We start from the raw sequence: 115,343 nt of genomic DNA, 5'->3' as shown, positions 1-115,343 counted from the left end.
CTTATATTCATCCATCATCGCTTTATACAGCAGCGCTCCCACCCTGGCCGCTCCCTGTCTGTTAAAATGAGTGTAGTCCTTATTCGCCAGCACCGGATCGCCCTCTACCCAACGGATCATAGAGTTTTCTCCCCCCATGGCAGCATACAGGTTCCAGTAAGCTGCGCCATGTGCTTTTGCCAGTTCATGCTGAACTTTCAGCAAAGCAGTCACACCCGGTGCGGTGACATAATTTCCACTTTTTTTGTATGATTTATCGGCTGTACTTATTACGAGAAATGAAGCATTTGGCAGGTCATTACGCAGGGAGTCCAATACTTTTGTCATAGGACTTCCATACCATTTATAGTCGGTCAGCTCAGGTTTCCACAACACATTTGCGCCATAATGCAATACGATCAGATCATAGGGATGTTCAGACTGCATCTGCTGTAACAGCTTGCCTGACAGCTTGCCGAGCTCTATTCCGCTGATACCGCGGAATGAATAGTTATCTACATAGACGCCGGTGTCTCCTTCAAAACACACGCCATAGAACGGCGCAGCACTGCCTCCGCCCCATTTGATCATCACCTGCTGAGCCGAATCAAGCTGAAGGGACAGCTTATTAACGGGCCGCTGCCCGGATAATGCGTATGCTTTGTTATTCACGGAAATATTGCCGGCAGCAACAGGTCCATACAGTACACTCACCTGCGCAAATCTGTTAAGGCCACGTTTTTTTACCGACTGATATTTGATCCAGCTGGACTCTCCGGGTATAAAGGTATGCCCGGACATACCCAGGAAAAGATTGGTAGGCGGCAACTGCTTGTAGCTGTAGTCTTTCCAGTCCTTCGAAAAGGTATGTGTAATCGTGGTCCGGAATCCGGCTACTACGGAGGTCACCGGTACAAAACCCACGCCTTCTCCTCCGAAAAGATGCTGCAGACTGTCCCGCAGATCTTCTGTGATCAGGTCTCCTTCTATCATGGAATCGCCAAAATACGCGATACGAACTTTCTTTCTTTTCTTCGCTTTCAGCTCGTCCAGAGCCAGGAGGAAGTGCTGCAGGCCAGCTTTAACTGTGCTGTCAGCTCCTGCAGGTGGCAGGTAGTTGATGATACCTGTATAGGTAGCGAAATTGTGTAAGTGATCAGGGTCTGGTATAGCCGCAATTGCTGCTCCTGCAGAATCAGTGACAATGGTAGAGGTATCTTCAGGTAAATCAGCTGCTATCAGGGCGCTGTCAGTATCGATATCTTCAGGGGCAACCGGGGCATCTTTTCTAATGTCAGCTAAAAGATCCAGGGGCCGGGTTGTAAACTCATTGTAGGAGAAGCTGTTCTTTACGAGTGACAGTGCCACTAAACATAATAGAGTCCCCGCGATGATGTAAAAAGGATAGGCAGATTTGTTTTTGCCGGACATAAATTGCTGAATCTGATTTTGTTCGTATAAAAACTCAGACTATAAATTAACCTCCGGTATATGCCATTTGCTCATCCAGTTTGTATAATTTATAGCGATTGATCATGCTTGTAACTCTTTTCACCCATTCATGTCCTGCAGAGGAATAACCTGCATGGTTCATATGTTTGAGCCAGAGCTTGTACTCAACGTTTCCCTTCATCGAAGAGAACCATTTTTTACGGGTTACCATGTTGGCAAAGTAGTTAAATGAAGCCTCTGCGTTGGCGAACTCTTTATACCGTGAGCGATAGGCTACCCCCTTTTTCTTATGAAGACTATTACGTCCCACAATTCCAAAATGGTTGTACAACAATCTTGCATTCTTACTCGTCCCCATCCCTGATTCCAGCATAGCAATACCTAATATTACACTTGCAGGGATACCTTTCTCATTCATGATGCGGATAGCAACCGGCTTATATTTATTCACATAGTTAGTGGCGTAACGTTGTGAAAAAGCGGTACTACTGCTAAACAAAAGTATACCCAACAGAGCACAAAACCATCCCCTGCGAAACATTTTCTTAGATGTCATGGCAGAATTGTTTTTTGTACCGGCAATATAGTTGAAATATTTGTACAATATGACTATAACTTATTAAAATTTACTAATCTATTCTTTATTAAAATCGTGTTAATTAGATGCGTTCTTTAGTTTGCACCAATCCCCCTTAACACCGTTTTTTACAGCATCAAGGGGGATTCAGTTTATTTGCCACCCAGAAAGACAAAGTCCGTGCCAATTTATTTCACCAGGCTGATCTTCAGCTCATTCAGCTGAGCCTGATCAATGGCGCTAGGCGCGTCCAGCATGACGTCTCGGCCGGAATTGTTCTTAGGGAAAGCGATAAAGTCGCGGATTGTTTCACTACCACCCAGCAGCGAGCAGAGGCGGTCGAAGCCGAAGGCGATACCTCCATGTGGAGGTGCTCCATATTCAAAAGCACCCAGCAGGAAACCGAATTTGTGATTGGCTTCCTCAGGGCTCATACCCAGCGCAGCAAACATTTTCTCCTGCAGGTCGCGCTGGAAAATACGGATGGATCCACCACCTACTTCTGTACCATTCAGCACTATATCGTATGCATTTGCCTTGATGTCTGCGTATTTGGACAGATCAGCCATCCAGCTGATGTGTTCCGGCTTGGGCGAAGTGAAAGGATGGTGACGGGCTACCCAGCGGTTTTCCTCTTCTGCATACTCAAACAATGGGAAGTCGATCACCCACAATGGTTTAAATACATTTTTGTCCCTCAGGCCCAGACGCTCGCCCATTTCCAGGCGTAACTCACTCATTGCCTTACGGGTACGTTCTTCTTTGCCGGCCAGCACCAGGATCAGGTCGCCCGGTTGTGCCTGGCATTTTTCAGCCCATCCCTTCAGTTTCTCTTCATCAAAGAACTTATCTACTGAGCTTTTTATTGTTCCATCTGCATTATATCTGGCGTAGATCAAACCACTCATGCCGATCTGTGGACGCTTTACCCAGTCAGTCAGCTCATCCAGCTGCTTACGGGTATATTCGGCACAACCTTTCGCACAGATAGCCACTACCAGTTCAGCCTCATCAAATACTTTGAAATTATTGCCCTTAACAGTATCGTTCATGTTCACCAGCTTCATTTCGAAGCGGATATCCGGCTTATCGTTACCGTAGAACTCCATGGCGTCATCCCAGGTCATACGGGGGAATTTACCCTCGAAAGAGATTCCTTTAATCTCCTGGAAGATATATTTCAGCATGTCCTCAAAGGTGTTGAGGATGTCTTCCTGCTCTACAAAGCTCATTTCACAATCGATCTGGGTAAATTCCGGCTGACGGTCAGCGCGGAGGTCCTCATCACGGAAACATTTTACGATCTGGTAATACCTGTCGTAACCGCTTACCATCAGCAGCTGCTTGAAGGTTTGCGGCGACTGTGGCAATGCGTAGAACTCATTGGCATTCATACGGCTTGGCACTACGAAGTCGCGGGCGCCCTCCGGAGTGGATTTAATAAGAAACGGCGTTTCTATATCCATAAAGCCCCTGCTATCCAGGTAGTTACGGGCAGCTCTGTTCACACGGTAGCGCAGTTCCAGGTTCTGCTTCACGATGTTACGGCGCAGGTCGAGATAGCGGTATTTCATGCGCAGCTCGTCACCACCGTCAGTATCGTCCTGGATAGTGAAAGGAGGCGTTTTAGCGCTGTTTAATATTGTAAACTCCCCGATAGTGATCTCAATGTCACCGGTAGGGATATTCGGGTTTTTATTGGAACGTTCAGTAACAGTACCAGATACCTGTATAACGAACTCACGGCCCAGCGGCTGATTATCCAGTTGCTGATTCAAAGACTCTCCAAACAACAGCTGCGTCACACCATAACGGTCACGCAGATCCACGAATGTGATGCTTCCAAATTTCCTGACTGCCTGGACCCAACCAGACAATGATACCTGTGTGCCTTTATGCTCCAGTCTTAGTTCGCCGCAAGTGTGCGTTCTGTACATATACTTATATTATAAAGTTCAACTTTTTGTGTTCCCGGGGTCGAGGCCCAAACGGTCGGCAAAGATACATTTTGCCGCCTGCATTTCTATCCCTTGTACCTGTTAAAAAAGCGTTTAATATCTGTATCCGCCTGCAGTGGCTCATTCCGAAGAACGTGAGCCACAAATTCAGCCGCCATGGCTGGAGCCAGAGAGGTTCCTTTAGTACCCAACCCATTAAATATACCAAGCGCCGGATATTTGGGGTGCAACCCCATAATAGGACGACGGTCCGTACCCGAAGGCCGCACTGCTGCCAGCTGGTCCAGCACCTGATAAGGAACCTTCAGCAATTGCACCAGGCCTTTTTCCAGAATTTCCCGCTTCTCCATCGTAGGAGCTTCATCCGGGTATTCCCAGGCAAACGTAGCCCCTACCCAATAAGTGTCCTCACGCTGTGGTACAAGCGACACGCTCCTTTTTACAATATCGGGGGTTGAAAAACCGGGGATCCGCACATGCAGCACCTCCCCTTTGTTCAGCAGGAATGGGATGTAATTAAACCAGGGGTTATTCACAATAGCGGCGCCCTCACAAAACACCAGGTAACGGGCGCTGATGTCGGCATATTTTACACCCGCCGGGCTTATTTCAAGACGGGACAGGTCCAGGCTTCCTTCCCGCAGGCTGTTATGATGCTTCAGATAGTTCCTCCAGGCGGGCAACAGGTTATGTAACAACACAGTAGCCCCTTTTACGATAGCCGCCCCATAGGGCTGGTCCAGCCATTGACTATAAGCACTCACCTTCTCCGCCGGCGGGTCCTCCATATAAGACAGTCCCGTGGTGCGCTCCATGAAGGCCTCCTTCAACTGTTCAGAAGGTAATACGTTGTAGATATCACGTGGTTTGAATACCGGCACCCCGAGCAGCTGCTCCAGCGCGCTGTATACCTGCACGGCTACCGGATAGATCTCGTCGTATTGCCAGGCTACTGTGAACCGGCGACCGGAAACAGGGTTAATCACGCCTGCGGCAATACGCGATGCGCTATTAGGCTTATATTCATCCATGACCAGCACAGATTGCCCGGCCTGCATCAAAGTATAACTTAACACGGTGCCCGCGATGCCCTGCCCTATGATCAGAAAATCTACTTTCATTTGGGCTGCAAAATACGATACCGCAGCCTATTCTGTTTTAAGGCTTTTTATAGGATTTACCAACGCTGCTTTTACAGATTGGAAACTGATCGTGATCAATGATATGATCACAGCGGCGATACCCGCCAGCACGAATACCCACCACTGAATATTCACCCGGTAAGCATACTGCTGCAACCAGGAAGACATCGCCCACCATGCCAGTGGGAACGCTACCACACAGGAAATAATCACCAGTTGCAGGAAGTCTCTGGACAATAAGCCGGTGATGCCGGCTACGCTGGCGCCCAGTACTTTTCTGATACCGATCTCCCTTGTTCTGCGTTCAGCTGTATAAGCCGCCAGACCAAATAAACCTAAACATGAAATGATGATAGCCAGTCCCGCAAATACACGCGACAACCTGTTCACTAACATCTCCGCCTGGAACATGTCATTAAACTGATCATCTACAAAAGTATATCCAAAGGGATAACCCGGATTCGCTTTAGTGATGACTTTTTCTATAGCAGCTACTGCCTTTACCGGATCTGCAGTGCCCTTTAAACGCACATACATAATATTCCCAAACTGTGTCATATTGTAGAACAACACAGGGTCCGGCGTAGCATACATATCACCATACACATAATCTTTCACCACACCTGTGACTGTCAGGAAAAGTGTTGAACCATTATTGGCTGGCGCCTCGATCTTTTTACCCAATGCGCTTCCTTCTCCCATCATCCGGGCCAGGGAAGACGTAATGATAACGTTCTGTGAATCGGTGTTTGCCTCGTTAAAATCCCTTCCTTCTATCAGCTGCATACCCATTGTTGATACAAACCCGGAACCTGCCAGTCTTGTCGAGATCAGTATGTCACTATTCTCCGGTTTGCCCTTCCATTTCAATGAACTGGTATTATTCCCACCATAAATAGTAGGATGATCGGACAAGGCTACATTTTCCACCATCCCCGTATTCAACAGGTCCTGCCTGATAGCGCTGAAATTGTTCAGCATGTTTGCTTTCAGATCTATACTCAGCAAATGCTCTTTATTAAATCCCAGGTCCCTGCTTTTCACATGTTGTATCTGTTGATAAATGATCACCGTGCAAATGATGAGTATAATGGACACAGAAAACTGCAACACCACCAATCCCTTTCTGATAAAGGCAGCTCCTCCTGTTTTTGTTTTTAATCCTTTGAGCACTGCAACCGGATTGAACGAAGAGAGATATAATGAAGGATAACTTCCGGCTACAAGTCCACAGACGAGTGTGATCAGCACCAATGCCAGTATGTGCAATGGCTGCTGCAATCCCAATGTCAGGCTCTTTGCCATCAGTGTATTTGTAAACGGCAATGTCAGCCAAATGACCAGCACTGCCAGTGCGCAGCTAAACAACGCCATCAACATCGCTTCTCCTATAAACTGCACGATCAGTCCACGCTTACCGGCTCCCATCACCTTACGCACACCTACTTCCCTGGCCCGCTTTTCACTGCGGGCAGTAGCCAGGTTCATAAAGTTGATACATGCAATAAAGAGGATGATCCATGCAATAAGAGAGAACATACGGACATAGGTAATACGTCCGCCTGCCTGTTTACCATTTTCAAAATTTCCATACAAACGCCAATCATTCATACTGAACAGAAACAGGTGATTTATTGCTTTGGGATTTTTCTGCTCAATGAAATTATACAGCTTTTTATCAATCGCGGCCCGGTCTGCATTGGGCTCCAACTCTACATATGTGTGGGGCGAATTACTTAACCAGTCAGACAATGCTTCTTTCCGCTGCTGAAAGTAAACCTGGAAGGGGGCTACCCAATCAAACTGCAATGTTGAATTTTCAGGCAGATCTTTGATCACACCACTTATTACATATTCCTGCTGATTGTCCACCTTTACTCTTCTGCCTACAATATTCTTATCATCATCAAAGAACCGCTTTGCAGTCTTTTGTGTGATCACCATTGTATAAAGGTCTTTAAATGCCGTTGCTGCATTGCCTTCCACAAAAGGCAAGGTAAACATATCAAAAAGCGAAGGGTCTGCATATTTACCACTTGCATACACTGCTTTCTCTCCTATGTTGAACAGCAGGGAACGAGTAAAATCCGTCACACGGCAGGTGTTCGCAATACCTGGGATCTCTTCTTTTATAGCTGGCCCTGCCAGTCCCGGCGTAGAGGAAAATGTACGGATACTTCCTTCATAATCCCAGTTCGCCTGTAACGCATACAACCTGTCCTTCTTCACATGTGTGCTGTCAAAATTCACTTCATCTTCTACCCATAAGAAGATCACACCTGCACAAACAATCCCTATGGCTAACCCGAAGATATTGAGAAAGCTGTAGGTTTTATTTTTCCAAAGGTTTCGAAGCGTTGCTTTCAGATAGCTCTTAAACATCTTGTTATTTTTTGTGGTTGCTCATTCCTGTATGATATTGCATGTCGGTCGGGATCGGCGTCGGCTCATCCTTTCCGGGGGCTAAATACATCAGGCTGGGTATGTTCGCGGCAATATTATAAGTCATATCAAATTGATAGAAGCCTTTGTCCAACGGTACGATATACGACTGAACGTCATCATCGTCCGCCTTTGCTTTATAATTGATCAATACCTGTTTATTCAGTGATATTGTGGCATCTGTACCTGAATTTATACCAAAAATATAGTATCCTGGCTCTTTCAGTTCAATAAAGCCAGTGACCTGTCCACCCAGTGTATCTAAACCGCCCTGCAATACTTTCTTCGGTTTAGCTGTTCCATGCCACATCTCTCCAGTTACAAAAGTGCCCTTTTTTGTTTTCCCATATCCGTCCCTTGCCGCCAGCACTTTCACCGTCAGTTGCACAGGCACCGTAATTCGCGACTCTCCCGCTGTCAACTTCGGCGATGCCGCGGTCGGTTCCGTTCCGTCTGTTGTATAATGCACGTCCAGATGCTCCTCAGGGAAGCAATACAGGTTAAATGGTTTATCTTTCAGGATAATACCTGACATTGGATGATAGTTGAGGTCTTTAGTCATGTAGCCGTTGTAGGTATACTTAAATCCATCATACACAGTTTTAAAGATCATGGAATTATGCGTTTCCCCGCTATATACCAAAGTCTTCCAGTGTAACGCAGCAGGCGCCTTTGCATGGAAAATAGAATCCATGTCTTTAATACCCATACCTTTCAGTGCTTGCCCCTCCCTTCCTGTAAACAACAATGTTCTTTCCGGATTTGGCAGAGATGGCAAACTATCGGCTGCCATTTTCATCAGGAAACCGTTTCCCCACCAGAAAGCAGGATCCGCCAGTAAGTAAGATTGGAATAACTGAGATTCTTTAAAAAAAGCATACAGGCCAAATACTCCTCCCAATGAGCCACCGTAATATGTTCTATATCCTTTAGTAGGATACTTTTTTTCGATATAAGGAATCAGTTCAGTCTTCAGGAATGAAAGAAAATCATCCGCTCCGCCGGTTAACTTATTATCGGGGATCTTGTAAGGTGTGAAATCCCTTGTGCGATAATTGTCCTTGTTTACATAGGTGTTCGGCAGGCTTATAATAATATTTGGCGGCATGAACTGGATCTGCGCAAAGCGTTGTAATTGCGCTACTATCTTAGTGTTCCATTCTCCATCCGTTACATATGTCACTTCAAATCTTTCACCCGGCTTGTAATTGTCAGGCATCACCACTTCTATCTTTCTCCGCTCTTTCAGCACATTGGAATAGATAGAATCTTTGATGATCTCCTGGGCAGAGACCGTGAAACATGAAAAGATGAGCAATACAGTGACAATATGCTTCATAGATGGATCAATTTTGGAGTGACAAATAACAGATTTAAAATAGCAATTGCTATCCGTTATTTATAGCTCAACGGGTTATGATCCTAAAAGAATGCCATGTCAACACATGACTGATTATCAGCAATTTAACAACGCCTCTAAGGAGACAAGTGTCCGGTTTTGATACAGGGATGTCCGGTTTCAGTAAGAGCTAATTATACCGGATCTTCGGCATTCTCCGGATTACGGGGAAGAGGACTGTCACTAACAGTATCAAAACAACCGATAGCTGTTCCCGGGAAAGACTGCAGCAGTAATTCCCTTACAGCGGATATACAGATAATTGATCAGCATGAACGTGAATTATGGAGAAGCAATATAACGAAAAAAACGCTGACCTGCCGGGCAAAACCCTTTACAGATCAGCGTTTTATCAAACTGACATTATAGTAATCACTCGACTACCTTGACTCTTATCCCCTCACTATGCGCACTAAACTCCGGCGCATACATACACTGTGCAGTAGTGGTACCATTACTGAAATTCCCCTGATGTGTTACGAACAAAGTATACTCAAACACATAAGTTCCCTTTCTCAAACTGCTAAAGAAGAAATTAGTGCTTGCATCTTTCGTGCTTTCATAATAACTCACACTATTCTGCCATTTACATTCACTGATCACATTCTGCGGCTCAAAACAAGCTGCACGCATATCTTTCAGGTGAATGTATTCCATGTCACGATCTGATCTCATTACAATGCGCACTTTCACTTTATCACCTAATTTAAGGCTGTTGCCATCTTCAATAGCAGTCAGTACAGGTCCGCTACTGGTGTTCTTTTCTATAAACAACTGCTTCTCGAGTTTCAGCGGCGTTTGTGCCGGAGTGATCTTATCTAATTGTTCGAAATACTGCCAGTACGCAGCGCCCCATGAAGGCTGTCCTTTACTGCCTTTCACCGTTACTGCGATGTCGCCCATAGCAGGTTTTACATCATTTGTATTGAAACATTTTTTAAAGTACCCTGTACCTGCTTCTGTTTTTTCTTTCTCACTGCTGACAGTAACACTGCCTGCTTTGATGTCTATTTCAGGTGTAGCAGCTAACCAGTTACTACCGCCCAGCAGCATTGCATAACATGCATCGGCTGTAGCTTTGGTAGTATTCCAGTTATTGGTCTGTTTATTCTTCAGCAACCATGTTTTCATATCGCCTACCGCTACGGTATCGTTGGTCACTTCTTTGAAGGCAGCGATCAGCATAGCCTGCGATTCTACAGGTGCCTGATACCACCAGTATCCACCGCGCATCTCTTTCCAGGTCATACCAAGTTCATCGTTGTTAATAGCACGTTCTTTCAAGGAATTGATGATCTCTGTAGCAGTTTTAACATCCCCACCTTTCTTCAATGCAATTGCCAGCATGGCCTGTGGATATACATCCATTTTCGTCCAGTATTTCTTCGCCTGTGTCAGGTAGTACTGATATGCCGCATGGTACTGAGCAGGAAGTTCTTCACCTTTAAACAGACTGCGTGTATACAGATAATGTGCTTCAATATATCCGATCCATTGAGCGTTCATATCCACCTTATCACGTTTCAGCTGATGATAGGTTTGATCAACCGCCTTATCAAGATATCCGAGACCTTTGGTGATCATTTCTCTGGTTTCACCCATGTCTTCATCTTTCCATGCACCCACTTCACGTAAACGACCGAAACCTGCAATGATGTACTGAGTGATGTAACGGTCTTCCCACATACCATTAAACCATGGGAAAGCACCATTAGCCATCTGGCGCTCCTGCAGCTGGTTTGCTGCTCTTTGCTGTTCGCTGCTCATACGTTGCAGATCAAACAGCAGCGCGAGACGTTTTTTCTGTTCTGCTTCATTCTTCGCTTCCAGCACCCATGGAGTTTCCTGTAGTAACACAGCCTTCAGCTCTTCGTTTTTCTGCAGATTGCTCTGTAGCGCAGCTGTATCTGTAGTACGCCATTTTTCGAATATGTTCTTTACACCAGGTAATGCATTAGCTATATAAGTAGCCAGCGTATTTGCATAGAACCTGTTAAAGATCTGCTCGGAACATTCATACGGGTATTCCATCAGGTAAGGCAATGCCTGTACTGCGTACCAGGCAGGATTGCCAGAGAACTCGAGTGTGAAGGAATGCTGTTGTAAAGTTTCAGAATCTCCACTCTTCAACAGCTTAGGCATCGTGAATGTACGGGTACCATCGCCGCGCATAGACAGTGGCAGTGTCTCGGTTACCAGTATATTGTTGGTCAATACCGGCAGCGCGTTTTCTTCTCCGTCGCTATAGATACCTGACTGTGCTACTACACGGTATACCAGTGAACTATTAAAGTTGAATGGGATCTGCATCGGGAAACTCACCACGGTGCTCTGCCCTTTCTCTACAATAAAATGCTGCACAGGGAACAGGTTCTGGAACCAGCCGTCTACAGGTTTCATCGTCGTTGCGTCCAGCAGTTCCAGTCTTGCCTCGCCTTTCAGTGCGCTGTCTGCCAGGTTGCTGATCTTCGCAGAGAACGCTATTTTATCTCCCTCCCGCATAAAACGTGGCGCATTGGGTTGCACCATCAGCGGTTTCTGTGTTACAATACTCGTTTCTGCCATACCGAAGGAAGCATCCTTCGTATGTGCCAGCGACAGGAAACGCCAGCGGGTTAATGCCTCTGGTACTGTGAACTCAAAGCTGATATTACCATCCTTATCTGTACGCAGTTCAGGCAGAAAGAATGCTGTTTCGTTGAAGTTTTTACGTGGCTGAATGTTGTCAGCAGGTTTAGTCGTACCACCATCCTGAGCAGGTTTTCCGCTCGCAGCATCTTCCGCCTTGTCTACGCCCCCCTCTCCATACTGTACTTTCTTAGCCTCAGCAACTTCCATATCAGCCTTCGCCGCCGGCGCCGGCATAGCCGCCATCGCCACCGCAGCTTCTGGTCTTACTCTGGAAACTGATTTCATAAATCTATGTCGTGTTCCATCTGAATATCCTACAATACTCACTTCCTTATCGTCCAGCAAGACATACGCACCTGTCAGGTACCAGCCAAACCAGTTAAGCTGATCATACGAAAAAGATGGCACCTCAGGCCTACTCTTACGGGTAATACCATCCCGGTTCATAGACATTGTCTTCTTGAAGTTATCCTCAGCCACCCAGAAGCGGAAAGCATCCAGCTGCGGCAATACTGAAGGCACAGACCAATCCTGCCTGCGGAATTCATCCAGAGATGCATCAAACATCGAAGCCACCATTTCTGCAGCCACCTGCTCACCTTTATAACCCTTGATCTTCACCTGCCATTTCTCTTTCTCCCCAGGCAATAACTTATCACGATGAGAAGCAATTGTCACATCCAGCTGCTTATTAGACCAGGGTACATTTACTGTTTCTGCGAGGGTGTATATCCTGTTATCTTTCACAAAAGCATATTGAAACACTGCATTGCCTCTGTCGCTTTCCAGCGCTGTATAGTCTCTGTTCTCAATCGTACCATTAATACTAAAACTACTGAATGTCTCTTTGTTCCCTGATTGTGTCAACAATTGCAGTACGTGCACATCCGTAGCTGAAGAACCTATACGGATCTGCTTTTTCTCTCCCGGTTCCACTCTCTTTGCATCTGCATATTTCCATACATATACAGGGTAAGACAATTTCTTCTCCGACGGATCAACTACTTCAAACACCTGTTTCTGCACTACTTCCTCACCATATTTATCTTTAGTGCTTGCTTTCAGCTCATACCATCCCGCAGATAACTTTTCTTTCGCGAGATGAATATTTCCTTTTTCACTGGTCGTAACAGATTGTGTCAGTACTGCCTTTTCTCTTGTCCAGCTCTCCCGGTTATCTTCATCATTATAAACATCATGTGGGAATGCTTTTTCATACTCCGCCTGTGGTATTACAAACTGATCAGGTTTAGCCCAGTATCTGCTGCGCAATAAACGTGCAGGTGGTTTTACCGGACTTACACTTACCGCTACTTCTGCCGCTTCAAAAGAGCCATTGAGATTCTGTGTGATGATCTTCACAGAATCCAGGTCCTTCTGCAACACAGTCTCCGGCAGATTCAATTTTATTTCTAACGCCTGATAGCCGGCATTTACCATCTGGTCTCCGCTATGTGTCTCTCCATTGATATCAGTAACAGTAGCAGAAACAGCATATGTAAATATCGGCTTCAACGCAGCAGGCACTTTGAGGTCGGGCAGTGCTGGGAATGTAATATTGAAGGTACCGTCCGCAGCGGTCTTTACCTCTCCATGAACGATCTCGCGGGACTCGCTCTGGAATGGCATTCTCCACATCAGCCATGGATAAGGGAAACGTGCTCTCCTCGTTACGCGGTATTGTACCTGTGCGCCATCTATGTTGTTACCGGCATACGCTAACGCTTTACCGGTCACTTTCACAGAATCATTCACGCGGTAGGTACCTTTCACCGGTTCAAATTCTACATAGAATTTCGGACGCTTGTATTCCTCCACCTGGAAAGCAGTATATGCTATTCCGCCGGTTTCCTGCAGATGGAATTCACCATTCAGACGCCCGGTAGGTAATGTGAATTTACCAGCATAAGCACCGTATTCATTCGTTGTTACTTGAACTGTATCTACCAGCTCTCCATTGACATCATACAACTCAATTGTGGCTTTCAATCCCGGCATCACTTTACTCTTAGCTCCCCCAGGATTGGCGGTCAGCACGATGCCTTTAAAGTAGAGCGTCTGACCAGGACGATAAATAGCCCTGTCCGTGAAAATAAAGCTGTTATGCTGCTCTTTTAACTCTTCTGACTGTTGCTGATACTTATAGTGATATACGTACTTATAATCGTCTATAAACAGCTGATCCTCTCCATTCTTCCATTCCAGTCTTACATTCTGACGTTTGTTATCCCATTTCACGTCTATAATGCCGTCTTTGTTGGCGGTGTAGGTCTGTCCCTGTGTTAACTTAGCCGACCTTCCGGATTCATTCCTGCCCCAGACTGTCAGTTTTGTATCCGACAGTGGCTGACCGGTTTGCCTGTGCAATACGTAATACCTGCTGGTAATATCATCGTTATCGTATTCACGAAGTATATAGCTGATGTTCGACACATGGATAAACTGTATGGCCAGCAAATTCTCCTGCAGACCGAAATCCTTGTTCATACTGGCTACGAGCATATATGTACCCAGTGGCAAAGCATCTATTTTTATCTCTGCAGCATGCTCTCTGAAATCTCCTGATCCGGTAAGAGCCTGTTCCCATGTTTTCAATGGCTGTTTACCTACAATTGAACGCCAGTATTTATTGGTTGTATCCCGGTAGTCTTCCTGTGCCTCGCGCAGCGCGTTACGAAAAGCCTCGTCTATACGTACTACTCTTAGATAGATCTTATCTGTGTTCCGGTAGGTCACCAGGGTGCGGAAAGGCATTCCCGGCAGATTGACCAGTTCTGTTTCCAGCGTCAGCGCTTTTCCTTTAATGCCCTGCAGCAGGTCAAAACAGTTTGCGCCACCGACAGAAACAGGCGCCAGTGCTATTGCTTTTTCACAAAGTGTTTTCGCCAGCTGCATAGCCGCTGCAGGCGTCATACCTTCTGCTACGGTCGCCGTCTTTTTACTGCCCTCATTAAAATAGTAGTAAGCCAGTTGGTACATCACCTGTGTCACCTCCTTTTCCCCTTCATAAGCTTTTTCCTGCGCCTTCAGCAGCTTTACATACAGCGCTTCCTTGTCAGGCATCACCACTACCTGGTTCATATAGGCTGTTCTTTCCAGGTCCAGATCAAGGAGCGCAGCTTTGTCATTTGCATGGAAACGCATCAGGTCCTGCAGCAGTAACAGCGCCTTATATTGAAGGGAAGCAGCATCTGTAGTAGCAAACCTGTGCTGCATAAAAACATCCGCAGTAGCAAACGCAGCTGGATCTGTCAGTTCAAATTGATTTTCAGGACTGGTGATCATGCTCTCCCCTGACTTGTAATATTCCAGGGCACGGTGTGCAACCAGGTCATACAAAGTAGGACGCCGTTTCCGTCCATTCGCGGTACCGGCCTGCAGGATCGCTTCGTACTTACTGATATCCACCTTCTTCAGCGCAGGAATGTCCTGTAGAGAGGCTTCATAAGCGGCGGTTATCTCCCGGTGAAGACGGTCTTCGCTCCAGGTAGAAACATCCATTGAGGTATCGCCTTTTATGTCTGTACGCTCATAAAGCTCAAACCTGTTATCTTCCAGGTAACGCTGCAGAGACTCTCCCTGCAGACTTTTCATGATGGCCCGGGCAGTGGGAGAAAAGGATTGTGTCTTCCAGCTCGCATTCTTGTCCTTTTCGTTGGTCTCCGTCTCCAGGTGAGCCACATACTTGATACGGTAGATGTAAGTCTTCAGTAACTGTGCCTCATTCTGCTGTTTTGTAGCGTTCTCTGAGATCACATCAAGTTCCAGCAAAGCCGATCTGAACAGACCTTTTCCATCCAGCTCTTGTACCTTCTTCCAGTGGGTGTCATAGTTAAATTGGGCCATAACGGTTGTACAGCTTAAAATTGAAAAAATAAAAACGGCGATAAAACGCATATGGGATAGCATTTGATATTCATTTATCTCCAGAATAGGATGCAGAAAAACTTCCTATTCCACAGGGTTTTGGCATAAAAGTCAACAAAATAACTCCGGGGACAAAAAAAATCCTCCCGACGGCTTCACCCGTGGGAGGATAATATATTACGTAACCAATTGGTTATTATGCTTTCACAGTTTTCAGAACCTGCGCCATTGTCTTACCAATGTCAGCAGGACTTGCTACTACGTGCACACCACATTCTGCCATGATCTTCATCTTAGCAGCTGCGGTATCATCAGCACCACCGATGATAGCACCTGCGTGGCCCATACGACGGCCCGGAGGAGCTGTCTGACCTGCGATGAAACCAACTACAGGTTTAGTACCGTTTTCTTTGATCCATTTTGCCGCTTCAGCTTCCATGCTACCACCGATCTCACCGATCATGATGATACCCACAGTTTCAGGATCGTTCATCAGCAGTTCAACCGCATCTTTGGTAGGAGTACCGATGATTGGATCGCCACCGATACCGATAGCGGTAGAAACACCCAGACCAGCCTTAACTACCTGATCTGCAGCTTCATATGTTAAGGTACCGGATTTGGATACGATACCGATGTTACCTTTCTTGAAAATGAAACCCGGCATGATACCTACTTTAGCTTCTTCAGCAGTGATTACACCAGGACAGTTAGGCCCGATCAGACGGCTGTTACGGCCAACCAGGAAGTTTTTAGCCCTGATCATATCCTGAACGGGAATGCCCTCAGTGATACATACGATCAGTTCTATACCGGCTTCAGCAGCTTCCATGATAGCGTCTGCAGCGAACCCTGGTGGAACGAAAATGATAGAAACATCAGCGCCGGTAGCCTTTACAGCATCATCTACTGTATTGAAAACCGGACGATCCAGGTGCTTGGTGCCGCCTTTTCCCGGCGTAACGCCGCCTACTACCTGCGTGCCATATTCTATCATCTGTGTGGCATGGAATGTGCCTTCTGTACCGGTAAAGCCCTGTACAATCACTTTGCTATGCTTATTAACTAAAACACTCATCGCGCTTGGTTTATTGTTTTATAATGATATCGGCAAAATTAAAGTCCTAATCCCAAATTCCAAATCAATCTTTTTTAAGCTGATTCCGCCAGTTCTGGTCCTGGAACATTTCCATCTGCCTCATTTCCTTTGCGTCCCTGAGGAACTCGGATGCGAAGATAAAGTCATTCAGCTTCTCATCTTTACTGAAAATGATGTCTTTATTACTTCCTTCCCACTGCTTACGTCCCTGGTACATATACACGATATGGTCGCCGCTTTCCATTACGGTGTTCATATCATGGGTATTGATCACTGTGGTAATATTGTACTCAATTGTCAGATCCTTGATCAGCTTATCTATCAGCAGGGAAGTCTGGGGGTCCAGACCAGAATTCGGCTCATCACAAAACAGGTATTTGGGATTCAACACGATAGCACGGGCTATCCCTACCCTCTTTTTCATCCCCCCGCTGATTTCAGCCGGGTACTTTTTTGCTGCCTCCTTTAAATTTACCCTTTCCAGGCACTCCATCACACGGGTCTTCTTTTCCCTCAGCGTGCCTTTTCCAAACATATCCAGCGGAAACATCACATTCTGCTCCACCGTCATGCTGTCAAACAGGGCGGATCCCTGGAATAGCATACCTATCTGCTGGCGGATCTCCTTCTTTTCGTTATCCGGCATCCCGGTAAAATCCTTTCCGTCGTACAACACCTTACCGGCATCCACCGCCATCAATCCCACCATACATTTCATCATCACTGTCTTTCCACTGCCACTGGTACCGATGATCAGGTTCACTTTCCCGGTCTCCATAACGGCAGATACATCCGGCAGAATGATCTTATCTCCAAAGCCTTTCTTAATATTAACCAATTCAATCATAAACAATTACGAATTATGGATCCGGGGCTACAAACCAGGACTACTCCTTCTCTGTTCGCTGTAGCAGATGGATTACTTATAACAATAGCGCTGCCAGCAGGTAGTCCATGAACAGTATCAGCACACAGCTTACCACTACGGCACTGGTGCTTGCTTTACCGATCTCTAAAGCGCCACCCTCCACATTATATCCATAATAAGAAGGTACGCTGGCAATAATGAAGGCAAATACGAACGATTTGGCCAGGGCGAAAAAGATGTTATACGCCTTAAATTCCTGCCTGAGCCCCTGCCAGTATTGATCTGAAGACAATATACCACCCAGTTCTCCGGCTTTCTCGCCCCCCCAGATACCCAGGAAGCCGGCAATGCAGATCAGGCAAGGTATCATGATCAATGCTGCCAGTATTTTGGGCATGATCAGGTATCCCTTTGTATTGATACCCATGATCTCCTGTGCGTCTATCTGTTCAGATACACGCATATTACCCAGTTCTGAAGCTATCTTGGAACCTACCACCCCTGCCAGTACGATACAGGTCAGCGTAGGTGCAAATTCGAGAATGATGGTATCCCGCACCACCTGTGCAATAGTGGATTTGGGAATGAGTGGGCTTACCAGCTGGTAAGCGATCTGCAGGGTGGTTACACCTCCCATGAACAATGAAATGATCAATACGATGCCTAACGAACCAATACCTATATCCACACACTGCCGCATAAACTCCCGCCAGAACATTTTCATGTTTTCCGGGCGGGAAAACATGCCTTTAAGCATAAGCAGGTAGCTTCCGAAATGATGAAAGAATCTAAACTCCATAACTGGCCAAAGATAGGGAAAAATAGTTGGGACTACATAGCCTGTACGCTATCCACTCATTTCAAACTTCTTACCAGCAGCCGTTTCAGACTGCGCTCAATGATCTCACCCATTGTTTTACAACGGGAAAAGACAGGATCGTCATAATATTCTGCCAGCTCGTGGCCCAGTTGAGCTACCTTTTCGGGGAACGATACCTGGTCTGTCATGATCACATCCCTGAGGTCTTTTATGCGGTGGCGCTGCGTTTTGATCCTCCGGGCTATCACCGAACGCTCTTCCTGCTGATACTGTTTTACCACTTCTGCATTCAGGTGCTTCATGGCCAGTTCCACAAAAACCCGGTTCTCCTTAAAGAACTGCGGCATATACAGCGTCCGTTTCCCCTCATAGAACTGCTGATCAAAGTCGATTGCACGTATGCGGAACTGTACATCGTCAAAGTCCTGGGTGATGTCAAATACGAAGTTATACGAACGCATATCGCCCAGTAAACGCACAAAACAACGTTCATTGAATTTGACAAACTCCTTGGCTATACGTTTTGGATTGAATTCAGGCCTGTCCAGGTAATGAAGGATGAACTGATCGCCCGGCACACCCGCAATATGTTCTTCTACCAGTGTATTGCCATCGATCATGTAGCTGATCCAGTAGGGCGATAATATATGTTCCAGCTCCAGCCCGTAAATACGGGAAGCGTCTGCTATCTTGATGTAGAAGTAATCGTACACATCATTGTATGTGTTCCGTATCCTGATCCGGAAAGGGTGGGAATTACCAAACGTACAGTAGTCGATACGTTCCACTTCCAGGTGTTCTTCTGCTGTCTGATCTCCTCCGGCCTTCAGGATGGAATAGATCCGCTTCAGCCCCGCCTGTAACTGGTGGTACATGCTCTGCGGATAAAATACAGATTCCCATAAAGTATCCTTACCCGCCTTGTCGTACACCGGAATGCTGTTATCAAAATAACGCAACTCCTCGTAAGACACGGGCAATCTCACCTCTCTCTCATACAGTTTGAGATATCCCCTGAATGCAGGGTTCAGCGGGAAAAACGCCTTTTTCTTGGATATGTGCTGCATACCCAAATATCAATCAAAAAAATCAGGAATTAAGCATCCGGTACCCGATACTGCGGTGATTACCACTATATCAGATGCCGGATACCCAATTCCTGATCATTTATTTTCCAAATTATTTCCCGTCGCAGCACTTATGCTGGGCGTCCACCACGGCAATATTCACCATGTTTACAATAGAACGTACGGTGCTGCCCAGCTGGAGGATGTGCACAGGTTTCTTCATACCCAGCAGCACCGGTCCGATAGCATCGAAACCAGCTACTTCCTGGAGAAGGTTGTATGCAATATTACCTGCGGCAAGGTTAGGGAAGATCAGGGTGTTCACTTCCTGTCCCAACAGCTCACTGAAAGGATAGCTATCCTTCAGGATCTCCTGGTTGAAGGCCATGGCTGCCTGGATCTCACCGTCTACTATCAGGGTAGGATCTTTCTGTTTTACTATTTCACGCGCCCTGCTTACCAGCTGCGCTTCAGGGGTTGGACTGGACCCGAAGTTAGAGTAAGACACCATCGCAATACGCGGTGTGATGTTAAACTGCCTTACTTCATTGGCCACCAGCATGGTGATCTCTGCCAGTTCTTCCGCTGTCGGATTGAAGTTCACCGTCGTATCTCCCAGGAACAGCGGTCCGCGCTTAGTATTGATGATGTACATCCCAGCAACGCGTTTCGCATTCGCCTCAGTACCGATCACCTGTAAAGCCGGCCGGATCGTATCAGGATAGTTACGTGTCAGACCTGAGATCAACGCATCAGCTTCTCCAGTTTCCACCATCATACAGCCAAAATAGTTACGCTCACGCATTACCTTTTTCGCTTCATACTGGTTGAAACCTTTACGCTGGCGCTTCTGGAAGAACAGCTCTCCGAACTTGTGACGTTTATCGTGCATTTCATCACTCTTAGGATCGATGATCACGGTGTCATCCAGTTCAATACCATGTTCTGCAGCCAGGTTACGGATACGCAGTTCATTACCCAGCAGGATCGGGTAGGCAATGCCTTCTTCCCTTACCACCTGCGATGCTTTCAGCACTTTCAGGTTATCTGCTTCTGCAAATACCACCTTACGCGGGTCCTGACGGGCTTTGGTACCAATAACGCGGAACAGCTGGTTATCCAGTCCCAGGCGTTTATTCAGTACTTCTACATAAGCTTCCCAGTCGGTAATAGGTTGCTGGGCAACACCACTATCCATCGCTGCACGGGCTACTGCCGGCGCCACATGGCTCAGCAAACGGGGGTCCAGTGGTTTTGGAATGATATATCTTGGTCCGAAGAAGAGGTTCTTTTCGTTATACGCCAGGTTCACGATATCAGGCACAGATTCCTTGGCCAGTTCTGCCAGGGCGTGTACCGCCGCCAGCTTCATCTCTTCATTTATCTGGGTAGCACGTACATCGAGCGCTCCACGGAAGATGTAAGGGAAACCCAATACATTGTTCACCTGGTTAGGATGATCGGAACGGCCGGTTGCCATAATCACATCCGGACGGGAAGCAATGGCCAGATCATAGGCGATCTCCGGATCAGGATTCGCCATTGCGAATACGATCGGGTTCTTTGCCATACTCTTGATCATGTTTGGCGTTACCACATTCCCAACTGATAAGCCTACAAATACGTCCGCATCTTTCAATGCTTCTGCCAGCTCAGTCACCTTAGATGTAGTAGCAAACTGCTTGTGCATCTCTGACAGGTTAGGACGGGATGTGTTAATCACGCCGTCCTTGTCAAACATGATAATATTCTCACGTTTCACGCCCAGGGCCACATACAGCTTTACACAAGCCATCGCTGCTGCTCCTGCGCCATTCACTACGATATGAACCTTGTCGATCTTCTTTTTTACCAGTTCCAGGGCATTCAGCAAAGCTGCACTGGAGATGATCGCCGTACCATGCTGGTCATCGTGCATGATAGGGATCTTCAGTTCTTTCTTCAGACGTTCTTCTATCTCGAAACATTCAGGACTTTTGATGTCTTCCAGGTTGATGCCTCCAAAAGTTGGCTCCATCGCTTTCACAACCTGTACAAACTCGTCCACATTCTTTGTATTCAGCTCAATATCAAACACATCGATATCTGCAAATATCTTGAATAATACTGCTTTCCCCTCCATTACAGGCTTACCTGCTTCAGGGCCGATATCTCCCAGGCCAAGAACTGCTGTACCGTTACTGATCACCGCAACCAGGTTGCCCTTGGCGGTATATTTGTACACATTCTCTACGTCTCTGTGAATTTCCTTACAAGGTTCAGCTACTCCGGGAGAGTAAGCCAGTGAAAGGTCCCATTGTGTCTTGGTGTTCTTCGTAGGTATTACTTCGATTTTTCCAGGCCGCCCCAATGCATGGTAATCCAATGCATCCTGCTTATTCTGTTTTCTTGCCATTTCAATAAAAGATTGTTCTTGGGCGTGCAATATACGAAGTATTAAAAGAACAGGAAGTAGCACAAAAGAGTAGGTTCACAATATTTACTTATTTTTACGACGATTAATCTCCCTGACAAACATGATACAACGCATTCAAAGTCTTTATCTTCTATTAGCAGCAGCGGCTGGTATAGGCACCTGGTTCATGAATATCTGGAAAGCTACACTGAGCGACGGCACCCTGAGTTATTTCAAAGCTCAGTCCAGCTTTGTTGTATTTGTAGTCTATATGCTGATCGTAGCACTGGCGCTTTTTTGCATCTTCCTGTTTAAGAACCGCAAGCTGCAGTTCCGGCTCACTGTGTTAAATATTTTCCTGGCGATTGCATCTATTGCCCTGCAATATTTTGAAGTGCTGAATACAGCCAATAAACTGCAGGAAGGAGGTCGACATATTTCTGATGCTTCTTATCTACCCGGCGCCTTTTTGCCGATACTGATCCTGATCTTCCTCTTTCTGGCGGCGAGGGGCATCTATAAAGATGAGAAGCTGATCAAATCACTGGATAGGCTGAGATAATAATCCCATAAGCAGATTAATAAAAAAGAGGTTGCTCAATACTGAGGTGCCCCAAAAAGTATCTAACCTTTTAGGAGACCTCAGTATTGAGCAACCTCTTTTTTATTCGGGTACCTGATGTAATCAGGTAATCTTATTTGCTTCTGAGGATGTTCGTAGATTTTTTACGGCATCCCATTTTTTTGCTGCTTATAAAATCAGGACTTAGAGATACTTACCAGTATAACTCTCCTTCACATCCTTCAGCCCTTCCGGCAATCCTGTATACAGCAACTGTCCACCGCCGGCGCCGCCTTCGGGCCCCAGGTCTATCACCCAGTCAGCGCTGCGGATCACGTCGATATTATGCTCAATGACCAGCACGGTATGGCCCTGGTCAATAAGGGCATTGAAAGATGTCAGTAACTTTTTGATATCATGGAAGTGCAGACCCGTGGTCGGTTCGTCAAAGATGAACAGGATATGTCCCTGTGCCTTTCCTTTACCGAGGAAGGACGCCAGTTTCACACGTTGTGCCTCGCCACCGCTCAGGGTATCGCTGCTCTGTCCCAGTTTTACATAACCCAGCCCCACATCGCTCAGCGGACGGATCTTGTTGCATACATCCTTCTCATCCTTGAAGAAATCCAGTGACTCTTCCACGCTCATTTCCAGTACATCGTAGATGTTCTTGTTCTTATAGGTCACTTCCAGTACTTCATCCTTGAAACGTTTACCACCACAGCTTTCGCATTGGAGATGCACATCTGCCAGGAACTGCATTTCAACGATCACTTCCCCTTCTCCTTTACAAGCGTCACAACGGCCGCCATCTACGTTGAAGGAGAAATGTTTTGGCTGGAAACCGCGCATCTTGCTCAGCGGCTGCTTTGCAAACAGGTCACGGATCTCGTCGTATGCCTTGATATAGGTTACCGGGTTGGAACGGGATGATTTGCCGATTGGGTTCTGATCTACCATTTCGATCTGGGTAATGTCGTCTACTGCTCCTTTCAACGCACGGTGCTGTCCTACACGTTCTGCAAACTCTCCCTTCAGCTTCATGAGGGCGGGATACAGTATCTGTTTTACCAGTGTAGTCTTACCCGAACCGCTCACACCGCTCACTACTGTCAATACCTGTAAGGGGAAGTCTACATCGATGTTCTTCAGATTATGCTGACGGCAGCCTTCCAGGGTGATCGCCTTTTTCCATTTACGGGTATGAGCAGGCGGCTCTATGCGGAGCTGTCCGCTCAGGTATTTTCCTGTCAGGCTTTTGCTATCTTTTAATATCTGCTGATAATTGCCGGCAAAGATCACTTCACCTCCCAGGTGACTGGCCAGTGGTCCCATATCGATGATATAGTCTGCCTCTTCCATCATCATCTCATCATGCTCCACTACCACCACCGTGTTGCCCAGATCGCGCAGCTCTTTCAGTACATTGATCAGGCGGTGCGTATCACGGGCATGCAAACCAATGCTCGGCTCATCGAGGATGTACATTGAATTGGTCAGATTACTGCCCAGCGAGCGGGTCAGCTGTATGCGCTGGCTTTCTCCGCCACTCAGTGTATTGGCCACACGGTTGAGGGTGAGATAGCCCAGGCCTACGTCCAGTAAGGTTTTCAAACGGTGATTAATTTCTACCAGTATCCTCTTGGCCACCTGCTGATCGTATTCGCTCAGTTCCAGATTTTTGAACCACTCAGAAAGATTGCTTACCGGCATATCTACCAGATTGGCGATGTTTGCGCCTCCTACTTTGATATACAGGGCTTCTTTTCTCAGGCGGCCTCCTCCGCACTCATGACAGGTAGTACGGCCACGGTAGCGAGATTGCAGTACACGGTATTGCACCTTGTAGAGGTTCTGCTCTACCATCTTGAAGAACTCATTCAGCCCATAGAAATGCTCGTTGCCTGTCCACAGCAGCTGGTATTGTTCTTCTGTCAGGTCAACTACCGGTTTATGAATGGGGAAATTGAACTTCCTGGCAGCTTTGATCAGGGCTTCCTTGTACTCGCCCATCTTCTCCCCTCTCCAGGGCGCGATGGCGTTTTCATATACGCTCAGGCGCTTATCAGGGATCACCAGGTCGGCGTCAATACCCAGCACCTGTCCGAAGCCTTCGCAAACGGGACAGGCCCCATAGGGGTTATTGAACGAGAACAGGTTTGGTACCGGCTCTTCGAACTGCATACCATCCAGCTCAAAACGGTTGGAGAAGTGTTTCATCTCCCCGCCATCCACTTCAACCAGGCAGTCGCCCTCACTCTCGTAAAACGCGGTCTGCACACTGTCTGCGATACGGTGCAGATCATCTTCCTCAAACGCTTTTGCCACCAGGCGGTCTACCAGCAGGTAGGCGTCTTTAGGCAAGGAAGGTTTCTTTTCATCCAGCAGTTCCTCGATACGCAACAGGGTACCGGCGCCCTTCTCTTTGACATAGAGACGGGAGAACCCTTTCTGCATGAGGATCTGTAATTCCTCCTTCACGTCACGTTTGGCATGACGGCGAAAGGTGACCAGCAGTTGTATTTTGGAACCGGAAGGCAGGTTTTTGATAAAGTCCACCACATCGCTCACCTCGTGCTTTTTCACAAGCTGACCGGAAACGGGGGAATATGTTTTGCCGATACGGGCAAAGAGCAAGCGTAGATAATCGTATACTTCCGTCATGGAGCCTACGGTAGAACGGGGCGTACGGGTGATCACCTTCTGTTCGATGGCAATGGCCGGGCAGATACCCTTGATATAATCGACATCAGGTTTGTTCATCCTCATGAGGAACTGGCGGGCGTAGGAGCTGAGACTTTCCGCATAACGGCGTTGTCCTTCAGCATACAAGGTGTCCATGGTCAGTGAAGACTTGCCGGAACCGGATACTCCCGTCACGACTACCAGCTTGCTTCTGGGGATGCCTACGCTCACATTTTTGAGGTTATGAACGCGCGCACCTTTAATGAAAATCTGATCTTGTGTACTAACTGACTGATCGTCAATTATTGTTTCCGTTTTCTTCACTTTAGTAGCCATAATGGATGCAAAAATACCGAAAGTAAACCATTCCGGGGTAATTCCATTCTACCTGAACGTGTTATATACCATGGGGGAAATGTGCAACCATGGGTCAATACAACGGATTGCACGCTGTATTAAAATTGCACGAAGGAGGGATTGTTTTATTGAACTATTACATTATATTTGCATTAGATGAGAGAATTGAAGGCCACTTCAAATTCTATTTTGCCAAACTAAAACTACCTATTATAGCATAAACTCTACACATTTTCCTACGACTGTCACAAGTCCTATTTTTATTTTAAACCCGCTATTGTAGAAGTTTATGCAAATAATGTACAAACTAAGTGATGAGCAGCTGATTACTCTTTTCAAAAAGGGTCATGCTTCCGCATTGGAAGAATTAGTGCACAGGCACAAAGATAAGCTCTATACCTCTATCGTATTACTTGTGAAAGACGCATTCCTGGCTGAAGATATATTCCAGGATACCTTTATAAAGATCATAGATACCATTAGAGCTGAACGCTATACTGAAAAGGGAAAGTTCCTCCCCTGGGCCATGCGTATTGCGCATAACCTTTGTGTGGACCACTTCCGGAAGATCAAGCGTACGCCTATCATCAAAACCAGCGACGATAAAGACATTTTCAACGTACTGAATTTCAGTGAAAGCAGTGCGGAAGACAAAATGATCACCGCGCAAAGCCACGACCGTGTAAGAAGGATGCTGGATATGCTACCGGAAGAACAACGGGAAGTGATCATTCTCCGCCACTATGCTGATCTGAGCTTTAAAGAGATAGCAGACCTCACACAGGTGAGTATCAATACCGCATTAGGTCGTATGAGATATGGCCTGATCAATCTCCGGAAGATGATGACGGAGAAGCAGATTTGTTTGTAATCCTTTTTTTGCTTGCCATCAACGGGCGGCCGGGAGACTCCGACCGCCCGTTCTTAATTTTATCAGGTGCGATGCAACCCTTACCGAAATGTCTGCAGATCCGCCCAACGTAAGTCTAAGCGCTTGTATTTCTGTATCAACGGGGATGGATCCAGGTCGAATTATCAGAGGAGACTAAGCAGGTGTCTATCGGTCTGACAACGGAAACGCTGCGAAATCATCTCCGGCTCGTTAATTGTAGCTTTTGCCTGCTTATTTTTAAGTGCTATCTCAGATTCTCATAGATCATTGCTGCGCCCTGTCCCACTCCCACACACATTGTCGTCAAGCCGTACTTCGCTTCCGGCCGGCGGCGGAATTCATGCATCAGTGTTGCCGTGATCCTCGCGCCTGTACAACCCAGCGGATGCCCGATCGCAATAGAACCTCCGTTTACATTGACCTTCTCAATATCCAGTCCGAGGTCACGGATGCATGCCAGCGACTGCACGGCAAATGCCTCATTCAGCTCAATTAAATCCAGCTGCCCCACCGTCAGACCTGCACGGCGGAGGGCTTTTTGGGTGGCAGGTACAGGTCCTATTCCCATGATAGACGGGTCTACTCCCGCTACCGCCATAGCTTTGACCTGCATCATCGGTTTGAGGTTGTATTGTTTCAGGGCCTGTTCAGACACCACCAGCACTACAGAAGCGCCGTCGTTGATACCGGCGGAATTACCTGCGGTCACGCTGCCATCTTTTGCAAACGCGGGTCTCAGACCGGCCAGCTTCTCCAGGGAGGTCTCTCTTGGCGGCTCATCGTCAGTGATTATCACCTGTCCCTGTTTGTTAGGGGTAACAGGCACGCGGATGATCTCTGCCGTCCATTTGCCCGCTGCAAATGCCTGTTTGTATTTCATTTGGCTCTGATAGGCAAACAGGTCCTGTTCCTCCCTGCTGATATTCCATTGGCGGGCTACATTTTCTGCTGTTTCGCCCATAGAATAGGGATGATACATTTCCGCCAGTTTGCTATTGGTAAAACGCCAGCCGATGGTGGAGTCATACATTTCCGTTTTCCGGCTGAAAGCACCGTCTGCCTTCGGCATCACGAGGGGCGCACGGGTCATGCTCTCCACGCCCCCTGCCAGATATACATCTCCGTCGCCACACATGATCGCCCTGGAGGCGTCCATAATGGCCTGCATACCGGAAGCACAGAGGCGGTTCACGGTATTACCCGGTACAGTCACTGGTAAACCAGCCAGTAAGGCAGCCATCCTGGCCACGTCCCGGTTATCTTCCCCGGCCTGGTTGGTAGCGCCTGCTATAACGTCCTCAATACTGGCAGGATCGAGGCCTGGATTACGCTCAAGAATAGATTTTATGAGAAGGGCCAGCATATCGTCAGGCCTTACGGAACTGAGAACCCCGCCATAACGGCCTATTGGGGTGCGCACCGCATCTACTATATAGGCAGCTTGCATTGCTTTGTGGATTGCTTTGGTTAATAAAGGGTGTAAATGTAGGGTAAAGCGGGGTAATACCAATGCGGGATTACCGGGTCCCCTGTAAAGCACTTATTCGCTTACACTGTACTACGACTATAGTAGAGACTATAGCTTATAGGCTCTCTACTATAGCCATATAGCCACTATTCTATAGCCCTGGCTATAGAATAGCAGGCGTAACGCAGGACTACAGCGCCTATAGGTATAGCGCCTCAGTATAGTCGTAGCGAAGTAGTACCGAAGAACTACCCAGGGTCAAACTTCTATTTGATCAGGTACAAGTAATGGTTCTCCTATGGTCATCTTACGTTGATGCTACGTTCAAAGACGTAAGATGAACGTAAGATGACCATAGGAGAACCATTGTTATATCCTGATCTAAACGGGATCAAATGCCCGGAAAGGTAGACTTTCAGGACTAAGATAAGGTACACACGAGTCGCATAATATAAGATTTCAGGGCACGCTCCCGCGACAAGACGAGGGAAAGAGAATCAGCAGAGAACAAGCAGGAAGAAACAACAAACGTCATCAACAAAGCATAATAGGACTCCGTCAGGAGTCCAGTGTTTGTAGCGCGGGCATTTTCCCCCCGGCATTTGCAGCCATGAAGCGCAGGGAAATGTGTCGCCGGTACATTATTATGGCTCGTGCCTGAAAATACCGTACCTTTGCAGCTTACTACCGACTGCCGTAAGGCAGACATTATCTCATTTAAAGGTCAGGAATGAAATCGGGCAAAACAAATATCCGGCACCTCAGCTTACCGGAATTACAGGAATACTTTGGGTCTATAGAGGAAAAGCCCTTCCGCGCCAAACAGGTGTATGAGTGGCTGTGGCTGAAACACGCCAGCAGCTTTGACGCTATGACCAACATTTCCAAAGACTTACGTAACAAATTAGAACAGCACTTCACACTTCCCGCTATTAAGGTGGATACTACCCAGCACAGCAATGACGGCACTATTAAGAGCCGATTCCGCCTGCATGACGGTCACCTTGTGGAAGGCGTGCTGATCCCAACAGATACCAGGCAAACTGCCTGTGTTTCCTCCCAGGTGGGCTGCAGCCTGAGCTGCAAGTTCTGCGCTACCGGTTATATGGACCGTAAGCGTAACCTGGACTATGACGAAATATACGATGAAGTGGCCCTGCTGAACCAGCAGGCAATGGAAGCCTATGGCAAGAAACTCAGCAATATCGTGTACATGGGAATGGGAGAACCGCTCCTGAACTACAAGAACGTGTTGCAGTCCATTGAACGTATTACTTCTCCTGACGGACTGGGCATGTCGCCAAGACGTATCACGGTATCTACCGCGGGAGTGGCCAAAATGATCCGCCAACTGGGAGACGATAAGGTGAAATTCAACCTGGCGCTGTCCCTGCACGCTGCCAACGATGAGAAACGCAGCCAGATCATGCCTATCAATGATACTAACAACCTGAAGGTGTTGATTGAGGCCCTGAACTACTTCTATAAAGCTACACAGAACCAGATATCATTTGAATACATCCTTTTTAAAGATTTTAATGACTCTTTCAAGGATGCCGATGAGCTGATCCGTATATACCGCCAGGTACCGGCAGATCTGGTCAACATTATTGAGTATAATCCAATCTCCAACGCCCGCTTCATGAAACCAGATGAGGACGTTGCCGAGGCATTCATGGAATACCTGACTAAACACAAGGTAAATGCACGCCTGAGGCGCAGCCGCGGTAAAGACATTGATGCCGCCTGCGGACAATTGGCCAATAAAGGTTGATCAGCTACCTGCTAACAAATTCAAAATTTAACAGATGAGAAAAAATACACCTGCTAAGAAAGGATTTTCCCCTTTCAAGGAAAATAAGAACAGCAGTTCCAATAAACCTAATGCACGCTTTGGCGCTTCAGACCGGAAGCGTGGTAGCGACGATAATGCCCGCCCTGGCCGCGGTGATGCCAGGAAATCAGAACGCCCTTTCCAGGCCGACCGTAACGACCGTAAACGTGATAATGACGAGAACACCCGCCCTGGTCGCGGAGACGCGAGGAAATCAGAACGTCCTTTCCAGACCGATCGTAATGACCGGAAACGTGATAATGACGAAAGCGGCCGTCCGGCAAAAAGAACTGAGGGTAGATCTGAGCGTTCCTTCCCTTCCAGCCGTAAGCCGAAAGACGATAGCAGCTTCCGTCCCGGAAAAACATCAGAAGGCAAGCCTGAGCGCACCCGTAGCGCTGATGCATCCGAAATTCCGGGCACCAAACGCTCAGAAAGAGATAAAACAGTCCGCAGGCCACGTATTGAGCCTGTACGCAAAACGGCCAATGGCAGAACACCTTTCAAACCTCGCCCTCAAAGTGATGACAGCGCCTTCCACGGTTCTTCAGAACGCAAGGCAGGTAAACGTGGCAGCGCCCGCGAAGAACGTCCTACACCCAGTGGCTTTAACCGTAAAAAATATTTTGACTCTGCCAATGAGCGGTTCGCCGACAAACAGGACCGTAAATCGGCCGTAAGAAAAGCCCGCCATAGCGAAGACAGCGCTCCATTCAGCAAAAAGCAGTCTAAGAAAGAGGAAAGCAACAATACCGGCGAAATGCCGCTGAATAAATACATCGCCCACTCGGGACTCTGCTCCCGGAGAAAAGCGGTGGACTTTGTGAAAGAAGGAAAAGTGACCGTAAATGGTAAGCTGGTAACGGAACCTGCCTTCAAAGTGACGGCTAAAGACGACGTGGCAATCAGCAATAAACGCATCACCATCCAGAAGAACCTGGTATATATTCTGCTCAACAAGCCGAAAGGATACATTACTACCACCGACGATCCGGAAGGCCGTAAAACAGTAATGGAGCTGATCGAAGACGCCGTAACAGATGATCAGCGGGTATATCCGGTAGGTCGCCTGGACCGCAATACTTCCGGCTTGCTGCTACTCACCAACGACGGCGAACTGGCACAGAAACTGGCGCATCCAAAGCATAATATCAAGAAAATATACCACGTAGGACTGAACAAGCCCTTGACCAAAGCCGATTTCGAGAAGATCCTGCAGGGTGTGACACTGGAAGATGGCGTAGCGCATGTGGATGCGCTGGGCTATGTGGAAGCAGGCGATAAAACCCAGGTGGGTATTGAAATACATAGTGGTAAGAACCGTATCGTTCGCCGTATTTTCGAACACCTGGAGTATGACGTGGAAAAGCTGGACCGTGTTACTTATGCCGGTCTTACCAAGAAGAATATCAATCGCGGTAAATGGCGTTTCCTGACAGAAAAAGAAATCATTTTGCTGAAGCACTTTAAGTAATCTATGCGCATTAACGATATCATCATAAAAGAAACACCTGATTTTGTTATCCTGAACAAGCCGGCCGGCATGCTCACTATCCCAGACAGGCATGACAACCAGCTGCAATCCATCCAGGGACTGCTGAAAAAGCATTACGGCGAGATTTTCACCGTACACCGCCTGGATAAGGATACCAGTGGTCTGATCCTGTTTGCGAAGAATGAGGCAGCCCATAAATACTATTCCCAGTTGTTCGAAAGCCGCAATGTGAAGAAATTCTACCAGGGACTGGTGAATGGACAGCTGATCCCTCCTACCGGCAGCGTGGATGAACCCATTATGGAACATCCCGTTATAAAAGGCAAAATGGTGACGAACAGAAAAGGGAAAAACGCCCTGACGGATTATGAGGTGCTGGAGAGCTTTGGACTGTATAGTCTTGTGAAACTGCAGATCCATACCGGCCGTACCCACCAGATCCGCGTACACATGAAGCACCTGGGTCATCCTATTGCCGTAGATGAACTGTATGGTACCGATACACCGGTGTTCCTGTCTGCCATTAAGAAGAATTACAAGCTGGGAAAGAGGACAGAAGAAGAGCGCCCATTACTGAGCAGGCTGGGATTACATGCCTGGCAACTGCATTTTAAGGACCAACAGGGTGAGGAGCAGATCATTGAGGCGCCTTTGCCGAAAGACATCCAGGCAGTAGTGACGCAGTTGCGTAAGAACAGTGGTCAGAGTTCAGCGCTGGTATTATAGCAGATTATCAATCAATATATTGAAGGGCGATTTCCGGAAGGGGATCGCTTTTCTTTTTAAGGCTAACGGCGATAAAACGGTTGTATTCACTGAAAGCAGGGACTAGCTGCTCAATGGGAAAGCTTTTGGGTTTAGAGACAGCCGAAGTATTTGGTCTTTCTGAGTATTTTTGGGAGGTTCTGCCGATCAATATCAGCATTTAAAAAACAACAATTGCAACTACGGAAACAACGATAAAAGATTGCAGCGAACGCTTCCATATGTAACGAGATTTTATTTCCGTTTCCTCCGTGGAATTTACGTGCTGTCTGCTTGTTATATAAGGTAATTATTGATCTAACCGTTTATAAATAAGCACGTAACTGACAGAAAATAAAAAAACGGGGAGAAATCCCCGTTTCGTAAAAATCAAAAACCAACCATTAAAAACTCTTTATGAATAAAAACCTGACACACAACTTGTGCAGGTTTTAAACAAAGTCTTGTATTAACTCATGTTATAACAACGATCCGCCTTATTTGTTCGGCTGAGGTGTTGTTCTTAAGTAAGGCTTGATGATCTTGTGGCCTTTCGGGAAACGCGCAGGAATCTCCTCAGTTGGCACTGCCATTGTCACAATTACATCCTCGCCATCTTTCCAGTCAGCCGGTGTAGCAACGCTATACTTTGCTGTCAGCTGCAGAGAATCAATTACACGCAGTACTTCTACGAAGTTCCTGCCTGTAGAGGCTGGATAGGTGATCATCAGTTTTACTTTCTTATCTGGTCCGATGATGAACAGTGACCTTACTGTAGCGGTCTCTGAAGCATTCGGATGGATCATATCGTAAAGATCGGAAACTTTCCTGTCCTGGTCAGCGATAATCGGGAAATCCACGTTAGCGTTCTGTGTTTCGTTTATATCGCTGATCCAGCTTTTGTGTTTATCCAGAGGATCCACACTCAAAGCCAGTACTTTTACGTTACGTTTTGCAAATTCTTCTTTTAACTGTGCGGTCCTACCTAATTCGGTAGTACATACCGGCGTAAAATCTGCCGGATGTGAAAAGAGAACTCCCCAGCCATCGCCCAGGTACTCATAAAAATCAATATCCCCCTGCGATGTCTTTGCCTGAAAGTTCGGTGCTATATCTCCTAGTCTTAAGCTCATAAGGTCATTTTTTTTAGAGTATTCAAAAATAGGATTTTCCTACAAATATTATAGACTTTGCACTTATTTTTTGAAAAAATAATTCCCCGCCTGTAGATCAGGCGGGGCGGAGCTCAAACAAACAACTGGATGTAAGAGGTATCAGGGATAACGCTTACGAAGCGCAACACAACACCGTAGGGGTTACCGGGTCGTTTTTCGGGGTTACCAGGGGGCTTTTCAAGGGTTCATGAGGATAGTATGTGGGAATAACATTACAATGTCCGTTCTTTCCATGCGTAATATGCCAGGGTATACTTAAGGTCATCTGTCAGATCAGCCTTTTTACGTGCTGCGTCTTCATCAAAGTCAAGTTCAATATAACCGAGGTACAGCTCATAGCTTTTGTGAAGCATGTCCATACAGTGGTCTATTTTCCTGACGTAATGGGGCACTTTTGCTGATGGTAATGGGGTCACCTGTTCTATATAGTAACATTCTCCGTCTGTATATTCGATCCAGTTACCGTCTTCCCTGTGACCAGGGCGGGTTAACCGGAAAAACATGTTATCAAATACTACCGCCTTTCCCAGCTCCAGTTCCAGGTCTATCATGTCCGGGATCTGTTCCATATTTTCCAGTTTCTGCACAATGGTCATCTGCACGGCATCACTTCTGTCCTGTACGTAGCGTAACATAGTGTTTAACACTTCGTAGGTAGTGATAAAGTCACAACGTTGCCAGGTATCGTCCTTCCGGATATGTCCCCAGAAGGTTAGATAATTGGTATCATCCAGGATGATCTGGCCAACTGAGATGGCCTGCGAGCTGGTTACTGTAGCGGTATTTGTCTGTTTCATAACCGATTCGTTGTTGATAACAATACAAAGATAGCAGGCCAAAACGCAGAGAATTTGCGTAGCGAATTTTAACTACTTTTATCCTCTAAATATTTCTATGCATGCCTAAAAACAAGGATGCTGTTTCGCGTTATCGCTGGATAGACGAGCGTTTACGCAACAAGCGTTTGAGAAAACCCACCCTGGAAGATCTTATCGAATTTGTATCCGCGAAAATGGGTGCTACCATTTCCGTACGTACTATTCAGAAAGATATCCAGGATATGCGTCATGACCCCGAATTAAATTATCAGGCTCCTATCCTGTACGATCGTAGTTCAGGAACCTATCGTTATGAAGATGAAACCTATTCCATCAATAGCCTGCCGATAGATGAAGCTGACCTGCAGGGACTTGAGATTGCCATCGGTATATTGGAACAATTCCGCAGCCTGCCTGTTATTGTACAGTTTGAGGACGCCATTCTGAAAATAGCGGCCAGTCTGAAAAAGAACAGGGAAGTACTGGAACACAAAGGATTGATCAAATTTGCCCGCGCTACACAATACAAAGGCGCGGCCCATATTCCTTTCATTGTAGATGCTATCAAGGGCAGAGAGGTCATACGTATTGCGTACCAGAGTTTTGACAGGAATGAGCCCAAAGAACATTGGGTGGAGCCCTATCACCTCCGTGAATACCAGTACCGCTTTTACCTGATCGGTAAAAGCCAGAAAGCCAAAGGTGGCACCTTACTTACTTTCGCGCTGGACAGGATAGTGGATATCTGGCCTACCAACAAAACATTCGATGAGAAGAACTTTGATGATGCCAGTTATTATCAGCACGCCATTGGAGTAACGGTGCCGCAGGGTGCTCCGGAGCAGGTGGTGCTTTCCTTTACACCGTTGCAGGGAAAATATATCAAGTCCCAGCCTATTCATCCTTCGCAGCAGATTGAAAAGGACAACGATAAAGAATGCCGGATCTCACTCAATGTGGTGATCAATCATGAATTACAGATGTTACTGCTTAGCTACGGGGCCAATGTAACGATATTACAGCCCGCACACCTGGCAGAAAGGATGGCGGCAGAAGCTAAAGCGATGCTGCAGAATTATTCATCATAAACGCTTTCTTACATGACAAACTCATTCCGGATTTCCGGCAACCTGATAGACATCTTACAACAGAAGATATATCCTGCCACTGTTACCGTTGAAAATGGCATTATAGCCCGCATTACGGAAGACGCGACCACCTATGAGCAATACCTGCTGCCGGGATTTATTGACGCGCATGTGCATGTTGAAAGCTCTATGCTGACGCCCTCACAATTTGCCAGGCTGGCAGTAGTACATGGCACCGTTGCAACAGTATCCGATCCGCATGAGATAGCGAACGTACTGGGTGTAAAAGGGGTCGAATATATGCTGGACAATGGCAAGACTGTGCCTTTTAAATTCTGCTTTGGCGCGCCTTCCTGTGTACCTGCCACCATCTTCGAAACTGCTGGTGCAGAAGTAACAGTTGCCGATGTGGAAGCCCTGTTGCAGAAACCGGAAGTATTATACCTCACGGAGATGATGAACTTTCCCGGGGTATTGCATGAACAACCGGATGTAATGGCAAAGATAGCCGCTGCAAAACGTATAGGCAAACCTGTGGACGGCCATGCGCCGGGCCTGCGTGGTCACGATGCGAAGAAATACATTGCTGCCGGCATCAGCACCGATCATGAATGTTTTACAGCTGAGGAAGCACTTGATAAATTACATTACGGCATGCATATCCTCATCCGCGAAGGTAGCGCTGCGCGTAACTTTGATGCGCTGATACACCTGCTCAACGATTATCCGGAGAAGATCATGTTCTGCAGCGATGATAAACATCCTGACAACCTCGTGGAAGGCCACATCAATGTATTGGTGAAACGAGCACTCGCGTTGAAGATCGATCTCTTCAAGGTATTACGCGCTGCCTGTGTAAATCCTGTGCTTCATTATAAGATCCCATCGGGATTACTGCGTGTAGGCGATCCTGCGGATTTCATTGTGGCAGATAACCTTGACCAGTTTAATATCGTAGCTACCTATATCAACGGCATCGCTGTGGCGCAACATGGTGAAACCCGCATTCCTTCTGTTATTGCGCCTGTCATCAACAACTTTGATTGTGCACCTAAATCCAGCAGTGACTTTCGTATTACTGCCAGTGGTGTTACGGCAAATATAAAAGTGATTGAAGCTTTGGGTGGTCAGCTGATCACGAACAGCTTCACAGAGACATTACCCGTTGTGGACGATCAGTTATTTTCTTCTACAGAAAAAGATATTCTGAAACTAGCCGTGGTAAACAGGTACAATCCTGCACCTGTAGCGCTGGGTTTCATCAGGAACTTTGGTTTTAAACAAGGGGCTATTGCTTCTTCTGTGGCGCATGATAGTCATAATATCATTGCTGTAGGTGTAGATGATGAGAGCATCGCACAGGCAGTGAATGCCGTGATCGCACACAAAGGCGGTGTAAGTGTGGTAGACAACGGTGAGGTATCAGTACTGCCTTTGCCTGTTGCGGGGTTGATGAGTAATCTTGACGGCTACGAAGTTGCTGCGCGGTACAGTGAACTGGATAAAGCCGCGAAAGCGCTGGGAAGCAAACTGGATGCGCCTTTTATGACATTGTCATTTATGGCTTTGTTAGTGATCCCTCATCTGAAGCTGAGTGATAAAGGATTGTTTGATGGTGATACATTCAGCTTTACAGCGGCAGTGTTGTAAGACTGAACTTTGATTTTTGATGGAGATATATTTTAGCTTCACTGCCGCAACGCTGTATGATTGATCTTTTGTTTTCGATGGGGATACATTTAGCTACAGCGCTGTAGGATTGACCTTTGATGATATGTTTTGATTGCAGGAGTATAAAACGCAAACGCATGTATACTCCTGCAATCGAAGCTATGCCAGCCTTTTAAACAGCCCACAACGCACCGCCTACACTATCTTTGTCAGCGCCTGTTACACCAGCCAATGCATTGGGTTCCTGCCTCCAGCGTAAGGCGCCCAGCAGTGCAATCATTAACGCATTGCGGAAAGGCTCCTGCTGTACCGTTACGGCAATGTTCAACGGTTGTAATATTTCGGCTATCACTTTTACCAGATATGTATTTGCAGTACCTCCGCCTGTAAGCAATAAGCTGTTTGCGCCCTCCTCTCCTTCGTGTGGCTGGAAGTCTTTCATTACTTTCTCAATCTGCGCTGCAATATGGTGTGTATAAGTGTTCAGTTTTCCCTGTGTTGACAACTGATGTTCCTGGATCATTGGCATTACAACACCGGTTCCAAATTTTGAAGCGAGTGTTCTTGGATAACTTTCATGGTAGAATGCCAATCCATTCAGTGCATTCAATAATGGCTGATCAGTCACACCGCCTGCTGCGAGCTTTCCCTCTTCGTCATAGCTACGACCGAGTGTTTCAGCCAGGCTATCCAATACATAGTTACAAGGACAGATATCAAATGCCAGCAATTGACCTTCTTTCTGTAGGGCCATTGTCGCGTTTTCTCCCAGGTTGATCCGGTAACGATAATCCGGGAACAACAGCTGCTCGGCTATCGGAAAGATAGGCGCTCCTTTTCCTCCCAGGGCAATATCCATAGCACGCAGATCGCTGATAACCGATAAACCGGTTACAGCAGCAATTGCAGCACCATCTCCCAGCTGAGCGGTCATCTTCTGTGCCGGCACATGAAATACAGGATGCCCATGCACCACTATGAAATGCACCTGGTGGTCCAGCTGGTGTTGCGATATGAATTGATTGACAGTATGGCCGATGTAATGCCCGTATTCGCTGTTCAGCAACAGGTAATCCCTGGCAGGCAGATTTGCCGCTCCTCCCAGTTTCTCCTCCCATTCCGTAGTATATGTCAGGCGCTCTGCCGCCTTTATCTCATAGGTCCATTTACCCCTTACTTCCGTCAGGGCTGCAAAAACAACATCCAATCCTGCCAGCGAAGTGCCTGACGTTACGCCTATTACATTATAAACCATGCACTAAAATTTGTGCAAAAGTAAATAATGTGGTGTTTACATACTTTTTTTTCACTTTTTATGGAATCGGGGGTATGTGGAGCATCATATAGGCAGACTAAAAAATTGTGCTATGCAAAGACATCTGTTCCTCCTGCTGACAGGGTTGTTCATCCTCAGTATATCGGCCACTCCCGGATGGGCGCAATCCCAGAATAAAATAGAGGGGACTGTCACCGACCACAATACCAAAACACCGCTGGCCGGCGCTATGGTACAACTGGCAGCTCCCGCTATCAATAAGACAAAAATCACTACCAATAAAAAAGGTCAGTTCAATATTTCCTTTGATGGAAAGCAAGCCATCATTTATGTTTCACTGACAGGCTACAAGACAGATACACTGCTGGTTCCCTTTAACCAAAAAGGTAAGCTCAATATCCGCTTAAAGCCGGTTCCTGCTACCGCGGATGATATTAAAATTAAAAACCTGCCACAACGGATAGTCATGAACGAACAGGCGCCAGCACCGCCACCGGCAATGAAAGAAGTGGTAGTCACAGGTTACGGAATACGAAGAGACAAAGTAATGATCAGTGGTGTCAATTCTTCAGCTATTTATGGATCAAGAGCGTCAACAAGTTATTACGGCCATCAAACTGAAGATTACAGCCCAATCAATGAGAACATTTTCCATGCTGTTACAGAACAACCGCTGAGCACTTTCTCCATTGACGTAGACCGTGCTTCCTATTCCAATATCAGGCGTTTCCTGAACAATGGCGAGCTGCCTCCCACGGATGCAGTAAGAGTGGAAGAGATGATCAATTATTTCGATTATAGATACGGTAATCCTACGGGAAATGCACCTGTGGCCATCCATACAGATATGGCTGTTTGTCCGTGGAATACGGATCATCAGCTGGTACGTATTGCATTAAAGGGCAGGGAAGTAGCAAAAGACAATCTCCCTCCTTCCAACCTCGTTTTCCTGATCGACGTATCCGGCTCTATGTCTGGCGCACAACGGTTACCACTGGTAAAGCAGGCATTCAAAGCGTTGACTGCTCAGTTAAGACCAGCTGACAAAGTAGCAATCGTGGTATATGCAGGTGCAGCTGGTTTAGTATTGCCTTCTACTTCCGGAGAAAATAAAACTGCTATTCTTGATGCGCTGGACAAACTGGAAGCCGGTGGCTCTACTGCCGGTGGAGAAGGCATCGTGCTGGCATACAAAACAGCAGCGGAGAACCTATTACAGCATGGCAATAACCGCGTGATCATTGCTACTGATGGTGATTTCAATGTCGGCCCCTCCAGCGATGGAGAACTGCAGCGCATTATTGAGCGGGAACGTGAAAAAGGCATTTTCCTTTCCGTACTGGGTTTTGGCATGGGCAACTACAAAGACAATAAACTCGAAATACTTGCCGACAAAGGAAATGGCAACTACGCTTACATAGACAATTTCGAAGAAGCACGCCGTACGTTCGTTACTGAGTTTGGCGGAACCCTGTTCACAATTGCAAAAGATGTAAAGCTGCAGATAGAATTTAACCCCAAATATGTACAATCGTACAGGCTGGTAGGTTATGAGAACAGGATGCTGCAGAATGAAGATTTCAACAACGATAAGAAGGACGCTGGCGATATGGGAGCAGGACATACTGTAACTGCCTTATATGAGATCGTTCCGTCATCTAAGGGAAGCGAACAGCCACTGGCGGTAGATCCGTTGAAATACCAGCTGGCAAAACAACCTGCAGGGAACAGTTCGGAAGTACTTACCGTCAAACTGCGTTACAAAGAGCCCAAGGCCAGCACCAGTCAACTAATCACACAGGTATTGCGCTGGAAAAACCAGGATATTACTGCAGCTCCTGAGGATTTCCGTATGGCCACGGCAGTTGCAGACTTCGGATTGCTGCTGCGCAATTCCGAACATAAAGGAAACGCCTCCTGGGATCAGGTCCTTAAACTGGCTGGAAATGCCCGTGGGACAGATGAAGAAGGATACCGCGCAGAATTCATTCAATTGGTTAAAAAAGCGCAATTAATCAGTAACAACCATGGTACAAAATAGTTCTGTAAGCCGGCCTTCATCCATCGTTTGTGTGAGTTAAATCCATAGTATACGTTAGTTAATCCACCGTTTGTGTTAGACCGGTTATAGGTTTCAGTCCTGTGACCGGTCTTTTCGTTACTTTATTGTTATTTACACTTTCAGGCTCTGAAAATTTTGGTATTTTGCATACATGATAGTGAATCTAAGTAGCACCAATTCGTTAGTAGGCAACTGGTTGAGTGAGATCAGAAGCGTGGAAGTACAGACAGACCGCATGCGTTTCCGGCGCAACATGGAAAGACTCGGAGAAATAGCAGCTTACGAGATCAGTAAAACATTGGAATACGAAGAGAAGGAAGTCCAGACACCATTGGGCATTGCCAATTGCAGGGTGTTGAAACAACAACCTGTTCTGGCCACTATCCTGAGGGCAGGGTTAGCCCTCCATCAGGGACTGCTTCACTACTTTGATAAAGCTGATCATGCCTTCATTTCTGCTTATCGTAAGCATAAACACGACGGCACCTTCGATATCAACCTGGAATATGTGTCCAGTCCTTCTATTGATGGCCAGGTAGTTATACTATCAGATCCCATGCTGGCAACGGGTGCATCTCTGGTGAAAACCATCGAACACCTGCAAAGCCTGGGAAAACCCAAACATATTCACCTGGTCGTAGCAATTGCCTGTACTGTAGGGATAGAATATGTTCAGAGACATGCAGACAGTAACCTAAGCATCTGGGCCGGCGACATTGATGATGAACTGACAGCCAAAGGATACATTGTACCAGGACTTGGAGATGCCGGAGACCTCGCATTTGGAAACAAACTACAACAGTAAGAGCCAAATATCGACAGATAGGATATTCTTTAGAGGAAATGAGTAGTCAACCAAAGAAAAACTATTTCGTTTAGTCATTCATTCATAACACTTTAGGGGGTTCCCATAAACAATGTTATATATTTTTAATTTGAAATATGAGCAGCATTGTGTACCTTCACATGGAACCATGGGAAAACCCTATACTATTCAAGTATTGTTTTATGAAAAAAGTGTTGCTGTTTTTCACGCTTGCCCTTTATCTGATGAACCCGGCCAGGGCGCAGGACCCGCATTTTTCGCAGTTCTTTGCCTCTCCACTCACACTTAATCCGGCATTTACAGGCCTGTTTTCAGGCGACTTTCGTGTTTCAGGGAACTACCGTTCACAGTGGAGAAGTATCTCGACTCCCTTTACTACCGGTACTGCTGCAGTAGACTTTGGAATTCTGAAGAATGTACTGTCCTATACTGATATCTGGGGTGTTGGGGTAATGGCGATGTATGACAGGACCGGCGGTGGTGCACTGACGTCGACCTATCTCAGCTTTAGCACAGCTTACCACAAAGGTCTGGATCCGGAAGGAAACCATACCCTGGCAGTAGGTTTGCAGGCTACTTACGTACAGAAACGACTCGATCAGACAAAGCTGGTATTTGAAAATCAGATAGACAACACCGGTTACAATCCTTCCATCCCAAGTGGCGAGACCTTTGTAAACCCGACTATCTCCTATCTTGATCCAAATATCGGTATCCTCTATAACGGTCTGGTAGGTGAATCATCCAATATCTACATGGGTGTTTCCTATTACCACATCACACAGCCTACTGAAACATTCATGGCGCAGAACAACAACCGTCTGACGTCACGCTGGACAGCTCACGGTGGAGGCTCTGTACCGGTAAATGGCAATAACCGCATTCACTTCAGCGCCCTCTATATGAAACAAAGTACAGCTTCTGAATTTGCTTTCGGTGGCGCTTACGGTTTCAACCTGAATGGCGATGACGAAAATCCGACTACCTTCTATCTGGGTAGCTGGTGCCGTCTGAAAGATGCGATCAACCCTTACGTAGGTCTCGAGATCAACGGTTTCACTATCGGCGCTTCATACGATATGAACGTATCTACTTTGAAACCGGCATCTAACTATCGTGGTGGTATGGAGCTTTCCATCATCTACGTGCACAGACGCAATGAAGGTAGCAAGTACAGAACTTTGTGTCCAAGGTTCTGACCTGATAAATCATTTCAAAATAGCCTGCCAGTTGCATAAGCTGGCAGGTTTTTTATTGCCGCCCTATATTTTTTACCATTGTTCCACTGATTTTTAGTTACTTACAACCGGATCAATGCTTATAGCGAATAACTAATCACTAAAATTCCAGGATTTTGTTTTCATTCAGAGAAGTGCTGGCCGCAATTCAGGCCTACGGGAAAGCACATCAGTTTATTATGCAGCACAAGTTATGGAAATGGATACTCGTACCCGGTATACTGTATTGCATATTGTTCATGACGGGGAGTTACTTTGTATGGGGATATTCAGGAGATTTTGTGGAATACCTGTTTAACCTGTTGCCATTAAAAACATGGATCCAGGATCTGGAAAGCAGCTGGGTCAGCTTCTTCTTCATCCTGCTGGCATTCTCTATCAGGATCATGATACTGCTACTGTACTTTTCCTACTATAAATATCTTTTCCTTATTCTCGGATCCCCATTGTTCGCCTATCTCTCAGAGAAGACAGAGGCCATCCTGGAACGCCGGGAATTTCCCTTCAGCATGCAGCAGTTTCTCAAAGACATGGCGAGGGGTATCACTATCTCGCTGCGTAATATGCTGTATCAGACTATCGCAGTCGTGTTATTGATCGTGCTGTCATTCATACCGATAGTGGGCTGGATCACACCATTGTTTGCCTTCTTCATAGAGTGTTACTTCTATGGCTTTTCCATGGTCGATTACAGCTGTGAGCGGCATCAGATGAGCACAAGGCAGAGTATCAGGTTTATCAAGGATCACAGGGGTATTGCATTGGGTAATGGCATTGTGTTTTATCTCCTGATGTTCATTCCGGTGCTTGGATGGGTACTGGCGCCGTCCTATGCAGTGATTGCTGCCACCATTCATTTATCAGACAAAAAGTTACTTCATGGCGCAACCTGGTAAAGTATACCTGATCCCAACTGTACTCAGTCCGGACACGCTTCATACTATTCCGGCCTATATTACACCCATAGTACAGCAGATCACCGTATTCTTTGTGGAGAATGAGCGTACCGCCAGACGGTACCTGAAAGCGCTGGATAAAAGTATCAACATAGATGCCCTGCAGCTACTGCTGATGCATGAAAATCATCCGCCGGATACTGCGCTGGCAAAACAAATATTACTCTCAGGAAAGGATATTGGGGTGATCAGTGAAGCCGGTTGTCCGGCTATTGCCGATCCGGGGCATCTTGTAGTACAGGTAGCCCATGCCATAAATGCACAGGTCATTCCCATGGTGGGTCCCAACTCCATGTTACTGGCCCTGATGGCATCAGGCATGAATGGGCAAAACTTCCAGTTCGTGGGCTATCTGCCGGTAAAACCACCGGAAAGAGTAAAGGCCATACGCGAGCTGGAAATGCAATCGCAAAAGAAACAACAGACGCAGCTTTTCATAGAAACGCCTTACCGTAATAATCAGCTGCTGAAAGATATACTCGATAACTGCAAAGAAACTACGCAGGTATGCGTAGCGGCAGATATTACCGGACCTGAAGAATTTATCCGCACAAAGTCGGTAAAGGCCTGGAAACAACAGTTGCCGGAGCTGCATAAGAAGCCAGCCATATTCCTACTGCTGGCACAATAAACAATCAGCAAAAATCACCAGAGATAAAAAATCCCCGGGTTGAAAACCCGGGGCTATAAACAATCGGCACCAGAGGAGCCGATTTGTCGTTATGTTGGTGCGCATATGTCCCCGGGGTTGAAAACCCCGGGCTACAAACACACGGCACCTGGAGCCGATTATCGTTTGTTACATCGCCGGGGATAATGATTTACGCCGGATTCATTCCTGGTATTCATTCCCGATCTCTTTTCTATTAATTCGCTACTTCTTTCACTGTGATCACGCTGTCCACAATAAAGTTGCTGACCCCGCGCCAGGGAAGTGAGCCCAGATATTCCTTGTAATGCAGCTCTACAAACTTTCCGCTGCTGGTCATGAGACGATCGGCCACACGTTTGTCTGTCACAGAGAACTGAAATTCATTTGACTGCAGCGCTCCGGGCTGTTTAGAGCGGTAGCCACTCTGGATAAGACGGCCTTCGAATGTCTTGAAAACGTACCCCTTCTCTACAAAGTAATTCAGCTCACCCGCTTTCACCCCGCGACCGAACACGAAGTAGTATCTATACAGGAAAATAAAGGCCAACACCACAAGTACGCCACCCACCACCATAAAAAGGAATCTGCGCATATTGTTTATTTGATACAGGTAAGGATTAAAGTCCGTATTTATCGATCAGATAGATCAACCCGGCCATGCTGAAAGCACCTAGTTCCAGCTCTCTCTTATTCACCGCTTCAAAGGTATCATTGGCAGCATGGTGCAGATCAAAATAACGCTGGGAGTCAGGCATTAGTTCGCCAATAGGAGTACCTATCGCCTCATACAGTTCTCCAACGTCCACGCCTCCTCCGGCAGATGTAAAGTCATATACATCATAAGGGCGGAATAAAGGTGCCCAGGAGATGATCTTAGCCTGTTTCTCTGCCGGCATCATGAATGAAAAGCCACGGGGCGTAAAACCACCTGCATCGCTTTCCAATGCGAAGATATGGTGCTCTCCTTTCGCTTTCGCTTCAGCGGCATATTTCTTACCACCGCGGGTGCCATTCTCTTCATTGGCAAACAGCACTATACGGATAGTACGTTTAGGTTTAATGCCTGCCGCTTTGAATGCACGCAGCAATTCCACTGACTGCACGCAGCCGGTACCATCATCATGCGCTCCCTGGTTTACATCCCAGGAATCCAGGTGTCCGCCTACAGTGATAAACTGATCGGGGAATTCCGTACCACGGATCTCACCGATCACGTTGTGCCCAGTAGTATCAGGCAGCATTTTACAATTGGTTTTCAGGTACAGTTTCAGGTCAGATTCACCTTTCAGCCGGTTGCTCAGCAGTTCGGCATCTTCCAGGCCTACGGCTACAGCCGGGATCTTAGGGAAGGAATCATTATAGTGCATGGCCCCTGTATGTGGTAAATTGTTGGCGCCATGGGTCATGGACCGTACCACTACTGCGAGTGCGCCATATTTGGCAGCACGGCTGGCGCCTTGTCCGCGGTATCTTACTGCGTCTCCGTATGACTCGAAGGTGCGGATAAACTCGGGTTTAAAAGCGTAGTTATAAAACACGATCTTCCCTTTTACCTGGTCTTTCTTCGCCTCCAGGTCTTCAAAAGAGGAGACTTCCAGTACAGGTGCAGTAATGCCGGAAGGGCCGCTGCCTACTGAGTTACCCAGGGCCAGTACATTCAGCGGAGGAATAAAGTCGCGGCGGCGGGAAATGATACGCACCTCTTCCTTCGCGCCTCTTACCCAATGAGGTACCTGGCAGGCCTGCATATAGACAGTGTCTGCACCGGCATCTTTTAATACTTTTTCACCCCATTTTTCAGCTTTCACCATTTGCGGAGATCCGGCAAGACGGCCTCCTACCTGCTGGGTAAGATCCCTCAGATTAGAATATGCCTTACTATGTGTCAGGACTTCGGTAGCCAGTTGTCTTAAAACCAGGGAGTCGCTCTCCTGCTGTTGTGCACATACCGGGATGGTGAAGGCCAACAGCGCCGGCAGCAGGTAATTTCTCATAAGCACGTCGATTTTGGGACTAAAACTAACTAAATAACATTGTTATTCAAATGGGTTTATCATACATATATTTTACATGATATACTTTACATGCCGCTAATACCATTTACCGGCAATGTCAGCTTAAAATGTTATAATTTTGTACCCTGTATTAACGTAAAAAACTGTGTTCTGCGTGAGGCGTTCTGCATTCTGTGCTAAACGTTCGGCACTAAGCGTTGGCTATAAAGTTTTAAACAACAACACATGCGAATTGGAATAGTATGTTACCCAACTTATGGGGGTAGCGGTGTACTAGCAACGGAACTGGGTAAGGCGCTGGCAGATAAAGGACACATGGTCCATTTCATTACTTATCAGCAACCCGTGCGACTCAATGCCTTTCATGCCAACATCTATTATCATGAAGTGCAGGTCCCCACTTACCCGCTTTTCGATTTTCCACCTTACGAGTCTGCCCTGAGCAGCACCATGGTGGATGTTATACTTAACCAGCAGTTAGACCTGCTGCACGTACACTATGCCATTCCGCATGCATCTACTGCCTACCTGGCTAAACAGATCGTGAGCAAACAAGGCAGAACGGTACCTTTTATCACGACCCTCCATGGTACAGATATCACCCTGGTAGGTAAAGACAAGACCTATGCACCGGTAGTGACCTTCTCTATCAATGAGTCGGACGCTATTACCGCAGTATCGAATAATCTCCGGGAAGAAACATACAAGTCTTTTCAGATCGAAAAAGATATCGAGGTGATCTACAACTTCGTGGACACGGAGCGTTTCAAACGCCGGGATAAGGAATTGCTGCACTTCAGGAATGCCATTGCTCCCAACGGCGAGAAGATACTACTGCACGTATCCAACTTCCGTAAGGTAAAACGCGTTCCCGATGTAGTGAAGATCTTCCAGAAGGTAAGGGAGAAAGTACCTGTTAAGCTGTTGCTCGTGGGCGACGGTCCCGACAGGCCGGCTATCGAAGCAATGTGCCGGGACATGCATCTGTGCGGGGATATCCGCTTCGTAGGTAAGCAGGAACAGCTGGAAGATGTGATGTCTATTGCAGACCTGTTTGTACTGCCTTCCGACTATGAAAGTTTTGGTCTGGCAGCACTGGAGGCTATGGCCGCAGAAGTACCGGTGATCTCCTCCAATGCTGGTGGTTTGCCGGAAGTGAACATTCATGGCAAGACCGGTTACCTGAGTCCCGTCGGCGACGTGGACAGCATGGCCGAGCATGCTACCCGCCTGCTGCTGGATGAGGAGCTGCTGGCTACTATGCGTAAAGGAGCCCTGGAACAGGCTCAACGTTTCCACATCAACAATATCATTCCGCAGTACGAAGCGCTCTATGAAGAAGTAATGAACAGGGCGCTGGAGTCGATAGATAAGTGATTTAAATCAAAAAGGCTGTCCGCGGACAGCCTTTTTGATTATAGCTTTCTTAGATTATTTCTTCCTGATCCAGAATTCGGGGTTCTGCTTTTGTATCCCTCTGTAGATCTGCAGTTCAACCTCTCCCAGGTTCTCCAGTTCATTGGTGCCGGCAGTACCGATCACCTGACCTGTGCTCACTCTGTCTCCTGTTCTTACGCTTACTGTCTGCAGACGGGCATAGTTGGTAAAATACTGTCCGTGCCTGATGATCACCAGTGAGCCTCCACCCGGAATAACGGCTACTGTTCTTACTTCTCCCTGGAAGATCGCCCTAACGGCGGCTCCACGGTTGGTACCGATGATCACACCATCATTCTCAACAGTGATACGGTCAATTACAGCATGCTGCTGGCGGCCAAAGTGCCCGATGATATGACCGGAGCTTACCGGCCATGGCAGTTTACCACGGTTATTTTCAAAGCTTTCTGACAATGCGAGGGCTTCTGGTGTCGCTTCCAGCACGTTCTCTGTACGTACCGGCTTCTCTGGTTCCGGTGCCGGGGCTGGTGGTTTAGGAGCCGGTTCGGCAGGTTTATCAGGCTTATTTTCGGCTACAGCATTGTTATTCTTAGCAGCGTTTGCAGCAGCGGCATTAGCAGCAGCAAGCGCCGCAGCCTTCTTCGCCGCCTCATCTCTTCTCCGTTTCTCTTCGGCAGCAGCTTTACGTTTTGCCGCAGCTTCCTCTTCTGCCTGCCGGCGGGCTATTTCGATCTCACGGCGTATTACAGCCTGAATGGCTGACTGTACTTTCTGTGCATCTTTTTTGTTCTTCTTAATATCTGCCAACAGCTCCTTTTCACGCCCTTTCAGGTTGGTCAGTACTTTGTCTTTCTCTTTCTTGTCCACCTCCAGGATGTTCCGCTGCTCCTGTTCTACCTTCAATGTACCGGAACGTTTCTCTTTCTGTTCCTGCAGGCTTTCTATTTTTTTGCTCAGCAGCACACGTGTTTCAAGAATGTTATCTGCCTGCCTGCGACGGTAATCCCTATACTGTTTGAGATACTGATATCTTTTGATAGCGTCGTTGAAAGATTCTGCAGAAAAGATGAAGTTCAGCATATCGTAGGTACTGCGGTTCTTATACGCATATACGACCAGCTGGGCATATTGTGACTTCAGGGTGTCAAGGTCTTTCTCCAGGGTCTTAATATCCCTGTAGGCAGAATTGATATCACCGTTAATGAAGTTGATCTCTTCGTTGATATTGTTGATAAGACGGGTACGCAATGAAATCTTTTCCCGCAGCGCCCGTAGTTGGCTGAGGCTCTCTCTTGTTGATTTCTTGGTAGTTTTGAGCGCTTCGTTGGCCTCGTCGATCTCACGCTGCAACTCTCTCTTTCTATGCTCCAATTCTTCCCGCGACAGTTGGGGAGCCTGTGCATTCAGCAAGGCCGGTAGTAAACCTAAGATTATTACAAACGGGAAAAACTTCTTCAGATTCAGCATGATGGTTTTAAAGATAGCTGCAAAATAGCAATTTACAAATTTCAGATACATTCCGTAACACTCCTACTCTCTTGAATACCCTGAGGGGATAGTAAACGGAAAGCTCACCGGCTGATCAAAATCTATTTTGTTAAAATCCATGTTGATCTTCGTGTAACTTTTATCTTCCACAAAAACCCTACGGCGGGTGGCAAATTTAATCTTATCCTGCGATTTGTACTCACCATATGTCAGTTCAACCGAACGCCTGCGTGTGCTGTCTTTATCCATCACCTTGCTTTGTTGCAGAATGTAATCATCTGCAAAAACGTTGAACAGGCTAGTGAATATTGTACTGTCGCATGTAAAAGAGATCACTGCTGGTGTCTTTACTACCTGATATACAGAGTCAGTGAGATATACCGGGTTGCCGATAATCAGGTCCTGCAATGTCTTAAAATCGAATGGGATATTCAGAACGTCCTGTGCATTCTTAAGATCACGGAGATAAGCTATTTTATGAAATTTGTCGATTGCCTTCAGGCTATCAGGTGTAATGATAGCCCTGGCCACTTCGCCTATAATTGGTGCTGACACGGAGATCCAGATGAAACTGTCTTTCTGCATCCGCATATTTGCGTTGATGCCTGACATTTGTTTGGATTCTGTTTCGAAGTCTATCTTTAATTTAGCGGCGAAGGTGTTGAAGGATATATAGTTACTGCGCAGTTTTGAGAGCAGTTCTTTGTTATAAGCGCTGGCAGCTGCAGCTGATGCGCTGTCTGCTTTTGCAATAATGTTATGCTGGGTAGTATCTGTTACAGGAAAAGAGGTACCTGCAATCTGTCGGCTATGCCTGCATGAAAAGAGTCCCGTGCTTACAATACCCAATACTATCAGTGCTAATGTTTGCTTCATCATGATCTTTAATTCAATACATTCCCATTTCCCCGGGGAAGTTCGCTATTCCCTTTCGGTTGCAAGTATATACCGTTTTTCTGCAATTTTACGGGCTAATCCCACTGAATTAGCTCCCTTTTGTTTGGCTAACTGCCAATATTCCAGGGCTTTGTCTACTTCATGGAGGTTAAACAGTATATCTCCGTAGTGCTCCAGCATATTAGGGTTCTCACGTGCTTCCTGTGACTGCAGGGCTTTTTCCATCCATTCTCTGGCCTGCTCATAACGGGCCATACGGAACAGGATCCAGGCATATGTATCCATGAAATTGACACTTTCCGGTTCCAGTTCAAGTGAACGTTTGGACATGCTCTCTGCCTTACTTAACTGCTCTCCGCGAAGAGAGAGATAATAACTGAAGTTATTCAGTACCAGTGCGTCATCCGGCTTCAACGCCAGTGCACGGTCATAGCTGCTATCAGACTGCTGATGCTGACCTGTTGCATGATAGGCGTCGCCCAGCAGGGAGTAAACATCTGCCCGTGTATTTTTGTCCCCATTGCCATTCCCTGTCTGTAGTGCAACATTTAAGGCATCTATGGATGCAGGATAATTCTGCAGCAAAAAGTTCGCCACCCCTTTGAAGTAATGCCCCATAAATTCCCTCGGAAAACGCTCTGTCACAATTGAGCTCACTTTCAGCAGATTGTTTGAATCTTCTTTACGGGAGTAGATCCACATCAGTTGATACCAGACGGTAAAACGTGTAGAATCCAGGCTCACTGCTTTGTTGTAGTCAATCAACGCGCTATCCAGCATACCCGCCTGTGAGAACATATCTGCCTGCAGCGCGTAAGCTTTGGCTTCTTCCGGGTGTGCCTCAATAACCAGCTGCGCCAGTTGCAGTCCTTCTCTCAGTTTACCCGTGTCCACTCCCTGCATCTGCAGGTAAGGATAGACATAGGCTACTTTTTCATCAATGTTATAGTCGGGATTGGCAAATGCGCGGGTCAGGTAAGCCCAATATTCATCATACTTACCTTCTTTTTTGGCATAACCTGATAGGGCTATCAGCGCTCTCGGATTGGAAGGGTCCCGTTGGAGTACTTCTTTATAGATGGCAGTGGCTTCCTCAGTACGGTCGTTCGAGTTATAAATATCTCCCAGGATGAGGTAATATCTTACATCATCCGGGTTCTGATTGATCAGCTTATGTACTTCTGCAGCGGCATCTTCCATTCTGTTCAGCTTGAGATAGAGCCGCTGTTTCTGGAAGGCCAGTTCTTCTATCAGGCCTGTTTTTACTTCCAGGGAATCAAAGACTTCCAGCGCTTCTTCCGATTTGTCTGCTTTTGCCAGGAACATGCCTTTGTTGTACAGATACTCGTCATTGTCGGGATAAGTATGGGCGAGCCGGCCATATACGGCGGCGGCGCTGTCAAACTGGGCATTTACCCCGAAGGCGTCTGCCAGTGTGATCTGAAACCACTTGTTAGTGCCATCGAGGCTCACCGCCTTACGGGCAAAACCCAATGCATAACCGGGGTTACGCACCTCAATGAACAGACGGGCCAGTTCGTAATAAGCGGTAGGATTGTTCCTTCTCAAACGAAGATAATCTGAGAATTGCGTAATAGCCGTGCGATAGTCGCCCAGCATCTTAGATCTTTCGGCTGAGTAAAAGAGACTATCAGCACGCTGTTCCAGCAGGGTGGAATCCCTGATGGAATATATCTGACGGGAAGATGAGCGGCTGGCAGTTGATTTGGAAGAATTACAGGCAGTTCCCACCAGACAACAAAGGCCTGCCACCAGCAGTGGTAAGCGGCCTACCAGTCGGTTTAAAGCCGGCAGACCATTCTTTCCAGGCAAGGTCCTATCGTTATTCCGGATTGTGAACATTTATTAAGATTTACCCGTGTGGCCAAAACCGCCGGCACCACGTTCTGTTTCTGTCAACAGTTCTACCGCTTCAAGTCTGGCCTGTACGAAAGGTGCTATCACCATCTGGGCAATCCTTTCACCGGGGGCAATAGCCTGCGGTTCGTTTGACAGGTTGATCATTATGATCTTAATCTCTCCCCTGTAGTCGGCATCAATAGTACCGGGAGTATTCAGGAGGGTAAGCCCCTGTTTAATAGCCAGGCCGCTGCGTGGTCTGATCTGGGCTTCATACCCGGTAGGCAGCTCTATGAACAGGCCGGTGGGTATCAGCATCCTTTCCAGGGGTTGCAGGGTGATAGCTGTTTCCAGGCTGGCCCTGAGGTCCATCCCTGCCGCTTCTGCTGTGGCATATGCCGGGAGCGGATTAGCGGATTTATTGATGATCTTTACTGTTATAGCTGCCATTGTTGCAAAGGTATTTTAAATAGTCCATAGTCTGCCGATTATGAACATTTGATTCATTTTTGCCGGATATTCCGGCATAATCACCTGATTCTTACCGGGATATACAAATGTATAACTCCGGCGATCTAATTTTTTTCCAGGAGGACGGTAGCATAGGCCACCACTCCTTCTTCACGCCCCACAAACCCCAGTTTTTCTGTTGTAGTAGCCTTTATAGATACTTCTTCTGTAGAGATACTCAGTATTCCGGCGATAGTTTCCTGCATCTGCACTACATATGGCTTGATCTTAGGCGCCTGCAGGCAAAGCGTACTATCAATGTTCACCACCTGATAGCCCCTGGCGGAGATCAGCTCTTGTGTACGCTTCAGCAGTATCTTGCTGTCAATGTTCTTATAAGTGTTATCGGTGTCGGGGAAATGCATGCCGATATCTCCCAGGCTGGCGGCTCCTAACATAGCATCACAAATGGCGTGCAACAGCACATCGGCGTCGCTGTGCCCCAGGGCTCCTTTATGGTGCGGCACTAACACTCCTCCCAACCAGAAATCCCGTCCTTCTGTTAACTGATGAAAATCTACTCCAAGGCCAATGCGCAATTTAGTCATGACAGATGTATAAACTTTGAAATATAAGCTTTTAACTGTTAAAATTATCGCAAATTAAAAATCCTCCGGGGATTTCCGGAGGATTCTGATATTTTAAAAAAACATTAACTATTTAACTACCAGCTATTACCAGGTGTTGCCACCTTCTTCTTCCCTGTGGCCGAGATCAAAGATCAGGGAGAAACGCAGGGTGTTTGACAGTGGGTTACGCTGGATACCATTACCGGAAGGCACGAGGTAAGAGAAGTTCAGGCCGAACATGTTGTATTTAACACCCAGACCGGCGGTTACATACTTACGGTTACCTTTATTCTTGTTTTCGTAGAAATAACCGGCGCGTACAAAGAACTGATCGTTGTAGCTATACTCACCACCCAGGGAAACAGTTACTTCCTGGAGTTCTTCCTTCATGCCACCCGGAGCATCCCCGAAAGATGAAAACATACCGGAAATGGTAGACTTTTCGCGGTAAGCACCGGTACTATCAGGGGTAGGCACCAGCAGTTTATTCAGGTCGAGTGTGAGCATTACTTTGTTGCTCTGGTCCATACCGATGGTGTAGGCGGTACCGAGGGCAAAGTTGGTAGGCAGAAAGTCTTTATTGGTAGCTGACTCTGTATAGGAGATCTTGGTACCGATATTAGTGAGAGCCAGACCAACGTTCCAGGTATTTACAGCGCTATTGTCTTTCTCATAATCTTTTGTGTAGAACAGCGACAGGTCAGTGGCAAACGCTTTACCTGGCCTGATCACACGACCGTTGATATCACCACTGGCCAGATTGGAATAAATGAAACGTCCAGCCAGAGCAACCGAGAAGTTATCTGATAGTTTACGGGCATAACCTGCGTCAAATGCGAATTCGCGCGGACGGTAGTCATAAGTAGGCATACCGGTAACATCCGTAAAATTGATAGTACCTAAGGAAAAGTAACGCAGCGAGCCGGAAACTGTCTGAAACTCATCCAGCTGATAATAACCTGACAGGTTAGCAAGGAACACGTCATTCACGAGTTCTTTCAACCAGGGGGTGTAAGTAACTGATATTGCGGAACGGGTTGTAGCAAACGGGATCTTGGCAAGGTTCCAGTAGATGGAATTTGCGTCCGGCGAGGTGGCTACGCCGGCGTCACCCATAGCTCCTGCCCTTGCATCAGGAGAAATACGTAGAAAAGGTACCGCGGTGTTAATGGTGTTCGTGCGTCCGTCCAGATCATCAGTGGAAATCTGGGCAGAAACAGACAGAGAGAATAGGATGCAACAAATTAAGACAAGGTTTACAGTTGCCTTTCTGATCATGCAATTATACATGCAATAGTGTTTAGAACGAGTTGTAAAAATAGTTCGAAAATCTATATTATCAATAACAGGGGTCTGGTAAGGGACTCGCGAATCAAGTTTGTGCTTTTGATGCATAGGTTAAAATACAGTTACTTTTCCGCCTAAAATTCGTGTTTTACCATTCGCTGTTACCAAAATACTATATATGTAAATTCCAGGCGACACCCGGGCGCCGGAATCGGCAGTTCCGTTCCAGGATGCTCCTACATAACGGCTACCACTATCATTTATTGTATGATGTATAGTTTTTATTTGTTGGCCCATTACCGTAAAAATCCTGACTGTCACATCCAACGCATGATCCTGCTGATTATGCTCAAAAGTGAACTGCGTCTGATCGTGGAAAGGGTTTGGAAAACAACCAGCTTTCCCTATAGACATCTCAGTTGACCGTACTACTCTAAACTGCAGCGTGGCCGTGCCGGAGTTGTTGTGGGTATCCCATGCTTTTATTGCCATTGTATGCACGCCTTCTGACAGGCCGTACAGTGGGAAACGGACCGTTCCTTCCTGGTAACTGTCTGTTGTGGCCTCAAAAAAGCTGTTCAGGATATAATATTGCCCTTCCTTATCGTCCAGTGTGGCTATCAGATCGTGTCCAATGCCATAACCGGAGGTATTGATGCCCTGTTCATCCTTCAGTTGCAGCAACAATACCGGATTCTCTCCTGTGATGCCCCCGTTGCGGAAATATTCATTATCCAGGTATGCTTTTATAACAGGGCCCAGCTCATCTTGTTCAATACTCTCTGCTGTTCCACCTACCTGTACGCCTGAAAACACGCCTCCCGCCGCTGTTACACCATTGGCAGCATAAAAACTGAGTGTTCCGGCGCCAGCCTGGTAATCAATATCTGCCGGCACCACAAAAGTGCAGGAGAACCGGCCATTCTCAACAGTCTGCTGACCACGGTATAGCATATTTTGTTGCTGGTAAAAGCCTGCTTTGGCGCTACCGGCATCATTTCCGCGGGTGTATTGCAGACTAGGTTTGTCATACACGGTCGTGTACAACATGCCTTTATAAGTATCCTGCCGAATGCCCTGCTCATCTTCCAGGTGGCCTTTTACCGTGTATTTACCCATTGCTTTCAATGTATCCGGTATGTCATTTACCGCCTTTCCGTTGATGGAGTCCGTTACTACATGATACCTGGGAAAAGCCAGTGTCAGCGCCGGATCGCCCAATAACTGGAACTTACGGTTGTTAGGAATATCAATATAAGTAGCATATGTCAGGTTCTTGGCCTCCATGGCTGCCTGTCCAAGCGTGGGCATACGTCCGTCGGCGTCCGGTGTCAGCAGCTTTTGCAGATAATTGGCATTCATCACTTTATTGGAAGCAGAGAATACCGTCCGGGTAGTCGTCATCAATGCAATACCACCACCATTTTCCTGCAATAGCAGCTTCTCACCGAGTGAGACGTAAGCCGGATTATCAAAAGGCGCAAAGTCGCAGGTAGCTGTGATAAACAGCGGCAGTTTACCGGCGTTCTTCCAGGTAGCCAGGGAGCCTTCCTCCATGATCACTTCTTCTGCCAGACGGGAGTAACTTCCGTGCCCGGTATAGTTCCAGATGAGGGTCCCGTCAAAGATATCCTCAGCTATGGCCGCATTTACTGCCGGATAACGGCTCCCGCCTGCGTCAGCTATTTTGGGATAGGCATCCAGGTATATCTTGTCAATATGTCCTGCGGGCCATCGTGCAGCTACGATCTCACTCATGCTTTCTGCATCCTGCAGGTGCAGGTTATCATCACCGTCATCCGCCACGATCGTAATGTGTTGCTGCCAGCGACCAAAGTTAGCTGGTACATTATATCCCATAATCTTATTCACCACTGCTTCAGCCTGAGCAGGCTGCTGAACTGGCAGGCGGCCTATCGCGATGTCAAGCAGGTTCTGTCTGCTGTTGTCGTTGATATCGTCTGCGTCGTCCAGGAAGCCGAAAAAATCGTCTGAGGGATAAGCATTTATCGGATCTGCAGACACGCTGCTCTGCCATGTGGGTACCAAATTGGTGTTACCCGCCACCCTGTTCTTATAGTCGTATGAGGCATCTCCGAACAATAACAGGTATCGCAGCCCTCCTTTATCATAACACATCTTTAGAAAGTCTCTGACAGCCACCGGATCGGCTGTACCTGAGCCAAACTCATTATAGATCTCATTCACTGTTACCACTTTCACGGTCAGTCTGTCGTGTGTGCCATGCCAGGCGGCCAGTCTGCTGGCAGCCGCCTGAAAAGCGGGTGTGGTCACAATCAGCATATCTGCTCCACCGATGCTGTGCAGGTCCTGATTGGCTATTGGGCCGGCTGCAAGCGGCTGCAGATATCCCCGTCCGGAGAAGGCTGCATATTCGTGCAGGGTACCACAATCTCTTGTAAAGGACAGTGAGGAACCTGCCAGTTGGGTCTTGATCCTGACTGGCTGCAGCGGGTTTGTCACATCCCATACAATCGTCTGGCGGTCCGCCTGTTCCAGTCTGAACTGCGCGTTCTGACCGGGAGTTACAGAGGCTATATCTCTGAAAAAGAGCGGCTCCTGCGCTGGCAGTTGCAGCGGGCACCGGGCCTGTAAGGTCAGATAGTCCAGCCACCCCTGCGCCCCACTTCCTCCGGGCGTAAAACTAAGCGTGACAGGTACCGCTGTGCCGGCAGGTGAAGCTGCATAGTAGCCCGTTGCTACGGAAGCAAAAGACTCGAATATGTTTCCACTCACGGGCGACAATGACAAAGAACCCAGCATATTATTTCCAGCCTGTATGGAAAAACGGCTGGTACCGACTCCCCTGGCGGCTACCCTTGCTCCTATTTTCAGGGAAAAAGGAGTCAATGGCAGAGAGAAATTAACATTGCGTGTGGGCTGTACACTACTGAATACACTACCCCACCACTGCTTACCGCTGCTTAGGAAGTTAATGCTATCACTCTCATAAAAGCTATGATAATCAAAGCTGTTGACCGTCACGCTGGCAGCCGGTGTTGCGGCATCCTCAGCGATCCTTTTTCCCGGGGAGGTGCCGGCGCTCAGGAAATACCAGGCAGTGTCCGAATAAAGATTGGCCGTATGAACGAAATTCCCGCCCTGGTATTGCCAGCTGTGCGGACCCGGTGCATAAAACAACAGGTAATCTCCTTCTTCCATCAGCGCAACCTCCGGCAGATCATCATATCGGAACGCTGCATTGCTTTCAGGCAGCATACGTCCTCCGGTACCATATAGCCTGACGCCCTTCAGGTCAGTATTCATTCCCAGGCTGGTCAGCAGGTTTTTATCTATTTTATAAATGCCTTCCCGGGTGATTGCCAGTTTTTGCCAGCTACCGGAGGAAAGCACAGAATGTGCGGCGTAAGGTCCTCCTCTCCCATTACCCCCTGATACCCATTGACAGAGGAGCAATAAAAAAGAGAAGGGAAGAAACTTCATAGTGGGTATTTGCGCAAACATAGCGATTATAAAGTATATTTATGGGGCGGAATCGACCATTACGGCTGTTGTCACGAAATGTCTGCATCTGCCTTTGAATTGTATTTCAGTTTTTTATAACATGTGAATATACGACAGCGGGACATTTTATGACATACTATTTCAAACACTATAATAAGTAGCCATTATCCGGCGTTTTAATTCACGGGAGGACGTATTTTTGTTCCCGTTGCAGGTAAAGTGCGCTTTAGGTCAGAAAGGAGGGAGAATAAGCAAAGAAGTAGGAGTATATTTACAATTGAACCATACCATGTATCTATGAGTCATCAACCAGAAGCCAGCTACCGCCAACGAGCCACCAGAAAGCACTGACGGCCTTTACAGTTAAGATAAACTTAATACGTATTCCGGACAGCCTTCAGAATCATAAAACACTGATTTTAAATAAGATAAACTCTATTAACCGGTGAATGCTTACAGATTAATTATTTTTACTATAAAATAAATTATACTACATTTGCGTTTACCATAAACATCAAATAAAAAAGCTGAATCGCATGCATAGATTAACCTCTGTCTCAATGCTCTTAGGCGCCAGTATAATTATGTCGATGTCCGCCTGTAAAAACGGTGGTCCATTCGGCAAAAAGAAGGAGAAATCCACAGCTACTGGCTGGAATTACAATGATCCTAAGATGGGTGGTTTCAGTGTGGCCAAAAGTAAAGACCAGCAGACTGGTCCGGGTCTTGTTTTCGTGCAGGGCGGTACCTTCGCCATGGGAGCGACAGAACAGGACGTTATGGCCGACTGGAATAACATTCCAAGACGTATTACTGTTTCTTCATTCTACATCGATGAAACAGAAGTTGCCAACGTTCACTATCGTGAATATCTGTACTGGCTGCGTCGTATGTACGACGAGTCCTTCCCGGACGTATACCGCAAGGCTTTACCAGATACCCTGGTATGGCGTAGCGAACTGGCTTACAACGAGCCTCTCGTAGAATATTATTTCCGTCACCCTGCTTACAATGACTATCCGGTAGTAGGTGTGAACTGGAAACAGGCTGTTGACTATTGTAAATGGCGCTCCAACCGTGTGAACGAAAAGATGCTGATCGACAAAGGGTTGTTGTCCAAAAACGATATGAAGAACCAGGCTGATGATAACACCTTCGATACTAAATCATATACCGCGGGCCTTTATGAAGGTATCCCTGGCAATATGTCCAAGAGTACCAAGGCTCAGTTCAGAAACGCTGATGGTTCTCCTCGTACTGCCCAATTCGAAGATGGTGTAATGTTACCAAACTACCGCCTCCCGACAGAAGCTGAGTGGGAATACGCGGCACTGGGTTACATCGGTCAGAACCCTGGCCCTTCCAAGAAAGAAGGTAAACGTGGTGAGGAGTTGATCATGAACAAACAGGTTTATTCCTGGGGAACTAACACAAGTGGTCTGAGAGACATCCGCCGTGGTGCATGGCAGGGTCAGTTCCTGGCGAACTTCAAACGTGGTTCCGGTGATAACATGGGTATGGCCGGTGGTCTGAACGACCGTGCGTCTATCCCTGGTCCTGTAATTGCTTTCTTCCCGAACACTTTCGGTATCTATAACATGTCAGGTAACGTGAGCGAGTGGGTACTGGACGTTTACCGTCCGCTGAACCCGATCGATGGTGATGACTTCAACTACTTCCGTGGTAACAAATTCCAGACTACTTACATGAACGCTGATGGCGAACCTGAAAAAGATAGCCTGGGTCATCTGAAAATGCGTGATGTAACTGACGAAGAAAGTGCTAACCGTCTGAACTACCAGAAAGGTGATGTTATCAACTACCTCGATGGTGACTCTCTCTCTAACGTAGAATACGGTTATGGTGTAACCTCCCTGATCAACGATAAATCACACGTTGTAAAAGGTGGTAGCTGGAACGACCGCGCTTACTGGCTCTCTCCAGGTGCACGCCGTTACATGCAGGAAGATATGGCCACCAACACTGTAGGTTTCCGTTGCGCAATGGACCGTGTGGGTAGCCCTGAAGGTAACAAGTTTAAAACTGGTCAGCTGTTCAAGAAACAACGCCAAAAGAGATAATGCCAATTTGATAGAGCATAAAAAAATCCCTCCTGGTTGCCAGGAGGGATTTTTTTATTGTAGTAACGCTGAATTATTACTTCCAGATCTCCAGGATCTCTTCCATATGATTCTTCGTATCCGGCCTCACAATGATCTTATCTATCACGCCCGATTCATTGATCAGAAAGGTAGTACGGTGTGTACCATCGTAGACGCGCCCCATAAACTTCTTCTCGCCCCATACACCATATTGTGTATGAATGGTACGGTCTTCATCTGCCAGTAAAGGAAAAGGCAGATCGTATTTCTCCGTAAATTTCCTATGCCGCTTTTCACTGTCTGTACTCACGCCCACAACTGCATATCCCTTCTTCAACAGCGCATGATAGTTGTCTCTCAGGTTACACGCCTGGTTCGTACAGGCGGGCGTCATATCTTTCGGATAAAAATATAGTATCACTTTCTTCCCTTTCAGGTCTGCCAGCGAAACCTCCTTTCCTTCCTGATCTGTTCCTTTAAAAATGGGCGCTTTATCTCCTTCTTTCAAATGTGTCATGTTCTCCTCCTGCTATCTCGTAAATGTGAACGTCTGTTCTTTGGTATTACCGGCAATATCTGTCACCAACATCCGCAGGCTGTGTTTACCCGGCCTGAAATGCTCGTCGAAGGTATAAGAAATAACGTTGCCCCTGCGCGCAAACATCAACCATTTGCCATCGAGTTCTGCCCGGTAGGCTTTTATACCACTATTATCGCTGATAGCGAAAGACAGTTTCGCTGCCCTGGACAGGTTGGCTCCATTCTTCACTCCCAGCAAAGCTATTTTAGGCATGATAGTATCCACTTCCAGGTGGAAATTACCGAACTCACGGAACTGTCCTACGTACCAGCCCTTTTCGAGTGTAGCGCCTACAATGGTCTCTCCCAATCCCTCACGCACCATCACTACCTTATGTTGTTGCGCTACCGGTATGGATCTGTCAGGCTTTATATGCAGGGTAAAATTGCTGTGTAAAGGCACCAGTGCTGTATGGAGACGGAAAATAGAAGAACTGGACTTTGACTTTTCTCCTGCCGGGATCTCTGCATAATTAAAGCAGATCCTGTCGTACAGGGAGTTCTCTTCCAGAAAGAACTCCACCTGGTTATTCTCGAAGATGTTGCGTGACTCCGCATACATCGTATTGGCACATTTGGTGGGTTCCGGCGCTTCCCCACTCTGCTGCAGCGTGAATTTTACGGTGGAGGAATTGCCATAAGCATCCTTCACCAGTAACCTTACAGGATGAGGTGTCCCGTCTGACAGGTCGATGGTACCATCACCCTGAACGTCCTTATAGATCTCCAGTTTATTGCCCGGTACGGAGAAGAGTAACTGCAGCCAGGGACCGCCGCCCTTTCTTATTCTGTAATCTGTATGGGCATTAATGTAACGGGACTCTTCAAAACCGATATTATCTATCTGGAAGCCGCTGTTGGGCACATCCTTATCGAACATCACCACTTCGTAGATACCATAACTGTTAGGAACATTGCTCATATGGTCTACCGCATTCAGCCCTATTCCCGCAAGCGCAGTCTTTACTTTGATCAATGGTGTGGCAGGTACATATTCGCCGTTTACCTTCTTTACCGCCAATATTGTCGGTGTCTGATCATAAATGCTCCTGTCCATATCGTATATAGCGATCCTGAACACCTCCGGGGCTTTGGTATCGGGAATATCGAAACCGAAAAGCAATGGGTTCAGGGGATGCTCCGTATGGGTATCCCTGATCTCAAAATGTACGTGCGGTCCGGCGGAACCACCGGTGTTACCGCTCCATGCCACGAAGTCGCCTTTTTTTACAGGGAATTTGTCTGCCGGAATCTTCAGGTCTGTTGCCCAGCTCTCGGCAGCATACTGCTGTTGCTTTACATACTGCTCCAGGGCAGGGAAAAAGCGATTCAGGTGGCCATAGGTGGTAGTATACCCATTAGGGTGCGTAATGTACAATACGTTCCCATAGCCGGTATGAGATACGCCAATCCTGCTTACATATCCATCTGCAGCGGCATATACCGGCAGATTTTCCTTCTGTTGGGTCTTAATGTCTATACCCGCGTGAAAATGGTTGGGACGAAGCTCTCCGTAGTTACCCGCAAGTTGGATAGGCACAGCCAGCGGATTGCGGAAATACCCCTGTGGGTAATTCTTTTCCGGTAACTGAGCGTGTAACAGCTGAGGTAATAAGATGCATAACCCGAATATCCGTTTTATCATGACGCAAAAATAAGGGGAAATCAATATCCTCTAAATCCTAATTTTGTGCCTTAACAGCCCCATTATGAAAGGTAGACTTAGTCAGGTGCTCATACATATTGCCGGTTGCGTTACTTTTCTGGCGTTGCCGATCGTTTTCTCCCCGGATGCCAGCAACCTGTCTGATCTGTGGAGGCATCCCCCTGCGCTTAAAGATTTCATCGTTTACCTGGCATTGTTACTCTTCTTTTATCTCAATTATTTCTGGCTGATCCCCAATTACTACTTCAAACGTAAATACGCTGCCCTGTCCCTGATCGCCTTTCTATGCTTTGTGACAATAGTGCTGGTACCCAATCTGCTGATTGGTTTTCGGGGTGGTCCTCCCCGCGCCGGGTATGAATTTCCGGCCAACAATCCGATGCCCCTGCCTTCAGACCGCCCGCCCAGACAGTTTAATCCGTCGCCGACGCCCCCGCCGGCAGATAGTATCCCGCCTTACGGACAGGAATCTCCGCCGCCAGCCAACCGTGCGTTCCCTCCCCCGGATCATTCCCACGGCCAGGGGTCACACGAGCAGGTATCGCGCTCATTGCTGCTGGACGTGAGTCACCAGGTATTCCTCTTTCTGGCAGTATTTTTTTTCTCCCTCATCCTGAAAATAAACTACCGCTGGCGGCAGACAGAAAAAGAAAAGCTGAATGCAGAGCTGTCATACCTGAAAGCCCAGATCAATCCGCATTTTCTTTTCAATATTCTGAATACCATCTACTCTCTTGCTATTGAGAAGTCAGACCAGACAGGCACTGCAGTGGTTAAACTATCACAAATGATGCGTTATGTGATCAGCGACGCCGGCAACCACCTGGTGCCTTTATCCAGAGAAATAGATTATCTCAGCAATTATATTGAACTGCAAAAAATGCGTTTCGGAGATTCGGTACCTTTGTCTTTTACAGTGACAGGCAAAGCCACCGGGCAACTGATCGCGCCATTAATACTGATCTCTTTTGTAGAAAACGCTTTTAAACACGGCGTGAATGCAGCTGAAAGTACCGACATCAGAATTACAGTGAACATTGATGAAAAACAGCTGCATTTTACTGCCTTCAACAATAAAGTGACTGTGCAGGATACACAGGAAATAACTGGCGGCCTTGGTATAGAGAATACCCGGAAACGCCTGCAGTTATTATATCCTGGCAGTCATACACTAGTTATCAGAGATGAAGAACACTATTTCGAAGTCTCCCTTTCATTGCAATTAACATGACTTTACAAGCCATTGCCATAGATGATGAATTGCCGGCCTTAAAGCTGATACAAAACTTCTGTGCGAAAGTGGATTTCATACAGCTGCAGAAGACATTCAATGTACCTGAGGAGGCCTTGAAGTATATCACAAAATATCCGGTAGACCTGCTCTTCCTGGATATCAATATGCCTTCTGTGAGCGGTATTGATCTGTACCGTTCCATACAACAACAGGCACTGGTAATATTCACAACCGCTCACAGTGAATATGCGGTGGAAGGATTTAATCTCAACGCTGTAGATTACCTGCTGAAGCCCTTTACCTTTGAGCGCTTCCTGCAGGCAGTACAAAAGGCCCAACATGTCAAGCAATTCAACCAGTCGCATCCTACAACACCACCTCCGCTCATATTCAGAGTGGATTATGGGTTGACAAGGGTACAGGTTTCAGATATACTTTTTATAGAGGGCCTCGACGATTACCTGAAAATCCACCTCCATCAGCAGCCCCCACTGATAGTCAGGATGACCATGAAAGTGCTGCTGGAAAAGCTGCCCCCACAATCCTTTATCAGGGTTCACCGTTCCTACATTGTAGCCATGGACCGTGTAGAGCAGGTACGTAATAAAACTATCCAGATAGCCGGCAGCGAAATACCCATAGGCAGCAGCTATGAAGATGCTTTCTTTAGCCAGTTCCGGCGGCTCTAGCTCCGTTTACCGCAACATATAGCGGCTTTACCGCATTCTTATGGCCATGTCCCGTATTAAAAAAATATTTGTGTTGGTAATACAGTTTATAACAGTGAACAAACCAACTCAATATGGAAAGAAAAGATTTTCTCAGGAACGGAATGGGTATACTGGGACTGGCATCCATCGTACCTATGCTCAACGCGTGCAGTAAAGACGATACTAGCACAGGTGCAGATACCGACACCACCACAGGAACCGATACGGAAACAGGCGGCACCTGTACCGTGTCTGACACTGAGACGGATGGTCCGTATCCGCTATATAGCAGCCGGGGATCTTCCATACAACGCGTGGACATTACAGATGGCAAAACCGGCCTGCCGCTGAGCATTGTAATCACGGTACGTAATGTGAAAGACAGTTGTAACATCGTGAGCAATGCGCGCGTGGACATCTGGCATTGTGATAAGGACGGTTATTATTCAGGATACAGTAACACCGGCTACCTGGGCACACAAGACAATACCGCCCTGGTCTTCTGCCGTGGCCTGCAATATACAGACAGCGCCGGACAGGCTAAGTTCACGTCCATTTATCCTGGTTGGTATACCGGCCGTGTAACACATATCCACGCACAGATCTATGTGGACAGCTCATTGAAACTGACCACACAGATCGCTTTTCCGGATGCGGTCAATACTGCAGTTTATAAAACATCGCTTTACAGCACCCACGGACAGAATTCAATTACCAATGCACAGGATAACATCATTATGGATTCTTTGGATAATGAACTGGCAACTGTTACAGCGAATAGCACTACAGGAGGTTATGACCTGACACATACTATTTATATCTCTGCTTAAGTAACTGGTGAGCACTTGTTATAAAAGCAAAAAGGACCGGCAATAAACCGGTCCTTTCTTATTAAGAAGTTATTATCATTTGTGTTAGTCTGCTTTTGCTTCCACTTTGTGTTTGTGTTTTGGGAAGTTGAACAGTATGCTGGTGATGATCGGAACCAGGAAGATAGATACAGTAATGAGGGAGGTAGCCCAGTCTGCCTGATGACTTTCCAGGAATTTGGTAGCGGCAGTCTCAGGGAAGAAGTGCTCATAAATAGCCAGCATCAGTTTGATACCAAGCACGCCAATCACCAGGAAGGCTGCAATTTCCAGGAAAGGATATTTTTCCATCAGTCTTACAAAACCTTGTGCTACAAAACGCATAGCCAGGATACCGATAAATACACCGGTCCAGATCAAGACGATATTATCGCTGAATGCAACTGCTGCGAATACGTTATCAATAGAGAAGGCGAGGTCCATCAGTTCCACCAGCGCTACAGTAGCCCAGAACTGCCCCATCCAGCCTATTGTTGCTTTATATAACCAGTTTTTGCTCTTGTCGATCTCCTCTGCTTCCTGCTCTACAATACCTGCTTTCTCTGCTTTTGACTTTGCAGCCCTCTTTTTAAAATAATCATAGGTCAGGTACAGGAGATAGAATCCGCCAACAGGTTTCAACCACCATACTTTGATAAGCAGGGATGCGAACAGTAAACAAATACCCCGGAAGACATAGGCACCAATAATACCGTACTTCAGCGCTTTGTTACGTTGTTCCTTTGGCAGGTCCATTACCATTGTAGCCAATACAGCCGCATTATCCACCGACAACAGGCTTTCAATAATAATCAGGTTTCCGACGATCAGCAACGCGGGTATCGGGTTGTCCAAGATCTGCTGGAACATTTCAGCGATTTGCATAATTGTTTGTTATTTTCTTGTTTTTGATAGACGTTAATTGTTTACAAGTTGCACCACTATGAGCCGTCCTCCTTCTTCCTGGGACAGCAGTAATTGTTTGTTATCTGTCAGCTCCACCATAGAGTTTACCGGAATATCCTTCCCCTCCGTAACGTCTTTTAAAGATGTAAGCGTTTGATTGACAAGTTGCCACTTATTATTATGAAATACAAAATATCCCACCGGTTTTTTCTGCTGATCTGTTAGTCTTTCGTTCGGATAAATGTTTCTATTCACATGCCAGGGATATAAATATTGGTTGTGATATACCATTAACCGGTGATTTTCGGGCGTAAAGCTACCCGGTTTTCGTGACCAATACAAGTTCAAAACGGGTAATTGTCCGCGGTAGGGTGTATTACAGAACGGACAGCAGGGGCTGGTGGTATTGTCGAATACGAACCATTTCTGGTCGCAATTCTTATTCTGACAGGGCTGCAGCAGATCAACAGTTTTGATCAATGCCTGCTCCCATTCGTCGGCAGTAGGACGCAATGAAGGGTTATGCAGTCCGTCGATAAATGCCTTCTCGAACAGCTCCTTCAGGTAAGGACCGCAGACTGTATAGGGGATCTTACTCACATCTGCCCAGGGCAGGTGCGTCGGTTTTACCTGATCCAGCCGTGGCCTGTTGGAAGTATCTGTAGGATGTTCTATGAACAAAGCCTTCGCCCCCATTGACAGTTCCTCATCTTTCTGCGCATCTGTATCATGTATCTTTCCTCCGCGTAGCGGGTGGCGATACAACAGGTACATATAGATCATCACTGCCAGCGCATGCCTGTCTGTCGCAATACTTGGCAGTTTACGTGCGGGATCTTCTTTCGGGAGATGCTTGGTAGCCATTACCTCCGGCGCAATGAAATCGGGTGTCCCGATCACATCAGGCGGGAACTTTCCAGGTACTACCAGCCCGTCAATGTCAATGATCGCGGCGCTGCCCGTAATGGGATCTATCAGCACGTTTTTGTAGGAAAGGTCTGAGTGAGCCAGGCCGGCAGCATGCATACGCCTTACAGCCCGGGCTATCTTGATACAGATGAGGCAGAACTTAAACCAGTCCCCAAGTTCACTTTCATCGAGGTGCAGCTTGAACTGACGGCTTCTGAACTGTGGAGAAGCAAACCACCTTCCCTCTTTCTCTTTTCCCGCAATAGATACGATCTGGGCGGCGCCAGGGTTGTATCCTTTAGTAAAAAAGAATTTCTTCTGATATACCGGAACTATGATACCGGTCTTCCCATCCTTTTCCACAATATTATTTGGCCAGCAGAAAAGATCTTTCCAGTATTCGCCTCCCGGCTGATTGAAGATCCTTTCCCGGAACGTGTTGACAATATTGTTGAGCCGCTCTTTGGAATTGAAGTCCTGCTTATCCCTGAAGAAAGCCACTACATATGACTTGTCAGGAGAGAAATAAACGTCCTTCATACCTCCCTGCATCGGGTCACCGTTATCAACATATTGATAAGATTTCCCATCCTGCGCTGTAACTGTGATAATGTTGCTCATGTATTCCTTATCAGTATAAAATAGCTATGGTACGATCGTCATGATTACCGGGCGACCAGAAATCCAGCCAGTTGAGCAGGCTTTCCTTCACGGCTTCCGGCGTACCTGCAAAGTTCACGCTGGTGCCATCATCGTTCGCCCCGCCAAGGTCCTGCCATAGTTGCCGCCAGTACTCATTCTTCTGCAGATTACCATCTGTCTGGAACTTAGGGTCAGTGAGACCATCTGTCATCAGCAGCAGCGCTGTAAAATCGGGCACCACTTTAAAACGGATGCGGTTCACATAGGCGCCGTTGGCAAAGATGTCAGACATTGTCAGAAAGCGCGTCTGCCCGGCAAACTCGCCACTGTCAGGTGTGCCCATGACAAAAGCATCACCTGTGGCATCCTGATAGATGCCGATGCCTCCATCTCCCACCCAGAAAGAACTGATCACATAACCAGCTGCATATTTCTTTACCAGCGCAAAAATAAGTGTGGTCGAGTAATCTTTTATGTCCGCGCCATTCTCCTGCGCCTCTTGTTTGATCTTTCCCTGGGCAGTAAATGCCAGCTTCCCCAACTGTTCAATAAACTGGATACTTACTTTTTTCTGGCTATCCTCGCTGGGATCATTCAGGTAAGCAGTGATCGCCTCTTCCAGGCCGGCTATCTTATCGCCCGCCAGCAGTTCCCGGAAGCTGCCTACCGCAGCCTTACAGGCCATATCAGCCCCTTTACGGCTATATTTTGCTGATCCGGCGCCATCGGCTACTGCGATGATGCCCCATCCAGTTTCGGCGTTGAAATCACATCCGAAGCTATCGTCTCTGAACTTCCCTTCGTGCGCGTGGCTACGGCCTCTTTTGGAAGCAATCACCAGCTTACGGTCGCCGAAAGGCAGGGCCACTGCTGCCTGGTCTGGCTGCCAGTATTTGTCCTGCTCATCAGAAGGCAGGTTCTGCCACAACGATTTCGGATCAGGGTTGATAACCAGTAATATCTTCTTTTCAGTAAATGGTCTATCTGCCGGATGGTGTTTCAACCGGAAGCGCAGGGTCAGCACATACTCTCCCTGCTGCAATGGTATACCGGAAATTGTATTGGCTGTTTCATCAAATGCGATTCCCAGTCCTTCCGGAATGCTCCATTCGAAATCTCCCATCTCCTGTAATCCGCTTCCCTCAGGGTCAAACGTGAAGCTGTATGCTTTATTCACCTTTGCATTTGGCAGAACAATATGTTTCTGAAGAATATCATCAATCAGTGATCTTTCTTTCCAGGATTCCACAATATCTTTTTGAGTGTTTATAATCGTTTTCACTGCTTGCTGAATATGCTCTTCTGATACAAATTTGTCAAACAGTGCCTGCTGATTTTCTGATACCGGCCATCCTTTATGCCGCAGCAGCGCTTCTATAAAAGCCTGATCTTGTCCGGTCATTATCCCTGCGTTCTGTTTATATCCATATTGCCATCTCCGAAACCATATTTGCCCTGTTTGCCACACCAGGAACAAGTACTCACCTCTTCCTGCCCTACGCAATGTACTTTACCGCAGGAGCATACGCTGAACCCGTACTGGTTACCGCAGCAGGGACAGGTAGGAAAACCTTCCAACTCGTCGGTATTCACCTTGCTGTTGATAACACCGCCTTCTGCAGACAATTCAAAATAGGCATTGTCCACCGGGAACGCACCATTGAGCCGATACCCCATCGACTGCATATTCATACCGCTGATGGTTACCGGGCGTAATCCTTTCTTATACTTGATGAGATAAGGCTTTTGCGTATTCTGGCATTTTGCAGCAAAGATGGCGTAGTTGGTATCTACAAATCCCGGCTGTACGGGAGGTAGTTTATCTATATCCACCTTTTCAATCACACCGTCGCTAAGCTTTGCCAGTTCCATGCCTGAACCATTATTGCTCACACTTACACTGCTGGATTTGATAGATGCGGTGATCCATCTGAAGAACTCCTTATACGACTGTGGTGTTGTATTCTTGAACATCAGTACAGTCTCTGTCAATTCCTTCAGTACACTCAGATTATTTTCGTCACCAAATGAAATGGCGACCAGGTTTGTTTTACTCTGCCAGTTCTGTTTCCATTCATGGATGGCAGCACTACTATTGTCTGTTGGGCTACCGTCTGTAAAGAGGAATACGATCGGCTTCCAATCGCCCTTCTGTGTGGCGGTGGTCTGTACCGTATTCTTACGCAACTCATACATCAGGTGGCCAAGACCGTTGCTCAAAGAAGTACCTGCGCCTATCGGGAATTTTGGCGGATAGAAACTGATCACTTCCTGCAATGGTACTATTGTCTTCGCCTGACCGGCAAATACAATAATAGACACCCAGGCAGTTTCCAATGCATAAGGGTCAGATTTCAACTCTTTAATGATCGTCGCCAATCCTTCCTCTACAAACTGGATCTGTTCTCCCACCATAGATTCGGATACATCTATGAGGAAATAAATAGGTAGTCTTCTCATCAGTAGAAATAATTAAGTACCAGCAAAATGATCAGTAACAATATCTGTGTCATATCAACGGCAAGCCCTGTTCCTACCTGGAATGGTTTAATACCGCTGAACACACTTAACACGGGTTTGAAAATACTTTTGAAGAAACTGAAGGTCTGCTTATACTGACCCGTTAAACGGTCTTCATAAGGCAGCAGTTTTGAATATAAAAAGAGTCCTACAATGAGGATGTTAATAATAAGATGGATAATGAAAAACATTGGTATAGTTCTTTGTTAGGGGTATCTGTTGATACCCCATTAGATAATGACATGCACTTCTGCCGGTGGTGGTGGCAATTGTATTTCTTCCGTAGTACCCACGCTCTTGTTACCTGTACCGATAGATGCAGATACCCATTTGAAGAAGGACATTAAGGTGGAACTATCGGCAGTATCCAGATGAACTACTGTATCTGTGAGTTCTTTCAGGAAACTGTCCTGTGCTTCCGCACCGGCGGCACAGGCCACTAAAGCCGCAAGGTTCTTACTTTTGATCTTAGGCACTACTTCACGGAAAGCCGCCAGGTCTGAAGGCTTGCCGTCTGTCATCAGGAACAACAGTGGGCGCCAGTCTCCTTTCTGGGTATCATTTCCTTTGACCACCTCGTTATCAAGCTTCGTGCACAGTAGTTCCAGTGCAGCTCCCATGTTGGTAGGACCTGATTCCGGAGTGGTAATCTCCGGCAGTTGCAAAGACTCTAAAGCAGTCAATGGCAGGATCTGTTTCACTTCCCTGTCGAAAGTGATAATGCTTATCCACACAGATTCCAGGGCAAAAGGATCCTGCCTTAATTTGGAAACCAATACCTGCAGTCCGTTTTTCACTGCCTCTATACGCTCGCCTCTCATGGAGCCGGAGGTGTCAAGCAACAGATATACCGGAAGTCGTCTCATGATTATGTTATGTTAAATTCAATTACGCATATTTCGCCAGGTACTCTTCCAGGCCTCCTTTCTGACCAAGCCCCACCGCTTCAAAACGCCATTGGTTATCGCGTTTGTAGATGCGGCCAAATTCAACGGCTGTCTCGATGGAGAAGTCTTCTCCCAGTTCATATTTCACCAGTTCCACATTCTTAACCGCATCATAAATACGGATAAAAGAGTTGCGGACCTGTCCGAAGTTCTGTTTACGCTGCGCTGCTTCATGGATGGTCACCACTATACAGATCTCTTTCACCGCAGGATTGATAACAGACAAGTCTACATGGATTGTCTCGTCATCGCCATCACCTGCACCGGTGCGGTTATCGCCGGAATGTTTCACAGCACCATCCGGAGATTCAAGGTTGTTATAAAACACGAAATACGGATCTGACAGGATCTTTCTGTTCTCTCCCAGGAGGAACACAGAAGCATCCAGGTCGCATTCTCCGCCTGTATGTGATTCATTGATATCCCATCCTAAGCCAATAGTGAATTTTGGTAGTTCAAGATTTGCCCGTTCTCCTTTTTGCAAATTGATTGCCATGATGGTATGATTTTTTGAAGATGATCAAATAAAAATGTTGCGTTCTTTCTGTACTCTTCCATCTGGTAGTAATTATTACCGATGCAGCAGTCTGCCAGTTCCTGGAGGAATACCGGCGTCTGTTTCATCAGCAGCTGTTCGTACTCCGCAAAAGGCGCATGGAGTAAGTATTTTACCACCCTTGTATTGAACCTGAATGAAGGCGAACATATCACCGCTTCAAGGCTCTGCAGGGAGTGTACACTATAGTAATTGAGTTTATTTTCTATGTTGGGATGAATACTGCTGTTCTGCAGTTGCGCATAGTACAGGAAATAAGCAGTATTGTCCAGTTCATACCGTTGCAGCAGGTTGCGGATGATCAGTTCATGACTTCCTGTGATACGGATATCGTCAGTAAAGATGAGCGTCTTCCCCAACAGAAAGTCTTTATCGAGATGGTATTTATCATTGATGATAAGTGCTTTCCTGCTTTCCATATCCAATGCGCCGTAATCAATGCTGTATGTTTTAAAACGATGGATCTTGGCACTTTCTGCAGGATTGTATCCCTTCATGCACAGGTACCTGTTGAGCACTTTCATAAATGCAGTGGTCATATGAAAGGAAGCAGTAGGAATACTGGTGTAAGGACTTGGCAACACTACCAGCTGATCATTTTCTGACAACCTGTTTCCGTAAGTAGCAATGAAACCTTCAGCCAATGCAGCCCCGAATGCGTCCGCAGCCGCCCCGTCCCCGAATTTGAAACGGCTGTAAGCAGCGGGATCAAAAGGGAAATGAGCATCATCTACAAGGTTATGTAAGGCATAAACATCTTTCATTTAACAACTTATTTAAGGGGTTATTAACAATGTCTGTCAACGTTGCGTATATACCCATACGTTGTGCTCCAAGTACATCGGCAACCTGGTTATCGCCGAGGTGCCATATCTGCGCAGGAGTAATGTCAGTATGCAGTAAAGTGGCATTTTCCAACAACCGGCTGAACATCTGTACATCCGGTTTGGAGTATCCTGTTTCGTCTGAATACAGCTGAAATGCAAAGTGGGCGTCCCATCCCCATTCTGCCATTAACTTACGTAAAGTCCGTCCCTGAATGAGCCCTGTATTGCTCAGCAGATTTGTGGTAATACCCTGTGTCTGCAAAGCGGCCAGCAATTTTTTGATGTCCTCATACAAAGGCAGGGGAGGATATTGAAAGAAAAGTGCCTCGGACAAACTGTAGAATTCCTCCAGTTTGTCCGGGTGCACAATTTTAATATCAGTACCCAGCAAATGCAGGCATAACAGATACATTTCGAATGTATGCACGTTACGTCCTGTTATCTCGTTCATGTTATTGATGAGTACATCTGTCTCCCTGAACGCAGCTTCCACTTTTTCCGGTGCGTAGGCCTCCAGCGAAAAAAAGGAACGGAACAGGTCTGCACGCTTCGTTTTAAAGGAAGGGTGAGAACGGATTAACGTCATCCACAGATCGAAAGATACATGTCTGGTCTTTTCCATGTTACACCACGATATTCACTTCCGGTGGAGGTGGCGGCAGTTCATTCAGACCGGCTACTTCCTTGTCTCCGCTTTCCACTTTCTGGCTGCCGGTGCTTACAGAAGCAGATACCCATTTGAAAAACGCCTTGATAGTTGCGGCATCTGCCGTATCGAGTGATACCACGGTATTGGTGATCTGTTTCAGGAGGTTTACATCAGCGCCGTTACCTGCAGCACAGGCTACTGTTATACCTATTTTACTATTCTGAAAAGCATTCAATCCACTCTGCCACTGATCGGTTGGAATACCATCCGTCATCAGGAACACCAGCGGTTTCCAGTCGCCTTTCACATCGATGGTGGACTTTGCCACCTCCCTGTTGATGCTGTCTGCGACGGTCTGCAAAGCAGCTCCCAGTGAAGTACCACCTGCAGCTTTCAATTCCGGCATCTGGAACGAAGACAAATCTGTCAGCGGTACCAACTGGCGTGCATCAGTATCAAAGGTGATCAGACTAAGGAATGCTGTTTCCAGTGCATACGGGTCCTGTCTCAAAGTTGAGATCAGTACCTGTACGCCGTTTTTTACTGCTTCTATGGGCTCACCGCTCATAGAGCCTGAGGTATCCAACACTAAATAAACCGGTAATCTTCTCATGAATGACGCTAATAGAAAGGGTTAATTAATAAACATAGTTCCTGAGGATCTCAACAAAGCTATCTGCCGGTTGAGGATCTCCCAGTGCTCTGAATTTCCAGGTACCGTCTTTGCGGTATACTTCTGCAAATACCAGGGAGCACATATTGTTGTATGATGCATCTCCGGAGAGATTAAATTTAACGATTTCTTTTCCTTTGTTATCTACCGCACGGATGAATGCGTTCTCAATACCACCGAAGTGCTGATTGCGCTGGCGGCCCTGATAGATAGATACCACGAACAGGATCTTATCATATTTAGCATCCAGGCTATCCAGTTTCACGATGATCTGCTCATCATCGCCATCGCCGGCTCCTGTGCGGTTATCGCCTGTCAGCCAGATATTACCTGAAGGGTGGCGCTGGCTGTTAAAGAAGATCACATCTCCCTGGTAAAGGCTCAGGTTACGGCCGTCATTGGTTTGTACGGTCTTACCCAGGTCGGCTACCTTACCGTTTTTATCCAGCAGGAAGGCGATTGCATCCAGGTCAAATTCTTCTTCCTTGCTGCCCAGCAGCTTACCAAAAAAGCCACCGCTTTTTTTACGGACATCCCAGCCCAGACCAATTGTTACGGTTGAAAGATCGTAGGTTTCCCCCTTATCATTTTTGCGGAGGTCAATGGTTTGTCCCTTAACTAAGTTAATTGCCATAAAGTGTATTTCAATAGTGTGATAGAATAGACTATTTAATGATCTGTCCTTTGTAGTATTTACCCAGGAAGTAGGCCAGGTCTTCCTTATAACCGATACCTGAAGCCTCGAAACGCCATTTGCCGTCTTTCAGGTACAGTCGGCCGAACTCCACGCCGGTTTCTACCGAGAAGTCCTCGCCCAGTTCGTATTTCGCAATTTCTTCTCCATTGGCATCGTTCACGATACGGATATATGAGTTCCTTACCTGTCCGAAGTTCTGCTTACGGGCTATGGCGTCGTGGATAGTTACTACAAACAGTATTTCTTTAATGTCCTGCTGTACCTTAGACAGATCTACCTTAATTGTTTCATCATCTCCTTCGGCACTGTTACCGCCGGTTGGGTCATCGCCGGTATGATGTAATGCGCTGTCAGGAGAGTTCGTATTGCCATAGAAAACAAAGAATCCTTCTGTGGGGATTACCCTATTGCCGTCTATCATAAATGCTGATGCATCCAGATCAAAATCATTCCCTGTCCCTTCGTTTGGATTCCATCCCAGGCCTACGCTGATCTGGGAAAGTCCGATATCTATTTTTTGTCCCTTCTGTAAATTAATTGCCATGAAATGTTAAATGTTTGCAGGGTTTTAAAATGTATTGTGATAATTGATTAACAACTGTTGCGATCGAGCATTTGACAATGTATGCAGGCTTAAAATAATAACCGGATTATCGGAACCTACTGCCCCACATCAGGTTACAATTTGTGAATATATTTAAAATTATATATTTCCAACTAATTTTCGCCATAAAAGTTTAGTTAAATAATGCGGGCAACGCTTTCGAGTCCCATGGAACCCAATTATTTATATTGTAGACGATTATAAGCGATTTTTATTCTAACCTGATTTTCATACTTTAGCCGCGCCAAAGTGGAAAACCTAATGTCAATCACAGTAACACAGTTAAGCAAGGTATACGGGGAGCAACGGGCGGTCAATGATATTTCCTTTTCGCTCAGCAAAGGGGAAATAGTAGGTTTCCTGGGGCCAAATGGCGCAGGAAAAAGTACTACCATGAAGATGATCACCGGCTACCTGCCACCCAGTGGTGGTACCGCCAGTGTGTGCGGATACGACGTTGCGACCCAGCCTATGGAGGTAAGACAACGTGTTGGTTACCTGCCGGAGGCCAATCCCCTCTATTTCGACATGTACATCCGGGAGTTCCTCGGATTTGTAGCACAGGTACATAAACTGGGCAGGAACACTGACAAGCGCATATCCGAGATCATTGCCATGACCGGTCTGCAACCGGAAAGCAAAAAGAAGATCGGTGCACTGTCCAAAGGATATAAACAGCGCGTCGGGCTGGCCCAGGCACTGATCCACGATCCGGAAGTACTGATCCTGGATGAGCCGACATCAGGTCTGGACCCCAACCAGCTGGCCGACATCCGGCAGCTCATTGTCGAATTGGGCAGGAATAAAACCGTTGTGCTGAGCACACACATCATGCAGGAAGTAGAGGCGATGTGCAGCAGGGTCATTATTATCAACAAAGGCAACATTATCGCTGACGACACCCTTCAGCACCTGCAGCAGGGAGGAACAGAAAACGGATATATCCAGGTATCGTTCGGGGAACCAATACCATCAGACGCAGATCTTCAGCAGATAGCGGGCGTAACAAGGGTAAAGCAACAGGATGGCAATACCTGGCAATTATTTGCCGGTAATCTGGAAGATGTGCGCAAAAACCTGCTACAATTTGCTTTGATAAATAACCGGAACATCCTTTCTTTGCAAAGCAATTCACAAAGCCTGGAATCTATCTTCAGGGAATTGACAAAGTAGGGGGTTCCCGGCAGCCTTATGATACCGGCGACCAAGTAACTTAATTATATTAAAACAATTGAACAACAATGAGTACCATTTCAGCAATCCATGCAAGGCAGATTCTTGACAGCCGCGGAAATCCTACTGTAGAGGTAGATGTAACCACAGAAGACGGTCACTTTGGCCGTGCAGCAGTTCCATCCGGTGCTTCTACTGGTAAGCATGAAGCAGTAGAGCTGCGTGATAATGACAAAGCCGTATACATGGGTAAAGGTGTTATCCAGGCTGTGAACAATGTGAATGATATTATCGCTGAAGAACTGATTGGCTGGGACGTGAAAGACCAGGCCGGTATCGATAAATTCCTGATAGAACTGGATGGTACTGAAAACAAAGGTAAGCTCGGCGCTAACGCTACCCTGGCTGTGAGCATGGCTGTTGCCAAAGCTGCTGCTGATGAGGCTAACCTGCCACTGTACCGCTACCTGGGTGGTGTAAATGCTACTACCCTGCCTATTCCGCTGATGAACATCATCAACGGTGGTGTACACGCTGATAACAAAATTGACTTCCAGGAGTTTATGATCGTTCCTGTAGGCGCCAGCTCCTTCTCTGAAGGTCTGCGCTGGGGTGTTGAGGTGTTCCATCACCTGAAATCCGTTCTCAAGAAGAAAGGTTACAGCACTAACGTAGGTGATGAAGGTGGTTTCGCTCCTGAAATCCAGAGCAACGAAGAAGCGATCGAAACTGTTATCGCAGCTATCGAAGCAGCAGGTTACAAACCAGGTGAGCAAATCGCTATCGCCCTGGATGCAGCAAGCAGCGAAATGTACAACGACGCTGACAAAACTTACAAATTCTACAAGAGCTCCGGCAAAGTGATCAGCAGCGATGAAATGGTTGCTTTCTGGGCTGAGTGGTGCAAAAAATATCCAATCGTTTCTATCGAAGACGGTATGGCAGAAGACGACTGGGCTGGCTGGAAAAAACTGACCGACGCTGTTGGTTCTACTGTACAGCTGGTAGGTGATGACCTGTTCGTTACCAACGTAAAACGCCTGAAAACCGGTATCGACCAGAGCACTGCTAACAGCATCCTGATCAAGGTTAACCAGATCGGTACTGTTACTGAAACTATCGATGCAGTGAACATGGCGCACAAAGCAGGTTATACCTCTATTATGAGCCACCGTTCCGGCGAAACTGAAGATACTACCATCGCTGACCTGGCAGTTGCACTGAACTGCGGCCAGATCAAGACCGGTTCCGCTTCCCGTACTGACCGTATGGCCAAATACAACCAGTTACTCCGTATCGAGGAAGAATTGGACAACGTGGCATATTATCCGGGAAAATCCGTTAAATTTGGTAAGAAGTAAGTAACGCTCGATTGAATCTCGTACGTCGAATTTCGGGATCTGATCTTTGATGACGATAATTTAATTAGTGGTCCATATTCGCCGGGTTTTGAGTTACTTCAAAACCCGGCTTTTTAAACAGCCGTTTCCGGTTATATATCAGTCACATATGCCAGGTTTAAAATCCATCAAAGTGCCAGCTTACATGCGAAATAAATATTTCGTATCCGCCGCCGCATTCCTGGTGTGGTTGGCATTTATTGACAGTAAGAATTTTATTTCCCAGTACGAATTACAATCCGAGGTTAACAAACTGGAAGCACAGAAGTCTTTCTTCCAGGATGAGATCAGTAAAACCAGGAAAGAACAACAGGAACTGTTGTCTAGTCCGGAAAAGCTGGAAAAGTTCGCCCGTGAAAAGTACCTGATGAAAAAAGATGATGAAGACCTGTTCATTATCACTGAGAAAGAATAAAAAAACGCACTTTTTTCGCATCTCCACGTTAAGCATTTCCCTTTCCTGGCCGGATGTCACATAGACCGGCTATCTTTGCTTTCGAAATATTTCATTTACGGCTGACAATACATTTTGCACAATCTCCGTTATATAGTTAGGAACGAATCAATTGTATTAAAAAAATATTGCATGGGGAATTCTACACACTCTTTTTTTGCCTTACATTCTGTAACAAGTAGCGCTAATAAACCTAAAAAGATGACAAACCAAGACCCGGAATTATCTCGTGAAGAAGAAATTTGTCTGAATCAAACAAAAAAAGCGCTGGATACTATCCGTTTCTCTCCAAGACCAGAAACTCTTCAGGCTATCGCTGATTATGCCCGGAAGGTCACGCCTTCAAAATAGCATAACGGCCCAAGGCTATAGCTGTCACGCCCGTAACACATTTTACGGACGAAAGAATAGCTATCGGTAGTACATCCGGCATATTTGCAGCATATTATCTTTGCCCTATCTTTACAGGTATGACAAAGAAAGAACGCTTTGCCTTTGTTCTCAACTATTTCGAAGAACATGCTCCCAACGCAGAGACTGAACTGATTTACGACAATCCTTATCAATTACTGGTAGCCGTCATCCTGTCTGCGCAATGCACAGACAAACGTGTTAACATGACCACGCCTGCCATCTTCCAGGAATACCCGGATGTAGAGGCCCTGAGCCATGCCACATTCGACGACTTATTCCCATTGATACGCAGCATCAGCTACCCGAACAATAAGACCAAACACCTTATTGGCATGGCGCAGATGGTGATGGAAGATTTCAACGGAGAGATCCCTTCCACCGTAGAACAACTAGTTAAACTACCTGGTGTGGGCCGTAAAACTGCCAACGTCATTACGTCCGTTGTCCACCAGCAGCCTAACATGGCCGTGGATACACACGTTTTCCGCGTTTCAGCCCGTCTGGGACTTACTACAAACGCAACCACTCCCCTTCAGACAGAAAAGCAATTATTGAAATATATTCCCACAGAAAAGGTGCATATCGCACATCACTGGTTAATATTGCATGGCCGGTATATTTGTGTGGCCAGAACACCCAAATGCGAGCAATGCGGGCTAAGACCAGTATGCAAATATTATCACAGCCTGATCCGGGGATAAGAATGACCAGTTGTGTCGCCGGACATTATCAAATATTAACTGCTTTTATGGAAAAGCCTTTCCTGACAGCTGCGTGGCGTAATCTCCTTATGATCAACTTCGAGGCTGATCCGGCAGTATTACAGCCGCTGGTGCCCTACAATACTGAGCTCGATACCTGGAACAATACCCTCTATGTTAGCCTGGTTGGCTTTCTTTTCCGAAATACCCGGGTAAAAGGTATTTCCCTTCCCTTCCACCGCCACTTTGAAGAAGTGAACCTCCGTTTCTATGTGCGCTATAAAGAAGCAGGCATATGGAAGCGAGGTGTCGTATTTGTGAAAGAGATTGTTCCTAAGAGAATGATCACCTTTGTGGCCAACACCGTTTATAAAGAAAAATATGCTACCCATCCTATGCGGCATCAATGGTTGCATACGCCAGACAATATGCTGGCCGTCTCCTATGAATGGAAGGTGGGTCAGCAATGGAATTTTTTGAAAGCTACGGCAGAGAAAGAACCGCTCCCTATTGCTGCCGGCAGCGAGGCGGAATTTATTACAGACCATTACTGGGGATATACACAGATGGCGGAGACGCGCACGGGTGAATACCAGGTAGCCCATCCGCAGTGGAGAACACATCGCGTTGTTGAATATAGTTATCATTGTGATACTGCGCTACTCTATGGACCTGCCTTCGTACCAATGTTGCAGCAGGCGCCTGTTTCCGCATTGCTGGCGGAGGGCTCAGACATCAGTGTGATGCCCAAAAAATTACTGTAAATCATCACCATCCGTACCACTAATTTGGAATTTCGTTTATATTTTACTTATCTTTTGCCGCTAAAGTTTTAACAGAGTTATAAAGTCTAAATGTCGTTATGAAATCAGGTACTCGCTTACAGTTGTCCATTATGATGTTCCTTGAGTTCTTTATCTGGGGATCTTGGTTCGTTACGTTGGGAACATTTCTTGCCAAAAACCTTCAGGCATCCGGTCTGGAGACTGCAAGTGTGTTCTCTACACAGTCATACGGCGCCATTATCGCTCCCTTCATCGTAGGGATGATCGCCGACAAATATTTTAATGCTGAAAAGATCCTGGGTATTCTGCACCTGGTTGGTGCAGCACTCATGTTCCAGATGTATCGTGCCGAGAGCGTGAGCGTATTTTATCCCTATGTGTTTGCCTACATGGTACTCTACATGCCTACTCTTGCCCTCGTGAACTCTGTATCATTCCGCCAGATGAACAATCCTGAAAAGGAGTTCTCCACTATCCGTGTCTGGGGTACTGTCGGCTGGATCATTGCTGGTCTTACTATCAGCTATGCTTTCCATTGGGATTCTCCAGCCAGCACAGAAGCGGGCGCGTTAAAAAATACTTTTGCTATGGGCGCTGTAGCATCCCTGTTACTGGGCCTGTTCAGCTTCACACTTCCAAAAACGCCTCCTGTAAAAGACAAGGCTCAGAAAGACAGCATAGCAGAAATATTAGGTCTCGACGCTATCAAACTGCTTAGCAACAGAAACTTCCTCGTATTCTTTATATCATCCATCCTGATCTGTATACCGCTGGCATTCTACTACCAGAATGCACACCACTTCCTGGAGCAGACAGGCCTGGAAAATCCTACTGGCAAAATGGCTATCGGCCAGGTATCTGAAGCACTGTTCATATTATTGATCCCTGTGTTCTTCAGCCGGTTTGGTTTCAAAAAGACCATCATGATCGGTATGATCGCCTGGGCAGTACGTTACCTGCTCTTCGCTTACGGTAACGCGGGTCCGCTGGCATTCATGCTCATCACCGGTATAGCACTGCATGGTATCTGTTATGACTTCTTCTTTGTATCAGGACAGATATATACTGATCAACAGGCGGGAGAAAAATACAAGAGTGCCGCTCAGGGACTCGTAACACTGGCTACCTATGGTGTTGGAATGCTGATAGGTTTCTGGGTTGCTGGTATTATCTCTGACTACTATACTACACATGCTACCGATAACTTCTGGCAGAAAGTATGGATGATCCCATCCATCATTGCTGCTGTAGTTTGGTTGTTGTTCATGGCAACATTCCGTGACAGCAAAAGGCAAGTAGTAGCATAATACATTTTTGCACTACATCACCACTCCGCAGTGAACTACCTATGTCTACCTGGTGTTTTACTGCGGAGTTTTCATTTTAACCCAGATCATTATCACTTAATTCAATCAGATAATTATGCAACGTATTTCCATGTTAGGTTCAGGCTTTATAGGCCGTTTCTATGCAGACTCATTACAGGGCCAGAGAAGCCGGGATAAGATTGTCAGTATTTATTCCCGCAGGGAAGAAAGCGCTAAAAAATTTGCAGCAGACTACAATGTCGACCACTGGACTACCGATATGGAAGCATCCATCGCACATCCGGATGTGAATGTTGTTTGTATCTCCCTGCCCAACAATCTGCACGAAGCTGCTGTAGCGCTTTGTTGCAAACACAAGAAAGGCGTGATATGCACCAAACCCCTGGGTCGCAATGCTGAAGAAGCGAAACGCATGCTGGAAATGGTGGAAGCTGCCGGTATATTCAACGGCTACCTGGAAGACCTGGTATACACGCCTAAATTCCTTAAAGCGCTGGAAAGTGTAAAAGGCGGCGCCCTTGGCCGTATACTCTGGGCCAAATCAAGAGAAACGCATCCCGGCCCTCACAGCGAATGGTTCTGGGATAAAGAACAGGCAGGCGGAGGTTGTATCCTTGACCTGGGTTGCCATTGTGTAGAAATTGCCCGAAGCTTCATCGGTAAGGACATTAAACCAGTGGAAGTAATGTGCTGGGCTGATACACAGGTTAAACCTATTGATGCGGAAGACCATGCTATTGGTCTGGTAAAATATGAGAATGGCGCCATTGGGCAGTTTGAGGTCAGCTGGACATTCCGCGGCGGCCTTGACCTGAGAGACGAAGTGATGGGTACCGAAGGTACTATCTGGCTGAATAGCTTCCTTCGTACCGGTTTCGACATGTTCACCACCGGTAAGGGTGCTGATTACGTAGCTGAAAAAGCAGAGAGCAACAGCGGATGGTTATTCCCTGTGGGAGATGAGCTGAATGAGTTGGGCTACAATCACATGTTTGCCGACATGTTCAATGCCATCGAAAATAATACACCTGCAAGAGAAACTTTCTACGACGGTTATGTGGTAAATGCGGTACTGGATGCAGCTTATCGCAGCGCCGCCAGCAAACAGTGGGAACCAGTAAAACTGGATATCTGGCGTGGACAAACGGGGTTAACCAAACCTCAGACCCTGGTGGATTACGATGCAGATCACTATCTGGTGAAAGAAGAGATGACACATTTCGGCGCCAAAAAGCTGATCCTGAAAGAAAAGAAAAGCGGTCAGATCATCGAACGCGTAATATAAAGCGTAAAACAAAGGGTCTTCAATTGAAGACCCTTTTTAATATCTTGAGGCTAATGCCGGGAGATTGTTTACACCAATAAAACTGCATACACCGTCCCGCGTCAACCGGTTTACACCCTGATAATGTAAGCCTTCCCCAATGCCTGGGATACCTCCACCTGTACCAGTGTCCCTTTTTCGTATTTATAGACATTCTTTTTGCCTTCTGGCAGCAACAGCTCATAAAGTCCATTGCCCAGGGAATTAAGCGTCAGGAAGATGCCTAGTGTCTCTGAAAAGATCTTTGTGATCTGCCTGGGTTCCATAAAGTACATCTCGCCCACGGAATGCACGATTTCTGACGTATTCAGCACAGACTTCTCACCATTCTGCACAACAGAGTAATTCTTTGCTTCCCGTTGTGTGATAATGGTCTTGTTGTCGGCATCCTTACCTGAGCTTTTTATCACCTTCGACCTGACAAGGACATTGTTGTCAAAATCGCAGGAGATATCCAGATTGAATTTGGCCAGCAGTTTCATGTCCACTTTACTTTGGATAGAGATATTGCGGGAAGCTCCATTCACTTTACAATGGGCAGTGACGTTGCCGATAACGTGGTTACTGAAACGTATTTCGTAATTGTGCGTTTGGGCGTATAACAATGCGCTGTTCAATGTAAACAGGCATATAAACAGTGTAGACCAGATGGCGCCTTTCATGATAAAGCTTTTGGCTAGTTGTAGTAATCCGTTCCTATATAGCAAACGTGCCGTGGCCTGTTTTGTTATATAGTATTAAATATAATAAAAATCCTGCCCCAAAGGGCAGGATCTATATAAAATTATCATGAATCGTCGGGCTGATAACTGCATCCGCCTGATCCTGCTGTAGTTAGCTGATCGCAAGGGCTTGCCGGCTATTATAGCATCTCTTTGATCTTCGTTACCAGCTCTCCTTTTGTGATAGGTACACCCATAACTTTGTTGTAACCTACCGCATCTATCAGGAAGTGTTCACGGATGATCTTGATGAGCTGACCATTGTTGATCTCAGGGATCAGCACTTTATCGTAGCTGTGCAGGATCTCTGCCAGGTTCTTAGGGAACGGACGCAGATACCTGATGTGCGCGTGCGCTACAGCATGTCCTTCTGCCAGCAGTTCCAGTACGGCGCTCTTGATAGCTCCGTAGGTAGAACCCCATCCGAGCACCAGTACTTTACCTTTTTCAGGACCCAGTTCTATCTGCTGAGGCGGAATATGATCTGCGATCTTGTCTACCTTTTCCTGACGAATGCGCACCATTAGCTGGTGGTTTTCCGGATCATAGCTTACGTTACCGGTAATGTTCTGTTTTTCCAGACCACCGATACGGTGTTCCAGTCCTGGTGTACCAGGCACTGCCCATGGACGCACGAGGTTCTCATCGCGGTGATAAGGCAGGAACTGCTCCTCTCCTTCTTCCAGTCCTTTTTTGAACTTTACAGGGATGGCTGGCAGGTCCTTGCTCTGTGGGAAACGCCATGGTTCTGCACCATTTGCAATGTAACCATCGCTCAGGAAGATCACCGGCGTCATATGTGCCACGGAAATGCGGAAAGCTTCAAATACTGCATTGAAACAGTCTGAAGGCGTTGATGCAGATACAATCGGCATCGGACATTCCCCGTTACGGCCATAATAAGCCTGCAGGAGGTCAGATTGTTCCGTTTTGGTAGGCAGACCAGTAGAAGGTCCGCCACGCTGAATATTGATGATCAGAAGCGGAATTTCAAGCATTACTGCCAGACCCATTGCCTCCCCTTTCAGGGCCATACCAGGACCAGAAGTGGTCGTAACCCCCATGTGTCCACCATAGGAAGCGCCAATAGCGGAGGTGATACCTGCTATCTCATCTTCTGCCTGGAAGGTACGGATGCCAAAATTCTTATAGCGGCTCAGTTCATGCAGAATGTCGGAGGCAGGTGTGATGGGATAAGTACCCAGGAAAATGGGCAGGTTCGCCTTCTGGCTGGCGGCTATCAAACCATAAGCCAGGGCGGTATTACCGGTAATGCTACGGTAAGTGCCAGGCTCCATACGTGCCTTTTCCACATGGAAACGGGTGCTGAATGCCTCGACTGTATCAGCGAAGTTATATCCGGCATGTAAGGCTTTCAGGTTGCTATCCAGGATATCCTGTTTCTTGCCAAATTTCTCGTTCAGGAAGTTCTCGGTGCTTTCCAGGTTCCGGTCATATAACCAGTAAAGGAAGCCCAGTACGAACATGTTCTTTGCTCGGTCTTTTTCCTTCATACCCAGGTTCACGTCCTTCAGCGCCTCACGTGTCATTTTGGTCACGTCCATAGTATGCAGCTGATAGGGTTGCAGAGAACCATCCTCCAGCGGGTTTACGCCGTCAGGATAGTTAGCCAGACGCAGGTTCTTTGCATCGAAACCATCGGTATTGGCGATGATGATACCACCTTTTTTGAGGCTTTTCAGGTTGGCCTTCAGCGCAGCAGCGTTCATGGCAACCAGTACATCACAGGCATCACCGGGAGTGAATATGCGGTTAGAGGAAAAGTGCAGCTGGAAGCCGCTCACGCCTGGCAGGGTTCCCTGCGGAGCGCGTATTTCTGCCGGAAAGTCCGGGAAGGTGCTTAAGTCATTGCCAACCAACGCAGTGTTGTTGGAGAACTGGGTACCAGTAAGCTGCATCCCGTCTCCACTGTCGCCGGCAAATTTTATCACGACATCTTCTATCTGTTGAACCGAAATATTTGACATTGAATATCTTATTTAACTATCCTTTGTTTTTCAGGCTGTAAATTTAATAATTCGCTAGGTAGTAACCACTGATATATTAAACGTATCATACGAAGGCCAGTAATAACAAAAGTACACAAACCTTATAGACTTTTCAGCTCAGGAGGGTATAGCTATATGTTATGCTTCATAACTTTAAGTAATTGCTCCGCTCCCCAGCTGGATCCTGCGTTACGCCTGATAAACAGTGACAGCAACCTGCTAAGTTACAAAGCTATTTCAGACCTGCTATCTCTTGTTTATGTATTCGGGAATTTGATTTACACTTCCCTACAATTGCTGATTCTCAGCAATTTACAGCTTAATATTATAACTACGACTAATAAATAGTGATTAATTATTACTGAAATTGTAATTTAGTGTTATTAAAATTTTTTTATACCATGGCATTATTTCAATCCAATAACCCTGTATTTAATGAGAAAGTGCTTCAGAAAGTTGGCTCCTCCCAGGCTGAAGGCACTATGACGATCAAAGGGACAATCAACAAAATGGCCTTCCTGTTAGTACTGGTACTGGCCGCAGCAGTATATGCCTGGGGTGCACCGGCAAGACAACAAGACCTGACGCCATTCCTCTTGGGCGGCGGTATCGGCGGTTTCGTACTGGCGCTCATCATTATCTTTAAGAAGGAATGGGCACAATACCTGGCACCGGCCTATGCACTGGCAGAAGGTTTATTCCTGGGCGTTATATCCGTTCTATATAGCAACATATACGAGGGTATCGTGCTGCAGGCAGTGGGTATCACATTTGCCACTTTCTTCGCAATGCTCGTACTATACAGCGCCCGTATTATCCGTGCTACTGAGAGATTCAAGGCAATCGTCTTTACCGCAACTGCCGGTATCGCCTTGTTCTACTTATTAGCATTTGTACTGAGCTTTTTCAATATTAACATACCTTTCCTGCATGAGGGTGGTACCTGGGGCATCCTTTTCTCCCTGGTAGTAGTGACTGTTGCCGCGCTGAACCTGATCATCGACTTTGATCTGGTAGAGACTGGTGCTGCACAAGGCGCTCCTAAATACTTCGAATGGTATGCTTCCTTCGGAATCCTGGTAACGCTGATCTGGCTGTACCTGGAAATACTCCGCCTGTTATCCAAACTCAGCAAAAGATAATCTATCCAATAGATAGATAGTACAAAAAGCCCGCACAAATGTGCGGGCTTTTTGTTGGCAGGATGCGCCATTTTGTTGCCGCCCTTCTCCATTCTGACATGACCATTTTGCATTGCGTGTCAGGCATTTGTTAAGGATAACCCCTTTACTGTTAAAGCCTTCGTAAAGGAATGTTAAAAACTGCCACATAAATTTATTACAGCGCCGGTGGCATGGTAATTGATTTTTATTAGTCAGTTCTTTAAATCGTAATCTCAAGCAATATGCTTCACACCACAAGGCATACTTAATTGTATCACCTTTAAATTATCTGACAAAATGAGATCAGTTAACGTGAGCATATTCGCTCTGGCAGTTGCAGCTATAGCAGTGTTTGCCTTCCGTAATATGGACGGCGGCACTATATCCGGTAAAGTAACTCCTTTAGATGGAGCCAGTATGGTCTGGGCCATTTCGGGTACAGATTCACTGAAAACGGACATCGCTGACGGTACATTCACACTGCAGGGCGCTGAGGCAGGCACTTATACAGTGGTTATTGACGCGAAACAACCTTTTAAGGATGTGACCATCTCTGATGTAAAAGTGGATGAAGGAAAAGTGACCGACCTGGGCGAGATTAAATTAGAACAATAAATAACGAAAGCAATAGTTGGTTTTCATAGGGGTTAATCAAAAAGCCGGTTCCATACGTCTGTATGGCCGGCTCTTTTTTTGTGGCATATTTCGCCCTTCTAGGGGTAATAGTTTCCTCCGCCGTTATAGTGTAAAGCCCCTTTGACATATGAAAAAGACCAATAATAGAAAAAGCGTGCTCTATAACAGATGGAAGACAATCGGATGGGAACTACTGTTACTGGCGATTTTTAATATCATGCTGTCAGCCTGCGACAAAGAGCGCTTGTCCGGCTCCGGTTATGTGATCAGTGAAACCCGGGAAACAGGTGTGTTCACTGATGTGGAGGTTGATGGCCCTATGCATATTCACCTGCAGCAAGGCCCTCCGACGCCGGTGCAGGTCACCGCAGAGGACAACCTGATGCGTGCTATAGATACTTATGTAAGCGGTACTACCCTCCATGTACGTATTAAAAGAGGTATAAGCTTGCATAACACCAGGGATATCGATATCTATCTTAAATCTGCCACCTACAATTCCGTGTTCTTCTCCGGTTCCGGCAGCGTAGAAAGCCTGGACACCATCAGAACAGACAGATTCGAATACCGACTGGATGGTAGTGGCAATGCCCGGTTTCCGATCGTGACCGATAGACTGGAAACCGAGATCAATGGAAGCGGTAATATCCAGTTAAACGGTAACGCCCGTATTTTCCATAGCAGCATCGACGGCAGCGGCGATGTACGCGGAATAGACTTTTATTGTGAAGATGCCGATATATCCGTTGAAGGTTCCGGCGGACATACATTAAACGTTTCTCACTCTCTGGATGTCAGCATACGTGGTAGCGGAGAGGTGAAATACCGGGGAACAGCAGTTGTCAGGACAGATATTTCCGGATCAGGAAAAGTCATTAAATTATAATTTTCGAAAGCGTCACACATGCAGGCTAGCTACATAGCAGCATTTTCAGGTACTGCCAGCAGTTTTGTGAGCAGGAATAAGGACAAAACCTATTTTTGTACTATGCCGGAAAATGCACAACTACAAAAACTATTGCAGGAGAATGAAGAGGCGTTCATGGAAACACTCTTCAGGACCTATTTTCCCTTTGTCTGTAAGACAATTTACCGCATTGTTCAGGACAATGCCACCGCTGAAGATCTTGCGCAGGATGTGTTTATCAAGATCTGGAACCGCCGCTCGGAACTTCAGCAGGTTTATTTTAAAGCTTATTTGCACAGAGCAGGTATTAACATGGCACTGGATTACATTGACAAAAACAAACGCAGAGGGGTACATATGCCGATAGAGGACTATATGGAACCTGTTCAGGCAGTCCCTCAGAGCACCGGCAGTTTGCAGCAAACCACCCGGCATATACAGCAGGCAATTGACAAACTCCCTGAGAAATGCAGGGAAATATTCATACTCAGCCGTTATGAAGAACTTTCCTACAAGGAAATTGCGAGCACGCTCAATATCTCAGTTAAAACAGTGGAAAACCAGATGATCACCGCTTTAAAAAAGCTCAGAGTGTCCTTGCAGGACTACCTGCAGGTGATCGTGCTATTCCTGGCAGGCGCCGCTATTTATCCTTTACTTTTACAATTTTAACCGCATGTCATATACCTTTGACCATATAGAAACGTTGATTGCGCGCTCGCTGGAAGGCAATCTTAATCCGGCGGAGCAGGAAGAGCTGCAAAGCTGGCTGGAGGAAGATGACGCAAACCGCCGGTATTATGGCGAACTCCAAAAGACCTGGAACCTCACTGGTGCTGCAGACGTGGACATAACACCTGACGTCGAGATGAATTGGGCCAGCTTCAACAGAAAGCTGCAGGCTACAAGTGAACCTACCGGTATTGTACGCAGTTTCCGCTGGTACGCTTTCCGTGCCGCAGCCGCTGTGCTGTTATTGGGCGGTGCAGCCACCGCATGGTATATGTTGAACGCACCTAAACAGATCACGGTGCAGACAGCGGCCAATGAGACTAATATCATCGTTCTGCCAGACGGGACTAAGGCATTCATCAATAAGAACAGCAGCCTGCGTTACGCCGGTAATTTCAAAGATGGCGAAAGGGCCATCCATCTGGAAGGGGAAGCATTTTTTGATGTAGTCAAAGACGAGGCCCACCCGTTCGTGGTGTATACCGCCAACACAAGAACACAGGTATTGGGTACCACCTTCGATGTAAAGGCTTATGCGGTGCAGCCGGTGGAAGTGTTTGTGCTGACCGGAAAAGTGGCTGTATCAGACCACAAAAAAGAATCAAAAGAAGTTGTCCTGACAGAAGGCAGAAAAGTGACCTTCGGAAAAGATCAGCAATTGTCGGAAGATGCTATTTCCAACCACGATTTCATTGCCTGGAAGGATAATATCATGGTCTTCAATGACGAACCTATTGGTCATGTGATCAGAAAAGTAGAGGCGTTATATGGGGTGAAGATCGTTGCTGAGGAGAGCGTGGCGGACTATACCATCAAGACACGCATAACGCCCGATCAGCCACTGGAGCAGGTACTGGATGTGATTGCTGCTAGTGCGACTGCCAGCTGGGAAAAACAAGGAAATGTATATAAGCTGAACAGGAAATAATGGAAGAAATAATTAAGCAGGAAATTAAAAAAGGTGGTCTGTAACAGACCACCTTTTTTATTATCAGGCACCTCCCAGTTTGCATTTCTGCAAAACTTCCCAGGATTTGCCATTATGACGGAGGAAGTACAGGTTATTCACCTTGAAGGTAGCTTTATACTCCTGATTTTCGTACTCAGGCCATGCTTTTTCAAACTGCGCATCTTCCAGGTCTTTGAAGGCCACGGTTACATGCGGAGTGAAGCCGGTACGTGCCAGCATAGTACTGAAACCAAATTCCTTACGCAGGAAATTGATCAGCTGTCTGTGCAGGGCGCTCATTGTTTCGCTCTTTTCCACGTTGATGAACAGTACTCGGTTCTGTTTATTCGGGAAGGTACCGAAACCATTGAGGGAAACCTCAAACGGAGCCTGTGATTTGGCGAATTCTGCCAGTTCATCACAGAAAGCTTTTTCCAGTGCCGGATCTGCTGTGAAAGGTACCTGGAGGGTGATATGCGGCAGTACTTTCAGCGCATATACCGGTCCGTATTTCTCAGCAAATTCCTGCTTTATTTTAATGATCTCCTTACCTACTTCAGCAGTAGGGAGTAAGGCGATAAAGTAAATCTTGTTATCAGGTTTTGGTGTAAACGGTTTTCTGCTGCCACCAAAGCTCGGACGGCCGCCGCCACGGTTTCCACCGCCGCCACCGCGATTGTAGCCACCGCCACCACCGCCGCGATTGTAGCCGCCACCACCGCCACCGCGATCGTAACCACCACCGCCGCCGCCGCGATTGTAGCCGCCACCACCGCCACCGCGATCGTAACCACCACCGCCGCCGCCACGATTGTAGCCGCCACCACCGCCACCGCGATCGTAACCACCACCGCCGCCGCCACGATTGTAGCCGCCACCACCGCCACCGCGATCGTAACCACCACCACCGCCGCCACGATTGTAGCCGCCACCACCGCCACCGCGATCGTAACCGCCACCACCGCCTTCACGGTTGTAGCCACCGCCATCACGGTCGCCGTATCCGCCACCGCGGTTGTAGCCGCCACCACCGCCACCGCGGTCGTAACCACCACCACCATCACGGTCGTAGCCACCGCCACCACCGTAGCCTCCATTGTCGCGCGGGCGATATCCACCGCCACCGCCGCCATCACGATCCCCACGATTGTAACCGCCGCCGCCTTCACGGTCAGAATTAAAAGGTCTGTCATTATCCCGGTTATAACCGCCGGGTCTACCCTCTCTTTCACTATTAAAATCGGGTTTGAAGTAACCGCTTGGTCTCTCCTTATTGGGATCTTGGTCTTTGTCTGCACCAGGAGGAGAGTAGGGCCTGCGGGGGCGTTCGTTTCTCTCAAAAGTCATCTTACTTAATTAAGCGTTTGAATCAATATTAGCTATGATTTCATAAAAATGAAATACGTCTCCATAAGAGTTATATAAGGGCGCCGGTGAAATGCGAATTACTCCGGGTTCCCGCCAGTCGACGATTATACCGGCGTCAGTCATCTTTTGTTGGATTTCTCTCCCTTTTTCATGGAAAAGCAAAGATAATTGAGCACCGCGTTCCTTACAATTTTTTGGCGTAATTATTTCAAATTTTATGTTTTCTATATGTTTTAACAGGAATTCAAGATAATTGGTGAGTTTAATGCTCTTATCTCTTAAAGCTGCCATCCCAGCGGACTCAAATAGTTCCAGTGAGGCTTTTAATGCTACCATGTTAAATACCTGAGCCGTGCTAATTTGCCAGCCTTCTGCACGGCTTTTGGGTTTAAAACCCTTCTCCATTTTAAAACGGGTACTTTCTTCGTTGCCCCACCAGCCACCTAGTCGTTGCCGGTTTGTATCACGGGCATGTCTTTCATGTATAAATGCTCCACCTACAGCGCCGGGGCCTCCATTTAAATATTTATATGAGCACCAAACGGCAAAATCTACTTCCCAGTCGTGTAACTTCAAAGGTACGTTTCCTACTACGTGCGCCAGGTCGAACCCAGCTACAGCCCCAACTCTATGGGCTGCTTCCGTAATGGACTGCATATTAAACAATTGGCCGGTATAATAGTTTATTCCCCCCAATAATATTATTGCTAAGCTACTACTTTCCCGCGCAATTATTTCAAAAATATCTTCCTCCCGTATTAAATGTTCGCCCGGTCGGGGAGCTACTTCTATTATCGCTGTCTCCGGATCAAAACCATGCATCCGCACCTGTGTTTCAACAGCATATTGATCGCTGGGAAAAGCCCCAGCCTCCATCAACACCTTAAACCGTTGCTTTGTCGGACGGTAAAAGCTCATCAGCAACAAATGCAGATTCACTGTAAGCGTATTCATTACTGTCAGCTCTTCCTGGCTGGCTCCAACTATATCTGTTAAAGGCTTGCTGCAATATTGCTGATAATATAGCCATGGATTCTCCGCATTCCAATATCCTTCTACTGCATGATGCTGCCAATCAGTCAATTCCTGTTCTATGGCTGGTCTTACTTTTTTGGGCTGTAATCCTAAAGAGTTTCCGCAAAAATAAATCGCATCCTTTCCATTTCTCTGGGGGAAATAAAATTGTTCCCTGTGCGTCTTTAATGGGTCCGATTGGTCCTGCTCTTCAGCAAACTGCCTTGATAGTTCAAACATATTTCAAAATTCCAGGTTTCTCTTACCCGATCCCGTTTATTCCTGTACTCTACTTAAAAAAATGAGTACTTTTCCCTGCCTGGGCCAAACGGAACCGCTATAACGTGTCTCCAATCAGTCTCCGTCCAGTAAATTGCCAAACCCTCCCAGTATACTACCTTCCTCCTTGCGCTTTCCTGTACCGTAAGAAACCAGTCTGGCGGCCATTCTGCTGATAGGTAAGGATTGTATCCAGACTTTACCCGGACCTCTTAACGTAGCAAAGAACAAACCTTCGCCGCCGAAAACCATATTTTTGATGCCTCTTACAAATTCAACGTCAAACTGTACTCCTGAAGTATACGCTACCACACATCCGGTGTCAATTTTTAATACCTGCCCGGGCAGTAACTGCTTCTCTATCACCATCCCCCCAGCATGCACAAATGCCATACCATCTCCTTCCAGCTTCTCCATAATGAAGCCTTCCCCGCCAAAAATTCCGGTCCCTAACCTCCTTTGCCATTCTATGCCAATACTAACACCTTTCGCTGCACATAGGAACGCATCCTTCTGACAGATTACCTTTCCGCCCATCTGAGCCAGGTCCATCGGAATGATCTTACCAGGATAAGGAGCAGCAAAACTAACCTTCTGCTTGCCATTGCCCATATTGGTAAATGCGGTCATGAACAGGCTCTCCCCTGTCAATATCCTTTTACCGGCTGACATTAATTTACCGAAAAGCCCCTGATTAGATTGTGAACCATCCCCGAACATTGTTTGCATCTGAATCTCCTGGTCCATCATCATAAAACTGCCGCTTTCAGCAATGGCAGTCTCCTGTGGGTCCAGTTCTATCTCGACAATCTGTATTTCTTCGCCATAGATACGGTAATCTATTTCATGGTTGCGTCGCATAGCGTAATGATAAATTTATCAGGTTAACAATAATGGTTCTCGCACACCAAAAATAAGTAATTGGAATTGCAGTCAATTGTTAAAGTTTGTTAAGGTGTAAAAAAAGAAACCGTCCCGTGGATACGGGACGGTACCTGTTAAACCTACAACTGTTACACTGTATATAGTGTGAACTAAACTCTTTCGTGTATCTTCTTATCTTGATGATGCCTGTGCGTGTGCTGCTTTTCCACATCTTCCTCCCCGTTCGGGAAGAAATGATAAGGCTTGGGCGATACATATCCCGGATCGTGCATCTTACGCACCAGTTCCTTCTTCATAGCCAGTTTTAATCCCAGTACCAGGAAAGGAACATATTTCAGGACACGTGGCATTTTGTAGTGATCCAGTACATCAATTGAACGCTTGTTCATGGCGTACATCACCGGTACCAGGATCAGGGTCAGGAAAGTGGCAAACACCAATCCATACACCATTGTCCAGGCCAGTGGTCCCCAGAATGCTACGTTATCACCCCCAAAGAAGATATGTGGCTCAAATGAGGAGAATAAGCCGGCAAAGTCAATATTGAAACCTACGGCCAGCGGTATCAGACCCAGGATCGCTGCTATCGCCGTCAGCAACACCGGTGTCATACGGGTCCTTCCCGCCTCTACTACCGCTTCATATACCGGCATCTTCTGCTGTACCAGCAGGTCGGTGAACTCTACCAGTACGATACCGTTACGTACCACAATACCTGCCAGCGCCATAATACCTACACCGGTCATTACTATCGAAATATCCATTCCAAAGATGGCAAAGCCGAGGAACACACCAATGATCGAGAACAGTATCTCCATGAAGATAACAAGCGGACGTCCAATAGAGTTGAACTGTGTTACCATGATCATCAGGATCAGACCAAAGGCACCCACCATCGCCAGCCCCAGGAAGTTGGAAGTCTCCTGCTGGTCTTCCTGCTCACCCGTCATTTTCACTGCTATACCCGGCGATTTCGGGAACTCGTTCAGTGCTGTCTGTATCTGCTGTACTACCTCATTGGTATTATAGCCGGTCAACACATTGGAATATAATGTTACAACACGCTTCTGATCGATACGTTTGATACTCGCATAAGTATTGGAGTATTTAATATCTGCTACCGCTGATAATGGCACCTGACGGATCGCTCCCCCCATATTCATGTCGCGGTATACGAGGTTCAGGTTCATCAGTGTGTTGATATTATTTCGCTGATCTTCCTTAAACCTTACCATGATCTTATAATCATCTTCCGGGTCACGGAACTTGGATACCTCCTGTCCGTACAATGCTGTACGGAGCGCCATACCAATAGTAGTAGTGGAAATACCTTCCCTGTTCGCACGCTCACGGTCAATATTCACCAGGATCTCAGGTTTGTTGCTCTGGAAGTCTGATTTCAGCTCTTCCACACCACCTATCTGCAGAGAGTCCAGGTAACGTTTGATTTTCTCAGAAGCTACTGTCAGTTCTTCAAACTCATCACCGGCGATCTCAATGTTGATCGGCTTACCGGTTGGCGGACCACCCTGCTCCTGCTCTACCGTAATGTCAACGCCCGGAATGCCTCTTACTGCCTTACGGATCTTATCGAGGTATTGTACGGTCGAATTTCCATCACGCTTGCCGAACTCCACAAAGGCTACAGTTACCTTACCCTTATGCGGCTGCACACTCATATCCATCTGGGAAGGATCACCGGCGCCTACTGCCACGTTAGAGATGATAGACTCCACTATCGGGTTCTTCGCCCCTACTACAGCAGTGATTTTCTGTTCAATAATATGTGTGATAGAGTCTGTGTACTTCTGATCAGTACCCATTGGTAACTCTATATAAGTATAGATGAAGTTCGGATCTGCCTGTGGGAAGAACACTACCTTCGGACTACGGATCACGGTCAGCATGATACTGAACACGAGCAAACCAAAAGTCGCCACCAGTATCCATATAGGACGCCATCCTACAAGACACCACTTAAGGATGCGTTTGTAACGTTCCTGCACACGTGGCCATATATTGCTCTGGAAACGGCGGGCTACGCCACCCAGCCAGAAGCGCTCAAGCAGGATCATCAGGTACAGGAATACAGTAAGGTTACCCATACCAGGATTTCCAGCCGCATATCCCATGAGTGCGATAAAGGCGAATATGATGGTAACTATCATGAACTTCCTGGTAAACCGTGGCTTAGGATGATGCTCCCCTTCATGACGATCCATGAAGTCTACCGCAAACACAGGATTTATAATATAAGCTACTATCAGCGATGCACCCAGTGTAGTGATCAGCGTTACCGGCAGGAAGAACATGAACTTACCGATAATGCCCGGCCAGAACAACAGCGGGAAGAACGGCGCCAATACCGTCAGCGTTCCGGAGAACACCGGCAGGAACACCTCTCCTGCTGCTATTTTCGCAGCTTTCACAATACCCAGGTCTTTTCTTTCATAGAAAATACGGTGTACGTTCTCTATCACCACGATCGCATCATCCACCACAATACCCAATGCAAGCAGGAAGGAGAACAACACCATCATGTTCAGGGTGAAGTCAAATGCAGGCATCAGCAGGAAGGCGATGAACATCGAGATCGGTACTGACAGCGCCACGAAGATCGCATTCACAGCACCCATGAAGAACATCAGGATCACTGTTACCAATATGAAACCAATGATGATCGTATTGATCAGGTCATGCAGGGTAACACGTGTTGAGTTAGATTGATCTGCAGTGATAGTCACGTTAAGACCAGCGGGCAGATAATCCTTCTTCATTTCATCAATGATCACACGGATCTTGTCAGAAGCATCGATCAGGTTCTTACCGCTTTGTTTTATCACGTTCAGGGTGATCACATTCTTTCCATCCAGCCGTGCATAACTTTCCTGTTCTTCAAAACCATCCACTACCTCGGCAATGTCTTTCAGATATACCACTGCACCAGACATGCCGCGTATAACGATATCACGGATCTTGGAGGCATCCTTATATTCACCCTTTACACTCAGTGTACGCTTCTGTCCATCCATAGATACCAGACCACCGGAGATGGTACGGTTCTCCATGGCTACAGCGTTCGCCACATCATCAAAGCTGATTTTGGCCGCATCCATTTTGTATTTGTCCACATTGATCTGGATCTCTCTTTCCAGTGCACCAACAATATCTACACGGGTGATTTCTGTCAATGCCTCGATACGGTCCTGCATTTCGTCTGCATACTTTTTGAGTGACTGCAGGTCAAAATCGCCGGACAGGTTCACGTTCATGATAGGTATCTGCGACACATCTATCTTGATGATCTGTGGCTCCTGTGTAAGGTCAGAAGGCAGGTCTTTTTTCGCATCGTCCACTTTCTCACGCACCTCCTGCCGGGCTGTTTCCATATTCTCACTGGCACCAAATTCAATGGTGATGGCAGAGTAATCCTGCATGGAAGTACTCTTGATAGATTTCACACCAGAGATACCTCCCAGTTGTTTTTCGATAGGTTTTGTCACCAGTGTCTCCATATCTTCAGGAGAAGTACCGCTATAAATGGTACTGATATAGAACTGGGGGAACACTACCTCAGGAAACTGTTCCTTCGGCAGGCTCTGATATGACAGGATACCGGCAAGGGCCAGGATAATGGTGGCAACATAAATGCTCACCTTATTATCTATCGACCAGCTGGTGGGTTTAAATTCTTTATTCAGATTGTCTTGCATAAACCAGTTTTAGAGTATTAAAGCTGGATAAGGTCATTGTCGTTCAATCCCTGGTAACCGATAGTCACTATCTGTTCACCAGCCTGCAGTCCGGTCCTGATCTCCGCCTTATCATTGTAGGTACGTCCCATTTCGATCTCTCTTCTCTTAGCGATCATTTTACCGCCCTGGTTCTGGGCCATGATCACGTAAGGTTTACCCAGGGAATACTGGATAATGTTCACAGGTATTACTACAGCTTTTGGCGCTATATAATCCACGATCTTCAGACGAGCGATCATGTTCGGGCGCAGTGCAGGATCATTCTGTAAAGGTATTTCCACTCTGATGGTACGGCTCACAGGATCGATCACTTTTGAAGCAAAGCCTATTCTTGTACGCACCTGTTTATTGATATCAGGGAAGTCCAGTACTACCTGGTCGCCGGTTTTTACCTTGCTGGCATAGGCTTCAGCAACATTTGCCACAATACGCAGGTTGCTGCCATTCACTACACGGAAAGCAGGGCTGCCCGGAGCTGCATTGTCACCCAGCTTAATGATCACCGCATCTACGGTACCATTGATAGGAGATATAATCCTTGCCTGTCCCATCTGGTCCTGCAGGGTAGCTATTCTTCTTTCGAGTGATTCTTTCTGGTTCTTTGCATTCAGGTACTGCACTTCAGAACCGATCTTTTGATTCCAGAGGTTCTGTTGTTTCTGGAACATGGTATTGGCCAGGTCCAGCTGTGTGCGCAGCTCAGCCATATTGGCTCTCAGTATCTGGTCGTCTACCTGTGCCAGCGCCTGTCCTTTGGATACAGACTGGCCTTCTTTTACGTGTATAGCAGTAACAATGCCAGGCACTTTGGAAGAAACGCTCACGTTCTCTCTTGCATCAACGCTTCCCTGTACATCTATGTAGTGTTCAAATACAGTATCTTCTACGGGGGTCACTACCACTGATTTCTTCTTGGTTGCGGTAGTATCTGTTTTCTTTAAGCCCTTCTCCAGTGTGGCGATCTGCTGTTTCAGATCAGCCTCCTGCTTTTTGAGTTCCGCCAGTTTAGCCTCAGGCGAAGGCTCGCCGCAAGCGGCCATAAGAGTGATGATCAACAGAGCGGGACGATATATCTTGGACATATAATAAAGAGTTAATAGTTAGTTGTAGTATTGGCTTACAATTTTCCGTACGCTTTCAGATAATCCACTTTCGCGATCGCAGCATTGTACAGTGCATTGAAATAATTGTTCTGTGCAGTGAGCAGTTCATTTTCTGCGGTGCTCATTTCCAGACTGGATCCTACCCCTTCACGGTATTTGATCTGTGTAGTATTGTACACCTCCTGTGCCAGTTGCATATTACTTTCCTGAGCTTCCAGTGTCAGGATATTATTTCTGAGATTGGATGTGGATTGCGCCTGTTCCATATCAATACCCAGCTTGGTATCCTCCAGGCCGATCTCAGCTTTCTTCAGCTGCAGGAAAGCCTGATCTTCCTTACGTCTGCGTTGAAAACCCTGGAAAATAGTGAACGACAGGTTTACCCCATATCCCACATATCCATACCAGGTCTGGCGGTCAAAATAGTTGAACACATCACTTGCACGGCTCATACCGGCTGTGCTGAACAGGGATAGCGTTGGCAGTACTCCCAGCTTATAGCGTTTCAGATCGTATTCATACGCTTTCCGCTGTGCCTGCAGTAACTGGTATTCGATGCGCTGTGAATAGTCGAAGTGTTCTGCAGCTACGGCCGATTTGATCTCTGCAGTAGTGAGCGTATCTGTCAGTGTGATAGGTTGCTGGATAGCCATTCCCATCTGATATTTCAACGCAGCAATACCTACTTCTGTTACATTACGGAGCTTGGTTTCTTCCGTACGCAGGTTAGTGAGTTGCACTACCAGCCTGTCTACATCCAGTTTCTCAGCAAGACCGTTTTTATAGATCTCTCTGGTTTCGCCCAGTAGTTTTTCGAGATTGGTGATGTTATTGGTAAGGATGTCCAGGGCACGACGTGCGGAAAGCACATTATAATATGCCTTATACACATTCACCTTTACATCGATCTCAGATTTCTGTACGCTTTTAGCGGCAAGCTGTTCCAGCGTTTCACGGGCCTGCAAAGCCACCAGTACACTGGGATCGAACAACACCTGTTTCAGTGTAATTTCGCCGATCACATTGAACTTCAGTCCGAATGAGAATGGCACCAGTGTACCTTTAGGTACAGTGTCGCTGAAGTTGGATGCATCGATCAATTGTTTCTGTACAATTGGGTTATGCTGGAAGGTACCTGAACCAGCCAGACTGGGTAGGGCCATGCCGCTTACTTCTTTGTTCTTGGCCAGCTGGATGAGTTCATCCAGTTTAGCGTTACGCACAGTAGCCTGGTTGGCCAGTGCGTAGTCTACTGCCTGTTTTATAGACAGCGGGATATTTTCCTGCAGCGGTGGTTTTGCGGGCTGCTGGGCCATCCCATAGTGAAAAATAATCAGCAGCAGTAATCCGGTCAATCCTGCGTGCTTTTTGTCAAGTTGCATAAAGGTCATTGGTTTATTTCTGTAGTTGTAGTTTGTTCTCTTCTACACGTTTATATCCTTCAGGCGATACCAGGCCATACAGGAAATGCTCCAGCACGATACACTGCACTTTGCTCATATCATATTTCCCGTAAGGAAATATCTCCGGCTGAAAGCATAACATTGAGGTAGCCATGCGGTACTGTGTCATAATTCCAATGTCAAAGTCTGACCGGTACAGTCCTTCACGCACTCCTCTCTCGAGATTCTGTCTTACGGTTTTCTGCATACTGGTGTTCATATACTCCTGGAACACCTGGTAAGCCCTGGTATGGAATTTCTGAAGATCGAACAGGATAATCGGGTTCATGTTACGGAAACTCTGGTCCATCATTTTCATGACCAGGAACAGTTCGTCAATTGCGTTTGAGGCTTTTTCCTGATTCTCATTACACTCTTTATCCATCCGGTTGAGGTAACGGCTGATAGCATGTACTACCAGTTCGTCCTTATCAGCAAAATGTGCATACAGGGTCTTTTTGGATACTCCCATGCGTTGGGCAATATCATCCATAGTGATCGAGCGTGTTCCGAATTGACAGAACAGACTGAATGCAGTATCCAGAATACGTTCCTGTATTTCCATTGGTGATTGTATGTGCGTTGTTGTTCTTGGTTTTTTCTTTACATCCTGATAATGGCGGTTGTTTCCTCCGTCCTGGCTTCATAGTTTTTGGTGGTTCTCCAACTGATTTGCGATGCTGGAACAAAACTATGGAAACTTTTTAAACCGCAAAAGTTTCCAACTTAATTATTTTTAATATAGTTATCCAGTAGCAGGAAACTCGTCGGTCAAATCATTGTTTTCCAGCTTTGTACAGATCCGCTCCAAAGGATAAAATAAACGATGTAACTTTGACGCCGTCAGATAATCAATTTCCTGGGGTTCCCGGATTATTCACGTATTTGCATTTAAATTATATGTCTCCTAAAAAACGTCTTAAGCTTCTGGCGGCCCGCGTATTACGGTATTTCTTCCAGGGCTTACTGATACTGGCCCCCATTGGCGTTACCGCGCTGACACTGTACTGGGTTTTCGTTACCATCGATAATATTATTCCCAGAGACCTTTTACCTCTGGAAACTCCGCTACGGTACCTCCGCTATAAGGGAGTGGGGTTTGTGCTGGTGCTGGCACTGGTGATCGTGGTGGGTTACCTGAGCTCCTCCTTTATTGTGAGCCGCATTTTCGCGTTATTTGACCACCTGCTGGAAAGAACGCCTTTCATTAAATATATATATACCTCTGTTAAGGATGTCTTTGATGCTTTTGTCGGCGAGAAAAAGAAGTTCGACCATCCGGTGCTGGTACAGGTTTACGGTGTGGATGTATGGGAAATGGGCTTCATTACGCAGGCAGATGTGTCCAGTTTGGGGCTGGAAGGATATACAGCAGTTTATGTACCTCATGCATACGCCATCACGGGGAAAGTATTTATGGTGCCTGTCAGCAAGGTAAGACCGCTGACCAATGTCTCAGCCGGAGAAGCTATGAAGTTTGCTGTGAGCGGCGGTGTGACAAATATTGAGGTGCATGAGAAAAAAGAAGCGCACGCTTAATCTCAACATTTTTATCTAATATTATAAACGGAGCCTCCTGGCTCCGTTTTTTGTTACCCAAACATGTAAAGATGATCATACACCAAATCTGCTGGACGATAAGTCTGCTAACACTCCTTTCCCTTCCTGCTCATGGCTGGGGATTCTTTGCACACCAGCGTATTAACCGGCTGGCCGTATTTACATTACCTCCGGATATGCTGGTATTCTATAAACCCAATCTGGAATATCTCGCGTTGCATGCCACAGATGCAGATAAAAGAAGATATATCATTCCGGAAGAAGGGCCGCGCCATTACATAGATATCGATCATTACGGCCAGGCGCCTTTCCCCGAACTGCCCCGCTCCTGGCAGGAAGCAGTACTGCGTTTTACGGCAGATACCCTGAACAGGTATGGTATCCTGCCCTGGTATATCGGACAGATGATGTCAAGGCTCACACAGGCCTTCCGGGAGTGTGACGCAGACCGGATCATGAAGCTCAGCGCCGATTTGGGCCATTACGTAGGCGATGCACATGTTCCATTACACGCTTGTTCCAATCACAACGGGCAACTGACAGGGCAACAGGGTATCCACGGTTTGTGGGAATCCCGAATCCCCGAATTGATGGCAGATAGAACATTCAGGTACTGGACAGGCAAGGCGGGTTACATAAAGGATATCAGTGCACATACCTGGCAGATCGTGCTGCAAAGCGCCATGGCAGCCGATACCGTGTTGAAGGTGGAAAAGATGTTAAGCGAAAGGTACAGCTCCGGCAGGAAATTTGCGTACGAAAAACGCAATGGGAAACTGATTAGAAATTACGCGACAGCTTATGTCAAGAGCTACCATTTTTTGTTGGGGGACATGGTCGAACGTCGTATGAGGGACGCAATCAGCACAACTGCCAGCTATTGGTATACCGCCTGGGTCAATGCAGGCATGCCAGCCTTAAATAAGCTTCAGCACCGTAAAGTAACCGATGAGCCTCTTCAGCAACGGGCAACGGAGATGATCGGCAGACAAGAAGGCTAAAAACCTATCCTCAATTAATTTCGATTTTAAAAAAATATAAATTATCTTTGTTAGTACTATCTTTTTAGCCTTATCCTACACGCGTTCAGCATCATAAGTGAAATGCCATACTTTTTTTTCCATTCCTCTGACAAAACCAAACAAAGTGGAACAAGCAAACAATTTATTTAACTTAGAACGACCTATGAAGGTGCACAATTTTAACGCAGGGCCTTCCATATTGCCGAATGAAGTGCTGTACAAGGCCAGTAAAGCTTTGATTGACTTTGAAGGTTCAGGAATGTCAATTTTAGAAATAGGGCATAGAACACCGCTGTTTCAGGCTGTACTGGATGAGGCAAAGGATCTTGTAAGAGAGCTGATGCAACTCGATGACGACTTCGAGGTGCTTTATCTTCACGGAGGTGCAAGTACGCAGTTCATGCAGATACCCATGAACCTCCTTGAAAATGATGGCACGGCATCTTACATCGATACCGGTGTATGGAGCAATAAGGCGATCAAAGAAGCCAAATTATATGGCTTCGTAGATATAGCTGCCAGCTCTAAGGACAGCAGCTATAATCACATCCCCAAACAGTTTAATATTTCCCCGAAATCTTCGTATCTGCACATTACGACCAACAATACCATTTATGGTACGCAGTGGCAGAAGATCCCGGAAACAACTGTTCCACTGATTGCGGATATGAGTAGTGATATCCTGAGCCGCCCCATGGACTTTAATAAGTTCTCTCTCATCTATGCAGGTGCGCAGAAAAACATGGGCGCCGCCGGTACTACACTCGTTGCAGTTCGTAAAAGCTTATTGGGTAAGGTGAGTCGCAAGATCCCTACCATTCTGGATTACCGCAATCATATCGAGAACGGTTCGATGTTAAACACCCCTCCCGTATTTGCTATCTACATTTCCATGCTCACACTGCGCTGGCTGAAAGACCAGGGTGGCGCTGTTGCGATGGAGAAACAGAACGAAAAGAAAGCAGCACTGCTCTACAGCGAGATCGATCAGAACCCGCTGTTCCGTGGTACCGTACAGAAAGAAGACAGGAGCCGTATGAACGTATCGTTCATCATGGATAAACCTGACCTGGAGGAAGAATTCCTGAAATTCTGTAAGAAAGAAGATATTGTAGGCATTAAAGGACACCGTCTGGTAGGTGGTTTCCGCGCCTCTCTATACAATGCCCTGCCTTATGAAAGCGTAGAAGTACTGGTAGAAGCCATGAAGTACTTCAGTCTGAAAAAGGCATAGTAATTTAGTATATAGTAATATCATATAAACGAAGGGTCCTGTTCAGCACAGGGCCCTTTACTTTTTTCAGCAAACTAAACACAGGCAAGTACTTAGACGGGAAAAATTAATTAGTTACTTTTGCGGCCTAACAATTTTAATATCATGGCAATCATCAGACCGTTCAGAGGACTAAGACCTACTCCGGAACTTGCAGACAAAGTAGCTGCACGCCCTTACGATGTGCTTAGCGCAGCAGAGGCCAAAGCAGAAGCTGCCGGTAACCAGTACTCGTTTTACCATGTCTCCAAATCGGAAATTGACCTTCCGGAAGGTACCGATGTATACAGCCAGGCTGTATATGATAAAGCCGCAGAGAACCTGCAGAAATTTATCAAAGAAGGCACCCTGTTCCAGGATGATGCTCCCGCCTACTACATCTACCGCCTCATCATGAATGGACGTACGCAGACAGGGCTTGTATGCGCATCTTCCGTATCTGATTACAATCAGGGTATTATTAAAAAACATGAATTTACGCGTCCTGATAAAGAGCTGGACCGCATCAACAATATAAAAACCACCCGTGCGCAGACAGGCAACGTGTTTCTGGCATATAACGACGTTCCTGAAGTGAACTCCCTCATAGACCACTGGATACATGCCCATGCACCGGCATACGACTTCACTGCCGCCGACGGCATCCAGCATACGGTTTGGGTAGTGAATGAAACTGCCGCCATCAATGAAATCACCTCCCTCTTCGCTTCCAAAGTACCGCACACTTATATTGCCGACGGCCATCACCGTGCAGCGTCAGCATCCCTGGTACAGAAAGAGTTTGAAGAGAAACAGATGATCTCTATGGATGATCCTGCCAATTACTTCCTGACAACTATATTCCCTGCCAGCCAGCTGGTGATCCTGGACTATAACAGGCTGGTGAAGGATCTCAACGGACTTTCCAAAGAGGCATTGCTTTCCCGCCTGGAATATGACTTTACGGTAGAATCTATTGGTCACCTGCCACAACAGCCCTCCATGCTGCATGAGTTCAGCATGTACCTGGAAGGCACCTGGTACCGCCTGGTAGCGAAGGAAGGCACCTACACGACAGATCCTATCGGCATCCTGGATGTAACCATTCTTTCCAATAATGTCCTGGACAAGATCCTGGGTATTAAAGACCAGCGTACCGACAAGCGTATCGACTTTGTAGGCGGTATCCGCGGTCTGCAGGAGCTGGTGAAAAGAGTGGACAGCGGTGAAATGAAGGTCGCTTTTGCCCTTTATCCGGTTACCATCCAGCAGTTGTTCGACATCGCTGACAGTGGCAACGTAATGCCTCCGAAAAGCACCTGGTTTGAGCCTAAGCTGCGTGACGGGCTTATTTCTCAGATGATTTAAGTTTCTTTACCATACGTTACAACGCCTGCCGGGAAGTATCCGTACTTCCTAGCAGGCGTTTCTGTTTAAAGTATGCTTTAAATACCAATCAGCGTAAAACCGCCAACCTGCTAATAAGAGCTGCCAAGGGGGATCTCCGGGTATGTATTCGCTTTCACTATACTACGACTATAGTACCATCTATAGCTTATAGGCTCTCTACTATAGCGTTATAGCCACTATTCTATAGCCCTGGCTATAGAATAGCAGGCGTAACGCAGGACTACAGCGCCTATAGGTATAGCGCCTCAGTATAGTTGTAGCGAAGTCGTACCGAAGTGGTAACGAAGACGAACCGGGGATCAAACTTCTATTTGACCAGGTACAAGCAATGCTTCTCCTATGTCCAACTTACGTTCATCTTACGTCTTTGAACGTAGCATCAACGTAAGATGGACATAGGAGAAGCATTGTTATATCCTGATCTAAACGAAGTCAATACCCGGAAAAGGTAAACTTTCAGGACTAAGACAACGTACACATGAGTTGCATATGGTTTGCATATAAGATTTCAGGGCACGCTCCGCCGTTGAGACGAGAGAGAGAATAATTAGGGAGAAACAACAAACGTCATCAACAAAGCATAATAGGACTCCGTCAGGAGTCCCAGTGTTTGTAGCGCGGGGTTTCAACCCCGGGAATTGTTTATAACGGGTTTTCTCCCGGAATGTGTTTGTAGCGCGGGATTCACCCCCGGGAACCTGATATTATTTTAACACAATTCCCTATTCGAACAGTATTCGAACTAGCAACGAAGACGCGACGAACTAGCATCGAACAAACACCTGAGTTAATCCGGTAGTAAAAGGCCCCGGAGCAGCCCGAGAGAACAAGCAGAGAAGACGCAGAGAAGAAACAAAGCTTTCTCCCAGTCCTTCTGCGTGTTTGGCACATTTTTTCTTTATTTTTACAGCAAACGTCTGACAGGCATGAATATGAGGGCATCTTTATTGAAAATGGGCTTATTTGCAGCCATATTATTTTCATCTGTAATAAGTGCGTCCGCCCAGGATGCGCAGGAATTGTATACGACAGCTAAAGGATTTATACGCGACGGCGACTACTCCAATGCCATTCTTGTATTAAACCAGGCATTACAACAGGAGCCGGACAACATAGAATTCAAGAAACAACTCGGTTTTGCCTATTATCTCCAGGGAGATATGAACAAGGCCAGGAATATCATAGAGCCCTTACTGAACAAGAAAGAAGCCGACGAACAGACTTTCCAGATAGCCGGAAATATTTATCAATCGAGGCAGGAATGGAAAACAGCGCAGAAGCTGTATGAAAAGGCGTTGCGTAAATTCCCGGAAAGCGGCGAACTGTATAATGACAACGGACAGTTACTCATGTTCCTGAAAGTATTTGAAGGAGGTATGGGCAGTTACCTGAAAGGCATAGAAAAAGCGCCTAACTTCTCCAGTAACTACTACAACGCTATTAAGGCTTATGCGTACATGAACAACCCTGTGTGGGTGATCATTTACGGAGAGATATTTGTGAACCTGGAAAGTTATACGGCACGCACTGCAGAAGTAAGGACGCTCCTGCTGGATGCTTATAAATCTCTGTACAATGATCCCAGCCTGCTGACGAAGGCCATAGAAGAGGTGAACGAGCAGAAAGGCAAAAAGAAATCAGGCGCAGACTTCATCAACTCCTATAAAGCCTCTATGGGCAAACAGGCCAGTGTGGTGATGTCAGGCATAGATCCTGAAACGCTGATTATGCTGCGTACACGTTTCCTCCTGGACTGGTACAACTTTGCCGGCATAAAGTTCCCGTACGCACTGTTTGACTTTCAGCGCAGCCTGTTGAAACAGGGCATGTTTGAAGCTTATAATCAGTGGATCTTCGGCCCGGTAGCCAATCAGCCGGCCTACAGAGCCTGGACCACCATGCACAAAGCAGAATATGATACTTTTCTGCAATATCAACGTAATCACCCATTGAGACTAAGACCGGACGAATACTACAATGACAACAAGTTTTCATTGGTGAGGTGATTGGACCAATAGCAGGTAATCAATCCACAAATTCCACATATGTTTAACATCAAGCACCAAAACACAATTGAAAGCGCCGTAAAGGCGAATCATGAACGGGCATTCTATTCTCAGTACCCGGAACACCCCAAAGCCTATGGCGAAAATGCAGCAGAACAGGGCGAAGCCCGGTATAAAGAACTGCTGCAGAAGCCTTATAAGCAATTGCTGCAAACAGGAGAAACTACCTGGGCGGGAGAAGAAGTGTCTCCTTTCACCCAGGAATCCCTGGGCATCACCTATCCCCTTTTCACGGCAGATGAACTGGTGACGAGGGCGATGACTGCAGCTCCGCAATGGCGTAATACACAGGTAGACGTACGTGCTGATATCCTGGTAGAGACCCTGGAAAGCATCAAAGAGCGCTTCTTCGATATCGCGTATGCCACCATGCATACTACCGGCCAGAGTTTCATGATGAGCTTCCAGGCATCCGGCCCTCATGCCAATGACAGAGCGCTGGAAGCGATCGCTATGGGTTACCATGAGGGTAACCGTTACCCTGCTTCCCTGATGTGGGAAAAACCCATGGGTAAGACCTCCCTTCAGCTGAAAAAACATTTCCGGGCTATTCCCAAGGGCGTAGGACTGGTGATCGGGTGTTCCACTTTCCCGGTGTGGAATTCACTGCCGGGCATTTATGCTGACCTGGTAACCGGCAATCCAGTGATCGTAAAGCCACATCCCAAAGCCATTCTGCCAATTGCGATTGTGGTAAGCGCTATACAACAGGTATTGCAGGAAAAGGGCTTTAGTCCCAATCTCTGCCAGCTGGCGCCAGATACTTCCGCAGCACCCATCACAAAAACGCTGTGTGAACATCCGGGCATTCAGCTCATAGACTACACCGGCAGCAGCCAGTTCGGAAATTATGTGGAATCTCTCCCTAATAAGACTGTTTTCACAGAAAAAGCCGGGGTCAACTCTGTTATACTGGACAGCGTGGCAGATATTGACGCTGTAATGCAGAACCTGGCATTTTCCGTGTCCCTCTATTCGGGGCAAATGTGTACCGCCCCGCAGAACTTTTTCATCCCCGCACAGGGTATTACCACCGCCGCAGGGAAACTTTCCTTTGAGGAAGTGGTACAGAAGTTCAGAGATGCTGTTGTAAGCCTCGTAAACAACCCTAAAATGGGCGCAGGTACACTTGGGGCCTTACAGAACGAAAACACGCTGGAAAGGGCGCATAATGCCGGTAAACTGGGTGCGAAAGTAATCCTCGAAGGACAACCACTGGTAAACGAAGAGTTTACCCGTGCACGTGGCTGTACACCTGCCATACTCGAAGTAGGCAGTGCAGACAAACACATCTTCGAACAGGAATTATTTGGCCCGGTTTTGTTACTGATAAAAACGAAGGATACCAATGAATCTATACAGCTGGCCCGGCAGATGGCGCAGCAGCATGGGGCCATTACCTGCGCTGCCTATACAACCAGCCCGGAAGTGAAAGAAAAGATAACCGAAGAGATGAATAGCGTATTTACACCAGTATCATTTAACTTTACCGGATTCATCTGGGTAAACCAACACGCGGCATTCTCTGATTTTCATGTGACAGGAGGTAATCCTGCGGGAAATGCGAGCTTCACCAACCCGGAATTCATACTAAGAAGATTTGTGTGGGTAGGGAACCGGGAAGTGGCCGGTAGCTGACCGAATAATTTGTTTATGAAATATATACTTTCCATCGTGCTGATCATTTTTGTGGCTGCCTGCGAACAGGCGCCCAAAGCTGATAAAGCAACCATTACAGAAGCTCATCCGGTAAAAGAGAGCGAAGGAAGCCCATACCAGGTAGACACCGTTGACAGCGAAATTCAGTGGATAGGCACCAAGCCTACCGGTAAACATGTTGGCCTTTTTAAGATACAGGAAGGTAAACTTTTGGTGAAAGACACTGCTATCACCGGCGGAAACATCATTATCAAAATGAATTCCCTCGAAAATATAGACCTGTCTAAAACAGATACCACCCTGAAACGTAAACTGGAAAACGAGCTGAAAGGTCCGCTGTTTTTTGACGTGACCAAATTCCCGGTAGCTACCTTCGAAATCACCAGTGTGTCTGATTTTGCTCCTTCTGTAGGGAATGAAGTATTAATGAAGAACGCAAATTATACGATACAAGGCAATCTGACCATCAAGAATATCACTAAAAACATCTCGTTCCCTGCTATCATCAAATTTGAAAAAGGCGTGATAACAGCCATGGCCAATTTCAATATTGACCGGACCCTCTGGGGAATGACCTACAGGGCCGACAAGTCTATGCAGGATAAGCTGATCAATTCTGCAGTGAATATTGAGTTCAGGCTGAAAGCGAAGAGATAACAGGAAGTAATTATAAATAACAATGCCGCGAAGATCTCCGCGGCATTGTTATTTATAATTACTTCCTGTTATTATTTCTTCTTCTCCGCCCTGAACCTGCCATTAGGCTGAACGGATGTCAGACCGGTCACCTCTCCTTTCTCATTCACACTGAATTCTACTGTAAAACCTTTCAGATCTTTCAGGCTGAATTTATCTTTTTCTACAGGCACCAATGTGTAGTCTGTTTGTCCGGGTACATCCAGCATCAACTGATCTTCTCCTTTGATATGAACAGTTGCTTCCATCCCACCGAACAAATATATACCGATGTACTTCTGTAATGTTGCTTTATTAAGAGGCAGGGCTTTTGCTGTCCTGTTAAATATCACAGGATCTTTTACGCTAAGATCAGCTTCTGCACTGGCGATATCACCATTGATATCTGCGTTAAACTTTACTTTTGTGCCGCCCTGGGTACTATCAATCCCCGTTTCTTTATCTACGGTATATGTCTGAAAAACATCGTAGGACACGTGTTTCAGATACTCCTTGCTATCTGGCAGCAATGCGAACAATGAATCGTTCTGTACAATCACTTCGAACTTACCAAAAGCGTTGCTGGTATAGTTACCGGCATAATCCTTCAGATCTTCACGGATTACATCTGCACCTTTCACTTTCGCTACAACGGTATCTTTCTGTTTAACGTCCTTCTGCTTGACCTTCATTTCATTCAGCTTCTTTACCGCAGTGTCATTCCAGGCAAAATACTTTGCGCCCAGCAACCTGTCTGAGAATATATTTCTGAGAAGATAAGGCACACGGGAACCATTCTGATTGCTCAATATGATAATACCGATACTGTCTGATGGATAAAAGCAGGTACTGGCGGAAAATCCGTCGATATTACCACCATGTTCCACCTGGTAATGCCCGCGATAGGTAGACATACTCCAGCCCAGGCCATAAGTACCTCCGTATATATCAGGCAGCTCTTTACCGGGCCGTCCACCACCAATGGGCATCTGTGCGCTGGTAGCTTCAGTTACATAAGCCGCAGGCAATACCTGTTTTCCCGATAATTTACCGCCATTGATCCAGGCCATCACCCACTTAGCCATGTCATTCACACAGCTGTTGATACTGCCGGCAGGACCTATTACATTGATGTTCTTATACGGCATCTTTTTAATGACACTGTCTTTTATGACATCATATCCCAGCGCGGCATCCTCCACTTTGAAGCCGTCTATGGAAGTGGAGCTATGATACATACCAAGACTATCAAAGAAGCGTGTTTTGATATTTTCCTCCCAGCTTTTGCCGGTCAGCTTTTCAGCCACAACACCTTGTGCCATGAACATGAAATTGTTGTATTGCCATTTGTACCGTAGTTGTTCATTCGGCACCATATACCGGATGCGGTACAAAAGGGAATCGCGCGAGGAAGGGCCGAACAGGTACCATGACAGGTCATAGCGGGACAAGCCCGTACGATGACACATCATATCACGCAGGGTGACATGCGCATTCAGATCGTCATTGTTGAATACCAGTTCCGGGAGATACTGACGTACCGGGGTTTCAAAGTCCAGCTTCCCCTCCTGCCGTAATACACCGAGCAGGCCGGAAGTAAAGGCTTTGGTACAGGAGCCGATAGCAAAAACGGTATTGGGCGTAACGGGCAGTTTTTTCTCATAATCCCGGTAGCCGAAGCCTTTGGAATAGATGATCTTATCTTTCTCCACGACGGCGATGGCCACACCGGCGGCATGCCAGTCCTGCAATACCTTCTCCACGATCTTGTCTATACCGGCAAAACGTTGTTGCTGCTGTTTATCAATAGTTTGAGCGCTGGCGTACAGGGAGGCCAGCAAGAGGCTTAGATACAGGCTAACTTTTTTCATTTTGGGTGTTTAGTTAGCCTAAAGTAACAAAAGATTACTTAAATCCGTAGTTCTTCATAACGTGGATGCCAGCTGCTCAGGCAGACACGGCCTTGTCTTCATAAATCAGATGTGAAAAATCGCATAGTTTACTCAACAGATTACACAGTTCAACACCATGTTCGGTCAGTGCGTAGGTCACTTTGGGGGGCATTCCCGGGAACTGATGACGGGTAATTAATCCGCTTTTCTCCAGGGTTTTCAGCCTGTCTGATAAAATATGATCGGTAATGTAGGCCAGCTCTTCACGGATACCGGAAAAACGGTTATTACCTTCCTCTATGCAAAAGAGGACGTCTGTAGTCCACCGACGGCTCATTGTAAACAGTAGCTCATTCAGCGGACATTTACTTTCCAGGTAAGACTGGTTCTGGAAGTTTGATGAATTCGTTTTTCTTTCAGCCATATACACACAATTTTTGATACGATTCCCTCAATTTACTGCGATTGTCTTAGAAGTCAAAGCGGTTTTGGATGGATGGCAGACGGCCTGAAGACGCTTCATTCGTATCTTTACCCAAAACAGCATACCCTGACAATAAAGCGGCCCTTAGGCCCTTGTTCCGGAAGGAATAGCAGGCAGGCATTATCTGTGCAGCAAAAATTGAATATGATCCGTTTGACGTTAATTTTTATCACTTTCCTGGTATCCCTTTTAGCCGTCTTTAGAGCGCCTACCTATCACTTATGGTTGCTGGCAATTGGTGTGGCCGAATTTGCATGGGTATTTATCACAATCACCTTTGTGTTGCTGGTGGCGGGATTTCTTACCGCCAAATACCAGCTGGCAGGTACCATGCTGGGAATCATCACCCTTTTGATACTCCTTTCCCCGATTTTCAGGGCTTATATAATTGCAAAAGACCTGCCTGTGGCAATGGATAAAGCCCTGGGGGAAAATGATCATGACAGCGGTACACCGCCGTTTAGTTTTCTGACCATGCTGACAGACTATCCGCAGCAGCCGGTTGCGTCGAAAACGCTCCCTTATCGCAAGGACGATCTGCCTTCTTCCACACTGGATTTTTATCCTGCGCAACAGGCGGGCCTGCGTCCCTGTGTGATCGTTATACATGGAGGCTCCTGGAGCAGTGGCGATAGCAAACAATTACCCGAACTGAATAATTACATGGCACATGCGGGCTACCATGTAGCGTCTGTTAACTACCGGCTGGCCCCTGCTTATCGTTGTCCGACACCTATAGAGGACGTATACGCAGCCTTGGATTACCTCCGCGAACATGCGACAGCCCTTCAGATAGACACCAGCAACTTTGTGCTGCTGGGCCGTTCCGCCGGAGCACAGATCGCACTACTGGCGGCATACCGGCAAAAAGTACCAGGCCTGAAAGGCGTCATTGATTTCTATGGCCCGGCGGATATGGTGTGGGGATATTCATTACCAGCCAATCCCTGGGTGATGGATTCGCGTAAAGTTTTAGAGAACTACCTGGGAGGGACTTATAACGCCGTTCCTGCCAATTATGCCGCCAGTTCGCCAATAGAGTTTGCGGACAGACATGCGGTGCCTACGCTCATTATACATGGAGAGAACGACGTACTGGTGGCTTATGAGCACAGTATCCGGCTTAATAAAAAATTGAAGGTCAATGGTGTTAAACATTTCTTCCTGTCCCTCCCCTGGGCCACACATGGATTTGATTACAACCTGAAAGGCCCGGGAGGACAGTTGTCTACTTATGCGGTGGAGAGGTTCCTGCGGAATGTGACGCGCTGAGATTTAGATATTTGAGAAGTCCGGGAAAAGTTCCCGGACTTTTTTTATAGTACTTTTATGCAATTTGACGTTTATGCGCATCCTATAGCTATGAAACGAAACCGTCCTTTTACCCTGACACTTCCCCAACCCTGTTCTGAGAACTGGGAAGAAATGACGCCCACCGAAAAAGGGCGCTTTTGCCTTAACTGTCAGAAAACAGTGATCGACTTTTCAGCAATGGGTGACAGGCAGGTCGTTGAGGTTATTAACGGCACACAGGGACAGGTATGTGGCAGGTTTTATCCACAGCAACTAAACAGGGAATTTGCAATAGCAGACCAAAAACGCACACCATTCATTCCCATTGCCGCTCTTGTTTCGGCACTGTATTTTTTTCTGCCGTCAGCCAGGGCACAGCGTGTATCGCAGACTGTACCGCATCCGGCAGGTGAAAAAGATGCAGGTATAGCTCCTCTGATAAGACAACCAACAGATACGCCGACGGTTTTGAGCAGGACAAACGCTCTCAGGACGATTATTGGATTTGTCTATAGTTCAAACAAGGAAGCCCTTCCTGCGGTTACAGTAATGACACTGCCAGCAAATGAAAGGATCGGTACATTGACAGATGTAACCGGGAAGTTCAGATTGACGGTACCAATCACATATACAAAAGATACGCTTTTACTAAAAGTTGCCTATATAGGTTTTGAAGCGCAGACATTCTGCTTATCGCTATCAGAGGAAAACCACCATATTGAGGTATATCTGGAACCCGACACCAGAATATTGAGTGTGCCTGTGGTTACAAGAAAACGGTCTTTCTGGGAAAGACTAAATATAAAATCTCTCTTCAGATAAGCTATCCCTTAAATATTACTTGTATGAAAACACAAACATCAATCATCCTTTCAATACCGCAGCCCTGCCATGAATCATGGAATGAAATGACGTCCGTTGATAAAGGACGATTCTGTCAGCGTTGTCAAAAAACAGTGACCGACTTCTCAGCATTAAGTGACGCACAGATCATTGAGTTACTGAAGAGTAAACAGGCTAGTGCATGCGGGCGCTTTACTGCCAGTCAGTTAAACAGGGTAATTAGTGTACCGCTTCCTGAAAAGCGTCGCAAACCTTTTATATCCGTTGCCGCTGTTATTGCTGCATTGACCATTACAATGCCATCTGTGAAAGCTGCAACATCAATGAATAAAATAGAGCAGACAGCAGATCAAGAGAACAAGCCCGCACCAGGCAATGTCAAAGCTGAGGGCTCAGCAGGTTTCATTTCAGGAATAGTAAAAGCAGATAAGGATGGTCTGCCACTGCCATACGCAACTATAAAAATAAAAGACAGACCTATTGGAACAGTAACAGATCAATCCGGAAAATTCACACTACGGATACCTGATGATTTCAAGAGAAAGGTCATAACACTTGAGGTAAGCTTTATCGGTTATGAAAAGCGAAGTATAAAAGTGCTGTTACAAAAGGATCTCAAACCACTTGATATACGTCTTAATGAAGATAAGACCAGGTATGGCCAATATGGTATCCATTTCAATACCGATGATAAAAAAGGCCAGTCCTTATGGGGGAAATTCAATAGCGCCATGAGAGGTATTTTTAGTTAATACTCTAACACGAAATCAATATAACAGCTATACAGACAGCTCTTTGGTGAAAGACCTAAACCGCAACTCTTTATTTATTCATAAAGCTCAGCTTTGACTACTATTTTGATATGAAAAATTCTTCATGTATACTATCCATTCCTATACCTTGCCATGTATCATGGGAAGCGATGACACCCGCAGATAAAGGTAAGTTCTGTCAAAGCTGCAAGAAGGTAGTAACTGATTTTTCGAACATGAGTGATAAAGAAATCATTTCTTTCCTCAACACTAACAGGGATAACGTTTGCGGCAACTTTAGTCAGGCGCAACTGAACAGGGAGATCAGAGCGTCTGATGACACAGGCAGGAAACCGTTCATATCTATTGCAGCAATTGTGGCGGCGCTCACCATATCTGTACCATCCGTAGCCAGAAGCAAGGTGGAGAAAATATACGTATCTCCTGACAGATCTGATACAACAATATCATCACAACAACACACGGCCAGGCTATCACAGATAACAGGCATCGTAAATGATCATACCGGAGACATTCTTATCGGCGCCAGCGTAAAATTAGATACACTTTTGGTAGGCACTGCTACCGACGATTCAGGTAGATTTGAACTAAACATTCCTTCAGGTTTTACGGAGCAAACGGTCAAATTGATTATTTCATATGTTGGTTTTCAAACGCAGGAAGTCATTGTCTCACTAACAGCGAATGTAGACACAGCAGATAGCCCACTAGTGTGTGTTACTATGGAAGCCAATGTGAGAGGCGGGATCAAAAGAGCACCGCTGTCATACCGTATCAGGCACAAAATAATCCGTCTATTCCGCTAAGACAAATCGAGCTTACAAACTCAATATGATTTAACACATATTAGTCAATGAAAAAATCTTCAGTCATTATATCCATCCCTACCCCCTGCCATGAATCATGGGATGCGATGACACCCGCAGATAAAGGCAGGTTCTGTCAAAGCTGTCAGAAGACAGTAACTGATTTCTCAGGCATGAGCAATCAGCAGATCATTTCATATCTCAAAAGTAGACGAGGTAAAGTTTGCGGACGCTTTCACGCAGATCAATTAAACAAAGAGCTGAGCATGCCTGCTAACTCAAAGAAGCAACCTTTCGCATCAATAGCTGCTATGGTTGCGGCGTTGAGCATCGCTATTCCGACTGTGGAGGCTAAAAGCAAAGCAGAGAAAATACAACTGGCCCCTGAGAGATCAGGTATAACACCTCAGCAAACAGATACCCTGCCACGTATAAGAGGCATTGTGATAGACAGTATAAGTAAAGCTGTTGTTCCGGGAGCAATCATCATACTAAAAGGGCAAGAACCATATACCTTAACAGACAGCGCTGGAAAGTTCGAGCTCCAAATTCCTGAGAACTGCAAAGACAAACCAGTTACGCTGAAAGTAAGACTCGGTGAGGATGTTTCAAAGGAATTTGTCGTTTCAGTGAATGATACCAGATACCTGGAGTTTCCATTGCAAATCAGTAACCCCGCACTGAGAGATGCAACGTTTATGGGAGCAGTTGCCCACATAGAAGCGATGCCGCTGACTCAGAAACCTAACGCCTGGCAGCGTTTTAAATATAAAGTGAGCAATTTATTCCGTTGACGTCAATGCAACGTCATTCATTCATTAACATGTAAACATTTAGTTGCGTTTACTGTTGATGTTAATATGAAAGAAGCCCCAATTATTATATCGCTTCCGAAGCCTTGTCATGAATCCTGGGAAGAAATGACACCTGCAGAGCAAGGTAGGTTCTGCCGGAGCTGCCATAAAACAATAATCGATTTTTCCCGCATGAG

94 protein-coding genes and 2 pseudogenes (3 of these 96 running past the window's edge) are annotated in these 115,343 nt (G+C 46.6%); 43 read left to right on the top strand and 53 right to left on the bottom strand.

Translation table 11 applies throughout. The features are described from left to right. Positions 1-11 carry the start of a GDSL-type esterase/lipase family protein gene (locus L3C95_RS05750; RefSeq protein WP_236385833.1) on the bottom strand. The gene continues 1,249 nt to the left of window position 1, outside the view, so only the first 11 of its 1,260 coding nucleotides appear in the window; the start codon lies at positions 9-11; its stop codon lies beyond the left edge, outside the window. Beyond that, a protein-coding gene (locus L3C95_RS05745) for a hypothetical protein (protein WP_236385832.1) crosses the window boundary here: on the bottom strand, positions 1-1,347 show its 5' portion. 18 nt of this gene lie to the left of the window's left edge; only the first 1,347 of its 1,365 coding nucleotides appear in the window; the start codon lies at positions 1,345-1,347; its stop codon lies beyond the left edge, outside the window. Before L3C95_RS05745 ends, L3C95_RS05750 begins: the two co-directional genes overlap by 29 nt. A gap of 109 nt (positions 1,348-1,456) precedes the next feature. Continuing rightward, entirely contained in the window at positions 1,457-1,987 is a 531-nt protein-coding gene (locus tag L3C95_RS05740) for a glucosaminidase domain-containing protein (protein WP_236385831.1), read from the bottom strand. 209 nt (positions 1,988-2,196) lie between these two features. After that, positions 2,197-3,945, bottom strand: coding sequence for an aspartate--tRNA ligase (aspS, locus tag L3C95_RS05735; RefSeq protein ID WP_236385829.1), 1,749 nt, complete (start codon positions 3,943-3,945; stop codon positions 2,197-2,199). An 86-nt stretch (positions 3,946-4,031) separates the two neighbouring features. Then, on the bottom strand, positions 4,032-5,087 hold the full coding sequence (locus tag L3C95_RS05730; protein ID WP_236385827.1) for an NAD(P)/FAD-dependent oxidoreductase: 1,056 nt from the start codon (positions 5,085-5,087) through the stop codon (positions 4,032-4,034). Between the two features lie 27 nt (positions 5,088-5,114). After that, positions 5,115-7,490, bottom strand: a complete 2,376-nt coding sequence (locus L3C95_RS05725; protein ID WP_236385826.1) for an ABC transporter permease — start codon at positions 7,488-7,490, stop codon at positions 5,115-5,117. A gap of 4 nt (positions 7,491-7,494) precedes the next feature. Next, positions 7,495-8,889, bottom strand: a complete 1,395-nt coding sequence (locus L3C95_RS05720; RefSeq protein ID WP_236385825.1) for an alpha/beta hydrolase-fold protein — start codon at positions 8,887-8,889, stop codon at positions 7,495-7,497. Between the two features lie 432 nt (positions 8,890-9,321). Beyond that, positions 9,322-15,426 (bottom strand): alpha-2-macroglobulin family protein, encoded by a 6,105-nt coding sequence (locus tag L3C95_RS05715; RefSeq protein WP_236385824.1) that lies wholly within the window; start codon positions 15,424-15,426, stop codon positions 9,322-9,324. Between the two features lie 217 nt (positions 15,427-15,643). Then, positions 15,644-16,525, bottom strand: a complete 882-nt coding sequence (gene sucD / locus L3C95_RS05710; protein ID WP_236385823.1) for a succinate--CoA ligase subunit alpha — start codon at positions 16,523-16,525, stop codon at positions 15,644-15,646. A gap of 64 nt (positions 16,526-16,589) precedes the next feature. Then, a complete protein-coding gene (locus L3C95_RS05705) occupies positions 16,590-17,393 on the bottom strand; it encodes an ABC transporter ATP-binding protein (RefSeq protein ID WP_236385822.1) in 804 nt (267 codons plus the stop codon). 76 nt (positions 17,394-17,469) lie between these two features. Next, complete coding sequence (locus tag L3C95_RS05700) at positions 17,470-18,213, bottom strand: MlaE family ABC transporter permease (protein WP_236385821.1); 744 nt, start codon at positions 18,211-18,213, stop codon at positions 17,470-17,472. 56 nt (positions 18,214-18,269) lie between these two features. Then, entirely contained in the window at positions 18,270-19,301 is a 1,032-nt protein-coding gene (locus L3C95_RS05695) for a hypothetical protein (RefSeq protein ID WP_236385820.1), read from the bottom strand. Positions 19,302-19,413: 112 nt separating this feature from the next. Then, positions 19,414-20,394: pseudogene (locus L3C95_RS35200) on the bottom strand (phosphate acyltransferase); the annotation flags it as partial. Positions 20,395-20,469: 75 nt separating this feature from the next. After that, positions 20,470-21,696, bottom strand: a pseudogene (locus L3C95_RS35195) (malic enzyme-like NAD(P)-binding protein); the annotation flags it as partial. 121 nt (positions 21,697-21,817) lie between these two features. Here L3C95_RS35195 and L3C95_RS05685 point away from each other — a divergent pair. Further along, positions 21,818-22,258 carry a DUF4293 domain-containing protein gene (locus L3C95_RS05685; RefSeq protein WP_236385818.1) on the top strand — a complete coding sequence of 147 codons (441 nt, stop codon included), beginning with the start codon at positions 21,818-21,820 and terminating at the stop codon, positions 22,256-22,258. A 204-nt stretch (positions 22,259-22,462) separates the two neighbouring features. On the opposite strand, the gene uvrA is transcribed toward L3C95_RS05685, so the two are convergent. Further along, positions 22,463-25,279: an excinuclease ABC subunit UvrA gene (gene uvrA / locus L3C95_RS05680; protein WP_236385817.1), complete on the bottom strand. Its 2,817-nt coding sequence runs from the start codon at positions 25,277-25,279 to the stop codon at positions 22,463-22,465. Between the two features lie 310 nt (positions 25,280-25,589). Between uvrA and L3C95_RS05675 the strand changes: the two genes are divergently transcribed. Then, on the top strand, positions 25,590-26,171 hold the full coding sequence (locus L3C95_RS05675) for a sigma-70 family RNA polymerase sigma factor (RefSeq protein ID WP_170117377.1): 582 nt from the start codon (positions 25,590-25,592) through the stop codon (positions 26,169-26,171). 265 nt (positions 26,172-26,436) lie between these two features. Here L3C95_RS05675 and L3C95_RS05670 read toward each other — a convergent pair whose 3' ends face one another. Next, positions 26,437-27,639 carry a thiolase family protein gene (locus tag L3C95_RS05670; protein ID WP_236385816.1) on the bottom strand — a complete coding sequence of 401 codons (1,203 nt, stop codon included), beginning with the start codon at positions 27,637-27,639 and terminating at the stop codon, positions 26,437-26,439. A 751-nt stretch (positions 27,640-28,390) separates the two neighbouring features. On the opposite strand from L3C95_RS05670, the gene rlmN reads away from it, so the two are divergent. Genes rlmN through L3C95_RS05655 form a run of 3 tightly spaced genes read left to right on the top strand, consistent with a single transcriptional unit; the run spans position 28,391 to position 31,715 of the window. Further along, positions 28,391-29,434: a 23S rRNA (adenine(2503)-C(2))-methyltransferase RlmN gene (gene rlmN, locus L3C95_RS05665; RefSeq protein WP_236385815.1), complete on the top strand. Its 1,044-nt coding sequence runs from the start codon at positions 28,391-28,393 to the stop codon at positions 29,432-29,434. A 34-nt stretch (positions 29,435-29,468) separates the two neighbouring features. Next, positions 29,469-30,968, top strand: coding sequence for a pseudouridine synthase (locus L3C95_RS05660; RefSeq protein ID WP_236385814.1), 1,500 nt, complete (start codon positions 29,469-29,471; stop codon positions 30,966-30,968). Between the two features lie 3 nt (positions 30,969-30,971). Then, the gene (locus L3C95_RS05655; RefSeq protein WP_236385813.1) at positions 30,972-31,715 is read left to right on the top strand and encodes an RluA family pseudouridine synthase; all 744 of its coding nucleotides are present in this window, start codon (positions 30,972-30,974) and stop codon (positions 31,713-31,715) included. A gap of 515 nt (positions 31,716-32,230) precedes the next feature. On the opposite strand, the gene L3C95_RS05650 is transcribed toward L3C95_RS05655, so the two are convergent. Both L3C95_RS05650 and L3C95_RS05645 read right to left on the bottom strand, forming a co-directional pair. Next, positions 32,231-32,866, bottom strand: coding sequence for a peroxiredoxin (locus L3C95_RS05650; RefSeq protein ID WP_236385812.1), 636 nt, complete (start codon positions 32,864-32,866; stop codon positions 32,231-32,233). Between the two features lie 254 nt (positions 32,867-33,120). Next, a complete protein-coding gene (locus L3C95_RS05645) occupies positions 33,121-33,705 on the bottom strand; it encodes a hypothetical protein (protein WP_236385811.1) in 585 nt (194 codons plus the stop codon). A gap of 101 nt (positions 33,706-33,806) precedes the next feature. Between L3C95_RS05645 and L3C95_RS05640 the strand changes: the two genes are divergently transcribed. Both L3C95_RS05640 and ade read left to right on the top strand, forming a co-directional pair. Next, positions 33,807-34,814, top strand: coding sequence for a helix-turn-helix transcriptional regulator (locus L3C95_RS05640; RefSeq protein WP_236385810.1), 1,008 nt, complete (start codon positions 33,807-33,809; stop codon positions 34,812-34,814). Positions 34,815-34,826: 12 nt separating this feature from the next. Further along, positions 34,827-36,464 (top strand): adenine deaminase, encoded by a 1,638-nt coding sequence (ade, locus tag L3C95_RS05635; RefSeq protein WP_236385809.1) that lies wholly within the window; start codon positions 34,827-34,829, stop codon positions 36,462-36,464. Between the two features lie 193 nt (positions 36,465-36,657). Here the strand turns inward: ade and L3C95_RS05630 are convergent, their stop codons facing one another. Further along, positions 36,658-37,740, bottom strand: coding sequence for an anhydro-N-acetylmuramic acid kinase (locus L3C95_RS05630; protein WP_236385808.1), 1,083 nt, complete (start codon positions 37,738-37,740; stop codon positions 36,658-36,660). Between the two features lie 112 nt (positions 37,741-37,852). On the opposite strand from L3C95_RS05630, the gene L3C95_RS05625 reads away from it, so the two are divergent. From L3C95_RS05625 to L3C95_RS05605, 5 genes are all read left to right on the top strand, one after another. Next, a complete protein-coding gene (locus L3C95_RS05625; RefSeq protein WP_236385807.1) occupies positions 37,853-39,802 on the top strand; it encodes a vWA domain-containing protein in 1,950 nt (649 codons plus the stop codon). Positions 39,803-39,974: 172 nt separating this feature from the next. After that, positions 39,975-40,628, top strand: coding sequence for a uracil phosphoribosyltransferase (gene upp, locus L3C95_RS05620; RefSeq protein WP_149698363.1), 654 nt, complete (start codon positions 39,975-39,977; stop codon positions 40,626-40,628). Between the two features lie 203 nt (positions 40,629-40,831). After that, on the top strand, positions 40,832-41,848 hold the full coding sequence (locus L3C95_RS05615) for a PorP/SprF family type IX secretion system membrane protein (RefSeq protein ID WP_236385806.1): 1,017 nt from the start codon (positions 40,832-40,834) through the stop codon (positions 41,846-41,848). 155 nt (positions 41,849-42,003) lie between these two features. Continuing rightward, entirely contained in the window at positions 42,004-42,783 is a 780-nt protein-coding gene (locus tag L3C95_RS05610) for an EI24 domain-containing protein (RefSeq protein ID WP_236385805.1), read from the top strand. Next, a complete protein-coding gene (locus L3C95_RS05605) occupies positions 42,767-43,474 on the top strand; it encodes an SAM-dependent methyltransferase (RefSeq protein WP_236385803.1) in 708 nt (235 codons plus the stop codon). Before L3C95_RS05610 ends, L3C95_RS05605 begins: the two co-directional genes overlap by 17 nt. Positions 43,475-43,709: 235 nt before the next feature. On the opposite strand, the gene L3C95_RS05600 is transcribed toward L3C95_RS05605, so the two are convergent. Together L3C95_RS05600 and L3C95_RS05595 are read right to left on the bottom strand one after the other, a co-directional pair. Continuing rightward, positions 43,710-44,087, bottom strand: a complete 378-nt coding sequence (locus tag L3C95_RS05600; protein WP_236385801.1) for a hypothetical protein — start codon at positions 44,085-44,087, stop codon at positions 43,710-43,712. A gap of 25 nt (positions 44,088-44,112) precedes the next feature. Beyond that, positions 44,113-45,489, bottom strand: a complete 1,377-nt coding sequence (locus L3C95_RS05595; RefSeq protein ID WP_236385800.1) for a M20/M25/M40 family metallo-hydrolase — start codon at positions 45,487-45,489, stop codon at positions 44,113-44,115. 246 nt (positions 45,490-45,735) lie between these two features. Here L3C95_RS05595 and bshA point away from each other — a divergent pair, with 246 nt between their 5' ends. After that, the gene (gene bshA / locus L3C95_RS05590; RefSeq protein WP_236385799.1) at positions 45,736-46,887 is read left to right on the top strand and encodes an N-acetyl-alpha-D-glucosaminyl L-malate synthase BshA; all 1,152 of its coding nucleotides are present in this window, start codon (positions 45,736-45,738) and stop codon (positions 46,885-46,887) included. A 54-nt stretch (positions 46,888-46,941) separates the two neighbouring features. Here the strand turns inward: bshA and L3C95_RS05585 are convergent, their stop codons facing one another. The 7 genes from L3C95_RS05585 to porU all read right to left on the bottom strand — a co-directional run bounded on the left by L3C95_RS05585 (position 46,942) and on the right by porU (position 56,984). Next, complete coding sequence (locus tag L3C95_RS05585) at positions 46,942-48,375, bottom strand: murein hydrolase activator EnvC family protein (protein WP_236385798.1); 1,434 nt, start codon at positions 48,373-48,375, stop codon at positions 46,942-46,944. A 63-nt stretch (positions 48,376-48,438) separates the two neighbouring features. Further along, positions 48,439-49,275 carry a DUF4292 domain-containing protein gene (locus L3C95_RS05580; RefSeq protein WP_236385797.1) on the bottom strand — a complete coding sequence of 279 codons (837 nt, stop codon included), beginning with the start codon at positions 49,273-49,275 and terminating at the stop codon, positions 48,439-48,441. A 42-nt stretch (positions 49,276-49,317) separates the two neighbouring features. Further along, on the bottom strand, positions 49,318-51,156 hold the full coding sequence (locus tag L3C95_RS05575) for a tetratricopeptide repeat protein (RefSeq protein WP_236385796.1): 1,839 nt from the start codon (positions 51,154-51,156) through the stop codon (positions 49,318-49,320). Between the two features lie 3 nt (positions 51,157-51,159). Further along, positions 51,160-51,603 carry a dUTP diphosphatase gene (gene dut / locus L3C95_RS05570; RefSeq protein ID WP_236385795.1) on the bottom strand — a complete coding sequence of 148 codons (444 nt, stop codon included), beginning with the start codon at positions 51,601-51,603 and terminating at the stop codon, positions 51,160-51,162. A gap of 125 nt (positions 51,604-51,728) precedes the next feature. Then, positions 51,729-52,211: a 2-C-methyl-D-erythritol 2,4-cyclodiphosphate synthase gene (gene ispF, locus L3C95_RS05565; protein ID WP_236385794.1), complete on the bottom strand. Its 483-nt coding sequence runs from the start codon at positions 52,209-52,211 to the stop codon at positions 51,729-51,731. A 126-nt stretch (positions 52,212-52,337) separates the two neighbouring features. Beyond that, a complete protein-coding gene (gene porV, locus L3C95_RS05560; protein WP_236385793.1) occupies positions 52,338-53,522 on the bottom strand; it encodes a type IX secretion system outer membrane channel protein PorV in 1,185 nt (394 codons plus the stop codon). Positions 53,523-53,630: 108 nt separating this feature from the next. Next, positions 53,631-56,984: a type IX secretion system sortase PorU gene (gene porU / locus L3C95_RS05555; RefSeq protein WP_236385792.1), complete on the bottom strand. Its 3,354-nt coding sequence runs from the start codon at positions 56,982-56,984 to the stop codon at positions 53,631-53,633. Positions 56,985-57,541: 557 nt separating this feature from the next. On the opposite strand from porU, the gene L3C95_RS05550 reads away from it, so the two are divergent. Beyond that, positions 57,542-59,086, top strand: coding sequence for an SUMF1/EgtB/PvdO family nonheme iron enzyme (locus L3C95_RS05550; protein WP_236385791.1), 1,545 nt, complete (start codon positions 57,542-57,544; stop codon positions 59,084-59,086). Positions 59,087-59,162: 76 nt separating this feature from the next. Here the strand turns inward: L3C95_RS05550 and bcp are convergent, their stop codons facing one another. Both bcp and L3C95_RS05540 read right to left on the bottom strand, forming a co-directional pair. Next, positions 59,163-59,624: a thioredoxin-dependent thiol peroxidase gene (gene bcp / locus L3C95_RS05545; RefSeq protein WP_236385790.1), complete on the bottom strand. Its 462-nt coding sequence runs from the start codon at positions 59,622-59,624 to the stop codon at positions 59,163-59,165. Between the two features lie 12 nt (positions 59,625-59,636). Next, complete coding sequence (locus L3C95_RS05540; protein WP_236385789.1) at positions 59,637-61,331, bottom strand: peptidoglycan DD-metalloendopeptidase family protein; 1,695 nt, start codon at positions 61,329-61,331, stop codon at positions 59,637-59,639. A 64-nt stretch (positions 61,332-61,395) separates the two neighbouring features. Between L3C95_RS05540 and L3C95_RS05535 the strand changes: the two genes are divergently transcribed. From L3C95_RS05535 to L3C95_RS05525, 3 genes are all read left to right on the top strand, one after another. After that, on the top strand, positions 61,396-62,583 hold the full coding sequence (locus tag L3C95_RS05535; RefSeq protein WP_236385788.1) for a histidine kinase: 1,188 nt from the start codon (positions 61,396-61,398) through the stop codon (positions 62,581-62,583). Further along, a complete protein-coding gene (locus L3C95_RS05530) occupies positions 62,580-63,275 on the top strand; it encodes a LytR/AlgR family response regulator transcription factor (protein WP_236385787.1) in 696 nt (231 codons plus the stop codon). Before L3C95_RS05535 ends, L3C95_RS05530 begins: the two co-directional genes overlap by 4 nt. Before the next feature lie 113 nt (positions 63,276-63,388). Beyond that, a complete protein-coding gene (locus L3C95_RS05525) occupies positions 63,389-64,126 on the top strand; it encodes an intradiol ring-cleavage dioxygenase (protein ID WP_236385786.1) in 738 nt (245 codons plus the stop codon). 84 nt (positions 64,127-64,210) lie between these two features. Here the strand turns inward: L3C95_RS05525 and L3C95_RS05520 are convergent, their stop codons facing one another. The 12 genes from L3C95_RS05520 to L3C95_RS05465 are packed head-to-tail and all read right to left on the bottom strand — an operon-like array spanning position 64,211 to position 74,014. Beyond that, entirely contained in the window at positions 64,211-65,029 is an 819-nt protein-coding gene (locus L3C95_RS05520; protein ID WP_236385785.1) for a TerC family protein, read from the bottom strand. A gap of 33 nt (positions 65,030-65,062) precedes the next feature. Further along, entirely contained in the window at positions 65,063-66,580 is a 1,518-nt protein-coding gene (locus tag L3C95_RS05515) for a helix-hairpin-helix domain-containing protein (protein WP_236385784.1), read from the bottom strand. 10 nt (positions 66,581-66,590) lie between these two features. Further along, the gene (locus L3C95_RS05510) at positions 66,591-68,003 is read right to left on the bottom strand and encodes a PP2C family serine/threonine-protein phosphatase (RefSeq protein ID WP_236385783.1); all 1,413 of its coding nucleotides are present in this window, start codon (positions 68,001-68,003) and stop codon (positions 66,591-66,593) included. After that, positions 68,003-69,061 (bottom strand): TerY-C metal binding domain-containing protein, encoded by a 1,059-nt coding sequence (locus L3C95_RS05505; RefSeq protein WP_236385782.1) that lies wholly within the window; start codon positions 69,059-69,061, stop codon positions 68,003-68,005. Before L3C95_RS05505 ends, L3C95_RS05510 begins: the two co-directional genes overlap by 1 nt. Then, positions 69,061-69,312 (bottom strand): hypothetical protein, encoded by a 252-nt coding sequence (locus L3C95_RS05500; RefSeq protein WP_236385781.1) that lies wholly within the window; start codon positions 69,310-69,312, stop codon positions 69,061-69,063. The genes L3C95_RS05505 and L3C95_RS05500 overlap by 1 nt, the downstream gene beginning before the upstream one ends. A 39-nt stretch (positions 69,313-69,351) precedes the next feature. Next, the gene (locus tag L3C95_RS05495) at positions 69,352-69,987 is read right to left on the bottom strand and encodes a vWA domain-containing protein (protein WP_236385780.1); all 636 of its coding nucleotides are present in this window, start codon (positions 69,985-69,987) and stop codon (positions 69,352-69,354) included. Positions 69,988-70,009: 22 nt separating this feature from the next. Then, positions 70,010-70,567, bottom strand: a complete 558-nt coding sequence (locus tag L3C95_RS05490) for a TerD family protein (RefSeq protein WP_410682699.1) — start codon at positions 70,565-70,567, stop codon at positions 70,010-70,012. Then, complete coding sequence (locus L3C95_RS05485) at positions 70,498-71,388, bottom strand: phosphoribosyltransferase family protein (protein WP_236385777.1); 891 nt, start codon at positions 71,386-71,388, stop codon at positions 70,498-70,500. The genes L3C95_RS05490 and L3C95_RS05485 overlap by 70 nt, the downstream gene beginning before the upstream one ends. Continuing rightward, the gene (locus L3C95_RS05480) at positions 71,363-72,073 is read right to left on the bottom strand and encodes an HAD family hydrolase (protein ID WP_236385775.1); all 711 of its coding nucleotides are present in this window, start codon (positions 72,071-72,073) and stop codon (positions 71,363-71,365) included. The genes L3C95_RS05485 and L3C95_RS05480 overlap by 26 nt, the downstream gene beginning before the upstream one ends. Position 72,074: 1 nt before the next feature. Beyond that, positions 72,075-72,713: a vWA domain-containing protein gene (locus tag L3C95_RS05475; RefSeq protein WP_236385773.1), complete on the bottom strand. Its 639-nt coding sequence runs from the start codon at positions 72,711-72,713 to the stop codon at positions 72,075-72,077. A gap of 25 nt (positions 72,714-72,738) precedes the next feature. Next, positions 72,739-73,407, bottom strand: a complete 669-nt coding sequence (locus L3C95_RS05470; RefSeq protein WP_236385772.1) for a TerD family protein — start codon at positions 73,405-73,407, stop codon at positions 72,739-72,741. Positions 73,408-73,438: 31 nt separating this feature from the next. Continuing rightward, positions 73,439-74,014 (bottom strand): TerD family protein, encoded by a 576-nt coding sequence (locus tag L3C95_RS05465; RefSeq protein WP_236385771.1) that lies wholly within the window; start codon positions 74,012-74,014, stop codon positions 73,439-73,441. Between the two features lie 321 nt (positions 74,015-74,335). Here L3C95_RS05465 and gldA point away from each other — a divergent pair, with 321 nt between their 5' ends. The 8 genes from gldA (at position 74,336) to L3C95_RS05425 (ending at position 81,614) form a co-directional block, all read left to right on the top strand. Next, positions 74,336-75,247, top strand: coding sequence for a gliding motility-associated ABC transporter ATP-binding subunit GldA (gldA, locus tag L3C95_RS05460; RefSeq protein WP_236385770.1), 912 nt, complete (start codon positions 74,336-74,338; stop codon positions 75,245-75,247). A gap of 68 nt (positions 75,248-75,315) precedes the next feature. Then, complete coding sequence (eno, locus tag L3C95_RS05455; protein WP_236385769.1) at positions 75,316-76,608, top strand: phosphopyruvate hydratase; 1,293 nt, start codon at positions 75,316-75,318, stop codon at positions 76,606-76,608. A 148-nt stretch (positions 76,609-76,756) separates the two neighbouring features. Beyond that, positions 76,757-77,062 carry an FtsB family cell division protein gene (locus L3C95_RS05450; RefSeq protein WP_236385768.1) on the top strand — a complete coding sequence of 102 codons (306 nt, stop codon included), beginning with the start codon at positions 76,757-76,759 and terminating at the stop codon, positions 77,060-77,062. 240 nt (positions 77,063-77,302) lie between these two features. After that, positions 77,303-77,452: a hypothetical protein gene (locus tag L3C95_RS05445; protein ID WP_199654768.1), complete on the top strand. Its 150-nt coding sequence runs from the start codon at positions 77,303-77,305 to the stop codon at positions 77,450-77,452. Between the two features lie 119 nt (positions 77,453-77,571). Then, positions 77,572-78,216 carry an endonuclease III gene (gene nth / locus L3C95_RS05440; protein WP_236385767.1) on the top strand — a complete coding sequence of 215 codons (645 nt, stop codon included), beginning with the start codon at positions 77,572-77,574 and terminating at the stop codon, positions 78,214-78,216. Between the two features lie 47 nt (positions 78,217-78,263). Continuing rightward, positions 78,264-78,980 (top strand): YqjF family protein, encoded by a 717-nt coding sequence (locus tag L3C95_RS05435; RefSeq protein WP_236385766.1) that lies wholly within the window; start codon positions 78,264-78,266, stop codon positions 78,978-78,980. A gap of 98 nt (positions 78,981-79,078) precedes the next feature. Continuing rightward, positions 79,079-80,308 carry a nucleoside permease gene (locus tag L3C95_RS05430; protein ID WP_236385764.1) on the top strand — a complete coding sequence of 410 codons (1,230 nt, stop codon included), beginning with the start codon at positions 79,079-79,081 and terminating at the stop codon, positions 80,306-80,308. Between the two features lie 115 nt (positions 80,309-80,423). Continuing rightward, entirely contained in the window at positions 80,424-81,614 is a 1,191-nt protein-coding gene (locus L3C95_RS05425; RefSeq protein ID WP_236385763.1) for a Gfo/Idh/MocA family protein, read from the top strand. A 110-nt stretch (positions 81,615-81,724) separates the two neighbouring features. Here the strand turns inward: L3C95_RS05425 and L3C95_RS05420 are convergent, their stop codons facing one another. Further along, the gene (locus tag L3C95_RS05420; protein WP_236385762.1) at positions 81,725-82,315 is read right to left on the bottom strand and encodes a DUF6134 family protein; all 591 of its coding nucleotides are present in this window, start codon (positions 82,313-82,315) and stop codon (positions 81,725-81,727) included. Positions 82,316-82,515: 200 nt separating this feature from the next. After that, positions 82,516-84,363 (bottom strand): 2-oxoacid:acceptor oxidoreductase subunit alpha, encoded by a 1,848-nt coding sequence (locus tag L3C95_RS05415; RefSeq protein ID WP_236385761.1) that lies wholly within the window; start codon positions 84,361-84,363, stop codon positions 82,516-82,518. A gap of 422 nt (positions 84,364-84,785) precedes the next feature. Between L3C95_RS05415 and L3C95_RS05410 the strand changes: the two genes are divergently transcribed. The 5 genes from L3C95_RS05410 to L3C95_RS05390 all read left to right on the top strand — a co-directional run bounded on the left by L3C95_RS05410 (position 84,786) and on the right by L3C95_RS05390 (position 88,750). After that, positions 84,786-85,526 (top strand): Bax inhibitor-1/YccA family protein, encoded by a 741-nt coding sequence (locus tag L3C95_RS05410; RefSeq protein ID WP_236385760.1) that lies wholly within the window; start codon positions 84,786-84,788, stop codon positions 85,524-85,526. Positions 85,527-85,844: 318 nt separating this feature from the next. After that, complete coding sequence (locus L3C95_RS05405; protein ID WP_236385759.1) at positions 85,845-86,162, top strand: carboxypeptidase-like regulatory domain-containing protein; 318 nt, start codon at positions 85,845-85,847, stop codon at positions 86,160-86,162. A 148-nt stretch (positions 86,163-86,310) separates the two neighbouring features. Beyond that, the gene (locus tag L3C95_RS05400; protein ID WP_236385758.1) at positions 86,311-87,069 is read left to right on the top strand and encodes a head GIN domain-containing protein; all 759 of its coding nucleotides are present in this window, start codon (positions 86,311-86,313) and stop codon (positions 87,067-87,069) included. An 18-nt stretch (positions 87,070-87,087) separates the two neighbouring features. Further along, positions 87,088-87,762, top strand: a complete 675-nt coding sequence (locus L3C95_RS05395; protein WP_236385757.1) for an RNA polymerase sigma factor — start codon at positions 87,088-87,090, stop codon at positions 87,760-87,762. Between the two features lie 4 nt (positions 87,763-87,766). After that, positions 87,767-88,750, top strand: a complete 984-nt coding sequence (locus L3C95_RS05390; RefSeq protein ID WP_236385755.1) for a FecR family protein — start codon at positions 87,767-87,769, stop codon at positions 88,748-88,750. A 63-nt stretch (positions 88,751-88,813) separates the two neighbouring features. On the opposite strand, the gene L3C95_RS05385 is transcribed toward L3C95_RS05390, so the two are convergent. The 7 genes from L3C95_RS05385 to L3C95_RS05355 all read right to left on the bottom strand — a co-directional run bounded on the left by L3C95_RS05385 (position 88,814) and on the right by L3C95_RS05355 (position 99,182). Then, positions 88,814-90,118, bottom strand: a complete 1,305-nt coding sequence (locus L3C95_RS05385; RefSeq protein ID WP_236385753.1) for a 2'-5' RNA ligase family protein — start codon at positions 90,116-90,118, stop codon at positions 88,814-88,816. Between the two features lie 9 nt (positions 90,119-90,127). After that, the gene (gene kynU / locus L3C95_RS05380) at positions 90,128-91,393 is read right to left on the bottom strand and encodes a kynureninase (protein WP_236385751.1); all 1,266 of its coding nucleotides are present in this window, start codon (positions 91,391-91,393) and stop codon (positions 90,128-90,130) included. A gap of 114 nt (positions 91,394-91,507) precedes the next feature. Then, positions 91,508-92,293: a TIGR00266 family protein gene (locus L3C95_RS05375; RefSeq protein WP_236385750.1), complete on the bottom strand. Its 786-nt coding sequence runs from the start codon at positions 92,291-92,293 to the stop codon at positions 91,508-91,510. Between the two features lie 173 nt (positions 92,294-92,466). Next, entirely contained in the window at positions 92,467-96,030 is a 3,564-nt protein-coding gene (locus L3C95_RS05370) for an efflux RND transporter permease subunit (RefSeq protein WP_236385749.1), read from the bottom strand. A gap of 17 nt (positions 96,031-96,047) precedes the next feature. Further along, the gene (locus L3C95_RS05365) at positions 96,048-97,154 is read right to left on the bottom strand and encodes an efflux RND transporter periplasmic adaptor subunit (protein ID WP_236385748.1); all 1,107 of its coding nucleotides are present in this window, start codon (positions 97,152-97,154) and stop codon (positions 96,048-96,050) included. A gap of 35 nt (positions 97,155-97,189) precedes the next feature. Then, positions 97,190-98,557: a TolC family protein gene (locus L3C95_RS05360; RefSeq protein ID WP_236385747.1), complete on the bottom strand. Its 1,368-nt coding sequence runs from the start codon at positions 98,555-98,557 to the stop codon at positions 97,190-97,192. A 13-nt stretch (positions 98,558-98,570) separates the two neighbouring features. Then, positions 98,571-99,182, bottom strand: a complete 612-nt coding sequence (locus L3C95_RS05355) for a TetR/AcrR family transcriptional regulator (RefSeq protein ID WP_236385746.1) — start codon at positions 99,180-99,182, stop codon at positions 98,571-98,573. A 335-nt stretch (positions 99,183-99,517) separates the two neighbouring features. Between L3C95_RS05355 and L3C95_RS05350 the strand changes: the two genes are divergently transcribed. The 7 genes from L3C95_RS05350 to L3C95_RS05320 all read left to right on the top strand — a co-directional run bounded on the left by L3C95_RS05350 (position 99,518) and on the right by L3C95_RS05320 (position 108,243). Continuing rightward, a complete protein-coding gene (locus tag L3C95_RS05350) occupies positions 99,518-100,156 on the top strand; it encodes a DUF502 domain-containing protein (protein WP_236385745.1) in 639 nt (212 codons plus the stop codon). A gap of 71 nt (positions 100,157-100,227) precedes the next feature. Beyond that, complete coding sequence (locus L3C95_RS05345) at positions 100,228-101,178, top strand: zinc dependent phospholipase C family protein (RefSeq protein ID WP_236385744.1); 951 nt, start codon at positions 100,228-100,230, stop codon at positions 101,176-101,178. Between the two features lie 184 nt (positions 101,179-101,362). Beyond that, positions 101,363-102,433 carry a 3-phosphoserine/phosphohydroxythreonine transaminase gene (gene serC, locus L3C95_RS05340; RefSeq protein WP_236385743.1) on the top strand — a complete coding sequence of 357 codons (1,071 nt, stop codon included), beginning with the start codon at positions 101,363-101,365 and terminating at the stop codon, positions 102,431-102,433. A gap of 144 nt (positions 102,434-102,577) precedes the next feature. Continuing rightward, positions 102,578-103,819, top strand: coding sequence for a DUF1015 domain-containing protein (locus L3C95_RS05335; RefSeq protein WP_236385742.1), 1,242 nt, complete (start codon positions 102,578-102,580; stop codon positions 103,817-103,819). A gap of 968 nt (positions 103,820-104,787) precedes the next feature. Further along, entirely contained in the window at positions 104,788-105,867 is a 1,080-nt protein-coding gene (locus L3C95_RS05330; RefSeq protein ID WP_236385741.1) for a tetratricopeptide repeat protein, read from the top strand. A 39-nt stretch (positions 105,868-105,906) separates the two neighbouring features. Further along, a complete protein-coding gene (gene paaN / locus L3C95_RS05325; RefSeq protein WP_236385740.1) occupies positions 105,907-107,565 on the top strand; it encodes a phenylacetic acid degradation protein PaaN in 1,659 nt (552 codons plus the stop codon). A 15-nt stretch (positions 107,566-107,580) separates the two neighbouring features. Then, complete coding sequence (locus L3C95_RS05320) at positions 107,581-108,243, top strand: YceI family protein (RefSeq protein WP_236385739.1); 663 nt, start codon at positions 107,581-107,583, stop codon at positions 108,241-108,243. A gap of 71 nt (positions 108,244-108,314) precedes the next feature. On the opposite strand, the gene L3C95_RS05315 is transcribed toward L3C95_RS05320, so the two are convergent. Next, positions 108,315-110,132, bottom strand: a complete 1,818-nt coding sequence (locus L3C95_RS05315; RefSeq protein ID WP_236385738.1) for a serine hydrolase — start codon at positions 110,130-110,132, stop codon at positions 108,315-108,317. A 76-nt stretch (positions 110,133-110,208) separates the two neighbouring features. Continuing rightward, positions 110,209-110,577, bottom strand: a complete 369-nt coding sequence (locus tag L3C95_RS05310; protein ID WP_236385737.1) for a winged helix-turn-helix transcriptional regulator — start codon at positions 110,575-110,577, stop codon at positions 110,209-110,211. Positions 110,578-110,781: 204 nt separating this feature from the next. Here L3C95_RS05310 and L3C95_RS05305 point away from each other — a divergent pair, with 204 nt between their 5' ends. The 6 genes from L3C95_RS05305 to L3C95_RS05280 form a co-directional block, all read left to right on the top strand. Further along, the gene (locus tag L3C95_RS05305; protein ID WP_236385736.1) at positions 110,782-111,909 is read left to right on the top strand and encodes an alpha/beta hydrolase; all 1,128 of its coding nucleotides are present in this window, start codon (positions 110,782-110,784) and stop codon (positions 111,907-111,909) included. Positions 111,910-111,999: 90 nt separating this feature from the next. After that, positions 112,000-112,752, top strand: a complete 753-nt coding sequence (locus L3C95_RS05300; RefSeq protein ID WP_236385735.1) for a carboxypeptidase-like regulatory domain-containing protein — start codon at positions 112,000-112,002, stop codon at positions 112,750-112,752. A 23-nt stretch (positions 112,753-112,775) separates the two neighbouring features. Next, entirely contained in the window at positions 112,776-113,525 is a 750-nt protein-coding gene (locus tag L3C95_RS05295) for a carboxypeptidase-like regulatory domain-containing protein (RefSeq protein ID WP_236385733.1), read from the top strand. Between the two features lie 236 nt (positions 113,526-113,761). Next, complete coding sequence (locus L3C95_RS05290) at positions 113,762-114,352, top strand: carboxypeptidase-like regulatory domain-containing protein (protein WP_236385732.1); 591 nt, start codon at positions 113,762-113,764, stop codon at positions 114,350-114,352. Between the two features lie 47 nt (positions 114,353-114,399). Further along, the gene (locus L3C95_RS05285) at positions 114,400-115,146 is read left to right on the top strand and encodes a carboxypeptidase-like regulatory domain-containing protein (protein ID WP_236385730.1); all 747 of its coding nucleotides are present in this window, start codon (positions 114,400-114,402) and stop codon (positions 115,144-115,146) included. Positions 115,147-115,212: 66 nt separating this feature from the next. Next, positions 115,213-115,343, top strand: partial view of a carboxypeptidase-like regulatory domain-containing protein gene (locus L3C95_RS05280; protein WP_236385728.1) — the start only. Its footprint extends 604 nt past the window's final position; the window shows 131 of its 735 coding nt (coding positions 1-131); the start codon lies at positions 115,213-115,215; the stop codon falls past the right edge of the window.

This window comes from Chitinophaga filiformis (assembly GCF_021646545.1).
In the GTDB taxonomy this organism is placed as follows: domain Bacteria; phylum Bacteroidota; class Bacteroidia; order Chitinophagales; family Chitinophagaceae; genus Chitinophaga; species Chitinophaga filiformis_A.
This window is presented reverse-complemented; position numbering and strand designations above follow the sequence as displayed.

What these genes read in the sequence shown, in the direction of transcription:
- L3C95_RS05740 (WP_236385831.1), bottom strand. Translation starts at nt 1,987, where the DNA reads ATGACATCTAAGAAAATGTTTCGCAGGGGATGGTTTTGTGCTCTGTTG.
- aspS (WP_236385829.1), bottom strand. Translation starts at nt 3,945, where the DNA reads ATGTACAGAACGCACACTTGCGGCGAACTAAGACTGGAGCATAAAGGC.
- L3C95_RS05730 (WP_236385827.1), bottom strand. Translation starts at nt 5,087, where the DNA reads ATGAAAGTAGATTTTCTGATCATAGGGCAGGGCATCGCGGGCACCGTG.
- L3C95_RS05725 (WP_236385826.1), bottom strand. Translation starts at nt 7,490, where the DNA reads ATGTTTAAGAGCTATCTGAAAGCAACGCTTCGAAACCTTTGGAAAAAT.
- L3C95_RS05720 (WP_236385825.1), bottom strand. Translation starts at nt 8,889, where the DNA reads ATGAAGCATATTGTCACTGTATTGCTCATCTTTTCATGTTTCACGGTC.
- L3C95_RS05715 (WP_236385824.1), bottom strand. Translation starts at nt 15,426, where the DNA reads ATGGCCCAATTTAACTATGACACCCACTGGAAGAAGGTACAAGAGCTG.
- sucD (WP_236385823.1), bottom strand. Translation starts at nt 16,525, where the DNA reads ATGAGTGTTTTAGTTAATAAGCATAGCAAAGTGATTGTACAGGGCTTT.
- L3C95_RS05705 (WP_236385822.1), bottom strand. Translation starts at nt 17,393, where the DNA reads ATGATTGAATTGGTTAATATTAAGAAAGGCTTTGGAGATAAGATCATT.
- L3C95_RS05700 (WP_236385821.1), bottom strand. Translation starts at nt 18,213, where the DNA reads ATGGAGTTTAGATTCTTTCATCATTTCGGAAGCTACCTGCTTATGCTT.
- L3C95_RS05695 (WP_236385820.1), bottom strand. Translation starts at nt 19,301, where the DNA reads ATGCAGCACATATCCAAGAAAAAGGCGTTTTTCCCGCTGAACCCTGCA.
- L3C95_RS05685 (WP_236385818.1), top strand. Translation starts at nt 21,818, where the DNA reads ATGATACAACGCATTCAAAGTCTTTATCTTCTATTAGCAGCAGCGGCT.
- uvrA (WP_236385817.1), bottom strand. Translation starts at nt 25,279, where the DNA reads ATGGCTACTAAAGTGAAGAAAACGGAAACAATAATTGACGATCAGTCA.
- L3C95_RS05675 (WP_170117377.1), top strand. Translation starts at nt 25,590, where the DNA reads ATGCAAATAATGTACAAACTAAGTGATGAGCAGCTGATTACTCTTTTC.
- L3C95_RS05670 (WP_236385816.1), bottom strand. Translation starts at nt 27,639, where the DNA reads ATGCAAGCTGCCTATATAGTAGATGCGGTGCGCACCCCAATAGGCCGT.
- rlmN (WP_236385815.1), top strand. Translation starts at nt 28,391, where the DNA reads ATGAAATCGGGCAAAACAAATATCCGGCACCTCAGCTTACCGGAATTA.
- L3C95_RS05660 (WP_236385814.1), top strand. Translation starts at nt 29,469, where the DNA reads ATGAGAAAAAATACACCTGCTAAGAAAGGATTTTCCCCTTTCAAGGAA.
- L3C95_RS05655 (WP_236385813.1), top strand. Translation starts at nt 30,972, where the DNA reads ATGCGCATTAACGATATCATCATAAAAGAAACACCTGATTTTGTTATC.
- L3C95_RS05650 (WP_236385812.1), bottom strand. Translation starts at nt 32,866, where the DNA reads ATGAGCTTAAGACTAGGAGATATAGCACCGAACTTTCAGGCAAAGACA.
- L3C95_RS05645 (WP_236385811.1), bottom strand. Translation starts at nt 33,705, where the DNA reads ATGAAACAGACAAATACCGCTACAGTAACCAGCTCGCAGGCCATCTCA.
- L3C95_RS05640 (WP_236385810.1), top strand. Translation starts at nt 33,807, where the DNA reads ATGCCTAAAAACAAGGATGCTGTTTCGCGTTATCGCTGGATAGACGAG.
- ade (WP_236385809.1), top strand. Translation starts at nt 34,827, where the DNA reads ATGACAAACTCATTCCGGATTTCCGGCAACCTGATAGACATCTTACAA.
- L3C95_RS05630 (WP_236385808.1), bottom strand. Translation starts at nt 37,740, where the DNA reads ATGGTTTATAATGTAATAGGCGTAACGTCAGGCACTTCGCTGGCAGGA.
- L3C95_RS05625 (WP_236385807.1), top strand. Translation starts at nt 37,853, where the DNA reads ATGCAAAGACATCTGTTCCTCCTGCTGACAGGGTTGTTCATCCTCAGT.
- upp (WP_149698363.1), top strand. Translation starts at nt 39,975, where the DNA reads ATGATAGTGAATCTAAGTAGCACCAATTCGTTAGTAGGCAACTGGTTG.
- L3C95_RS05615 (WP_236385806.1), top strand. Translation starts at nt 40,832, where the DNA reads ATGAAAAAAGTGTTGCTGTTTTTCACGCTTGCCCTTTATCTGATGAAC.
- L3C95_RS05605 (WP_236385803.1), top strand. Translation starts at nt 42,767, where the DNA reads ATGGCGCAACCTGGTAAAGTATACCTGATCCCAACTGTACTCAGTCCG.
- L3C95_RS05600 (WP_236385801.1), bottom strand. Translation starts at nt 44,087, where the DNA reads ATGCGCAGATTCCTTTTTATGGTGGTGGGTGGCGTACTTGTGGTGTTG.
- L3C95_RS05595 (WP_236385800.1), bottom strand. Translation starts at nt 45,489, where the DNA reads ATGAGAAATTACCTGCTGCCGGCGCTGTTGGCCTTCACCATCCCGGTA.
- bshA (WP_236385799.1), top strand. Translation starts at nt 45,736, where the DNA reads ATGCGAATTGGAATAGTATGTTACCCAACTTATGGGGGTAGCGGTGTA.
- L3C95_RS05585 (WP_236385798.1), bottom strand. Translation starts at nt 48,375, where the DNA reads ATGCTGAATCTGAAGAAGTTTTTCCCGTTTGTAATAATCTTAGGTTTA.
- L3C95_RS05580 (WP_236385797.1), bottom strand. Translation starts at nt 49,275, where the DNA reads ATGATGAAGCAAACATTAGCACTGATAGTATTGGGTATTGTAAGCACG.
- L3C95_RS05575 (WP_236385796.1), bottom strand. Translation starts at nt 51,156, where the DNA reads ATGTTCACAATCCGGAATAACGATAGGACCTTGCCTGGAAAGAATGGT.
- dut (WP_236385795.1), bottom strand. Translation starts at nt 51,603, where the DNA reads ATGGCAGCTATAACAGTAAAGATCATCAATAAATCCGCTAATCCGCTC.
- ispF (WP_236385794.1), bottom strand. Translation starts at nt 52,211, where the DNA reads ATGACTAAATTGCGCATTGGCCTTGGAGTAGATTTTCATCAGTTAACA.
- porV (WP_236385793.1), bottom strand. Translation starts at nt 53,522, where the DNA reads ATGTATAATTGCATGATCAGAAAGGCAACTGTAAACCTTGTCTTAATT.
- porU (WP_236385792.1), bottom strand. Translation starts at nt 56,984, where the DNA reads ATGAAGTTTCTTCCCTTCTCTTTTTTATTGCTCCTCTGTCAATGGGTA.
- L3C95_RS05550 (WP_236385791.1), top strand. Translation starts at nt 57,542, where the DNA reads ATGCATAGATTAACCTCTGTCTCAATGCTCTTAGGCGCCAGTATAATT.
- bcp (WP_236385790.1), bottom strand. Translation starts at nt 59,624, where the DNA reads ATGACACATTTGAAAGAAGGAGATAAAGCGCCCATTTTTAAAGGAACA.
- L3C95_RS05540 (WP_236385789.1), bottom strand. Translation starts at nt 61,331, where the DNA reads ATGATAAAACGGATATTCGGGTTATGCATCTTATTACCTCAGCTGTTA.
- L3C95_RS05535 (WP_236385788.1), top strand. Translation starts at nt 61,396, where the DNA reads ATGAAAGGTAGACTTAGTCAGGTGCTCATACATATTGCCGGTTGCGTT.
- L3C95_RS05530 (WP_236385787.1), top strand. Translation starts at nt 62,580, where the DNA reads ATGACTTTACAAGCCATTGCCATAGATGATGAATTGCCGGCCTTAAAG.
- L3C95_RS05525 (WP_236385786.1), top strand. Translation starts at nt 63,389, where the DNA reads ATGGAAAGAAAAGATTTTCTCAGGAACGGAATGGGTATACTGGGACTG.
- L3C95_RS05520 (WP_236385785.1), bottom strand. Translation starts at nt 65,029, where the DNA reads ATGCAAATCGCTGAAATGTTCCAGCAGATCTTGGACAACCCGATACCC.
- L3C95_RS05515 (WP_236385784.1), bottom strand. Translation starts at nt 66,580, where the DNA reads ATGAGCAACATTATCACAGTTACAGCGCAGGATGGGAAATCTTATCAA.
- L3C95_RS05510 (WP_236385783.1), bottom strand. Translation starts at nt 68,003, where the DNA reads ATGACCGGACAAGATCAGGCTTTTATAGAAGCGCTGCTGCGGCATAAA.
- L3C95_RS05505 (WP_236385782.1), bottom strand. Translation starts at nt 69,061, where the DNA reads ATGAGAAGACTACCTATTTATTTCCTCATAGATGTATCCGAATCTATG.
- L3C95_RS05500 (WP_236385781.1), bottom strand. Translation starts at nt 69,312, where the DNA reads ATGTTTTTCATTATCCATCTTATTATTAACATCCTCATTGTAGGACTC.
- L3C95_RS05495 (WP_236385780.1), bottom strand. Translation starts at nt 69,987, where the DNA reads ATGAGACGACTTCCGGTATATCTGTTGCTTGACACCTCCGGCTCCATG.
- L3C95_RS05485 (WP_236385777.1), bottom strand. Translation starts at nt 71,388, where the DNA reads ATGAAAGATGTTTATGCCTTACATAACCTTGTAGATGATGCTCATTTC.
- L3C95_RS05480 (WP_236385775.1), bottom strand. Translation starts at nt 72,073, where the DNA reads ATGGAAAAGACCAGACATGTATCTTTCGATCTGTGGATGACGTTAATC.
- L3C95_RS05475 (WP_236385773.1), bottom strand. Translation starts at nt 72,713, where the DNA reads ATGAGAAGATTACCGGTTTATTTAGTGTTGGATACCTCAGGCTCTATG.
- L3C95_RS05470 (WP_236385772.1), bottom strand. Translation starts at nt 73,407, where the DNA reads ATGGCAATTAACTTAGTTAAGGGACAAACCATTGACCTCCGCAAAAAT.
- L3C95_RS05465 (WP_236385771.1), bottom strand. Translation starts at nt 74,014, where the DNA reads ATGGCAATTAATTTACAGAAGGGACAAAAAATAGATATCGGACTTTCC.
- gldA (WP_236385770.1), top strand. Translation starts at nt 74,336, where the DNA reads ATGTCAATCACAGTAACACAGTTAAGCAAGGTATACGGGGAGCAACGG.
- eno (WP_236385769.1), top strand. Translation starts at nt 75,316, where the DNA reads ATGAGTACCATTTCAGCAATCCATGCAAGGCAGATTCTTGACAGCCGC.
- L3C95_RS05450 (WP_236385768.1), top strand. Translation starts at nt 76,757, where the DNA reads ATGCCAGGTTTAAAATCCATCAAAGTGCCAGCTTACATGCGAAATAAA.
- L3C95_RS05445 (WP_199654768.1), top strand. Translation starts at nt 77,303, where the DNA reads ATGACAAACCAAGACCCGGAATTATCTCGTGAAGAAGAAATTTGTCTG.
- nth (WP_236385767.1), top strand. Translation starts at nt 77,572, where the DNA reads ATGACAAAGAAAGAACGCTTTGCCTTTGTTCTCAACTATTTCGAAGAA.
- L3C95_RS05435 (WP_236385766.1), top strand. Translation starts at nt 78,264, where the DNA reads ATGGAAAAGCCTTTCCTGACAGCTGCGTGGCGTAATCTCCTTATGATC.
- L3C95_RS05430 (WP_236385764.1), top strand. Translation starts at nt 79,079, where the DNA reads ATGAAATCAGGTACTCGCTTACAGTTGTCCATTATGATGTTCCTTGAG.
- L3C95_RS05425 (WP_236385763.1), top strand. Translation starts at nt 80,424, where the DNA reads ATGCAACGTATTTCCATGTTAGGTTCAGGCTTTATAGGCCGTTTCTAT.
- L3C95_RS05420 (WP_236385762.1), bottom strand. Translation starts at nt 82,315, where the DNA reads ATGAAAGGCGCCATCTGGTCTACACTGTTTATATGCCTGTTTACATTG.
- L3C95_RS05415 (WP_236385761.1), bottom strand. Translation starts at nt 84,363, where the DNA reads ATGTCAAATATTTCGGTTCAACAGATAGAAGATGTCGTGATAAAATTT.
- L3C95_RS05410 (WP_236385760.1), top strand. Translation starts at nt 84,786, where the DNA reads ATGGCATTATTTCAATCCAATAACCCTGTATTTAATGAGAAAGTGCTT.
- L3C95_RS05405 (WP_236385759.1), top strand. Translation starts at nt 85,845, where the DNA reads ATGAGATCAGTTAACGTGAGCATATTCGCTCTGGCAGTTGCAGCTATA.
- L3C95_RS05400 (WP_236385758.1), top strand. Translation starts at nt 86,311, where the DNA reads ATGAAAAAGACCAATAATAGAAAAAGCGTGCTCTATAACAGATGGAAG.
- L3C95_RS05395 (WP_236385757.1), top strand. Translation starts at nt 87,088, where the DNA reads ATGCAGGCTAGCTACATAGCAGCATTTTCAGGTACTGCCAGCAGTTTT.
- L3C95_RS05390 (WP_236385755.1), top strand. Translation starts at nt 87,767, where the DNA reads ATGTCATATACCTTTGACCATATAGAAACGTTGATTGCGCGCTCGCTG.
- L3C95_RS05385 (WP_236385753.1), bottom strand. Translation starts at nt 90,118, where the DNA reads ATGACTTTTGAGAGAAACGAACGCCCCCGCAGGCCCTACTCTCCTCCT.
- kynU (WP_236385751.1), bottom strand. Translation starts at nt 91,393, where the DNA reads ATGTTTGAACTATCAAGGCAGTTTGCTGAAGAGCAGGACCAATCGGAC.
- L3C95_RS05375 (WP_236385750.1), bottom strand. Translation starts at nt 92,293, where the DNA reads ATGCGACGCAACCATGAAATAGATTACCGTATCTATGGCGAAGAAATA.
- L3C95_RS05370 (WP_236385749.1), bottom strand. Translation starts at nt 96,030, where the DNA reads ATGCAAGACAATCTGAATAAAGAATTTAAACCCACCAGCTGGTCGATA.
- L3C95_RS05365 (WP_236385748.1), bottom strand. Translation starts at nt 97,154, where the DNA reads ATGTCCAAGATATATCGTCCCGCTCTGTTGATCATCACTCTTATGGCC.
- L3C95_RS05360 (WP_236385747.1), bottom strand. Translation starts at nt 98,557, where the DNA reads ATGCAACTTGACAAAAAGCACGCAGGATTGACCGGATTACTGCTGCTG.
- L3C95_RS05355 (WP_236385746.1), bottom strand. Translation starts at nt 99,182, where the DNA reads ATGGAAATACAGGAACGTATTCTGGATACTGCATTCAGTCTGTTCTGT.
- L3C95_RS05350 (WP_236385745.1), top strand. Translation starts at nt 99,518, where the DNA reads ATGTCTCCTAAAAAACGTCTTAAGCTTCTGGCGGCCCGCGTATTACGG.
- L3C95_RS05345 (WP_236385744.1), top strand. Translation starts at nt 100,228, where the DNA reads ATGATCATACACCAAATCTGCTGGACGATAAGTCTGCTAACACTCCTT.
- serC (WP_236385743.1), top strand. Translation starts at nt 101,363, where the DNA reads ATGAAGGTGCACAATTTTAACGCAGGGCCTTCCATATTGCCGAATGAA.
- L3C95_RS05335 (WP_236385742.1), top strand. Translation starts at nt 102,578, where the DNA reads ATGGCAATCATCAGACCGTTCAGAGGACTAAGACCTACTCCGGAACTT.
- L3C95_RS05330 (WP_236385741.1), top strand. Translation starts at nt 104,788, where the DNA reads ATGAATATGAGGGCATCTTTATTGAAAATGGGCTTATTTGCAGCCATA.
- paaN (WP_236385740.1), top strand. Translation starts at nt 105,907, where the DNA reads ATGTTTAACATCAAGCACCAAAACACAATTGAAAGCGCCGTAAAGGCG.
- L3C95_RS05320 (WP_236385739.1), top strand. Translation starts at nt 107,581, where the DNA reads ATGAAATATATACTTTCCATCGTGCTGATCATTTTTGTGGCTGCCTGC.
- L3C95_RS05315 (WP_236385738.1), bottom strand. Translation starts at nt 110,132, where the DNA reads ATGAAAAAAGTTAGCCTGTATCTAAGCCTCTTGCTGGCCTCCCTGTAC.
- L3C95_RS05310 (WP_236385737.1), bottom strand. Translation starts at nt 110,577, where the DNA reads ATGGCTGAAAGAAAAACGAATTCATCAAACTTCCAGAACCAGTCTTAC.
- L3C95_RS05305 (WP_236385736.1), top strand. Translation starts at nt 110,782, where the DNA reads ATGATCCGTTTGACGTTAATTTTTATCACTTTCCTGGTATCCCTTTTA.
- L3C95_RS05300 (WP_236385735.1), top strand. Translation starts at nt 112,000, where the DNA reads ATGAAACGAAACCGTCCTTTTACCCTGACACTTCCCCAACCCTGTTCT.
- L3C95_RS05295 (WP_236385733.1), top strand. Translation starts at nt 112,776, where the DNA reads ATGAAAACACAAACATCAATCATCCTTTCAATACCGCAGCCCTGCCAT.
- L3C95_RS05290 (WP_236385732.1), top strand. Translation starts at nt 113,762, where the DNA reads ATGAGTGATAAAGAAATCATTTCTTTCCTCAACACTAACAGGGATAAC.
- L3C95_RS05285 (WP_236385730.1), top strand. Translation starts at nt 114,400, where the DNA reads ATGAAAAAATCTTCAGTCATTATATCCATCCCTACCCCCTGCCATGAA.